Genomic DNA, 113,023 nt, shown 5'->3' with positions numbered 1-113,023 from the left:
GGACGCGCCGTGATCAGGATGAGAAGGGCGAGCAGCGCGCCGTAGCGCAGGCAAGGGGTGTTCACCCCGGCGCTTGTAGCGACCTTCGGTTGCGGATCAATCCGCAGCGTTCCCGGCGGGGCGCCGTGGGGCGCGGGGGTCCGCGCCTGGATTCACCCGTCCGGCACACGGTTTCCGAAGCTTGCCGAGCCGCCCTGTCCCGGGCGCCGCGCAGCCAGAAACGGTGATCCGGGACCCGGCACAAGCGTGGCCGCGCGATCATGCCGCCCCGGGGTTGGCGGCCCAGGCGGGCGCGTCGGTCCCGAGCCGGCGCGCGGGCCGTGTCCAGCGCATCGGAGCGCCCGCATCGACGACCGGCGGCCGGAGACGCCGGGCAGCGCCCCACGACGTGGCCTCCATCCCGGGGGCGCGGTCGTCCTGCGCCTCCGGCGTGATGGCCGCGTCCGGCTCGGCCGGCCCGGCACCCGCGAGGAGTGCCGCCGTGCGGGCGAGGGAGAGCCGCGCCCGGCCGCCGGCGCCGTCCGCCAGCCGGCGGGTGAGCAGCCGGAGCCCTGCCGCCGCCATCATGTAGCCGGTGGCGTGATCCAGCGCCTGGACGGGGAGCGGTACGGGCCGATCGGCCTGCATCCACGCCTGCCCGGCCTGCGCGATGCCGCAGCTCATCTGCACGAGGCTGTCGAAACCGCGCCGCCCGGCCCAGGGACCGGTCCAGCCGTAGGCGTCGAGGCAGACCTCGACGAGGCCGGGCGCCAGGGCCCGCCGCGCCGCGGATCCATAGCCCAGGCCGTCGAGGGCGCCGGGCCGGTACCCGTGGACCAGCACATCCGCGCCCGCGAGCAGGCCTTCGAAGACCGCCCTGTCGGTATCCCGGCTCAGGTCGAGCCGGGCGCAGCTCTTGCCCAGCGTCACCTCCGGTTCGAGGGCGGGCTCCTGCCACTCGGGCGGGTCGATCCGCAGCACGTCCGCGCCGAACCCCGCGAAGAAGCGGGTCGCCACCGGCCCCGCGAGCACCCGGGTGAGATCGAGGACCCGCAGGCCCGCCAGCGGCCGTCCGGCCCGGGGCGTCCAGCGCGGGCGCGACCGCTCGGCCACGCGTTCGACAGCCACCAGCGGCTCCGCGGCCACGGCGCGGCCCGCCGGATGCGCCGCCCACGCGGCGATCCCGCGCATCCCGGCCGCGCATCCGCCCTCGGCGAGGATCGCCGCCTCGAGCTCCTCCCCGGCCCAGCCCGCCACCGCGAGCGCCATGGCGGCGCGATCCGCGCGGCGGCCGAGCACCCGCTCGGCCGCCGCCCTGTGGTGCGGCGCGTTGGTGTGGAGCCGGATCCAGCCGTCCAGCGCGGCATAGTCGCCGGCGACCGGATCCCACGGCGCCGGCACGCGCCAGCCTTCCGGACGCAGCGAGGTGGCGAACCAGAACGAGGCCAGCCGCCGGTCGACGGTGACGGTCCCGCGCGTGCCCGCGACCTCCGCGAGCGCCAGGGCCGCGGCCGCGATTGCACCGGCGGCGAAGTCGGTCACCGCGAAGGCCGACGGCAGGGCGCCCGCGCCGACGAAGCGGAGCGACGCGACGGCGTCGGGCGGTCCGTCCACGGCCGACCAGATCTGTGCGGCGAAGGATTTGGCGCTCGCATCCATCTCGGTCTCTCTCCCGCGGGTCGGGGTCGGCGCGACCGGCGCCGAGACCGATCCGCCCTCGCCGCAGGATAGACTAGGGTCCCGGCTCCGGCGCGCTATAAGAGGCCCATGTCCGAGGCCGAAACCCAGCCGCTCCTCTCCGTCGAGGGTCTGTCCGTCGCCTTCCGGTCCCGCGAGGGCGAGACGGTCGCGGTCGACGGCGTCGATTTCACCGTCCGCCGGGGCGAGACCGTGGCGCTCGTGGGCGAATCCGGATCCGGCAAGTCGGTGACGGCGCTGGCGATCCTCCGGCTCCTCGACGGCGCGGCACGGCCGGCCGGCCGGATCCTGTTCAAGGGCCGCGACCTCGGGAGCCTGCCCGAGCGGGATATGCGCAATGTGCGCGGCGCCGACATCACCATGGTGTTTCAGGAGCCGATGACGTCGCTGAACCCGCTTCACACGATCGAGCGGCAGATCGGCGAGGTGCTGAGCCTCCACCGCGGGCTGACCGGCAAGGCCGCACGGCGGCGGATCCTGGAGCTTCTGGACCTCGTCGGCCTGCGCGACGCGGAGCGCCGCATGGGCGCCTATCCGCATGAATTGTCCGGCGGCCAGCGCCAGCGCGTGATGATCGCCATGGCGCTCGCCTGCGAGCCCGACCTGCTGGTCGCCGACGAGCCGACCACCGCGCTCGACGTGACCGTGCAGGCGCAGATCCTGGCGCTGCTCGCCGATCTCCAGAAGCGCCTCGGCATGGCGATGCTGTTCATCACCCACGATCTCGGCATCGTGGAGCGGATCGCCGACCGGGTCTGCGTCATGCTGCGGGGCAAGATCGTGGAGGCCGGGGCGACCAGGGCGGTCTTCGCGAACCCGCAGCACGACTACACCCGCCGCCTGATCGCCTCGGAGCCCAAGGGCCGCGCCAACCCGGTCCCCGCCGACGCCGCTTCGCTGGTCGAGGCCGGACCGCTCAAGGTCTGGTTCCCGCTGAAGTCGGGCCTGCTCCGGCGCGTCACCGGCCACGTCAGGGCGGTGGACGGCGTCTCGCTGCGGGTGCGGGAAGGCGAGACCGTGGGCGTGGTCGGCGAGTCCGGATCCGGCAAGACGACGCTGGGCCTCGCCCTGCTGCGGCTGACCGGCTCGGAGGGCCCGATCGTGTTCCTCGGCAAGGCCATCGACGGCTACGGCGTGGCGCAGATGCGCCCTCTGCGCCGGGACATGCAGGTGGTCTTCCAGGATCCCTACGGGTCACTCTCGCCCCGCATGTCGGTGGCCGACATCGTCGCCGAGGGGCTGGTGGTCCAGGGCATCGTCCGCTCCCGGGCCGAGCGTCGCGCAGTGGTGTCGAAGGCCCTCACGGATGTCGGGCTCGACCCGGCCGCCATGGACCGCTACCCGCACGAATTCTCCGGGGGTCAGCGCCAGCGCATCGCCATCGCCCGCGCCATGGTGCTCAACCCCCGCTTCGTGGTGCTCGACGAGCCGACCTCGGCGCTCGACCGGTCCGTCCAGGCGCAGATCGTGACGCTGCTGCGCGACCTCCAGCGCGAGCGCGGGCTCGCCTACCTGTTCATCAGCCACGACCTGAAGGTGGTTCGGGCGCTGGCCAACTACGTGGTGGTGATGCAGAACGGCCAGGTGGTGGAGGAGGGCCCCGCGGAGACGATCTTCGCGAACCCGAAGACCGCCTATACCCGCGCCCTGTTCAAGGCCGCCTTCGCCCTCGACAGCGACGCCCCGACCGAGCTGGAGCCCGCCTGACCGTGGCACGCGCGCTCCTCATCGTCCTCGACTCCGTCGGCATCGGCGGGGCACCGGATGCCGATGCCTACGGCGATGCCGGCTCCGACACGCTCGGGCACATCGCTGAGGCCTGCGCGGCCGGACGCGGCGACCGAGCGGGGCTCCGCGCCGGACCGCTGCGGCTGCCGCACCTCGCATCGCTGGGGCTCGGGCTCGCCGCCGCCGGAGCCTCCGGCCGGATCCCGCCGAACCTCGCTCCGGACGGCCGGCCGCGGGGCGCCTACGGTCATGCGGTCGAGACGGCCGCCGGGAAGGACACCCCTTCCGGCCACTGGGAGATCGCCGGCCTGCCCCTGCGCGAGCCCTGGGCGCATTTCCCCGACACGAGACCGGCATTCCCGCGCGACCTGACCGCGGCGCTGATCGCGCGGGGCCGCCTGCCGGGCATCCTGGGTGACCGGCACGCACCGGGCGTCGCCATCATCGACGAGCTCGGCGCCGAGCACGTCCGGTCCGGCCGGCCGATCTGCTACACCTCGGCCGACAGCGTGTTCCAGATCGCCGCCCACGAGGAGGCCTTCGGATTGGAGCGGCTCTACGACCTCTGCCGGGTCGCGCGCGGGCTCTGCGACCCCTACCGCGTCTGCCGGGTGATCGCCCGGCCGTTCGTGGGCTCGGCGGAGGCGGGCTTCCGCCGGACCGGCAACCGCAAGGACTTCGCCGTCGAGCCTCCGGGCGTCACGCTGCTCGACCGGGCCGAGGCAGCCGGGCGCACGGTGGTGAGCGTGGGCAAGATCGGCGACATCTTCGCCCATCGCGCCACCGGTCGCGAGATCAAGCCCGGTCCGAACGCGGCCTGCCTGGTGGCGGGTCTAGACGCGCTCAAGGACCTGCCCGACGGAGGCCTGATCTTCATCAACCTCGTGGATTTCGACACGGAGCACGGCCACCGCCGCGACGTGCCCGGCTACGCGGCCGAGCTGGAGGCATTCGACGCGCGCGTGCCCGACATCCTGGCCGCGCTGGCGCCGGGGGATCTTGCGGTGATCACCGCCGATCACGGCAACGACCCGACCTGGACCGGCACGGACCATACCCGCGAACAGGTCCCGGTCCTCGCCTTCGGACCCGCCATCAGCGGCCGCGACATCGGCCGCCGCGACAGCTTCGCCGATATCGGCGCCACGGTGGCGGGCCATCTCGGCCTGCCCTGGGACGGTGCCGGACGACCGTTCCTGGAAGGAGGACAGCATGCGGGATGACGAAGACCGGCCGCGCGGGAGCGTCACCCATCAGATCGGTCAGTCCCTCGACACGCTCTCGCTCTCCGATCTCGACGCCCGCATCGCCCTCCTGCGGGCCGAGATCGTCCGGATCGAGGCGGCCCGGGCTGCCAAGCAGGCCGCGCAGGGGGCCGCCGACGCCTTCTTCAAACGGAGCTGAGACTTGGACCGGTCGGACACCCTCGCGGCCCTGCGGCGCGGCGAGCTCGGCGGCGCCCGCGCGCTGCGCCTGCCGGACGGGCTTTCGGAGATCCCGCGCGAGGTCTTCGCCCTCGCCGACACGCTGGAAGTGCTGGATCTCGGCCGCGGCAGCCTGAGCGATCTCCCGGCGGAGTTCGGGCGCCTGCACCGCCTCCGGGTGCTGTTCTGCTCCGGCAATCCCTTCCCGCGGCTGCCGCCGGTGCTGGGCGACTGTCCGACGCTCAGCCAGCTGGGCTTCCGCGGCTGCGGCATCCGCGAGATCCCGGAGGAGGCGCTGCCGCGCGACCTGCGCTGGCTCACGCTCACCGACAACCGGATCGAGCACCTGCCGGCGGCCCTGGGGGAGCGTCCGCTCCTCCAGAAGCTCATGCTGGCCGGCAACCGGATCGCGACGCTGCCGGATCGTCTCGCGGGCGCGGAGAACCTGGAGCTGATCCGACTCGCCTGCAACCGGCTCGAAACGTTGCCGTCCTGGCTCGCCGACCTGCCGCGGCTCGCCTGGATCGCGTATGCGGGCAATCCCGCCGAATCCGCGACGGCGCCCACCGCGGCCCAACGGGTGCCCTGGGCCGAACTGGAGATCGGCGATCTGCTCGGGGAGGGCGCCTCCGGCCGGGTCCACCGGGCCGTGTGGCGCGGGCGCGGCGACGCGCAGGCCGTGGCCCTGAAGCTGTTCAAGGGTGCGATGACCAGCGACGGCCTGCCCGAGCGCGAGATGGAGGCCTGTCTCGCCGCCGGACCGCATCCGGCGCTAACCGGAGCGCTCGGCCGGCTGGACGGCCACCCGGAGGGCGCGCAGGGGCTGCTCCTGCGCCTGCTGCCGCCGCAGAGCCGGGTTCTCGCCGGGCCGCCGAGCCTCGCGAGCTGCAGCCGCGACGTCTACGATCCGGACCAGCGGTTCAGCCCGGACCACGCGCGGCAGATCACGCGGGCGGTGGCGGAGGCCGTGGCCCATCTGCACGGACGCGGCCTTCTCCACGGCGACGTTTACGGCCACAACATCCTCTGGGATGCCGAAACCGGTGCCGCCGTGCTCAGCGATTTCGGCGCCGCCTCGGCTCTGCCGGGAGGCGATGCCGGTGCGGCCCTCGCGCGGATCGAGGTCCGGGCGGTGGGCCTCCTGATCGGCGAGCTTCTCGATCGCTGCGAGGCGCCGCCGGCGAGGCTGCGCGCTCTCGAGCGCGCCTGCACGCACCCCGATCCGCACCGGCGGCCCAGCCTCGCGGAGGCGGTCGCCGAATTGCGGCATAGGCCGGCCTGAGCCGCCCCGGCGGCTGTCAATCGCGAATGTCGTCCGGCCGACGCACCACGACGGCGAACAGGTCGCCGAGCGCGGCGAGGCTCGCGGCCTGAAGCTGGGCAGCCTGCACCACGGAGCCGTCCGGCGCCGGCAGATCACGCGTGGCCGTCGCGGAGGCCACGACGGTGGGGCGGAAGCCGAGGTTGAAGGCGCTGCGGGCGGTGGAGTTGACGCACATATGCGTCATGAAGCCCGCCAGGACGACATCCTTCACGCCCGCCTTCTCCAGCTGCGCCTGGAGATCGGTGCCGACGAACGAACTCGGATAGGCCTTGGTGATCACCGGCTCGTCGCCCTGGGGCGCCACCTCCGGGCTGATCTGGCCGATGGGCGCGGTCACGTCGTAGGGCGAGCCCGGTCCGGCATCGTGACGGACGTGGAAGACCGGGATGCCGGCCGCCCGTGCGCGCTCCAGCAGCGCCGCAGCTTCGCGGAGCGCGGGCTCGACGCCGTCGAGCCGCATCACGCCCTCGCGGTAGGTCTGCTGCAGGTCGATCATCACGAGCGCCGAACCCTTGAGCGGTGCGGGCTCCGGATTCAGGCCTGACAGGCCGCGCAGGGTTGCTGGTTCGGACATCCGGTTTCTCCCAGAGCGTCGCCCCTGATCAGGGTGACCGACGGCGGCGCGGGACCCTACACCGGCGCGCCGCGCCGGCACCATGGGTTATCGGTGCTCCGTGCCCGCGCCGTCCGGCCCGCCGCCCTAGCGCGCGGGTGGCCCCGGATCGATCGCCTGCAACTCGTTGGCGGGCAGACCCGGACCGGCTTGGGCCTGCGCGCCGCCGCCGCGGGCGCGGTTGGCGAGGGCCACGGTCAGGCGCTCGGCCGTGTCGGGCTGCATCACCGCCAGGACCTCGGCCATCTTGCGCGGGTTCATGGCGAGCACGATCGGCACCAGCACGTCGTGCCCGAGCCGGTCGAACACCCGGGCGGCGTCCTTGGGCTTCATCGCCTCGTACATCGTGACGATGTTCTTCAGCCCCTGCTTCTCGGCCTCCTCCTTGGCCTTGGCGACGGAATCGACCTTGTCCTCGGCCTTCCTGAGGTCGCCGAGCCCGGTCTCGAGCTTCCGTTCGGCCTCGCCCAGCATCTTCTCGCGCAGTTCCAGCTCCTCGCTCTTCTGGCGCAGGGCGTCCCGCCGGGCGCCGAGCTTCTCCAGCAGGGCGCGCTCGGAGAGCGAGGCGGGCGGCGCGGCCGCCGGCTGCGGCACGGGGGCCTCCGGGGCCTTCTCGGCCGCGGCCGGCTCCGCCGTGGCGCCCACCGACCCGGTCGTGACAGGATCGGGAGGCTCGTAGCCCGTACGGGCCCGCGCCACCGCCCGCCCGAATTCCGGCAGCGCGACGCCCTCCGGCAGACCGGCTTGCAGCAGGCTGAGGAGCTTGAGCACGAGCAGCCCGGCCGCCGCCAGGGCCACGGCATCGACGAGGCGCAAGCGCCACGTCCGGGCGGGTTTCGGGGGCGCACGGCGCAGGGCCGTGCCGGCCCGGCGCAGTTTCTCCTCGGGATCCGGCTTCGGCGGGGGGATCTTCGGAGCCTTGACCCCGGTCACGCGGCGCGGGCCCGGACGCGCGCCAGGGCGCGCTCGCTCATGGCGAGCGCCGCCGCGGCGGCCACTCCGAGGCGCTCGCCGTTCGGGCTGCCGGTCTCGGAACGCCCTGCGGCCGGGACCTCACGGGTGATCGGAGCCGCCGGCGGCGGGGCGGGCGCCGGCTCGGGCCGCGCCGGGACGGCGCGCATCTGCGCCACGATGGCGCCGATGCGCGTGACCACCAGCTCGCCGGCCTCGACCTGCTGCGACAGCTCGGCGGCGCGGGCGGCGGCGGCCTGCAGGCGGTTGCCGAGGACGCGGTCGGATTCGTCGATGGCCGCGCGCAGGCCCGCGATGGCGCGCTCGGCGGTGCCGGTCGCCACCATCAGGTCGCCGATGGTCTGGCGCAGGGCCGCCTCGTCGCCCTTGAGCTGGCTGATCCGCCGCGACAGCCGCAGGGAGGTGACGATCGTCGCGGCCAGGAGGACCGCGACCAGGATGTCGGCGGCGAGGGTGACGAAGAGACTCATGTCGGGGCCCTCATCGTGCTCAGCTGTCCGAGCGGCTGTTCATCGAGGCCTCGTAGGCCTGGATCGTCGTGCGCGACCGGCGCAGGGGACGCGTGACCTGCACGGCGATGTGCCCGTCGACCCGGCCGATCCGCCCCTGCGTCAGGGCCCAGTCGCCGCAGCGGACGGTGATGAGATCGGACGGCTTGGCGTCGAACATCAGCGTCTCGCCGACCTTGAGGCTCATGACCTGCTTCAAGGGCAGCATCATCTCGTGCAGCACCGCGTCCATGGTGACGTCGGCCTGCCAGATCTCGGTGGCGAGGTGGCCCTCCCAGACGTGGTCGCGGCCGAGCTTCTCGCCCATGAAGCTCTGGGTCAGCAGCTCCCGGATCGGCTCGATCGTCGCGTAGGGGAACAGGATCTGCAGCATGCCGCCGCGCCCGTCGACGTCGAGGCGCAGGCTGATCAGGATCGCGGCGTTGCCCGGCCGCGTGATGGTGGCGAAACGCGGGTTGGTCTCGATCCGGTCGATGCCGAAGCTCACGGGCGAGAGCGGCTGGAACGACATCTCCAGGTCGCCCAGCACGATCTCCACGAGCCGGCGCACCAGGGTCATCTCGATGGCGGTGAACGGACGCCCGTCGAGGCGGCTCGACAGGCCGCCGCGCTTGCCGCCGAGCAGCAGGTCGAAGGTCGCGTAGGCGAGGTTGGAATCGACCGTGACGAGGCCCGAATTCTCCCACTGCTCGGCCCGGAACACCCCCAGGAGCGTCGGCAGCGGGATCGCGTTGAGGTAGTCGCCGAAGCGCACCGAGGTGATGTTGTCGAGGGTGACCTCGACGTTGTCCTGGAACAGGTTGCGCAGGGAGGTCGACAGCAACCGGATCATCCGGTCGAAGACGATCTCCAGCATCGGCAGGCGTTCGTACTGGACGACGCCCGAATCGACGATGGCCTGCACGCCCCCGGCCCCGGAGGCCGACAGCTCGCGCATGGAGAAGCCGAGGACGCCGTCGATCTCGTCCTGGTTCAGCACCCGGTCGTTGCCGGCGAGTTCGGGGAGGTTGTCGCTCTCCCCGTCCTCGATCATCGTCGCCCATTCGGCGGCGACGTCGCCCGCGTTGCGGGTGGTGCCCTGCTCGGCGAGCGCCGCCCCCCATTCCTCGGCGAGTGACGTGTCTCCGCCCTCGGCGCCCTGCTCCAGCAGGGCCGCCGACCAGTCGTCCTCCGGAAGTTCGTCCTCGGGTTCCATCAGGCGCGCTCGATCGTGGCCGGGCGGGAGTGGGACAGCGCTTCGGGCCGCATCACTGGACGATCACGTCCTTGAACAGCACGGCTTCCACCTTCGCGGGGAAGAGGGCGATGTTGACCCGCCGGAGCAGTTCCTCGCGCAGGCGGAACAGGCCCACCGATCCGGTGAGGTCGCTCGGCCGCAGTTCGCGCATGTAGATCTGCAGCGCGTCCTCGACGCGCGGCATCAGCGGCTTCACCTCCGCCTCGACCTTGCCGTCCTTGAGTTCGAGGGAGATCCGCACCTTCGCGAAGCGCGCCTTGTCCTGCGGCTGGTCGGGGCTGAGGTTCAGGAGCAACTCCCGAACCTCCACGAAGACCACCGGCTTCTTGCCGTCCGGGCCCGCCTCCTTGCCGCCCTCGCCGTGGCCGCCGCCGTGGCCGCCGCCCGACGCCGCTTCCGCGCCGTCGCCGTGACCGCCGCGCCCCTTCATCAGGAAGGCGCCCGCGCCGCCGCCCACCACGAGTACCGCGGCGGCCACGATGATCATGAGCTTCTTCTTGCCCTTGGGGGCGGCTTCGGCCTCGCCCCCCTCGGCGGGGGCCTTCTTGGGCTTCTTGGCCATGGAATGGTGCTCTCTGGCGGGAATCCGCGCGCCCGATACAAGCCCGATATCGAAGCAACTCGGTTAACGTGCCGTTAAGCAGGCAAATCCTGCCGGGCGAGGATTGCCGCTGCGCGGTCCGGCCCCTCGAGCGCAACCGACGCAGTTTCGGCCAAGCGCCTCTCCAGAAAAGGAAAATTCGCCTCCACTCCGATGGCACGGCGCATGCTGAATGGATTGTTGCCGCTCCTGCGGCGCACGAGTCCCAGAGTCCACGATGCAGAATGCTCTCTTCGTCGGCGTGTCGAGCCAAGTGGCGCTCCAGCGTGAGCTGGACGTGATCTCCAACAACATGGCCAACGTCTCGACCACCGGCTTCAAGGGCCGCTCCAGCCGCTTCCAGGAATACCTGATGCCGGTGGCGAGCGCGGATTCCTTCGCCCGGCCCGACCGGCGGCTGTCCTACGTCATCGACCAGGGCACGACGCTCGACCTCGGACAGGGCCCGATCGAGCAGACCGGCAACCCGCTCAACGTGGCCGTCAAAGGCTCGGCCTTCATCGCCGTCCAGTCGCCGCAGGGCGAGCGCTACACCCGCAACGGCGCCTTCGAGATCGACCCGCAGGGCGCGCTCGTGACGAGCGACGGCTACAAGGTCGCGGGCGACGGCGGCCCGATCACCATCAACCCGCAGGAGACCGGTCTCTCGATCGGGCCCGACGGGACGGTGTCGACCAAAATCGGCATCCGCGGCAAGATCAAGCTCGTCACCTTCGCCAACCCGCAGCGGCTGACCAACGAGGGCGGCAACCTCTACGCCTCGCCGGACCGGGCGCAGCCGGCCGGGCTCGAGGGCCGCCTGGAACCCGCGGCGCTGGAGCGCTCGAACGTGCGGCCGGTCATCGAGATGACCCGGCTGATGGACGTGAACCGCTCCTACGCGATGGTGTCGAGCATGATCTCGCGCCTCGACGACCTGCGGGGCACGGCGATCCGCCGCCTCGCCGACGTCGCGTAAGGGGACGGGATCATGCGTGCCCTCTACTCCGCCGCCACCGGCATGGCGGCCCAGGAACTCAACGTCCAGGTCATCTCGAACAACATCGCGAACCTGCGCACAACCGGCTACAAGCGCCAGCAGGTGCATTTCCAGGATCTGCTCTACCAGAACTTGCGCCGGGCCGGCTCGTCGACCTCCGAGCAGAACACCCAGCTGCCCGCCGGCCTCGCCCTCGGCTCCGGCGTGAAGACGACCTCCACCGCCCGGGTCATGTCGCAGGGGACGCTGTCCTCGACCGAGAAGGACTACGACGTCGCGATCCGCGGCGAAGGCTTCTTCCGGGTGACGATGCCGGATGGCCGCACCGCCTATTCCCGGGACGGCTCCTTCGACCTGTCCGCCTCGGGCCAGCTGGTCACCCGCGACGGCTACCTGCTCGACCCGGCCATCACCGTGCCGCAGACCGCGACCGCGGTCACGATCAGCGCCACCGGCGCCGTGCAGGCGACGCTGCCCGGCCAGACGGCACCGCAGGCGCTCGGGCAGTTCCAGCTCTCGCGCTTCATCAACAAGGTCGGCCTCGAATCGGTCGGCGACAACCTGTTCATCGAGACCGCGGCCTCGGGTCCGGCGATCAGCGGCCTGCCGGGCGCCGAGGGCTTCGGCAACCTCCAGCAGAGCTACCTGGAGGAGGCGAACGTGAACGCCGTCACGGAGATCTCGTCGCTGATCGCCGCCCAGCGCGCCTACGAGATGAACTCGAAGGTCGTGACCGCCGCCGACCAGATGCTCTCCACCACCACCCAGATGTTCCGCGGCTGACGCGACCGCCCAGGTTCCCGACGATGTACACCGGCATAAATTCCGACCCGGCCCTCGAGCCCGCCGACCTGCCCCTCCTCAGCACGGGGGCGGACGAGGGCGACCTCAGCCCGATCATCCGCCATGCCCGCCCGCGGGCCGCGCCCCTCGGCGCGGCGGTGCTGGTGCGCGCCATGCTGGCGTTCCTGGCCTTCGCGGTGCTCGGGGCCCTGGCGATCCCCGCGATGGCGCGAGCGGACGACCTGCGCCTGCGCGGCGACGTGACCGCCCGCGGCGACGTGCTGACGCTGGCCGACCTCGTGGAGGGCGCACCGGCCGCGCTCGCCGCCCGGCCGTTGTTCCGCTCGCCGGCCCTCGGCGCCACCGGAACGATCCAGACCCGGCGCATCGTCGAGGCAGCCACCGCCCTGGGCCTCGCCGGCCTCGAGACCGGCGGCCGGCTGCAGATCGCCGTCCAGCGGGCGGCCCGGCGCCTCGGGCCGACCGAGCTCGAGGCCGCCCTCAAGCAAGCCCTGCAGACCGGCTACGGTCTCGATCCGCGCGGCGTGGCGGTCCGGTTCGACGGCGACGGCCCGACCCTCCTGGCGCCGGTGGATCTCGAGGGCCACGCCGCCGCGCTCGACGTGACCTACGATCCGCGCACGCGCCGGGTGGCGGGCCTCGTCAGCCTGGGCGAGCGGCAGGCGTCGCTGCGGGTCTCCGGCGTCGTCATCGAACTGCGCGAGGTGGCGGTGCTCGCCCGCGGGCTCGCCCGGGGCGAAGCCGTGAAGGAGGGCGACGTCGTCATGGAACGCCGTCCCCGCGAGGCGGTGGCGGCCGACGCGCAGGGCAGCGCCACCGCGATCCTGGGCGAGGTCGCGCAGCACGCGCTCCCGGCCGGCACGGCGCTGCGGATCGCCGACACCGCCCCGCCCGAACTCGTCGCCCGGGGCGAGACCGTGACCATCGTGTACGAGACCGCGAGCGTCAGCCTGTCGATGCGCGGCCTCGCCAGCGAGGGCGGCCGGATGGGGACCGTCGTCAACGTCGTCAACGTCGCCTCCAAGAAGGTTCTCCAGGCCACCGTGGTCGGCCCCGGCCGGGTCTCGGTGAGTCCCAGCCCCGCCGCGCAGCAGGCCGCTGGGGCCGCGTCGCTCCAGGCGACCGCCTCCCTGCGCTGAGCGCCCGTTCCGTACGCGTCGAAGAGTGATTGCCCGATGGCCAGCCGCCTCGTCCTGAACCCGCTCGCCGCCGCGCTGATCGCTGGCGCCCTCGGTGCCTGCAACACCGCCGACCGCCTCTCGCAGGTCGGCGCGACCCCGGCCCTCTCGGCCATCGAGGACCCCACCACCCAGCCGGGCTACAAGCCGGTGCGGATGCCGATGCCCGACGTGCAGCCGGTTTCGTACGCGCCGAATTCGCTCTGGCGCACGGGCTCCCGCGCGTTCTTCAAGGACCAGCGCGCCGCCCGGCTCGGCGACATCCTGACCGTGAAGGTGAAGGTCACCGATCAGGCGAACATCAGCAACGAGACCAAGCGCTCCCGGGCGAACACCGAGAGCTTCGGCCTGCCGAACGCCCTCGGCCTCGAGAACAACGCCGTGGGCAAGTCCCTGGGCGTCGGCGGCACCGCATTGCTGGCGGCCACCTCGGCCACCGCGAACGACGGCGCCGGATCCGTCCAGCGCACCGAATCGGTGACGACGAACGTCGCCGCCGTGGTCACGCAGGTCCTGCCCAACGGCAACCTCGTGGTCGAAGGCAAGCAGGAGATCCGGGTCAACTTCGAGATCCGCGAGATGGTCGTCGCCGGCGTCGTCCGGCCGGAGGACATCGAATCCGACAACACCATCGACTCGGCCAAGATCGCCCAGGCCCGGATCGCCTATGGCGGGCGCGGCCAGATCACCGACGTGCAGCAGCCGCGCTACGGCCAGCAGATCGTGGATATCCTGCTGCCGTTCTAGAGCCGATCAGCTCGGCTCCTCCGGCTCCGGGCCGCGCGTGACGTCGAGGCCGGAACCGGCCCCCACCGGGGGGCCGACCTTCACGGCCGCGCCGGTGCGGGCGGCCTCGTAGATCGCCTCCATCAGCACTTGGTCCTGCAGGCCCTCCTCGCCGGGGGTGCGCGGCCGCAGGTTCTCCTGAATGCAGCGGGAGAAGTGGTCCATCTCCAGGGCGAACTGGTTCTTCGCGCCGAAGACCTTTTCGTCCCGGGCGGCGTTCTTGCCGTCCTTGTGGCCGATATACAGGCGCTGCCCCTCGTACGCGAAGGCGTTCTGGAGATCGATCGCGGCGTTGGTGGTGTGCAGGGTCAGGGAGCGGGCCTCGTAGACGCCGTAGCTCGTCAGGCACTGGGCGACGACGCCGGACGGGAAGCGCATCGTGAAGCTCACCGTCTCCTCGACCTCGCGGAACTTCGGATCGTCCGGCGGCGAGTGGACCTGCGCCTGGATCAGGTCCGGCTCCTCGCCCAGCACGGCGCGGGTCGTGTTGAGGCAGTAGAGCCCGATATCCGGCAGGGAGCCGCCGCCCGCCAGGGGCTTGCGCAGGCGCCACTGCTCCGGGAGTCCGGTGGTCTGGCCGTTGAAGGCCTGGATCATCCGCGGCCTTCCGAACTCGCCCGAGCGGGCGATCCGGATCACCGCCCGGTTGTGCGGCTCGTACTGGCAGCGATAGGCGATCATCAGCTTGACGTTGGCCTTCGCGCAGGCCGCGATCATGTCGCGGCATTCCTGCGACGAGGTGGCCATCGGCTTCTCGCAGAGGACCTGCTTGCCCGCCGCCGCCGCCGCCGCGACGTTGTCCCGGTGCACGCCGTTCGGCGTGACGATGTAGACGGCCTGGACGTTCGGATTGGCCTTCAGGCGGTCCCAGGCGTCGTAGCCGTAGACCGCCTCCTCCGGCAGGCCGTACTGCCGCGCCACCAGCTTGGCCTTGTCGGGGGAGCCCGACATCACCGCCGCCAACCGGGAGCGCTTGGTCGCCCCGAACGCGGGAAGAATCTCGTCGAGGCTCAGGCGCCCGAGGCCGACGACGCAGTAGCCGACGCGCTGGTCCGGCGGCTGCGGCGCCGGCGTCGGCGCGGGGGGGCGATCGCCGGAACCGCGCCAGTTGGGGAACATGACCCGTCCGCCCTGGACGGCGCCGGTATCGGCCGGGACGGCCGGCGCTGCCGGAGCCGCCTGCGCCGCGCCACCCACGGCGGCACCCGCGAGGGCGCCGCCCGCGGCGAGGAGATTGCGTCGTGAGAGCCGTGTGTCGTCCGTCATGGGCCTCGCCGTGTCGCCGGATCCAGGATGCGACCGGCGGAGGATGGTCCGCCGGCCGCCACCTCAGTGAACGCTGTCGGACTCGGCGACGGTTCCGGCCATCGGCGCGGTGCGCGGACGCGCCACCTCCGGGACGTGGGACGGGATGGGCGGGGAGGGCCGGTGGGCCGCCTCGGCGGCCGGCGCCGGCTCGAAGGTCAAGCCGACCAGATCGCCCGCCCGCCAGGCCACGGAGGCGCGCCGCGTCTCGCCGCGGCTGGGGATGACGAGGTCGAAGCGCTCCGGCAGCGCCGCGACGGGCGGGACCCGGATCCGTGCGCCGTCCAGCGACACGTCGCGGACGGCGCAGGCGATCTCAGGCATGAAGGTCGCGACGCGGGCGTGACCGGCGAGGCAGACGCGGCGGGCGGTGCGGCGGCGTTCGAGCACGGGGGCGTGTTCCTGACGGGGGCGATCATCCCCGACAACCGTCAGGCGGGCCGCCGAGGCCTGCCCGGCCGAACGCAACCTCCGGTTTACCTTAACACCGCCGTCACGCGGGCGGCGGAGGGTCCGGCGCCTCCACCTCGCCCCGGCGCTGGAGTTGCAGGGCGACGAACCAGCACAGGGACGCCCAGGCCGCGCCGATACACCAGCCGGCGAGCACGTCGCTCGGCCAGTGCACCCCGAGATAGACGCGGCTGAGGCCGACAAGCAGCGTCACGGTGACGCCGAGGCCGAGCATGAGCGCCTTGCCGCTCCGGTTCCGCTCGACCCGGGCGATCAGAGTGGCCAGCGTCAGGTAGGCGATGGCCGACATGGTGGCGTGGCCGCTCGGGAAGCTCGCCGTGAACACCTCCATGCCGTGCGGGACGAGGTCCGGCCGCGGCCGCTGGTAGAACAGCTTCAGGATCGTCGAGACCAGCTCGCCGCTGCCGACCGCGGCGAGGACGAAGACGCCGATCCGTCTCCGCCCGGAGACGGCGAGGTAGCCCGCGACCGCGCAGGTCAGGAACAGCACCGTGAAGACGCTGCCGAGCCCAGTGATGTCGCGCATCGTCTCCTCGAGCCAGGGGGGCCCGATCGGATCGGCGGGGTCGGCCGGGTTGCGCAGGCTGAGCAGGATCCTGCGGTCGAGCGCCGCCGTGGAGCCCTCGCCGACCTCGTGGGCGAGGTAGAAGAAGCCGTAGCCGAGGATACTGAGGCCGAGCAGGGCCACGAGGGGGCCGACCTCGTTCAGGCGCAGCCGGAGCCAGACCGCCATGGCGGGCTCGACCAGCCGGTTCTGCCGCAGGCTTCCGGGCACCCTCATGATGCGCATTCCGCGCGAGCTACCGACGACATCAGGCGTTCTCTCCGAAGGGCAGGCGCGCCACCGGCGCCCAGGGACCGCCCAGGTAGCGCCACAGGAGGGTCGCCGGCGCCGTGAAGTGGAACGGCGCGAAGCCGGCCGACAGGTCGGCGTGGAGGGCGCGGGCCACGTCCGGTGCGACCTTGTTCTGGACCGTCACGTGCGGTCGCCAGCCCTGCCGGTCCTGCGCGGTGAGAAACGGCTCGAACCCCTTGGCGAGCCGGGCCCGGAAAGTCGCCAGCCCGCCGGAATCCAGCACGTAGGCGACGCCCCGGCCGGTGAAGCGCAACCCCGTCACGGCGACCTCCGGGGGCGGCACGGCGCGGGCCAGGGCCGTGATCGCCTCGATCACGCCCCGCTCCCGGTCGCCCGGGAGGTGATGGAACAGCGTCGCGTGGGCCGGGATGCGGTTCAGGGCCTCCGGGAAATGGCGTCGCCGTTCGGCGTCGAACCGCGCGAAGGTCGGCTCGTCGAAGGCGAGGGTCAGGATCAGGGGGGCCGTGTCTGTCATGGTCAGCGAGATGGCGCCCGAAGCCGCTCAGGTCCAGTACAGCACCCGCGCCGCCGGCAGGTCGCGGGCGAGACAGGCGGTGAGGTGCGCGCGCATCGCCTGCATCAGCGGCTTGGGGAAGACGTGCTTGACGGTGCCGAACTTGGTCCGTTTCTCCACGCGCTCCGCCTCGTCGAGGGGCAGGTCCGAACCCGGGTACCAGCCGCGCAGGACCGCCTTGGAGCCCGGCGTGAAGCGGTGGGTGATGAGTTCCGCGGTCAGGTCGAGGCCCGGCACGCCCGCCAGCGCGTCGGCGGCGTCGCGGATCAGCCCGGCATAGGCCTCCTCCCAGCCGGCCACCGGCAGGATCGGCGCGATGGTCAGGCCGACCGGGTAGCCGGCCCGTGCCGCCTGGCCCAGCGCGCCGAGCCGCGCGTCCAGGGGATCGGTGCCGCCCTCATACCGCGCGGCGGCCCGGGCATTGACCGAGAAACGGATGCGGGTGCGCCGGTTGTGCCGCAGGTCGAGGAGCGGGGCGATCGCCGCGAACTTGGTGGTGAAACGCAGCTGCACCGGCGCGTCCCAGGCGCCGAAGTGGCGGATCGCCGCCGAGAGCGAGCCGGTGAGGTGCTCGATCCCGAGGGGATCGGTGTAGCAGGAGGCTTCGAACGTGGTGCCCTCCTGCGCCCTCTCGGCCGACGCCGAGGTGACGGCGCCGCGCCCGGCATATGCCGCGAGGTTGCCCAGGATCGCGTCGAGATTGGCGTAGGCGCGCGTCACCGGCGGTCCCTGAAGCGAGCCGGCGAGGTAGCAGTACTGGCAATGGGCCGGGCAGCCTTCGGCGAGGTCGAAGCGCCAGTCGGCCGAGGGGGGGATCGGCTGGAGCCGCAACTTGGTCGGCGGCGCCACCGTGAGGGCGAGGGTCGCCTTGGCGGCCACGTAGGCGCGGCGCGGATCCGGCTCGCGCGGGGCCGGGATGCGGTTGGCGGCGAGCCGTTCCACCGGCAGGCCCTCGGCCTCGGCGCGGGCCACCATGGCGCGCCCGTGCGCGTGCTCCAGAGCGGCCGGCGTCACCAGGATCCGGCGCGGCCGCCACAGGCGGGCGGGGCGCGGAGCGCTCACGGTTTCCGGAGCGTCGAGTGCCAGGGCGGACGAGAGGCCGGACGAGGAAGGCATACCGGTCGAACGCGCGCCCTGCGTGCCGGGTCCGGTCTAGGCGCCCGGTCCCGGTGCGGCTAAAGCACCGCGATGTCTGCAGACCGGGAGAACGTGCATGTCGGCCGCGACGGCTGGTTGTTTCTTACGGGGGGAACCAACCGCGTCATGGACCGCTACCGCGGCGGCCTGCGCCACTGGCTGCTGCTGCGCGCCTGGACGCGGCTGATCGACGCCCGGGCCGCGCGGGCGGAGGCCCTCGGTATCCGCTGCCTGCACGTGATCGTCCCGGAGAAGCTCTCCGTCTACGACGACAGGACCGAGGGGCTTCGCTACGCACCCGCCAAAGCCTCGACGCGGCGCCTTGCCCGCCGGCTCGCCCGCAACCCGGCCTATCTCGACCTCCTGGCGCCCCTGCGGGCAGCCCGGAGCGGGCCGGTCCCGCTCTACCTGCGCACCGATACCCACTGGACCGTCCGCGGGTGTCTCCTGGCCTATCGGGAGATCATGCGGGCCCTCGGGGCGATCCCGCCGGCCGATATCGGCGCGCGGCCCCTGGTCGTCGCCGATGAGGTCATGGACATCGGCGAGAAGCTCCGCGACCGGCCGCGCGAGCGGATCGAGCGCTTCATGTTGCAGCGCGATGCCGAGCGCGTCGAGGTCGGGCCGCTCCTCGCCGCCTACGAGGGCGCGGGGCGCGACCGGGAGGTCCATGTCGGCGCGCACGTCGTCTACCGGAACGGATCAGCGGGCGCCGACCCGCGCCGCCTCGTCCTGTTCGGGGATTCCTGCGCCCATTTCGACCCGTTCCTGCTCACTGGGATGCTCGCCGAGAGCTTCAGCGAGGTCCATTTCGTCTGGTCGGCGAGCCTGGACTGGTCCTACATCGAGCGGGTGCGGCCGGACATCCTGTTGTTCGAGCTGGCCGAGCGCTTCCTGGCTCGGCTGCCCAAGGACGATTTCGACGTGACGGTCGCCGGCCAGCGCGGGACCGGCGGCCGCCTCGCTCGGATCCGGGCGAGCGGGCTCGGGACGGATCCGGCCGCCGCTCAGTAGGTCGCCGGCTCCAGCTGCGCGAAGTCGCCGATGCTCGCGGCCTGATACTTGGCGAAGGATTCCGGCGCGCACGCGATCCCGATCATCAGGACGAGCAGGGTCACGAGGCATGCGAGCGTCGCCGTGACCACGTCCGCGTGGCGTCGCAGAGCGTGGATCATCACGCATCCGAACGTGAACAGGGCCGCCTCGGCGACGGGCACCAGCGCGAACGACATCACTTCACCTCCCTGGAACTCTGACGGACACGGCGGGCGAGGACGGCACACCGCGCGGCCCGCGGAGCCGAACATGGCGGATCCTGCTGCAGCGCAACAGAAGCGGCGGCGCAGGCCTGCCTTGCGCAACGTTCGCGCGGCGCGTCCGCGCCGCTCCGGGACTCCGTCACCGGACCACGCGCACCGGCTCTTTCCCCACGCGCAGACGGGCCCATGTCGTCCCGGCCTTCCTCGCGAACGGGATATGACCATGGGCCTCTTGGTTGACGGCGTCTGGCGCGACCAATGGTACGACACCGCCGCTTCGGGCGGACGCTTCGAGCGCAAGGCCTCGACGTTCCGCAACTGGGTGACGGCGGACGGCGCGCCCGGACCGACGGGAGAGGGCGGCTTCCGCGCCGAGGCCGGCCGCTATCACCTCTACGTCTCGCTCGCCTGCCCCTGGGCGCACCGCACCCTGATCGGCCGGGCCCTCAAGGGGCTGAACGACGCGATCTCCGTCTCGGTGGTCGATCCGCATATGGGCGCGGAGGGCTGGGTGTTCGGTGACACGCCCGGTGCGACGCCCGATGCGATCCACGCTGCGCGGCGGCTCTACGAGGTCTATCTCGCGGCGGATGCCGCCTACAGCGGGCGCGTCACCGTCCCGGTGCTCTGGGACCGGCAGCGCGGCACCATCGTGTCCAACGAGTCCGCGGAGATCCTGCGGATGCTGAACGGCGCCTTCGGCAGCACGGGACCGGACCTCTATCCCGAGGACCTGCGCGCCGCGATCGATGCACTCAATGCCCGGATCTACGACCGGGTGAACAATGGCGTCTATAAGGCGGGCTTCGCCACCGCGCAGGACGCCTACGCCGGCGCCTGCGAGGCGCTGTTCGACGAACTCGATGCCCTGGAGGAGAGGCTTGATCGTGGCCGCTTCCTGTGCGGCGCGCGCCTGACCGAGGCGGACGTCCGGCTGTTCACCACGCTGGTGCGGTTCGACGCGGTCTATGTCGGGCACTTCAAGTGCAACAGACGCCGGATCGACGACTATCCGAATCTGTCGCACTACATGCGCGACCTCTACGCCCATCCGGGGGTCGCGCCGACCGTGAACCTCCTGCACATCAAGCGCCACTATTACGAGAGCCATCCGACCATCAACCCGACGCGGATCGTGCCGCTCGGCCCGGATCTGGACTTCTCGGCTCCGAACGACCGCGCGCTGCGGTTCGGTTGAGGTGCCTCCGCCTCGCGCCTTCCGCACCCTCGACGGCGGGCGCGGCGCGCCTAGTTCGCTTCTCAACCGGAGGAACCCCGATCCGCCATGACGAACAGTTTGCGCCTCGCGCTCCTCTGCGCGCTTCTCGGCCTTCCCTCCGCGGCGCGCGCCCAGGCGGCGCTGCGGCTCGAAGGGACCTGCGAGAAACTCGTCATCGGCTCGCAGGACATGAGCTCGACCTGCAGCAACGTCCTGATGAATTCGGTCAGCCGGAACCGCACGAGCTTCGACTTCAGCACGTCCGACGGCCGGACGCTCAGCTTCAGCGGCAACGGCGCTCAGCAGAAAGCGACGGAGGAGACGGACCCGCTGCAGCCGATCAACGCCGTCGTCCTCGGCAAGGACGGCCCTCCGACGCTGGCCATCGGCGCGTGCCGATTCTCGACCCCGGCGCCCGGCCGCACGGCGATCACCTGCGAGGCCAACGCGGCGGACGGTCAAGCCTTCGCGGCCACCTTCGTCACGGTAGCCCGGAACGCGGCGGGCGCGCCGGCGGCACCACCCGCCTGGTGAAGGGTCGGCATCGGCCGGGCTGGTCAGACGCAGCCCGAAGCCCCATTTAAGGGGCCCGTTCGAAAAGGTTCCAAAGCCATCCCGATGCTGAACGACACCCTCGCCGGAGGCAGCGCCCCGGCCGGCGATTCCGGCACACTCATCAAGGACGCCACCACGGCCAGCTTCCGGCAGGACGTGATCGCCGAGTCGATGCGACGACCGGTACTGGTCGATTTCTGGGCGCCCTGGTGCGGCCCCTGCAAGCAGCTGACCCCGGTCCTGGAGAAGGTCGTCACGGAGGCCGCCGGCGCGGTCGCCCTGGTGAAGATGAACATCGACGAGCATCCCTCCATCGCGGGTCAGCTCGGCATCCAGTCGATCCCGGCCGTGATCGTCTTCCAGAAGGGGCAGCCGGTCGACGGCTTCATGGGCGCCGTTCCGGAGAGCCAGATCAAGGAGCTGATCGGGCGCGTCGCCGGCCCGGTCCAGGATCCGGTCGAGGCGGCCATCGCCGAGGCCGCCAGCCTGATCGAGGAGGGCGATCTCGCGGGCGCGTCCGAGATCTACGCGGCGGTGCTGGAGCAGCAGCCCGACAACGTCGCCGCGCTCGCCGGCCTCGCGAAGCTGCAGCTCGACGCGGGTGAGGTGGAGAACGCCAAGCGGGTTCTCGCTATGGTCCCGGAGGCCAAGGCCTCCGATCCGGCGCTCGTCGGCATCCGCGCCGCCCTGGATCTCGCCGAGCAGGCCGCTGCGCTGGGCGACCATGCCGGCCTCCAGCGAGCGGTGGAAGCCGATCCGGACGCCCATCAGGCCCGGTTCGACCTCGCCCTCGCCCTCGCCGCCCGGGGCGAGCGCGGGCAGGCCGTCGACCATTTGATCGAGCTGCGCAAGCGCGACCGGGAGTGGAACGACGACGGCGCGCGCAAGCAGCTCCTTCAGTTCTTCGAAGCCTGGGGCGTGATGGACCCGGACACGATCCGCGGACGGCGCAAGCTCTCGGCACTTCTATTCTCGTGAGGCGCCGGCTCGCGCTTCGTCTCAGCAGGGAGGCGCCATGAGCACGCATGCGAGCTACAAGGGCCCGGCGGACTGCCCCGCCGTGATCCCCGTCTTCCCCCTGGCCGGCGCGCTGCTCCTGCCCCGCGGGCAGATGCCGCTGAACGTCTTCGAGCCGCGCTACCTCGCGATGGTCGACGATGCCATGCGGACGGACCGGATCATCGGGATGATCCAGCCCGATCCCGAGGGGGCGGGCGCGACCGTGCCGAAGCTCTACCGCGTCGGCTGCGCGGGCCGGGTGACGCAGTACGCCGAGACGGGCGACGGCCGTTACCTGATCTCGCTCACCGGCATCAGCCGGTTCCGGGTCGAGAGCGAACTCGCCTCGACCAGCGCCTACCGGCGCTGCCACGTCTCGTACGACGCCTTCGCGGTGGACTTCGAGCCGCGGGCGGGCGAGGAGCATGTCGACCGCGACGGCGTGCTCAAGGCGCTGCGCGACTTCGTGGAGTCGAACGACCTCAAGGTGGATTGGGCCGGGATCGACGAGGCGCCCGACGAGGCGCTGGTCAACGCCTTGTGCATGATGAGCCCGTTCGGCGTGCGCGAGAAGCAGGCGATGCTGGAAGCGCCCGACCTGAAGACGCGGGCCGAGATCCTGATCGCGGTCACGCAGATGGAACTGGTTCGCGGCTCCGGCCCCGAATCCACGATGCAGTAGGTTGCACGCACGATGACCAACGACCTCACCCCCACCGTCGAGGCGACCCGGGTCGACCCCAAGCTCCTGGAGATCCTGGTCTGCCCGCTGACCAAGGGCACGCTGGAATACGATTCCGCCCGCCAGGAGCTGGTGAGCCGCTCCGCGAAGCTCGCCTACCCGATCCGCGACGGCATCCCGATCATGCTGCCGGAGGAAGCCCGGCCGCTGACCGATTGAGCGGTTCGCGCCGCGCAGGCGATTGCGAGAAGCCGCGACGCGGTCCGGCGGGCGCCCGTGGGGCCCGCCGTCGCGGGCATCTCAGGATGACGGACAGATCTGGATCCGTATGCGTCGATCCAGAATCAGCATCGGCCGGTTCGAGCTTGGCTATTCCTCCGGGGCGTGGAGCCGTTGCTCAAGATGAGCCGTCCCGTCCACCGCCATACTCTTGCCGCTTCCATCGTTCAGCCTTGAGTCATCCTCCATCGATGATTCTACCCGGGCACGTCGCGTCGCGCAGTGCCCGCATCGCTGAAAGATTGCCATACGATGATCAAGCTGACCGCCGTCGCGGCCGTCGCCGCCGGCCTTTCCGTCCCCGCGTGCCTGCCCGCACGCGCGGAATCCGGCCCGCATAACGGGACGTGGTCGGTGGAGCTGGTCACGGAAAGCGGCCTGTGCAGCGCCCGCTACTCCTACGCGCTCGCGATCCGCGAGGGGCAGGTGCGGCTCATCTCCGGCACCGCGGGGGCCCGGGTCAGCGGACATGTCGGCGCCGACGGCAGCGTCGGGCTCACCGTCAGCAACGGGACGGCGAGCGGCACCGGGACGGGGCGCCTCCAAGCGGGCAACGGTTCCGGCACCTGGAAGGTGACGTCCCTGTGCTCCGGTCGCTGGACCGCGCGGCGCAGCGACAACCGCACCGCACAGGCCGAGTGACGATCGATCAGGCGGCTGCGGCCAGCCAGCTGCGCGCCTCGTTCAGGCGGGCCCGCTCGAACACCTTGATCTGAGTCGGCGAGACGAAGTTGAAGGTCTCGGCCAGCGCCTTCAGCCAGGGCGCGTCCGTCACCAGGGCGACGTGGCTGATGCTCTTCATCATCGAGATGCCGAAGCGCGGATCCTTGAAGAACGCCGCCGGCTCCATGCCTTCGAAGGCGCGGATGTCCTCGAGCAGCTTGATCTTGCCGCCCTTGTCGAGATCCGCCTTCATGGCGGTCATCGCGGCGTTCATCTCCTCATCGGTGATCTTCCCGTCGACCACGATCTCGGCGACGTTGGACTCCGGCGTCTTGGTATAGGTCAGCACTGATCGCTCCTCCGGGAACCGCCCGCGTCCCGTCGCCGGTCTCCGGCCCGGGGTCCGCCGCCCGTGGAGAGAGCCATACTCGATCGCGGCGCGATCGGACACCGTGCGGGGGCCGCGCCGCGCCCCGCGCCGATGGACCGGTCTCCACCCCGCCGGGAGCCGCGCGACGTCGCTCATAGAAAGCTCTGCGGATCGACATCGATGGCGACCCGGACGTTGCCGCGCACCTTCGGGCCGCGGGCGATCCAGGCGCGCAGATAGGCCTGGAGGTCGACGTTGCGCTCGGTCTTCACCAGCAGCCGGAACCGGTAGCGGCCGCGCACCAGCGCCAGGGGCGCTTCGGCCGGTCCCAGCACCATCACGCCGTCGGGCGGATCGGCGGCGCGGGCCAGCGCCTGCCCGTGCGCCTCGGCGGTCTCGCGCTCGCTCGCCGAGACGATCAGCGCCGCGAGCCGCCCGAACGGCGGCAGGCCGGCCGCCTCACGGGCCTGGATCTCCTCGGCGTAGAACCGCTCGGCGTCGCCCGAGAGCAGGGCGGCGATCACCGGGTGGTCCGGCTGGTAGGTCTGGACGAGCGCCCGGCCGGGCTTCTCGCCGCGTCCGGCCCGGCCGGTCACCTGCTGGAGCAGCTGGAAGGTGCGCTCCGCCGCCCGGGGATCGCCCGAGGTCAGGCCGATATCGGCGTCGAGGACGCCCACGAGGGTCAGGAACGGGAAGTTGTGGCCCTTGGCCACCAGCTGCGTGCCGATCACCACGTCGCATTCCCCCGCCGCCACCGCGTCCAGCTCCTGCCGCAGGCGCTCGGCGCCGCCCGGGAAGTCGCTCGACAGGACGACGATGCGCCGGTCCGGAAACAGAGCCGCGGCCTCCTCGGCGATCCGCTCGACACCGGGGCCGCAGGCCGTGAGGTTGTCGAAGGTGCCGCACTCGGTGCAGGCCTCCGGCCGGCGCTCGGTGTAGCCGCACTGGTGGCAGACCAGCGCCCGGCGGAAGCGATGCTCGACCAGCCAGGTCGAGCAGTTCTTGCACTGGTAGCGATGACCGCAGGCCCGGCAGAGGGTCAGCGGCGCGTAGCCGCGGCGGTTGAGGAACAGCAGCGCCTGCTCGCCCCGCTCCAGGGTGCTCTTCACGGCGTTGACCAGCGGCGGGCTCAGGAAGCGGCCGCGCTCGGGCTGGTCGAGGCGCATGTCGATGGCGGCGATGTCGGGCAGGCGGCGCCCGCCGAAGCGCTCCGGGAGCAGCACGTGCCGGTAGCGACCCCGGGCGGCGTTCACCCGAGTCTCGATGGCGGGCGTCGCCGAGGTCAGGACCACCGGGCAGCCCTCCAGGCGCCCGCGGACCACCGCCATGTCGCGGGCGTGGTAATGGACCCCGTCCTCCTGCTTGTAGGCGGTCTCGTGCTCCTCATCGACCACGATCAGGCCCAGGCGGGCGAAGGGCAGGAACAGGGCCGAGCGCGCGCCGACCACCACCAGGGCCTCGCCCTCCGCCACGGCCAGGCGCAGGCGCTCGCGCCGCTTCCCGCCGATCCCGGAATGCCAGGCCGCTGGCCGCACGCCGAACCGGGCCGCGAAGCGGTCGAGGAACTGCGCCGTCAGGGCGATCTCCGGCATCAGGATCAGGGCCTGGCGCCCCTCCCGGATGCAGGCCGCGACCGCCTCGAAATAGACCTCGGTCTTGCCCGAGCCGGTGACCCCCTCCAGCAGGACGGGCCGGTTGTCGGTCTCCTCGCCGGGGCCCCGCCGCCACGGGAAGCCTTCGACGAGGGCCGTCACCGCCTCGGCCTGGGCGGGCGAGAGCGGCGTCCGCGGGAAGTCGGGGTCCGGGCGCGGGGCGACCGGCTCCGGCTCGACCGCGACCGCCTCCAGGGCGCCGTCGTCGATCAGACCGTCGACCACCGAGAGCGAGACGCCGGCCTCCTTGGCCAGCGCGCTCTTGCCGCGCAAGGCGCCGTCGACCGCGACCGCCAGGATCTTCGAGCGGGCCGCGGTCGGCCGGGCCGGCGGCTTGCCGGTGATGCGCACGGCGACCCGCACGGTCTCGACCGCCGCCGCCTCGTCGGGCAGGCGCAGCACCATGGCGAGCGCCGAGCCCTTTGGCGCCAGGGTGTAGCGGGCGATCCAGTCGACGAGGCTCCGCAACGGGTCGGACAGGGGCGGGTAGGGCAGGCGGCCGGTCACCGGCCGCAGGTTCGATCCGCCGGCAGTGTCGCCGAGTCCCCAGACGACGCCGACGATCTCCCGCGGGCCGAGGGGGACCTGCACCACGTCGCCCGCGGCGAGATCCAGTCCGGCCGGCACCACGTAGCTGTAGGGCGTGTCGAGGGCGAGCGGGATCAGGATCTCGGCGATGAAGGGCATGCGCGGTTTTGGGCGGCTCCGTTCCGGGTCCGTACCATAGCGCGCGGAAAAGAACCCGCGCGCGTTCAGACCCGCCCCAGCCCCCGGACCAGCGGCAGAGCGGCGAGGCTGACCGCCGCCATCGCCCAGAAGGCCGCCGCGCCGAAGGCGCCGTAGAGCGCGCCGGACGCGAGGGTGGCCAGCACGCCGGACAGGCCGAGGCCCAGCGTGCCGTAGAGGGCGAGCGCGGTGGTGCGCAGCTCCGAAGGCGTGGCCTCCTCGATCAAGCCCAGGCAGGCGAGGTGCAGGAGGGCGAAGCTGAGACCGTGCAGCGCCTCGACGGCGGCGATCCACGGGATCGCCGTGGTGGAGCCCAGCACCGCCCAGCGCAATGCACCGGCGCAGGCCGCCACCGCGACGCCCGCCGGAAGCCCGATCCGCCCCAGCAGGCGCGGGCCGACGAAGAGGAACACCAGCACCTCGGCGGCCACCGATTCCGACCACAGCAGCCCGGCCGTTCCCGCTCCGATCCCGGACCCGCGCCACAGGATCATCGCGAAACCGTCATGCATCGCGTGCGCGCCGATGACGAGGGCCGCGGCCAGCACCGTGCGGCGAAAGCGGGTCAGCCGGATCAGGCTGGAGAAACCGCTCCACGGCGATCCGGTCCCGGCGGCGACCGCTTGGGCTGCGGGCACCGACAGGGCGGCGGCGGATGCGGCGAGGAACAGGACGCCGCCCGCGATCACCGGCGCGACGAGGCTACGGGCCTCGATGAGCCAGCCCGCGGCCACCGTCGCGGCGATGAAGGCGGCCGAGCCGGCGGCGCGGACCCAGCCGTACTGGAAGGCGGTCCCGCCCCGCGCCGCCGCCAGGGTCAGGGCATCGGCGAGGGGCGCGGGCGCCGCGGTCCCGACGCCGTAGGCGAGGCCCGGTCCGAGGAGCTGCGCGAAACCCGCGGCCGGGAGGTGGGCCAGAGTGGCGAGACCGGTGAGGACGAGGCTCGCCGCGAGGACGGTCCGGCCCGCCCGGTGCCGGTCGGCATAGGCGCCGGCGAGGGGGCCGACCACCAGGCGAAGGGCTCCGGCGGCGGCCAGCAGGGCGCCGATCTCGCCCGGGCTCAGGCCGCGCGCGGTGAGGACATTCGGCAGGATCGGCGAGAGGCAGCCATAGGCGCCGTAGAGAGCGGCATTCAGGACGAGGAAGCGGCCGAGGCCTCCACTCCGCCCGGCGCTCTTCTCCCCCGTCCGCATCCGCGCAGCCTCGCATCCGGGGCCGGCTCGGCGTCAGGCCCCCGGGGGCCCCGATCAGGACGGCCGGCGAACGGCGTAGCGGTAGCGCCGCCCTTGGTCATCCAGCAATTCGCTGTCCGATCCTTCCTGCCAGACGACCTCGTCCTCCGGCCAGGCGGCGTCAGTCAGGGTCGCCCCACGGACGATGTCGAGGCTCAGGCCGAAACCGTAGCTCATCGCGGTGGCGTCGGTGATGGCGGCCGAGATGTCGGCCTCGTCGGGCAGGCAGGCGAACAGGACGCCGTCGGCGATCGCGAGGGTGTAGGTTTGCAATGTTCGGGCTCCCGGAGTCGCGAAGTGCGTGGACCGGCATGCGAACGCCCAAACCTAGGCATCGCGGTCGCGATGTGAAGCGCTCCCCACGAGGTGCTGCATTGCACCATCTCGTGAGGAACGGCATACGGCCGGGCCGGCCCCGGGGGCCCCTAGCGTGCGAGATGCGCGTCGAGGAAGCGTGCCATCTCGCCGAACACCTCCTTGGTCTCTGGGGCGTCGAGCGTGGCCAGGTACTGCGCGTGCGACAGGCCCTCGAACACCTGCAGCGAGGCCTCGATCCCGGCGGCGCGCAGCTTCCGGTGGGTGCGGACGGTGTTCGACAGGAACAGGTCGCGGGTGCCGGTGATCAGGATCGCGGGCGGGAGGCCCGCGAAGTCGCCGTAGATCGGCGAGAGCTGCGGATCCTTCAGGTCGCGACCGGCCGCGTAGAGCTTGGCCGCCGGCGTGAGATAGCCCGAGTAGCTGACGAGCACGTTGTCGATCCACTCGTTGGTCTTGTAGCTGTCACCGGTCTCGGTCATGTCGGACCACGGCGTGCCGAGGCCGATGGCGGCCGGCAGCGGCAACCCCTCGGCTTTGGCGCGCAGCATCAGGGCCAGGGTCATGCCGCCGCCCGTGGAGGTACCGAACACCGCCATGTTCTGCGGCTTCTGCATGGTCAGCATCGCCCGCCACGCCGCGGCGGCATCGTCCATGGCGGCCGGATAGGGCGCGTCGGGCGGCATCCGGTAATCCACGGAGATTACCTTGAAGCCGCCCAGACCGGCCATCAGGATCGCCTCCAGGGTGCCGGCCTCACCGGGATTGTAGACGTAACCGCCGCCGTGGATGTGCAGCAGCAGGCGGTTCCGGTTGGCCTCCGGCATCTGCCGCGGCTGAACGATGAAGGCCTTCACGCCGCCGATCACCGCCGCCTCGCTGGTGACACCGAGTTTCTCGCGTAGGGCCGGAAGACCGGCGGCGCCGGCCGCGGCGAGCCGGTCGACCAGCGCCTTCCAGGCCGCCGGGTCCGACGGGTTCGCGTTCCAGGCTGGCGCACGGTAGGGCGCCGCTACGGCGGTGCGGAATTGCGGGCTGACGGTGTCCGGCACGGGAATCACCTTGGCCGGCACCGTCCGGGGTCCCGGCCCGGCGTTGGCCGCTCCCATCTCGGCTTCGAGCCGCTCGAAGCCGGAACTCGGCCCCTGAACGGGCGCGGCCTGCCCGAAGGCGGCGTGAGAGCCACAGGCGATGACCAGCATCGCGGACAGGCTGAGGCGCATCTCGTTTCCTCCTGCGACGGCCGCTGTCGAGGCCCCGTTTTTCGGGTGGCGGCTGTTCGTGCCGTGGTGATAGGGGCCGCGGCGCCGCGGAACACCGGCCGCGGTTACACCCGCAGCCGGGCGTGGCAGCCGCGCCAGTCGCCACGCGTTCAGCGATGGCGCTCCGGAAGGACGGCCGGCTCCTGCGGCTCGACAACGACGGTGGCCGGCACGGTACCGTCGCCGACCAGGGCCTCCGTGATGGCATCGGGGGAGATCGCGGTCTGCGGCGCCCCGGCCGCGGGATCGGGCGGCTCCGCGATGATCCGCGCGGTCTCGCGGCGTGGTCCGGCTTCCGCATCCGCGGCGTGCTCGTCGGCGACGCCCGCCACGGCCTCGGGCGCGATCAGGCCGATCCCGGCTGCGTGCTCCGCCATGGCGACGCTGTCCGCGGCGAGCACGAGGCTGGAGCCCGCCCGGGCGACCGCACCCGCGAGGCGGACGATCTCCTCGATCCGCGCCGCCTCGCGGGACACGTTGCGGATGTAGACCGCCAGCACCCGTCCGGGGTTCTCCTCGACGATCTGGGCGTAGACCTCCGGATCGTGCTGGCCGCTGTCGCCGATCAGCACGAAGGGCAGGTCGCGATAGAGCGCCAGCATGTGCCGGATCAGCGCCTGCTTGTGGTCCGTCGCCCGGCGGGGCAGGGGATGCGTCCAGGACAGGCCCCATTCCCGCAGGAACAGCACCGGCCCCGCCGGGATGCCGTGGCGCTGGAAGAACTCGGACAGCATCTCGTAGAGGCCCCAGGGGGCGCGCGAGACGTAGAGCATCGGGTTGCCCTCGGCCCCGCCCGCCCCGGCATGCAGCGCCCGGTAGAGGGCGGCCACGCCCGGGAACGCGACCCGGCTCTCGGCATCCTCCACGAACAGCCGCCAGAGCATCTTGAGCTTGTTGGCGACGCCGGTCCGCATGACCGTGTCGTCGATGTCGCTGACGACCACGCAGCGGCTGCGGTTGGGGGGGATGAACACCGCACCTTCGGCCGGGACCGGCGGTTCGACCTCGAGGAGAAGATCGACCGGATGCCAGCTTCCGGTTTCCGTCGGGCTCAGGCGCGGATGCAGGTGCGCGCGGAAATAGCCGTCCCGATCGGTCTCGACCCGGATGGCGTCGCCGCCGATCCGGGCCGTCACGGCGGCGCCGGCCACGGTCCGCCGGGCGATGCGGCGGCGCAGGTCGCGCCACTGCGCCCGCAGCGATTCGGGATCCTCGCCCGGTATGCCGGGCGATTGCCGGAACACCCGGCCGATCAGGAAGACCTCGTCGCGGGAGCCGTAGCCGCGGTAGGGTTCGACCACGAGGCCGCCGCGGCCCTTGCCGCCATAGCCCTGGGCGCGGCGGACCGGCCGGGTGAGGACCCGCAGCGCCTTGAGGGCGCCCTTGCGCATGCGCGAGGCCATGGGAGAGCGCCGGCGGTCCGGGCGCTCAGGCCGGCGGCAGTTCGGGGGTGAGCCCCAGGGCGTCGAGACCCTCTTCCAGGAGATCCCCGGCGATCGGCGAGCCCAGCAGGGTCGGCACGGCACCCTCGCCGACGCCTTCGCGCTCGCGGGCGAAGCGCACCGCCTCGCTCCATTCCTCCGGCTCCATGTCCCCGCGGCCGACGTAGAACAGGGCCAGCAGCTCCGCGCGGGAATCGTCGTCGAGGCCGGCGATCATGCTGCGAACCTCGGACTCAGTGGCGTCGTCGGTTCCCGAGATCAGCACGTCGGTCGCGCCGTCGTCGATCGGGTTGGAGCCGGAGTCCGGATCGGTGTTGCCTTCCTTCACCTCGATCGCGCGCAGCCGCAGGACGATCTCGGTGACGGTTTCGACGGCGATATCCATGCGCTGATCTCCGGACGCTGACAGGGTCGGGCCCGCGGGGCCCTCAAGCCGCGACAACGGACGAGCGGGCGCCGGGTTCGCCCCGTGCCCCAGGAAGTGCTCGGCATGAAGTGCCCGTCTTGCGTGGTCCGACCCCTTCCCGCTCCGGCGACCGTGAGTTAGAGGCTGCGAGACTTTCCGGCCGACCGGATCATCGCTGGCGATAGACGTGGTTTCTTTGAAGACTGTCGAGACGTCGTCCGCCGATACCGTCGATCACCGAGCCCGTGACTGTCAGCCCCGTCGCGCGCGCGCGCGAGTGCCGTCCGGTGCTGCGGGGCTCTGCGCGCTGATCGCGTCCGCGCTCGGGGCACCGCAGGCCGCCGCGGCCCGCCCGGCGGGTTTCGAGGCCAGCGCGCCGAGCTGCTTCGTCACCGGCGGCGATCTGGAGATCTGCCGCGAGGGCTCCGAGGCCGAGGGCGTCCTGATCTCTCCCGCGCCGTGCGCGTTCGTGCGCGGGGTTCAGATCCTGCGGCTCGCCCGCGCGGAGGCGCCCGGGCCGTTGCAGGCCGTGTTCCAGGGGCAGACACCGATCGCGAGCCGCCGCGGCGACGAGCCCTGCCCGGACCGGCGCGCCACCGACAGCCGCGATGGCGGCGCCCTGCGCACCGGCCGCACCTTCGAGGCCCTGGCCACGACGCTCCCGCCCTCGGCCGACCGGTTCTGGGTGGAGCTGCCGGAGGAGCGGAGCCGGAACCGGGGCTGGACCGAGCCGACCCCCTCCGCCGAGGGCATCGGGCCGCGCGACCCGATCGCGGTCTCGGGTCGGGACTGGGCCGGCGAGGCCTACAGCTACGTCTTCCTCCTCGGCCAGGAGCGCGTGGGCGTGACGGCCGGCGACGAGCCGGAGGCCGGGAGCCGGCGCCGGCGCGGGCGCCGCCGGGCCAAGCCGGAGACGCCGGCGGCCGGGCCGGCCGACGTCCGGCGCCGCGTCCAGATCGAGGCGCGCACCCTCGACTTCCAGACCTTCGAGATCCGCACCCGCACCGCGGACGGCTACGGCCTGACCTGGACGCCGTTCGAGGCCGGCGCCGGCCGCGGCCGGAGCGAACCGCCGACGCCGGCCGCCGTGATCGACGAGACCGGCAAGCCCGTGGCCTCGGCCTGCACGGCGCCGGCCTTCGAGACGCACGGCCTCGCCGGCTCGATCAGCGTCGTCGACCGTACCTACCACTACGTCTACACGGACGTGCTCCCGGAGGATTGCGGCCTCGCCCCCGAGAAGCGCCGCACCGCCCTCTACCTGCGCACGGCGCAGGACCTGTCCGGCGCGAAGGTCTGGTCGGCGGCACGCAAGCTCGCCGGTCCGCTGCCGCCCGGGAGCCTCGTCCGCGTGGCGCGGGCCAAGGGCCTGCAGCGCTGGGCGGTCTCCTACACCTGCCAGAGGCCCGCGAACGCGCCCGGCGGCCCGGTGGCCGACATCTGCCTGCAATACACCGCCGACCTGGCCCTCGACGGCATCGGCGCCCTCAAGCTCTACGCCGACCCCGTGGAGGCGGGCCGCTCGCCGGCCTATCTCGGCCTGCGCTCGGGGGGCGACGGCAGCGGCCGCTACGACCGGAGCGCGCATTTCTGGATGACCGACGCGCAGGGCAACCTCGACACGCCCGCGATCTACCCGGGCAAGGCCGGGTTCCTGACCTGGCTGGACCGGCTCGCCCCCACCGCCTCCGGGCGCGACGCGTCGAGCCTCTACGGGCGGCCGGTCTACTGGGCGACGTGGACGGTGCGCCGGATCGGGGCGCAATAACGCGCGGGAGACGCTATATGGGCGGCCGCCCCGCCGCATGAGCGTGCTCCTTGGAACCGATGGAAACCCATATCGACCTGTGGTTCGCCGCGAGCATCGTGGTGATCTCGCTGCTGCTCTCGGCCTTCTTCGCGGGGGCGGAGACGGCCTTCACGGCGGCGTCCCGGGCGCGGATGCACGCCCTGGAGCAGGCCGGGGACCCGCGGGCCGCGATCGTCAACCGCATCCTGGCGATCCGCGAGCGCTTCATCGGCGCCATGCTGATCGGCTACAACATCGTGGCGATCGGCGCCTCGGCCTTCACCACCAGCGTGCTCACGGCGCTGTTCGGCAAGAGCGGCGTGATCTACGCGACCGTGGGCATGTCGGTGCTGGTCATCGTCTTCGCCGAGGTGCTGCCGAAGACGCTCGCCATCTCCAAACCCGACAAGGCGGCGCTGCTCACGGCGCGGCCGGTGGCCTTCGCGGTCGCGATCATGGGGCCGGCGGCGATCGCCATCGAGCACGTCGTGCGGCTGATGCTGAAGCCCTTCGGCGTCACGATCGGCGAGCACCAGTCGATCCTCACCGCGGCCGAGGAGCTGCGCGGGCAGGTGGCGCTGATGCACCGCGAGGGCGGGGTCGCCAAGGCCGAGCGCGACATGCTCGGCGGCCTCCTCGACCTCTCGGACCTGTCGGTCTCCGACGTGATGGTCCACCGCACGAAGATGCGGGCGATCGACGCCGACCAGCCCTCCGAGGACATCGTCCGGGCGGTGCTGTCCTCGCCCTACACGCGGATGCCCCTGTGGCGCGGCACGCCGGAGAACATCGTCGGCGTGCTCCACGCCAAGGACCTGTTGCGCGCGCTCGACGCCGCGGGCGGCGACGCCTCCGGCCTGAAGGTCGAGGCGCTGGCCCTGGAGACGTGGTTCGTGCCGGGTACCACGTCGTTGCGCGCCCAGCTCAAGGCCTTCCTGACCAAGAAGACCCACTTCGCCCTCGTCGTGGACGAGTACGGCGAGGTGATGGGCCTCGTCACCCTGGAGGACATCCTGGAGGAGATCGTCGGCGAGATCGCCGACGAGCACGACGTCGCGGTCTCCGGCGTGCGGCCGCAGGGGGACGGTTCGGTGAACGTCGACGGCGGCGTGCCGATCCGCGATCTGAACCGCGCCATGGACTGGAACCTGCCCGACGAGGAGGCCACCACGATCGCCGGCCTCGTCATCCACGAGGCCCGGACCATTCCCGACCAGGGGACGGCCTTCAACTTCCACGGCTTCCGCTTCCACGTGCTGCGGAAGGCCAAGAACCGGATCACCACCCTGCGGATCACGCCGCTGACCCCGGCGGGGCTCCAGGCGATCGCGCAGCCGGACGCGCAGCGCGACCCGGCCTGATTTCCCTATGGACGGATGACACCGGCGCCACCTTCGCGGACGGCGCCGTCCGGTCGCGCCGGAGGCGCCCCCAATCGCTCGGTGCGACGCCGTCGGGTTCCCCGACGAGGGGATCCAGCCCACCCCCGCGTCCGGGGGTGCCGCGCAGGCCCCGCGGGATCAGGCCCCGCGGGCTGAGGGATCGGCCCGGAGATGCGGCCCGGATGGGTCGATCCGGGCCGCCCGTGTCACCCCGGCATCGCCTCCAGCCCCTCGGCGCGGATCCAGTCGCGGGTCCGGTCGAGCGCCCGGCCGAGCCGGTCGAACAGCGCGTCGACCTCGTCGGACGCGATGATCAGCGGCGGGCAGACGGCCACGCGGTCGCCCGCGAGCGCCCGCACGATCAGACCCTCGCCCTGCGCGAAGGCCACGCAGCGCGCGGCCACCCCGGCCTTCGGATCGTACTGCCGCTTGGTGGCCTTGTCGGCGACGATCTCCAGGCCGCCGATCAGGCCCATGCCCCCGGCCTCGCCCACGATGGCGTGCTCCGCGAGCGCCGAGAGCCGGCGCTGGAAGTGCGGCGCCTTCTCGGCCGCGCCCTCGATCACGCGGTCGCGGCGGTAGATCTCGATCGCCTTCAGCGCCACCGCGGCGGCCACCGGGTGACCGGAATAGGTGGTGCCGTGCCCGAAGGTGCCGATCTTGTCGCTCTGGCCGACCAGCGCCTCGTAGAGCGGCTCGTCGATGCTCACGCCGCCGAGCGGCATGTAGGCCGAGGTGAGCGCCTTGGCGAAGGAGATCGAGTCCGGCCTCATGCCGAGCGCCTCGCTGCCGAACCAAGTCCCGAGGCGGCCGAAGCCGCAGATCACCTCGTCGGCGATCAGGCGGACCTCGTACTTCGCCAGGACGGCCTGGATGGCCGCGAAATAGCCCCGCGGCGGCACGATCGCCCCGCCGGCACCCATCACGGGCTCGGCGATGAAGGCCGCCACCGTCTCCGGACCCTCGCGCAGGATGGTCTCCTCCAGCTCGGCGGCGAGCCGGGCCGAGTAGGCCTCCTCGCTCTCGCCCGCTTCGGCGCCCCGGTAATGGTGCGCACAGGAGACGTGCAGGAATCCGGGCAGCGGCAGGTCCCAGTCGGCATGGTTCGCCGCGAGGCCGGTCATCGAGGCGCTCGCCACGGTGACGCCGTGATAGCCCTTCTGCCGGGCGATGATCTTCTTCTTCCTCGGCCGTCCCAGCGCGTTGTTGTAGTACCACGCGAGCTTCACCTGGGTGTCGTTGGCCTCCGAGCCCGACGAGGTGAAGAAGATCTTCGAGGTCGGGACCGGCATCAGCTCCTTCAGCGTCTCGGCCAGCTCGATCCCCGGGTCGTGACTGCGGCCGGAGAACAGGTGCGTGAACGGCAGGCGCGCCATCTGCTCCCGGGCCGCCTCCACGAGTTCCGCGTTCGAGTAGCCCAAGGCCGTGCACCAGAGGCCCGACATGCCCTCGATGTAGGACCGCCCCTCCGTGTCGAAGACGTGGACACCCGCGCCGCGCTCCAGGACCAGCGGACCGGTGTGCCGGTGCGTCGACAGGTTGGTGTAGGGGTGGAGCAGGGTTTCGACGTCGCGGGTCGCGAGATTTGACAGCATCGGTCGCAAGGTCCTCAAGCCGCTTGGATCCGCCGCCACACTACCGACCTGATGCGCCCGCAGGTAGCCCGGCGGATCCGCGTCCGGCCGTAGCCGGATGCATGCCGCGCTTGCTGTATGCCCCATGCTGAACCCCGAAGCTTTCGTCGCCCAGCCCGCCCCCGGCCGCGCCTGCGGCGCCTGCACCCTCTGCTGCAAGGTCTACGACGTGCCGGCCGTCGCCAGCGTGGCCGGCCAGTGGTGCCGCCACACCAAGGCCGGACAGGGCTGCGCCATCCACGCGACGCGCCCCGACCATTGCCGGGCGTTCCACTGCCTCTGGATGACGGAGGGCTGGCTCGGTCCGGAATGGAAGCCCGACCGAGCCAAGATGGTGCTCACCCTCGATCCGCTCACCCGCAACATGAACGTGCAGGTCGATCCCGGTCAGCCGAACGCGTGGCGGCGCGAGCCCCATTACGGGCAGCTCAAGCGGTGGGCCGCAGCCTCCGCCCCCCTGCGGCGCCACGTGCTGGTCCACGTCAACAAGACCACCACGATGGTCCTGCCCGACCGCGACGTCAGCCTCGGCGTGGTCTCGGCCCATGAGCGCATCGTCACCCGCGACCGTATGACCCCTCAGGGCCCGAGCTTCGACGTGGAGAAGGTCCCGGCCTGACGGCGCGCGAGCAGGGCGCGGCGCGCACCGACCCGGCATTCCGGGAGGGTGCTTCTCCGCATCGCCGCGAGCCGCGCGGCCTGCGCGGCCGGCAGCTCGGTCCCCATCGCCTCCGGCTCCGAGCAGCCGTCGTGGACGTGAACGTGATGGCGCGTCCTCCGCGCGCCCGATCGGGTCCCGGCGGGGGCGGGGGCGCGGTCGGCGCTCACGCGCCACCATGCCGGGATGTCGCCAGGCCTGGCCTGTGCACAGGCCGGGGAGGCGGCGCCGGCTAGGCCACGTCGGACTGCGGGGCGCGCGGACCGCGACGCGCCCTGTCCCGCCGGGACTTCGGCAGCGCCGCTGCGGGTCGGATCTTGCGAGCGCGGCCGGTTTGGCCGAGTGATCTTGGATGACGATCGTCCACGACTTCACCGTCGCCGCCGCCGACGGCCACGCCTACCCGCTGGCGCAGCACCGCGGCCGCGTTCTGCTGGTGGTCAACACCGCCTCGCGCTGCGGCTTCACCCCGCAATACGAAGGGCTGGAAGCGCTCTGGCGCCGCCACCGGGACGCAGGCCTCACGGTCCTGGGCTTTCCCTGCAACCAGTTCGGCGCTCAGGAGCCGGGTGATGCCGCGGAGATCGAGCACTTCTGCACGCTGCGCTACGACGTGACCTTCCCGGTGCTCGGCAAGATCGCGGTGAACGGGCCCGGGGCCGATCCGCTGTATGACCACCTGACCCGGGCCAAGCCCGGGCTGCTCGGCATGCGGGCGATCAAGTGGAACTTCACCAAGTTCCTGGTGGGCCGCGACGGCCGGGTCCTCGCGCGGTTCGCCCCCGCGACCAAGCCGGCCGCCCTGGAGGCGCAGGTCGAGGCCGCCTTGTCGGCGGGGGGATGACGCCCCGGCCGTAACGCGTCGGGATGCCTCAGGCGTCGAGATCCACGGGGGCTCGGGGACGCTCCCGCACCCGCAGCACCGTCCGCAGGGGCGCCACCGGGAACGGGCGCACGGCGTCGCGAAGAATGCCGACGAGGAAGCGAGCCTCCGCGATCTTCCGCAAGGTCAGCGCCGAGGCTGCCTCCGATCTGGCCCGTCCTTCCAGCGCGCGCAACGCCTCGAACAGCGCATCGCGCGTCCCGTCGAGACCCGAAGACTGATTCTGCGCGATCAGCGACGTCAGCTCACTTTCGAAACGGCAGCAGACTGGCTGATCGGTACGCATGGTCGACCCGAAAACAGGACAGGCGATCCATAAGTCAGTCCTCGCCCGGAGTCAGCGGACGGCACGCGCGTTTCGCCCGGATTTCGGGATTGTTGCGCAATTGCATCTGGGAGACCGGGCCGGACGGCGGTGCCGATTCAGCGCCCCGCCCCGACGAACGCGGCGGCAGCCTCGAATTCGGCGCGGCGGGCCGCGAGGCGGGCTTCGGCCTCCGCGTCCCGGCCCCAGACCTCGGCCTGATAGGTCTCGTCGACGTGCGCCGCGGCCCAGGCCTCGGCCGGGGTCAGCCGGCCGCGCAGCACCGCCAGGGCAATCAGCAGGGAGCCGGAAAGCGTCGTCAGCGTGTGCAGGCCCGTCAGCGCGAACGGATCCGTCTCGGCCGCCACCGCCTCGGAGAGGGCCCGAATCGTGTCGGGCGGCTGCGCCACATGCATCACGCCCTCGCTCAGGATGACCCGGGCGCCGAGTTCTTCCCGCGCCCAGACGAGGATCGGGTCCCAGGCCTCGGCCTGAGCCCGCACCAGACGTTCCGGATCCCCCGCCCGGTAGGCCACCAGATCCGTGCCCGCGTAGGCGCACAGGTCCTCCACCACGGCCGCGTGGCGGGGGGCGACCCCGTCGATCGCCGTGTTGGCGAGGCGCGTCAGGGGCATCCGGGCCGGGTCGATCGACGTCTCCTGCGCGGCCCACTCGGCCGCGACCTTCGCGGCCAAGTCCCGGCTGGGCAGACGCAGCGGGTTGCGGGCCGGGGTGTTGGCGGGGCGTCCGTCGAGGGTCAGGCGGAACCCGTCCGCGTCCTCGGAGAAGCCGGCCTCCGTGTAGAAGCGCCGGGGCAGGGCCGGCTTCGCATGGCCGCGCGCCGCCCGCACCGGGTCGGGTCGCTCGGCGTCGCCCGGTTGCCCGAGCCAGTCAGTCGTCTCATCGCTCATGACCGCGAGATAGGCGTTCCGCGGCCCGCGCGCGAGCCTTCCGGCTCACCGTGCCGCGTCGATTCCATCGAGGAGTCGCGCCGCCAGCGCGGCGGCGCTGGGAACCACCGTCACGGCGCCGGCCCCGTAGAGGGATTCGGGCGGGTGGTAGCCCCAGGCCACCCCCACGGCGACGGCGCCGGCCGCCACGCCCATGGCGATGTCGAAGGTGGTGTCGCCGACCATGATGGTCGCCCCGGGCTCGCAGCCGGCCTCGTCCATGGCCTGCCGCAGCATGGTCGGGTCGGGCTTCGACGGCGCGTCGTCGGCGCTCTGCGTCGTGGCGAACCAATCCGCCCAGCCGTGGTGCGCGATCAGCCGGTCGACGCCCCGCCGCGACTTGCCGGTGGCGAGGCCGATCAGCACGTCGTCCCGGGCGTGCAGCGCGGCCAGAAGCTCCGCCATGCCGGGGAACAGCGGCTCCTCGTGCGCCGGATCGAGGCGCAGGCGGTTGTAGGCCTGCTTGTAGCTCTCCGAGAGTTCGACGATCGGACCATCCTCGCCCACGAGGCGGCGGAAGGCCTGCGGCAGCGACAGGCCGACCACGGACAGCGCCTCCCGCCGCTCCGGAGCCCGCAGGCCGTTCTCCGCGAAGGCGATCCCCTGGGCCGCCACGATCAAGTGCTGGCTGTCGACGAGGGTCCCGTCGACGTCGAAGACGATGAGCCTCATGGCCGGTGGCGGGCCGGGGGCCGCGCGGGCGCGCCGGCCCGCATCACGGCTTCCGGCCCGTCTGCGGCAGCGGGCCGGCGGCGGGCTGACCGGCCTGGCCGCGGGTGCGCTCGTAGCCGAGACGGCAGCGGATCAGGAAGCGCCGCCGCTTGCCGCCGCGCAGGCCCCGCTGGTGCGACGCGCGGTTGCAGGCCGCGTAGGACCGCCGCCGGCGCTCGGCCCGGCCGCTTGAGGCCGGCCGCGGCGCGGTCTGCGCGGGCGATGCCGCGTCCCCCGGCGCGGCGGACGGTTGCGACTTCGCCGCCTCGGTCGGCGCCGCCGGATGGACCGGTGCCGTGGATTTGGGCGCCTCGCCCGGCGCGGCATGCGCGATCGGCCCGGTGAGGCACAGGGCGGCGAGGCAGGCCAGCATCGCGAGCTTCATGCGTCAGGATCTCGAACCGCTTGGAATCGCATCCCGGGGAGTGTCGGGGTGCGGGGCAGCATATGAGGCGGCGCGACCGGTTGCCAAGGCATGCCGGACGCGAGACCCTGGGATGTCGGGCCGCATCCAGGCTCGTATCATGCGCGGCGACCGGCGGCGCCGAAGCCGGCACGCGGAGTACGGAACCGGTCATGAACCTCGTGCTGCTCCCCGGCTTCATGACCGATCCCGACCTGTGGACCGACCTGATGCCCCGTCTGTCCGGGATCGGCCCGGTGATGCACGGCGACGTCACGCAGGACGCGACCATCCACGACATGGCGCTGCGGGTCGCCGCCGCAGCGCCGGACCGGTTCGCTCTGGTAGGCTTCTCGATGGGCGGCTACGTGGCCCGGGCCGTCGCCTACCGCGCACCCGAGCGGGTCCAGGCCCTCGTCCTGATCGCCACCTCGGCGCGGGCCGACACGCGCGCGCAGGCGACACGGAAGGCGTTCGCCGTTGCACAAGTCCGCGAGCAGGGCTTCGCCGGACTGAGCCGGAACGCGATCCTTCAATCCGTACATCCGGAGCGGGCCGGGGACGCGACTCTCCTCGCGCGCATCCGCCGAATGGGCGACCGGCTGGGCGGTCCGGTGTTCCTGCGCCAGGCCGGGCAAGCCCGCATGGCCGACCTCGACCGGCTCGGCACGATCCGATGCCCGACCCTGGTGGTGGTGGCGGCGCAGGACGCCCTGCGCGGCCTCGACGAGGGACGGGAGCTTCGCGACGGCATTTCGGGCGCCACGATCACGGTGATCGACGGATCGGGCCACATGCTGCCCCTGGAGGCGCCCGAGGCCCTGGCCGACGCAATCGTGCCGTGGCTCCTGGATCAGGCCTCCGGCGCCTCGACGATCGGGTCATAGCGGCCGGCATCGAAGCCGAGGAGGTTCCAGCTCTGGGCCATGTGGGGCGGCAGCGGCGCGCTCACGTCCACGGGCTTGCCGGTGCGTGGGTGCGGGATGACGATCCGCCGGGCGAGCAGGTGGAGCCGGTTCTGGATACCCCCCGGCAGCTCCCAGTTCTCGACGGAGAAATATTTGGGATCGCCGACGATCGGGTGGCCGATATGGGCCGCATGGGCGCGCAGCTGGTGCGTGCGGCCGGTCACCGGCTTGAAGGATAGCCAGGACAGCTTCTGGGCGGCCTGGTCGACCATCGCGTAGTAGGTCAGCGCGTGGCTGGCACCCTCGTCGCCGTGCTTGGCGACGCGCATCCGCGCGTCGGCGTCGGTGGGCTCCTCCTTGGCGAGGTAGGTGGAGACGCGGCCCTGACGCACCCGCGGCACGCCGGCGGTCAGCGCCCAGTAGATCTTCCGCGCCGCCCGGGACCGGAAGCTCTTGGCCAGCGTCGCCGCGGCGAGCCGGGTCTTGGCGACGATCAGGCAGCCGGCGGTATCCTTGTCCAGCCGGTGAACGAGGCGGGGCTTCTGGCCGTCCGGGCTGGTGAGCGCGGCGAGCAGGCCGTCCACGTGCCGGACCGTCCCCGACCCGCCCTGGACCGCGAGTCCGAAGGGCTTGTTGAGGATCATCATGTCCGCGTCCTCGTAGAGGATCAGCGAGCGGATGAACTCCGCGTCGTCCTGCTCGCGGGCGGCGCTGCGCGGGCGCTCGGTGGGCTGCTCAAGGCGCAGCGGCGGCACGCGCACGCTCATGCCCGGCTCCAGCCGGTCGTTCGGCTTGGCGCGCTTGCCGTCGACCCGCAACTCACCCTTGCGCACGATGGTTTGCACGCGGGTGAAGGGCAGGAGCGGGAAGCGGGCCGTGAGGAAGCGGTCGATCCGCATCCCGGCCTCGTCCGGCTCCACCGTCAAAGTCTGTACCCCGGACGCGAGGGTCGCGGAGGCGGCGGCGCGCTGCTCGCGGCGTGTCGGGGCGGCTGCGGGCGCCGGCGCGGGGGCCGAGGCCTCCGCGCGCTTGGCCGGGGGCCGGCCTGGTGCGGGCGCGGCCGTACGGCGGGGCGGAGGCGCGTCCCGGCGTGTCGACGCCGGCGCGGTGCGCGCCTTCGGGGGCCGCGCCGGTGCAGCGGCCGCCGGTGCCTGGCCGGCCCCCCACGGGTCGCGCGCCCCGGCATCGTCGCCGCGGTTGCGGGCGGCGCGCTCGGCGGCATCCCGGGCGCTGGTGCGGGGGCCCGTGCGGGCGCGGCCGTCGGCGTAGCCGTTGCCGGCGCCGAACTTGCCGGCCTTGAACGGACCTGCGTTGGATTTGCCGGCCTGAGGCTTGCGCCCCCTCGGCCCGCCGCTTTTGGGAGGTCGTGTCGTCATGTTTCCGCCGGCACCCGTCTCCGCTGCGGACGGGGCGTCCGCGCGCATGGGCCGCGGCGTCGCGGACGTCCGGACCGATGGGATCGACCGGCTGTAGCATCGCCCGCGCGCAGCGGCAAAGGCGGCCCTCCACGCGGGCCCATCAGGGCTCAGAGTCCCAACGAAGCGATCCTGTCCGTCGAGCCGACCGGCCGGCAGGGCGACCGGGAACAGGAAGAGGACCTCGTGCCCGACCAGCCCCTCGTACGCGACGTCATTCGCCCCACGCGCGGGCCGCCGAAGACCGAGACCCTGATGCCGAGTTCCCCTGAAAACGCGTGGATCAGGCCGTTCCGGGCGCTTACGGCGAACGCGACGCTGCTCCCGAGGAGCCGGAAAACCTTGGGCTGTCCGTCATCGGCACGGATCTCGGCCACCGACAAGCTATTGTAGCGCCGGGGCAGGCTCGGGCCTCCAAGCGGATCCCCGCAAGAGGGGCTCCAACCCATATTTCGAACCGATCACCGCGTCCCCGCCGGAGCCGCAACGGAGCACCGCCCGCGTCGATTCACGGCAACCTTCGGACACGCGGTTGACGCCCAGGCGCGCTACGGCCAAGCTGTCGGCCGACGGTTCCCCTTGGGGATCAAAAGGGAACGCGGTGAGGGGTTCGCCCCGAAGCCGCGGCTGCCCCCGCAACTGTAAGCGGCGAGCCCTTCACCACCACGTCACTGGGTCACCCCGGGAAGACGGTGCGAGGGCGGCGACCCGCGAGCCAGGAGACCTGCCGTCAGCCGTGGTCACACGCGAAACGCGCCGGGCGGGGTGTCCTGGCGGGTGTCGAGGCACCGTCAATCCCGAGGGGAGGCGGTCGCCGAGGCCTCGTTCGCGGTGACGTGCCACAGCAAGCGCGCCCGCGACACCGTTCCCGATGTCCGTCTCCGTCCTCTCGAACTCCCCGAATCCGACATCGGGCCGCCGCGCACGCGTTTCGGCGCCGTCACCGAGTGGACGTTGAATTGCAATGTTATTACACTGCTTTTAGACTTGGGGGCCGGCGCGCGCCGCGCACGGACCGCTTCCCTCATGCCTTCATCGCCCCATCGCCCCAGACTCACCGGGACGGCGCCGCTCTGCGGCTTTCTCCTCGCGCTCCTCGCCAGTCCGACCGCCGCTCAGGAGACCGTCACCTTGGATGAACTGTCCGTCGCGGGTGCAGGCGGCGATCCGAGCCGCCTTCCGCCGAACGGCCTCAACCTGCGCACGCCCGACCGGACTGCGAGCCGTGTCGGCCTGACGCCGCTGGAGACCCCGGCCAGCCTCGATATCGTGTCCGGCGAGACCGCGCGGCTGCGCGGCCAGGACACGATCGCCGACGCTGTGACCCAGGACGCCACCGGCATCACCACCATCGCGGCGCCCGGCAACGGCAACGGCGCGTTCACGTCCCGCGGCTTCGCTGGCCCGAACTCGATCCAGCAGCTCTACGACGGCACGCGCTTCTACGTCGGCGCCAACACCGTGACCTTCCCGTTCGACACGTGGAACGTCGAGCGAATCGAGGTGCTGCGCGGGCCGTCCTCGGTGCTCTACGGCGACGGCGCCATCGGCGGCGTCATCAACGTGGTCCCGAAGAAGCCGGTCTTCGTTCCGATCAACACCGCCCGCGCGGTGGTGGGCACCGACGGCGTCGCGCGCCTCGCCCTCGATTCCGGCAGTCCGATCGGGCAAGCCGAGTTCGGCGACACCTTCGCGTATCGCCTCAACGTCAGCGGCAACCGCGCCGACGGTTGGATCCGGCCGGAGGGCGATTTTCGCAACCTCGCGGTCTCGGCCGCCCTCCTGTTCCAGCCGAGCCCGAACCTCGCCATCACCCTGAGCCACGATCTCGGCTACCAGGAGCCCGCCCGCTACTGGGGCACGCCGCTGGTCGAGGGACGGATCCCGGATCTGATCCGGTTCAACAACTACAACGTCCGCGACGCGAAGATCACCTGGGCCGACAACTGGACCCAGATCAAGACCGAATGGTCCCCCTCGGCCGACATGACGATCCGCAACACCGCCTACCGGCTCACCAGCCGGCGCCACTGGCTCGACGTCGAGCAGTACAGCTACAACCGCGGCACCGGACTCGTGAACCGGGGCGACTACCTGGAGATCTACCACAGCCAGGAGCAGGTCGGGGATCGGCTCGACGCGACGTTCCGGGGCAGCCTGTTCGGCCTGCCCAACCAGTTCGTGGCCGGGTTCGACGTGAACCACATCGACTTCCGGCACACCAACAACTTCTACTTTGACCAGACCACCAGCGTGCCCCTCGTAGGCTACGATCCGGGCGTCTTCCCGCAGAACGGCCGGGCGCGGCCTGCCTACGCAACGCAGACGAGCCAGGCCTCGGTCTTCGCGGAGGACCGTCTGATCCTGTCGGACAAGCTCTCGTTCCTCACCGGCGTGCGCCTCGACGTGCCGACGCTGAATCGGGAGGACCTGCAGACGAGATCGCGATTCGAGAAGACCTACCGGGCGCTGGGCTACCGCTTCGGCCTCGTCTACAACCCGACGCCGGACAGCGCGCTCTACGCCCAGTACAGCTTCGCCACCGACCCGGTGAACAGCCTGATCACGCTGAACCAGTCGCTGGCGGGCTTCAAGCTCGCCACAGGCGATCAGGTCGAGATCGGCGCCAAGGGTCTTGCCTTCGACGGTGCCGTGGAATGGACCATCGCGGGCTACCGGATCGTCAAGGACAACCTGATCTCGGCAATCCCCGGCCAGCCGACGCTGTCCACGCAGGTGGGGAGCCAGTCCTCGCAGGGATTCGAGCTGGCCTTGGGCTGGCGCTTTGCTCCGGGCTGGCGGCTGGACGGCAACCTCGCGCTGCTGCACGCGCAGTACGACCGGTTCGACCAGAGCGTGAACGGCACCACCGTCTCCTATGTCGGCAACCAGCCCATCGACGTGCCCGAGCGCGTGGCCAATCTCTGGTTGACCTGGGACATCCACCGCGACTGGACTGCGCGGATCGGGCTCCAGAACGTGGGACAGGTCTACAGCGACTTCGGCAACACGGCGCGGCGCCCGGCCTACAACCTCATCAATGCGGTTCTCGACCATCAGGTCACGGCGGAGTCGCGCCTGTCCCTGCGGGTCTACAACCTGTTCGACAAGGTCTACGCGATCAGCGGCAACGCCGTGAACGGGATCGGGACCAACTGGCTCCTCGGGCGCCCCCGCTCGGTCGAGGTCGCCTACACGGTGACGTGGTGAGCCTGCGGCGGCGGCTCGGCAAGGCAGGACGACGCTGGCTGCTGCTGTTCCACCGCTGGGCCGGGATCGCCGCGGGGCTGTTCTTCGCTTCGTGGATCGGTTCCGGGCTGGTGATGCTCTACGTGCCGTTCCCGACGCTGACCGCGGCCGAGCGCGCGGCGCGGCTCGCCCCGATCGCGTGGGATCAGGTCGCCGTGGCGCCCGGCGACGCGCTCCGCGCCAGTGGGCTTACCGGCACGCCTACCGACTTCGCCCTGGAGATGCAGGGCGCGGAGCCCGTGTACCGGATCGCCGGCCGCGACGGCGCCCGAGCGACGGTGTCGGCGCGGACCGGCGGGCGGCTCGGCCCGCTGCCGCCCGAAGACGCACTGCGTCTCGCGGCCGAGGGGTTCCCGAACGCGCGGTTGGAGCCGGTCGTCCGCGACCAGTGGACCGTCACGGCCCGGTACGACCCGCTGCGGCCCTTCCGGAAGGTCGCCCTCGGCGACGCGGCGGGGACCGAACTCTACGTCTCGCAGGTCACCGGCGAGATCGCCCTCGACACGACGCGGTTCGAGCGGGCCTGGAACTGGGTGGGCGCCGTTGCGCACTGGATCTATCTCACGCCGCTACGTGCCCGGGCGGAGCTGTGGCGGACGGTCTTGCTGTGGCTGTCCGGCTTCGCCGCCCTGGGGGCGCTGAGCGGCCTCGCGATCGGGATCTGGCGCCTGCGCCTTCGGCGCCGCTACGCGGGCGGGACCGTGACGCCGTATCGCGGGCTCGCCCGCTGGCACCACCTGTTCGGCCTCGCGGGCGGGATCGGGCTCTGCACGTTCATCCTCAGCGGCTGGATCTCGATGAACCCGAACCGGTGGTTCGCATCCAGCGCCGCGCCCGCCGAGATCCGCGCCGCCTATGCCGGCGCGCCGCCAGTCTTCGGCCTGAACGCCGGGACCCTGCGCGGCTTCGCCGAACCGGGGACCCGGGTGCTGCGCTTCGCCGCCATCGGCGGGGCCTGGTGGATCGTCGCCGAGGGCGCGGCTGGCCTCTCGGCGCACCGCGCGGATGACGGCTCGATCCTCGATGCAGCGGCGATCGTGCAGGCCGCCGGCGCGGCCCTGCCCGGCGGAGGATTGCGAACGGCGGAGCAGCTGACCGCCTATGATCTGTACTGGTACCCGCACGGTTCCGATCCGCGACCGCTTCCGGTGCTGCGCCTGCAGTTCGGAGATCCTTCCTCCACCTGGCTTCATGTCGATCCCCGGGACGGAACCATCCTCCAGCGCCTGGATCGCTCGGGCCGGATCAACCGATGGCTGTTCGACGCCGCGCACCGCCTCGACCTGCCCGGGCTTACCGGCAATCGTCGGCTGCACGACGCGGCCCAGTGGATCCTGAACCTCCTGGCAACCGGGATCGCCGTGACGGGCATCGTCGCGGACTGGCGTAGGCTGCGCCGCAGCCTGTCTGCTTGATGCTCCTTCTCGTCATCCCGACAGGAGCGAAGCGACGACGCCGTCGACACCGGGACAACCAATCGACGCCACTCATGGTGAGGCGCCCGCGACAGCAGGCCTCGACGGAGCCCTCCAGGAGTCCCATAGCCGGCTAAAGGCCGCCTTCGCGGCGAAGGCTGCGCGCCCGCCCCCCAGGACGAGGCGCGGGTCGGATGAGCACCGACAGCGAGAGGGCAGGCTCTCAGAACCGTGCCGTCAGGAACAGCCGCACGTTCCGTCCGGGCAGCAGGATCTCGTCCTTCTTGAACGACGTCGAATTGCGGATGTCGTCGTTCAGGAGGTTGCGTCCCTGGACCCCGAGGGTGATCGCGCTCGCCCCGTAGACGGCGGGATCGACCGCCTTGGTGTAGCTCAACTCGGCGCGCAAATCGTCGTAGCCGGGGGTCGGCGTCTCGTACACCGCGGTCGCGTCGTGGCTGAAGGCGTGGAGCAGGTTCACCCGCGCGAACCACCCGTCGGCCCGCAGATAGACGCCGCCGCCGACCCGGTAGGGCGGGATGCGCGGCACGTTCGCGCCGTTGTCGAACTGGGCGCGGACGAAATCGAACTGCGCCTCGATGCCGGCGAAGCCGTTGCCGACCGGCAGGAGGTCATACTGGCCGATGATCTCGGCGCCGTAGAAGGTGGCGTTCTGCTGCTGGTAGACGATCTGCCGATTGTCGGTACCGACGCCGCAGGAGGCGAAATCGTCGTCGCAGGTCAGGCCGGTGTAATTGCGGTAGATGAAGCCGGTATAGCGCGTGAAGTAGCCGGTCGCGTCGAGACGGAAGGGTCCCTCGGCCCGCCGGATGCTGGCCTCGACGGTCCGAGCCCGCTCCTTCTTGAGGTTCGGGTTGCCGATCTCGAAGGTCGCGGTGGCGTCGTGTGGCCCCTGCGAGAACAGCTCGTAGCCCGTGGGCCCGCGCTCGACATAGGAGCCGGTGAGGCTCGCCACGAAGCCGTAGGGCAGGTCCTGCAGGGCGCCGATGCTGGCGCTCTTCGGCGCGAAGCGTCGGGCCCGCGCGTACTGGAACGGCTCCTGGCCATCGACCGGCACGTAGTCGGCGGGGAACTGGGCGGCCGTGCTCGACAGCCGGTCGACCTCGTAGCGCCCGGCCGCCTGGAGCCGCGTGCCCGGGCGCAGCTCCAGCTCCTCGAACAGGTAGACCGCGTTGGCACGGGATTCCGTCTTGGGCAGGAACGACTCGAGCTGCGTGTTGATCACGCGCCGGTCCGACTGGAAGCCCAACGCGCCGGTGAGCTTGCCGAACTCGGTGAAGACCGGGACGTGCTGGAGTTCCAGCCGCCCCTCGGCCTCGCGGTTCTTGAAGATCGCCTGGACGCCCTCGATCCCGTCATCGCCAATCCCGACCTCGTTGTGGCGGTAGACCGAGTAGCCCGCCCAGTAGCGGATCACCTCGAACGGGCCGTCGAGCGGGCGGTATTCGCCCCGCGACAGGATGCGGTCCTGGTTCGGGGTGAGGCGGGTCCGGTCCTGTTCGGCCACGCCGCCGGGGATCGCGTAGACCGCGTCGTAGTGGCTGAAGGAGATGCCCACGAAGCCGCGGTCGCCGATCGCCGAGATGCCGACCGCGCCGCCCTGCGACTCGTTGTAGGAGTTGCGCTGGATCCCGCCGGGGATCGCGTAGCTGTCATTCGCGGTCTTGTAGCCGTCGGCGTGGACCGCGACGCCGTCACCGCCGGCATCCACCGTGGCGGCGCCGAGGCGACCGTTGTCGACGCTGGAGAAGCCGCTGGTGACCTGTCCCTGCATCCCGTTCGCGGGGATGAAGGTCGGCACGCGGTTGTTGTCGGCCGAGACCACGCCGCCGATCGCACCGGAGCCGTAGCGCAGGGTTGCGGGGCCGCGGATCACCTCGATCCGGTCGGCCACCAGCGGGTTCACCGGCACGGCGTGATCCTCGCCGAGGTCGGACACACCGCCATTGACGATGCCGTTCTCCTGGATGCGCACCCGGGCGTTGTCGAGGCCGCGAATGATCGGTCGCGAGGCTGCGCCTGGCGCGTAGCTGGTCCCGGAGATACCCGGCCGATCGAACAGGGCGTCTCCCAGGGTCCGGGGCTGATCGCGTGCGATCTGGTCCTGCGTCACCACCGTCACGGGCGAGAACGTGTTGGTCGCCACCGGCAGGACGCCGGGCGGAACCGCGGCATCGGCCACCGGCGCCGCGCGCGGCGCCTGGATCGGGCTCGGACCCGTCACGCTGATCTCGTCGAGCGCCACGGCCTGCTGGGCCTGGGCGACGGACATGCCCAGAAGGCCGGCGCAGAGGGTCGAGGACAGGACCGTGCTGGCGAGAAGGCCGAAGCGGCGAGAAAGAAACATCGAGACTCACACAGTGTTATATCGTTTCATTGTCGCGCTGGAACGAGTTGGCGCAAGGGGTAATCCGGCGCTCCCTTCGAGCTGCCCAGAAACGTTACATCGTTGCAACAACATGCGCGCCCCTTCACTCCTCGGGATCACGCTGCCCATGACTGTGATACGTTATAACACTATCATCCCCTGATGTTGCAGGGGGATTCCGGCGTTCCGATTGTGGTCCTACCAGGCTTCCTCGAAGCCAGTCCGACATATCTGCTCAATCGCCTGCTCACCAACCATGACGGCCGCCGCGTCGCTGGTCATCGTCATCGACTGAGCGCCTCAGCGCCCTCGTCAACGCCATTCGGCCCGGCATGACCGGGGCCAAGGGCGCTCTCTGGCTGTCGTCGCGGCCCGATCGGGTCGGCCAGATCATCCTCTCGAGCGCCGCCCCTGGATCTCCGCGCCGGGGGCGCGGGTGGTCGGCGGTACTGCGGCGGCGATGGCCGGTCGCCAGCGGAGTCTGGCGTGACCGAGGTCAAGGGCTGGCTTTCGTCGCCACCGGCAGGCACGAGGCCGCGCTCGCGGCGGCGCTGGATGCCTGCCTGATCGAGACTACGGCCTGGCAGGGACCGATCGATCCCGCGCCCTACCGGGACCGGCCACACCCGCTCCCGGCGTCGCGCCAAGCGGCAGGAGCGTGGCCGCTCAGGTGGCCAACCCCTCGCTATCGTCCTCCGCCTCGATTTCGGCGTCGGCCTCGGTCGTCTGACCTGCGGCGCCGGCGGCCTCGGCCAATCCACGCGCGGCCTTGCGCAGGAGCTTGCGGAGCCGGCGGCGGTCGGTCTTGTCGAGGTGGTCGAGCAGCTCGGCCTCGACCTCTTCCTGAATCCGCTCGATCGCGGCGGCCTTCGCGAGGCCCGATTCCGTGAGCTGGACGCGAACCACGCGTCCATCGCCCGATTCGGCCCGGCGCTCGACGATGCCGAGAGCCGCCAGCCGCGTCACAGTTTTCGAGGCGGTTGGCGGACGCACCCGCAACAGGGCGGCAAGGTCGCCCATGGTCATCGTGCCGGCCGCGGCCAGCGCCTGAACCACCTGCTCCTGGCCGGCGAACAAGCCGAGCTTGGCCAAGCGGTCGCCGGTGCGAGCCCGATGCAGGCGCGCCGCCTGCACCAGCGCCCTGCCGACGCTGCGAACACCGGGTGGCCGCATCTTCTTGGACGACAGCGGCGGTCGGTCCTCGTCGTGACGATCGCGTTTCTGGTTATCGCCCACCGGAACGCCCGAGTTCGTGCCGGCGGCCGCCGGATGATCCTGAATCTGCACCGTCCATCCCCCGTCGCCGGCCGCCCAGGACCTGTGGCGGTGGCCGGTGACGCTGCGATGACGGGGCCGGACGCTCAGCAGTGCATGAGACGCTGAAGCCGATCCAGGATATCTTCGCCGGTGCACGGCCGGGCGATGAAATCGGCATGCTCGGGCATGCGGGCCGGATCGGGCGCGGCCCGTCCCGAGACGATCAGGATCGGCAGTTGTGGCCGCGCCTCGGCCACGGAACTCGCGAGGTCGAACCCGTCCGTCTTGCCCGAGAGCTGGACGTCCGTGACGAGCCCGCAGATATCCGGGCGCGCCTGCAGGATGCTGAGCGCCCGCTCGGCGGAAGCACACTGGACCGTGTCGTAGCCGCCTTCCTCCAGAACGTCCCCGAGATCCATGATCGTCAGCGCCTCGTCTTCGACGAGGAGGATCACCGGCCGATCGCCGCCAATACCCGTCTGCTCACTCGCCACTGTTTACTCCCTCCGGCAGCATGCGGCCGTGAGGGCCGCCGCACGCGTCTTCTGCCGTAGGCCCAACGGCAGAAACGGTTCCGGGTTGCAGGCCGGGGCGGCAGGCTTTCTTTCGCACCGCGGCGAGTCCCGTCACGCGGCCGAAGAACCCAGATCGGTCACCACGGCCACGACCGCGTCGGTCAAGCGGTCGAGATCCCCGTCCGCGATGGTGAGGGCGGGCGTGAGATAGACGATGTCGCCGAACGGCCGAACCCAGACGCCGCGGTCGAGCAGCCGAGACTTCAGGACGGCGAGATCCGGCGGCCGGGAGAACTGTACCGCGCCGATGGCGCCAAGGGTCCGGACATCGGCCACGCCGGACACGCGTCTCAGGGATTCCAGCCCGTCCGCGAGCCTGAGCGCGATGACGCGCGCCTGGGCCAGCCGCGGCTCGGTCTCGAACAGGTCGAGGCTGGCATTGGCCGCCGCGCAGGCGAGTGGGTTGGCCATGAAGGTCGGGCCGTGCATCAGCGCGGCGGCAGGATCCTCGGACCAAAAGGCCTCGAAGACCTCCCCGCGCGCGACGGTGGCGGCGAGCGCCATGGTGCCGCCGGTCAGCGCCTTCGACAGGCAGAGAATGTCGGGCACGACCCCGGCCTGCTCGCACGCGAACAGGCTTCCGGTCCGGCCGAAGCCGGTGAAGATCTCGTCGGCGATGAGCGGCAGACCGTGATGGCGGGCGAGGCGGGCGACGGTAGCGAGGACCTCGGGCGGGTGCATCCGCATGCCGCCTGCGCCCTGGACCAGGGGCTCGACGATGACGGCCGCCAAGGTCTGGCGATGCGCCGCCAGTGTGGCGTCGAGCGCCGTGGTCTCGGCCGCGCTCCGCGGCAGGTCGCAGAAGAGCTGGTCGGGCAGGTAGGCGCCGAAGCGGCGATGCATGCCCTCCTCGGGGTCGCAGACCGACATCGCCCCCATCGTGTCGCCGTGGTAGCCGCCGCGGAAAGCCAGGACCCTCGTCCGACCGCTCACCCCGCGGTTGATCCACATCTGCGCCGCCATCTTGAGCGCGACTTCCACGGCGACCGAACCCGAATCGCTCAGGAAGACGTGGTCGAGGTCGCCCGGCAGCAGGGCGGCGAGCCGGGCCGCGAGCCGTTCGGCCGGCTGATGGGTGAGGCCGCCGAACATCACGTGCGGCATGCGGGCGAGCTGGTCGGTCACGGCCTGGGCTATGTGCGGGTGATTGTATCCGTGCACGGCCGTCCACCAGGAGGCGATGCCGTCCACGAGTTCGCGGCCGTCGGCGAGCACGATGCGGGTGCCGCGCGTCGCCACCGCCTCCAGCGGCGGCGGGGCGCGGCGCATCTGCGTGTAGGGCCGCCAGAGATGGCGTGCGGGCGCTTCGCGGATCATGCGACCGGCATGGTGGGGCTCCGGACGGGGGTCAAGGGTTCGGCGGCCACCGCTTGACTTTGCCGCCGCGGCGGCTCCCATCCCGACCTGATGGACAGCCTCGACGCCTTCGCCCGCGGGAAACTCGACGCCCTGGAAACCGGCAGCCTGCGCCGCCGGCTCACGCCGACCGAGCGCGGACCGGATGCGGCGGCGACCCGGCGGGGACGGGCGCTCGTCTCGTTCTCCTGCAACGATTATCTCGGTCTCTCGCAGCACCCGCGGGTGATCGCGGCGGCACAGGCTGCCGCGGCGAGCCACGGTGCGGGCGCCGGCGGATCGCGGCTCGTGACCGGCGACCACCCGTATCTCGGCGCCCTGGAAGAGCGGCTGGCACGGCACAAGGGCGTGGAAGCCGCCCTGATCTTCGGCAGCGGCTACCTCGCCAATCTGGGCATCACCCCGGCGCTGGCCGGGCGCGGTGACCTCGTCCTGCTCGACGACCTGTCCCACGCCTGCATGTGGGCCGGCGCGCGGCTGTCGGGCGCGCGGGTGCTCACGTTTCGCCACAACGATGTCGGCCACCTCGCCGCGCAGCTCACCGAGCACCGGTCTCATCACGGGCGCGCCCTCGTGCTCACCGAGCGGGTGTTCAGCATGGACGGCGATCGGGCGCCGCTCGGCGACATCCTGGGCGTCGCGGAAAGCTTCGACGCCTGGACGCTCGTGGACGACGCCCACGGGATCGGCGTGGTCGAGGACGGGCCGCGGGCGCCGCTGGAGATGGGCACCCTGTCGAAGGCGCTCGGCTCCTACGGCGGCTACCTCTGCGCGTCACGGCCCGTGATCGACCTGATGACGAGCCGCGCCCGAAGCTTCGTCTACACGACCGGTCTGCCCCCGGCCTCGGCCGCCGCCGCCCTGGAGGCCCTGACGATCCTCGAGGCGGAGCCCGAACGGCGCGCGCGGCCCGTGGCTCTCGCCCGGCGTTTCACCGCCCGGCTGGGCCTGCCGGAGGCCGAGAGCGCCGTCGTGCCGGTCCTGGTCGGCGAGGCGCAGGCGGCGCTCGACATCTCGGCCGCGCTGGAATCGGCCGGGTTCCTGGTCGTGGCGATCCGCCCGCCGACGGTGCCGGCCGGGACCGCACGGCTGCGGGTGGCCTTCTCGGCCGCCCATGACGAGGCCCAGGTTGACGCCTTGGCCGAGGCGGTGGCGGCGCTCACCGAACGCGCCTGAGGGCCGCTTTTCGTCCGCATCCCGTCCACCTATACCGGAGCCCCGCCGCGGCCGGAGCGTTCCGGCCGGCCCGCCGCCGAGAAGCGGGCGCGAACCCGATTCGAGAGGACGACGCCATGGATGCCACTGCGCTGCGAGCCCTCCAGGCTCCGATCAAGGACAAGTACCGCACCGCGCCGGACGCGGCGGTCATCACCCTGAAGGCCCGAGGCACGCTGGACGACAGCAAGATCGCCTGCAAGGTCGAGACAGGGCGCGCCATCGCGGAGGCCGGGCTCCATCCGGCGACAGGCGGATCGGGCGCGGAGCTGTGCTCGGGCGACATGCTGCTCGAGGCCCTGGTCGCCTGCGCGGGCGTGACCCTCAAGGCGGTGGCCACCGCCCTGGAGATCCCGCTCCGTTCGGGCACGGTCAGCGCCGAGGGCGACCTGGATTTCCGCGGCACCCTCGGAGTCGACAAGGAGGCGCCCGTGGGCTTCCGCAGCATCCGCCTGTTCTTCGAACTCGACACCGACGCGCCGGAGGACAAGCTCGCGCAGCTCCTCAAGCTCACCGAGCGCTACTGCGTGGTGTTCCAGACCCTGAACCACAAGCCCGAACTGTCAGTGGCCACGACCACGGTCTGACGGAGGCGATCATGGCGGGCGGCATCACCCAGACCGAGTACTGGAACGGCGAGGTCGGCGCGCGCTGGGCGCGCAATCAGGCCGTCCTCGACGGGATGTTCGTCCCGCTGACGGAGGCGCTGTTCGCCCGCCTGCCCTTCGATCCCGGCGACACGGCGCTCGATATCGGCTGTGGCTCAGGGGCCACCACCCTGGAGGCGGCGCGTCGGGTCGGGCCCGGCGGCGCCATCACGGGAGCCGACATCTCGGCGCCGCTGCTGGCCGTCGCCAGGAGCCGCGTCGCCGGGGAGGCGTCAGGTGCCGCGCCGATCCGGTTCGTCGAGGCCGACGTGGAGCGGGCGGATCTCGGGCACTTCGACATCGCCCTCTCGCGTTTCGGCGTGATGTTCTTCTCGGATTCCGGTCGCGCTTTCGCCAACCTGCGACGGATGCTCAAGCCGGGCGGCCGGCTGACCTTCCTGTGCTGGCGGCCGCTCTCCGAGAACCTCTGGGTGAGCGTGCCGCGGGACGCGGTGCTGCCGCTCCTGCCCGAGATTCCGCCGCCGCCTCAGCCCGACACGCCGGGACCGTTCCGCTTCGCCGATGCCGACCCGCTGGTCGCGCTCCTGCGCGGCGCCGGGTTCGCGCGCGTCACCTGCGACGCGCTCGACCGCGACATCGTCGTCGGACAGGGCGCGACCGACGCGGCGGCGACCGACGCGGCCACCCGGGTCTCCCTCGACCTCGGCCCGAGCTCGCACCTCATCCGCGAGGCCGCCCCGGATCTGCGAGCGCGAGCCGAAGCGGCGGTGACGAAGATTCTGCGACCGTACGCGCAAGGCGGTGTTGTGCGGCTGCGCGCCGCCTGCTGGCTCGCTCAGGCCGCGTGAGCGGCCGTCTCCGGCGACCGCGCACGCGACCCCGGCCTCACAGTCCCAACGCTCCGCCATCCGAGCGGGGATCATGGGTGGCCTCGATCCGCCCGTTGCGTGCATGGCGCACCAGCATGCCGGCGTGGCCCAGCGAGTCGATGTAGGCGCCGCCCAGCTCCTCGATCTCGTGGCCGAGGCGGCCGAGGGCCGCGATGCAGGCCGGATCGAACCGGTCCTCCACCTTGACGCTCAGCGAGGGCGCCCCCCAGGTGCGTCCGTAGAGGAGGCGCGGGGCATCGACCGCGTCCGCCACCGACATCCCGTAATCGGCGTAGCGGCTGAAGATCTGCGCCTGGAACTGCGGCTGCCCGTCGCCGCCCATGCTGCCGTAGCTCATGACCCGGCCGTCGTCGAAGGCGGCGAGCGCCGGGATCAGCGTGTGGAACGGGCGCCGGCCCGGCTCCAGCGGGTTCACGGCCGTCGGATCAAGCGAGAACGACATGCCGCGGTTCTGCCAGCAGATGCCGGTAGCCGGCAGGACCGTGCCGGAGCCGTATTCCCAGTAGACCGACTGGATGTAGGAGACGGCGAGCCCGTCCGTGTCGATCGCGCCCATCCAGACCGTGTCGCCGTGACCCGGATCGGGCAGGGGCACCGACGCGGCGCGGCGCATGTCGATCAGCGCCGCCTCGCGGGCGATACGCTCCGGGGTCAGGAAGGCGGCTGGGTCGTGCCGCAGGCGGCCGAAATCCGTCACCACGCGGTCGCGGATCGCGAAGGCCCGCTTCGTGGCCTCGATCAAGCCGTGATAATGCGCCGTGCCCTCCGCCTCGGCGATGTCGAGCCGGTCGAAGATGCCGAGGATCAGCAGCGCGGCGAGCCCCTGGGTCGGCGGCGGGAAGTTGTAGAGCGTCGCGCCGCGCCGCCGGATCGCCAGCGGCGCGCGCTCGGCCGCCGCGAAGCCCTCCAGGTCCGCCCGGGTGACCGGGGCGCCGAGGCGTTCCAGATCTGCGGCGATCTCCCGTCCGATATCGCCACGGTAGAAATCGCGGAGACCCGCATGGGCCAGCTGCTCCAGGGTGGCGGCGAGACGCGGCAGGGCCCGGATCTCGCCGGCCGGATAGGGCTTGCCGTCCTTCAGGAAGGTCTTCGAGAAGTTCGGGGCGTCGTGGAGCGTATCGAGTTCCTGGGGCACGTAGCGCGCCTCGGAGGGTGAGACCGGCACCCCGGTGCGCGCCTGTCCGATCGCGTCGGCGAGCAGCGTCTCCAGCGGCAGGCGGCCTCCGAGCGCCCGTGCCAGCTCCAGGGCGAGGCGCCAGCCGCCGACCGCGCCCGCGACCGTGACCATGGCATCGGGACCGCGCGCCGGGATCGTGTCGTAGCCCTTCTCGCGGTAGCGCTGGAGCGTGGCGAGGCGCCCCGCCGGCCCGCAGGCCTCGATGCCGCGCACCCGGCCGCCGCGCTCGCGCACCAGCCAGAAACCGTCGCCGCCGATGCCGTTCATGTGCGGGTAGGCCACCGCGATGGAGGCGGCCATCGCCACCATCGCCTCAATGGCATTGCCGCCCTGGGCCAGCACGGTCTGGCCGGCCTGCGCGGCGAGGCGGTGGGGCGCGGCGACGGCCGCGGTGGTGAAGACGGGGGTCTCGGGCATCGACGATCCTGTGCTCTACCAGCCGCAGGGTTAGGCGAGCCTGTGCGTCCTGCAAAGGCCGAGCGTGTTCAGGCGTTCGGCCGTGCTATAAAGAGCCCGTGCAGTCCCCCAGAAGCGGACAATGTTCCGGATACTCACATCCTGGTTCGTTCTCGGCCTGTGGGCCGTGCCTGCCGCCGCCCAGCAGCACGTCCCGACACCCTTCGAGGGCGCGGGCGCCGATCCCCGCATCTCGGTGTCCCAGCCGGAGACGACCAGCCAAGCCTCGGGCGGCTATGTCCGCTCGGTGGAACCGTATCTCGGGCCGCTCGGCGACCCCTTGGGGATCCGCCCCCTCCTGAAGGAGCGGGGCATCCAGTACAGCCTGACCTACATCGTCGACGTGCTCGGCAATCCGATCGGCGGGGTCCGGCAGGGTGCGATCGTCGAGGATCGCCTGAACCTGCGGCTCAACCTCGACCTCGACCGGCTGGCCGGCTGGGCGGGGGCCACGGTCCACGCCAACGCCTACTTCATCCACGGCACCGGCCTATCGCGCTACTATGTCGGCAACCTGCTGACCACGAGCGTCATCGAGGCGCTGCCCGCGACGCGCCTCTACGTGCTCTGGTTCAACCAGAGCTTGATGGACGGCCAGCTCGGGATCCGGATCGGCCAGCAGGCCGCCGACACCGAGTTCTTCGTCAGCCAGACCGCGACCCTGTTCGTGAACTCCACCTTCGGCTGGCCGGCCATCACCGGGCTCGACCTGCCGAGCGGCGGACCGGCCTACCCCCTCGCGGCACCGGCGATCCGGGCCAAATACGTGCCCGGCAACGGCTTCTCCCTGCAGGTCGGGCTCTATGACGGCGATCCGGCCGGCGCCAACCGCCCGGGGGACGACCCGGACGCACAGCGCCTCGACCGGACGGGCACGAATTTCCGCCTGCACGATCCGGCCCTGCTCATCGCCGAGGCCACCTACGCGTACAACATCGCCCCCGGATCCAAGGGGCTGCCGGGCGACATCACCCTGGGCGGGTGGCAGCATTTCGGCCGGTTCGACAGCCTCCGCTTCGATATCACCGGCGTGCCGCTCGCCGACCCGAACGCCAGCGGGATCGGCCGTCCGGTGCGCGGGAATGCGGGCCTCTACGCGGTCTACGACCAGACCCTCTACCGGGAATCCGGCAAGGACGACGAGGGCCTCGGCTTCTTCGTGCGCGCGGCGTGGTCGCCCACACGCTCCAGCCTGATCGACGCCTACGTGGATACGGGGCTCGCCTACAAGGGCCTGTTCGACGGGCGCGACGACGACACGATCGGCCTCAGCTTCGCCTATGCCCGCATCAGCGACGAGGCCCAGCGGGCCGACCGGGACACGATCCTCTACTCGGGTATGCCGATGCCTCGCCGCCGCGCCGAGGCGGTCATCGAGGCGACCTATCAGGCCGTCGTTGTGCCGGGCTTCACGGTGCAGCCGGACGCGCAATACGTCGTCCATCCGGGCGCCGGCATCGCCGGGCCCGACGGGCGCCGTCTGCGCAACGCGGCGGTGCTCGGAGTACGGGCGACCGTCCAGTATTGAGCCGGCCTGCGACGGCGCAGCCGGGAACGGTGACGGCGCGCCGCCTCTTTCCGCAATATGTTGATCTTCGAGTGGGTTGTCGGCGTCCTGTTCGGCGCCGTCCTCCTGGCCGCCCTGGCCCGCCGGCTGGGCGCGCCCTATCCGGCGTTCCTGGCCCTGGGGGGAGTCGGCCTCGCCTTCGTGCCCGGCGTCCCGAACCTGCGGCTCGATCCCGAACTCGCCCTGGCCCTGTTCCTCGCGCCCGTCCTCCTCGATGCCGGGTTCGACGCCTCAGTCCGGGACATGAAGGAGAACTGGCGGGCGGTGCTGGGGCTCGCCGTCGGCGCGGTCGCGGTGACGACGCTCGCCGTCGCGGTCGTCGCGCGGCTGCTCGTGCCGGACATGCCGATCTCCGCCTGCATCGTGCTGGGGGCGGTGGTCGCGCCGCCCGACGCGGTGGCCGCCCTGGCGGTCCTCAAGCACGCGCCGATGCCCCATCGCCTTGCCACGATCCTGCGCGGCGAGAGCCTGCTCAACGACGCGGCCTCCCTGCTGATCTACCGGCTCGGCGTGGCGGCCGCGATGGCCGGCACCTTCCACCCGGCGGAGGTGGCGCCGATCTTCCTCCTGGGCGTGGTGGCGAGCCTCGTCGTCGGACCCGTCCTCGGCCTCATCTTCGTCGCGCTGACCCGGCGCGTGACGGATCCGGCCAGTGCGATCGTGATGCAGTTCGTCGTCGCCTTCGGGATCTGGCTCGCCGCGGAGCGGCTGGAGCTGTCCGGGGTGCTCACCATCGTCACCTTCGCGATCACGGTCGCCCGCCGGGCACCGGGCATCACGGCGCCACGCGCCCGGGTGATCTCCTACGCGGTCTGGGACACGGCGGTGTTCGTGCTCAACGTCCTGGCCTTCGTGCTGATCGGCATCCAGATCGACCCGATCCGGGAACGACTGACCGGCCCGGATGCGTGGCAGGCCCTGGTCCTCGCGGGCGCGACCTTCGCCACCGTGGTGGTGACCCGCCTCGCCTGGATCCTGCCGACCACCCGGATGCGCGGGCTCGGCATCCGGCAGGCTGGCGCGCCGGCGCGGCTCGGGCCGGGGCTTGCCTTGTCCTGGGCGGGCATGCGCGGCATCGTCACGGTGGCGGCCGCCCTCGCCCTGCCGGCCGAGTTCCCCCACCGCGACCTCGTGGTGTTCACCGCCTTCTTCACCGTGCTGGGCACGCTGATCATCCAGGGCCTGACCCTGCGCCCGCTGCTGGCTCACCTGAAGCTGGAGGACGACGACCCGGTCGGGCGCGAGACCGGCCGCGCCCGGGCCGCCGCCTACAAGGCCGCCCTGGAGAGCCTTACGGACGCGGAGGACGAGCCCGCGACCGACGCGCTGCGCGCCGAATTCCGCGCGGCGCTGGCCGAGGCCGAGGTCCACGAGGAGGGTTTGGCGCCGGAGAGCCTGCCGGCGGACGCCGCCCGTCGCCGCGCCGTGGAGGCCGCTCGCGATGCCGTGCTGTCCCTGCGCCGGATGGGCCGGATCGGCGACGACGCCTACTATCTGCTGGAGGAGGAGTTCGACTGGGCCGAACTCAGCGCCACGCCGAAGGCGGAGACCTGAGCCCGGCGACCCGTCCGGTACAGGCCGTCCGGCTCGCTGATCCCGTCGGGCGACGTCGCGTCCGCGGCCCGTCCGGATTGCCGCCGCTGAAGGTTCCGGGCAGGGCCGGTCGCGACGGATGAAGGCCTCAGACGCCTTTGCGGGCTGCGATGCGCGATTCGATCGCATCCCACACCGCCGCCGACAGGTCCGGGCCACCCAGCCGCTGGATCGCCCGGATACCGGTGGGGGACGTGACGTTGATCTCGGTGAGGTGCCCGTCGATCACGTCGATCCCCACCAAGATCAGGCCGCGGCGTGCGAGTTCCGGGCCGATCGTCGCGCAGATCTCACGCTCGCGCTCCGTCAGCTCGGAGGCCGAGGCGGCGCCGCCCCGGACCATGTTGGAGCGGATGTCGTTGGCGGCCGGCACGCGGTTGACCGCGCCCATCGCCACGCCGTCGACCAGGATGATGCGCTTGTCGCCCTCGGTGACCCGGTCGAGGTAGCGCTGCACAACCCAGGCCTCCCGGAAGGTGGTGGCGAACAAGTCGAACATCGAGCCGAAGTTCGGATCCTTCTCGGTGACCTTGAACACCGCCGCGCCGCCATGCCCGTGGAGCGGCTTCATCGCCACGGTGCCGTGCTCCAGCCGGAACGCCTCGATCTCCGCCTTGTCGCGGCTGATCAGGGTCGGCGGCATCAGCTCGGGGAAGTCGAGGACGAACAGCTTCTCGGGCGCGTTGCGCACCTCGAAGGGATCGTTGACGACCAGCGTCTCGGGGTGGATCCGCTCCAGCATGTGGGTGGCCGTGATGTAGGCCATGTCGAAGGGCGGATCCTGGCGCATCAGCACCACGTCGGCCTCGGCGAGGTCGATCCGCTCCGGCGGCGCGAGGGTGAAATGCGCGCCCTCGACATCCTGGACGCTCAGACGCTCGACCCGCGCGGTCACGCGCCGGCCCTGCATCGAGAGCCGATCGGGCGTGTAGTAGACGAGCGTGTGTCCCCGCCGCTGGGCTTCCAGCAGCAGGGCGAAGGTGGTGTCACCCGCGATCCGGATGTTCTGGATCGGGTCCATCTGGACCGCGACGGTCAGGCTCATCACAAACGCCCCTCGCCAGCGGCGGACATCGCGGCCGGAGGCCGTCTCACTCGTCGGACAGCGACTTGCTGCCCGTACGCTTGTCATAATCGCCGATCGCCGCGCGGCACTCGGCCGACAGCCGCTTGCGGTTGCGCATCATGCAGCGATCCGCATCCTGGCTGTTCGGATCCACACCGGCGCAGAGGCGGAAATAATCGTTCGCGCAGCCGAGCTGCAGGCCCTGATCCTCGCGTTGAGCGTAGGCCGGGCCGGCTGTGAGCGCACACAGCGCCAGCGCCGCGATGGTCAGTCCACGGCGGGAAGCGCGCAGGGATCGTTCCGGAACCAGTCGCATACAGCGGTGTCCTCAAATCTCGTTCGGGCGGAGAACCGATGCGGCGGTCCCCCCTCCACCCGGGACCGGCATATCGGTCGTGCGGGGCGGTATGCAAGCGCCGCAGGTTCGCGGGGGTTCCAAGGCGGATCGCTGCGGCAACGCTTCGCCGCACTGTGGCGGTCCGGCCGCACGACGCGGGGTCGCGGCGAGAAGTGGGCCCCGTCCGCGATCGAACAGGGCCCCAAGTCGAAGGGAGGAAACGCCCGCCATGGGCGACAGAAGCGAAGCAAGTGGCGCGCCAACTCGTACGGAAACGCATCGCCCACCGCCGGAGGCGCGGAAAGAGTCCGTTAACCACGTCGTGATGGATTGCCGGGGTAGCCCTTGCCGACGCCCTCCCGGGCCCGGGCCAGAAGCTCGGATTGCCGACAGGAGCCGGAGATCATGATCGTCATCAAGCCGCAGGAGCCGTGCAGCGCGCCGTCGTCGGACCGTGCATCCGACCCGTTGCACGAAGTGAACAGCGCCGCCACGGCGGCCCTCATCCCGTTTCCCGGTACGGAAGCCCGGCGAACCCGCCGGATCGTCCGCTCCGGCGAGCAGCGCGGCGAGATCCTGCTGTTCCTCGGCGTGCGCTACGAGCGCCTCGCCTCCTGAGACCATACGGGGCCCTTCCGGCCGGCCGCGCCACGACACCGACGGTTTCCCATGCCGATCCCCGACCGCCCGCGGCACGGCCGTTTCCGGACGGCAGCCAGCCTCCTGCCCACGGCGGCGACGCTGGCCCTCCTGGCTGCCTGCACGCAGACCGGCGATTTCGGCCGCCCGCGCACCGGCGTCTGGAACGGCCTCATCGACACCACGGGCAGCTTCAGCACCCATGATCGCGGGCGGCTGCTCCTCGATTCGGGGCTGACCGACGACGAGCTAGCCCTGCGCGACCGCGCGTGGCGCTTCGTCCAGCCCGCCGGGACCTTCGCGGCCTTCGAGGACGCCGTGCTGGGTCTCGCGACCGCGCACGCCACGCCGCCGACGTGGCGCGTCGACGCGATCGGCGCCTATTACGAGGCGCTGACCGCCGAACCGTCCCGCTCACCGGTGTCCCGCTACAGGCAGCTCGGCGACGATGCCACGGCGGATGCCCGTCTGATCCCGCTCTTCACCGCACTTGCCGCCCGGGTGATCGACGCGGATGCCGCCCGTCTGCGCAGCCTGCCCTTCGCCAAGACCCTCGGCGATGCCGACGTGCGACTGGCCGTCCAGCGGGTCGCCGAGAACCGGTGCCTGATCGCCTGGGTGCGGGTCGAAGCGGGCCTGCGTCTCGCCCGCTACCGCTTCGCCCTCGAGCACCTCTTCGCCGCGGCGCCGACTCAGGACGCCGTTTCGGCCGAACGGTCCCTGGCGATGCTGACCGCCCGCCGCAACCTGCTCGACCCGCTCCTGCCACCCGACGCGGCGGCACGATGCGGGCTCGCGCCGCTCCCGCTGTCCGTTGCGGAGGCGGGGCCGCTCGTCGTGAAGAACTGAGCGGGCGTGAAAGACCGGGTGTTGCCGGACGCCCGAATTCACCCTTCGTGAGCTGCTATCCGAACACGGTCGACATCGCCGAAGGGCCGATCCGAGGACGCGTCCGGTCCTCTATACCGCGGCCCAGGGTCGAAACCCGTCGATACAGGGCCCCGACACTCCGGCTTTCGACGCCCTACCGCCCCGATCCCTTGCCGGAGCCATCCTTCCCCGCTTCGTCGGCGGGCGTGTCGGTGGTGCAGGACACGGCCTGGACCGCGGCGTTGGCGGCGGGACGCTGGCTCGGGAGACCGGCGATCACCCGGACCACCACGAAGCCGCGGCTGTCCGGCGCGACGATGCGCACGTCGCGGCTGGGATCGTTCTCGTCGTCGTCGGCGAGCGCCTCGTCGTACTGGGCGCGGGTGAGGATCACGAGGTCCAGGGCGCCGCGAACAGCGGCCTGGTCGGTGACCGCGTAGAAGGCGCCGCGCCGCGCGTGCGCGGCGAGCGACAGGGACAGCGGCCCGGTGCGTGCCGAGACGCGCATCGGGCCGTCCGCGAGGTCGTAGGCGCAGACGCCCACCGCCACGGCCGGATCCGGGATCGGCAGCCACGCCTCGGGCGTGGAGGGGTCGTCGCCGGTCGCCACCGCGTAGATCGATTGCGGATGGTCCAGGCCCTCGCTGGTGCGGGTGCGTGAGACGGCATCCTTCTCCGACAGGACCGGGATCGCCAGCACCGCCGCGATGTGGACGAGGCCGGCGAGGACGAGGCCGACCAGCGTGGCGTAGACGACGCGCAGGCTCACGGGGCGCATCCCAGTCGCGTGACGGCCGGCACGGTGCTCCGGTCGAGGGATCCGACGCTGGCGGCGACCGGCGTGTCGTAGAGGCGCAGCGCGAGCCGTACCGGCCCGCTCGCCCGCGGGCTGGGCAGCCAGTTCCCGGGCTGGACCTCGGGCCCGAGCACCACGGTGAACCGCCCGTCGGCCGAGCGCAGCACCTCCGTAGAGGTGAAGCCCTCGCGCACGGGGGCACGGCCGGGATCCCGCGGGCCGCGGCCGGCGACCGTCAGGGTCCAGGCGCGGGCCGGGGGCGTTCCCCCACCGATCCGGTAGGTGCAGGTGGCGTCGAGCGCCTGACCGGCATCGTCCGCCGCCGCCGTGAGCAGCAGACCCTCGCCCACCGCCAGCGGGATCTCGCCCCTCCGGGCGTTGACCGCGCGGGTGTAGGGATCGGCATTCGCGGCCCCGGCGCGGGGCCAGGCCGTCCAGTCGCCGACCTGCACGCCGCCGAACGGGTAGCCGCCGCTGGTCGCCCAGTCGGCGCTGGCAAGGCCGAGCACGCCGCCGAGGGCCAGAGCATAGGCCGCGAGGCCGGCCACCGAGCTCTTGCGCCACAGGCGGGCGACGAGCCGGCCGACGCCGTTGCGGCGGCCGCGCCGGGACGCGGGATTGGATCCGCCCGCCGCGAGCGCGCGGCCGAACCCCTCGGGCATCGTGAGCTTCATGCGCTCACCGCACCTCGATGAAGCCGCCGACGGACTTCGCGCCCTCGGCGACTTCGCGCGCTGCAGACCCGGCCGCGGCGCGGTCCCCGGGCTTCTTCTCGGTCTTGCGCGGCTCGCCGGCGGCGCCGGCATTCGCACCCGCCGCCGGCCCGCGCTCGACCGTGCGGAACAGGCCGTTGAGGCCGCTGATCACCTCGAAGGAGCGCCGCGACAGCTTGCCGTACGCGCTGGCATTGGGATCGATCGGGGCCGTCGGTCCGCCGGAGGCCTGCTGCTGCGCGGCGCGCGGGCTGTCCTTGAGGCCGGGCAAGCCCTTGATCTCGATGCCGCGGTGCGCCGGCTCCATCACGTCGTGCCAGGTCTGCGCCGGCAGCGAGCCGCCGGTCAGCTTGTTGGTCGAGGTGTGATCGTCGTTTCCGAACCACACGGCACCGACGTAATTGCCGGTGTAACCGACGAACCACGCGTCCCTGTAGGCGTTCGTCGTGCCGGACTTGCCGGCGACCTTCACGCCCTCCAGCTGCGCCCGCTTGCCGGTACCCTCCTCGACCACCTTGTTGAGCATGAAGTTCATGTCGGCCACGACCTGGGGCGGGAGCACGCGCTCGGGCGCCTCGTCGGCGTGGCGATAGATCACCTCGCCGGAGGAATTCTTCACCTCCATGGCCGCGTAGGGCTTGGCGCGGAAGCCGCCGTTGGCGAAGACCGCGTAGCCCGCCGCCTGATCGATCACCGTCACCTCGTCCGAGCCGATCGGCATCGAGACCGTATCGATCAGGTTCGAGGTGATGCCCATCTTGTGGGCGAGGTCGGTGATCTTCGCGCGGCCCGCCTTGGCGGCCCGGGCCTCGTGGGAGATGCCCATGGCCTTGCCGAGGGCGATCGAGATCTTGATCGGGATCGTGTTGATCGACTTCGCCACCGCGAGCCACATCGGGACCCGCCCGGAATAGGACCGGCCGTAGTTCTGCGGGCACCAGTTGCCGATGCAGACGGGACTGTCGACCACGACGGTTTCGGGCTTGAACAATCCGGAGGCCAGGGCGGCGGAGTAGACGTACGGCTTGAACGAGGAGCCGGGCTGGCGCAGCGCATCCGTCGCCCGGTTGAACTGGCTCTCGCCGTAATCGGCGCCGCCCACCATGGCGCGGAGCGCCCCGTCGGGGTCGAGGATCACCATGGCGGCCTCGTCGACGTCGAGGGCGTCGCCCGACTTGCGCAGCGTGTCGGCGACCACCTCGTCGGCGCGCTTCTGGATGGCGAGGTCCAGCGGCGTCTTCACGGTCAGCACGCGATCGTTGCGAAGCTTGCCGGCGTCGGCCATGCCCTTGATCTCGCCGAAGGCCCAGTCGAGATAGTAATCCGCGGTGATGTCGCGGGTGCGGGTCACCGGCGTCGCCGGATTGCGCAGGGCCGTCTGGATCTGCCCCTCGGTGACGAAGCCCGCCTCCACCATGTTGTGCAGGACGTCGGCCGCGCGGGCGCGGGCCGCCGGAAGGTTGACGTGCGGGGCGTACTTGGTCGGCGCCTTGAACAGCCCCGCCAGCATGGCGGCCTCGGCGAGGCTGATATCCTTCAGCGGCTTGCCGAAATAGTAGTCGGCTGCCGCCACCGCGCCGAAGGTGCCGCCGCCCATGTAGGCCCGGTCGAGGTAGAGCTTCAGGATCTCGTTCTTGGTGAGGTGGCTCTCCAGCCACAGGGCCAGGAACGCCTCGTTGACCTTGCGTTCGAGCGAGCGCTCGTTCGTCAGAAACAGGTTCTTGGCGAGCTGCTGGGTGATCGACGAGCCGCCCTGGGTGCCGCCGCCGCCCTTGGAATTGTTCACGAGGGCCCGGAGCGTCCCGATCGGGTCGATGCCCCAGTGCTCGTAGAAGCGCCGGTCCTCCGTGGAGACCAGCGCCTTGATCATGATGTCGGGGAAGTCGTCGAGCTTCAGCGAATCGTCGTGCTTGATGCCGCGCCGGCCCACCTCGGTGCCGTAGCGGTCGAGGAAGGTGACGGCGAGGTCCTGCTGCTTCAGCCAGTTCTCGCTGGTGAGTTGGAAGGCGGGCTGTGCCAGCGCCAGCATCAGCACCGCGCCGCCCGTCCCGAGGGTGACGCCCTCGCTGGTCAGGTCGAGGGCGGCGCGCTTCCAGCCGCGCACCGCGAAGCGCCCCATGACGCGCTGGAAGCGCTCGTAGACGTCGCCGGTGGACCGGCCGCCGTCGTACAGGGTGGCGTTCACCCAGGCATCGAACGCGAGCGCGGCGCGTTCGAGGCGGATCTTGATCTCGGTGATCGTCGGCAGGCGCACGATGTCGAACCCGGCTTGTCGAGCGCCTCTGCGGCGGATCCTGGCGGCGGATGGTCGAACGCCCGCGCCGCGGGCACGGAACCTGCGCCCGCACCACGGCGCGGCGTCCGGAGTCCATAGCAGGATCCGGATCCCTCGGCGAGGCTCTGCGCAGTCTCGCGAAACGCCGCGGACGAGCTTGGGCATAACGCGCCAGCGGGCGATCCGGTCGCACACGGTCGCCCGCGGCGCCGCTTGCCCCCGCGCGGCGGCTCGGGCAGAGAGGCGCCTGCCCGTTCAAGAGACCTCAACCATGTCCAAGCCCGAGGCGCCGCGCCGCGGGGCGGTCGAGCCGTTCTGGCGCACCACGTCGCTCGAAGCCATGACCCCGTCCGAGTGGGAGAGCCTGTGCGACGGGTGCGGCCGGTGCTGCCTGATGAAGCTCGAGGACGAGGACACCGGGGAGGTCCACCACACCGATGTCGGCTGCACGCTGCTCGACGGCTTCACCTGCCGCTGCCGCGACTATCCCCGGCGCCAGAAGCGCGTGCCCGACTGTGTCCGTCTGACGCCCGAGGCGGTGCGGACGATCGCGTGGCTGCCGCCGACCTGCGCGTATCGCCTCGTCAGGGATGGGGAGCCCCTCTATCCCTGGCACCCGCTGATCTCGGGCCGGCCGGGAAGCGTTCACGAGGCCGGGATCTCGGTGCGCGGCCGGCTCGCCGGCAACGAGGAGGAGTTCTCGGAGGACGAACTGCCGGATCAGATCGTCGATTGGCCGGGGCGCGACCCTTACGCCGATTGAGGAAGCAGCCCGATCAGCTCAACCTGGCGTCGCGGCTGAGTAGCCGCCCCCCGGCCAGCCCGTTCGCCGCGATGATGAGGGCGACCGCCACCGCGTGGATCAGGAGATCCGTCGCGGTCGCGTCGTGGGGATGAACCGGCATCAGCAGGGCGGCCGCCGCGGCGGCGACCGCCAGACCGCCGAGGGCCGCGGTGAGGTTCGGCCGCAGCGGGCACGCGCGGCGCAGCATGACGACGATCAGCGCCGACAGCGGCACGGAAACGCAGACGAGGAAGCTGAAGCAGCCCGTCACCGTGTGGCCGCCGGGGATATCGGTCCCCGGGGCGATCCATTCCCGCAGGCAGCCGAACCCGCTCGCGCCGATCCAGAGGGCCAGCGGCGGCAGGGGCAGCAGCGCCCAGCCGGCGGAGCGGCCCGGAATGCTGGTCGCGAAGGCCGCGAAGGCGGACACGGCCGCCGTCAGCACCGCGCCGAGCGCCGCCAGGGCGAGGTCGGGCACGCGCATGCGCAGCATGAACCCTCCCGTCCCGGCCAAGGCCGCCAAGCCGAGCCCGAGCAGCAGGGCCGCGCCGAGCCACAGGGCCGCGCGCGCGACCGGAGAGGGCAGGGGCCGCACGGGGTCCAGCCGGCCCGCGAGCTCCTCCACGAGGCTCTCGTGACGCGTCATCGCGCAGCTGGCGCGGCTTCCGTCCCCAGGCATCACTCCTTCTCCTGCGTCAGGCTGGCCCGAAGCGCCTTCAGTGCACGGTGCAGATTCACCTTGAGCGCCCCCTTGCTGCGGCCGGTAAGCGCCGCCGTCTCGTCGAGGGACAGCTCGCGCATGCCGAGGTGCTCCACCGCCTGGCGCTGCCCATCGGGGAGCGCCGCCACCGCGCGTGCCAGGGCGGCGGCGCGATCCCGCGCCTCCAGGCCCTGGCCGGGGGCGGGGCCTGGATCGACCTCGGCCTCGTAGGCCAGGGGATCGTTGACCTCCCGGGGACGGCGGCCGGCCCGCCGCAGGCGGTCGATCGTCCGCCGTTGCGTGATCGCCCGAAGCCAGGGCAGGAACGGGCGGGACGGGTCGTAGCTCGCCCGGGCGCGATGGACGGTCATCAGCGTATCCTGGACGACATCGTCCACGGCCTCGCCACGCACGCCCTGCGCCCGCGCGATCGCCGACACGACCGGAAGACAGGCCTTGAGCAGGGAGCGGTACGCGACCGCGTCGCCGCCCTGCGCCGACGCCATCAGGGTCGCCAGTTCCTCTTCGAGCACCATGCGGGCTCCGCCGCCGTTCCGTTCCCCGGCACGCGTCGTATCTAGCGCACGGCCGGATCCCGGCGCCAGCGTCCAGCTACGGGGAGCCATGTCGCCGGCCATCACGAGGATCATCGCAGCGCCTCCCGGCCGGCCCCGGACGGACCGAGGCGGGCTGCGCCCAGGAAGCGCCCGTCCTCCGCCTGCAGCAGCAGGGCCGCCGCCTCACCGTCGGGACGCGCCGGCGTGAAGGTCTCGGCCGCACCGGACCAGGAGCCGAGGTCCTGTACGGAGCGCACGATGTTCACCTGCTCGATGGTGCGTCCGGCATTCTCGCCGCGCAGCACCTTCGTGGTGCGGCTCGGATCGAAGCCCACCAGCAGGACGCGGCCCGCGCGGCTTCCCGAAGGACTGCCCGGGCCGATCTGCGCGACGAGGCGGCCGTCGTCGCGGACCAGCGTCATGGGAATGGCGGGTCCGCCGGCACGCGCCCGTGCGATGGCCGCGCGAAGGCCGGCCTCGTCGGACCCGACCAGACCGACCCGGCCGTCGATCACGGCCTGCGGCGTGTAGCTGGAGCCGCCGAGGCGGGCGGCGTAGGCCTCCTGGCGCGCGGTGGCGGCCGGGAGGCTGTAGGGATCCCGCCAGTTCAGGTGGTTCCAGTAGGTGACGTGGAAGGCGAGCGGCAGGACCTCAGACCCCTCCTGCGCGAGCCGGCCGACCAGCGCCTCCGCGGGCGGGCAGGACGAGCAGCTCTGCGAGGTGAACAGTTCGACCACGACGGGGCGCTCCGCGGCGGCGGCCGGACGGGGGGAGGCGCCGAGGGCGCCGCAGAGGCACGCGATGGAGATCAGAAGGGCAGGGCGCATGTCCGGAACTCCCGCATACCGGCGGATCTCGCCCGGCGTACCGGTTCCTTCGACCGGGCGGCGGCGGCGGTTACGCCTGCCCCGACCCGTCGAGTTCGAAGGCATCCACGTCGTGCAACAGGGCGATGAAGGCCGCGGCGGCGTGGTCGAGCGCCGCGCGCCCGGCCTCGGCCGTGCCGATCCGCGCGTCGCCCAGCGCCCCCGATGGGTGAAGGTCGCCGGCTTTCCAGGCGAAAGCGGCCGGGCGGCCGGCGCGCAGGTGGGTGAAGTCGCGGGCCATCGCCAGCGTCCGCGGCGGGAAATCGGCGATCCGGTCGGTCCGCACGAGGTCGGGCCGCAGGGCCAGCATCAGCGCGGTCTCGACGCCGCCGGCATGGATGCCGTGCGCGATCTCAGCGGCCGGGAACAGGCCGTCCGGGTAGCCGAACCGCGCCCAGGCGGTGGTCACCGCCACCATGCCGAAGCGGGCCCGCAGCTCGCCCGCCACGAGATCGATGAGCGCGCTGTTGCCGCCATGGCTCGTGACGATCACCAGCTTGCGGCAGCCGGCGCGGTGGACGGCCGCGCCGAGCCCGGTCCAGGCCGCGAGCCCTGTTCCGGTCTCCAGCGACAGCGTGCCCGGGAAGGCGTCGTGCTCGTCCGACTTGCCCACGGCCTGCACGGGCAGCTGGAGGACGTCGAGGTCGGCCGGCGCGCGCGCGCGCACCCGGGCGAGGTAGCCCTCGGCGATGTCGCAATCGGTGGAGAGCGGGAGATGCGGGCCGTGCTGCTCGACGGCGGCGACCGGCAGCACCGCGATCGCCCGCCGCATGTCGCGGCTGGAGAAATCGTCCGTCGTGAGATCGGACCAGAGCCGCATCGCCATTTCTGCCCTGGTCTCCCTCCGGCGCCGCGGAACGGCCGCTCGCGTAGGACGGTCTAACCGGCGCGGGTCTCCGGAGTCGACGGCCGGGGACCGGATCGCGTCAGGCGAACAGCGCGTCGATGTCGTCCTGGGAGGGGGTCGCCTCGATGGCCTGGGGGCCGTTCAGCATCAGATCCTCGGCCCGAGCCCGGCGGGCGCGCTCGGCCGGGTCCATGGCGGCGGCGTCACGGGCCTTCACGGCGCCGACGAATCGCGCGAGTCGCTGCTCGAACAGCCGGAGCGACTCCACCACCTTGGCGATCCGCTGGCCGGTGATGTCCTGGAACGCGCAGGCCTCGAAGATCGTGTTGATGCGATCCTCCACCGCGTCGCGGTAGCCGGGCCCGTCCGGCAGGCCGAGCATCGCCTCCGCGGCTTCCATGATCGTGTTGGTGGCGCCCGCGGTGGCCGCGACGACGCTGCCGAGTTCCTCGTGCGCCATCGGGATCCGGTCGCGGCTCATCTCGTTCGCCCGCAGCGCACCGATCTCCTCGCGAAGATGGGCGATGTAGTCGGCGATCTCGATCAGCTCCGAGATCACGGCTTGCGGTTCCCGAAGCCGGAACTCGGCCTGCCGCGCAAGGACTGACGACATGCTTTTCTCCTCGGATCGATGGACGCCCTCGCTCTCCGGACCGCGTCTCGACACCGTCGGGGGCGAGGGCGATCCGGACGAGAGATGCGGGGAGCGCTGCACGGGGCCGTTCAGCTCCCGCAGACTGCTTCGATCTTCGACTTCAGCGTGGCCGCGTTGAACGGCTTGACGATGTAGTTGTTCACGCCGGCCTTCTTGGCGGCGATGACGTTCTCGGTCTTCGATTCGGCCGTGACCATAATGAACGGCGTGGTCCGGAGGTTTTCGTCGGCCCGGACGTGACGCAGCAGCTCGTACCCCGTCATCGGCTCCATATTCCAATCCGAGATCACGAGTCCGTACTTGCGGCCCTTGAGGCGCGCCAGTGCTTCGGTACCGTCCGAAGCGTCATCGACCTCCTCGAAGCCGAGCTGCTTCAGAAGATTACGGATAATGCGGACCATCGTCTGGTAATCGTCGACAACGAGGATCGGCATGCTCAAATCGAGAGCCATCGAACAACTGCTCCGTATTGCCCGGCGGGAGGCCGCGGCGGCTCCCGGATCAATTAACGCTTCGCTAACTCGGCGTTCTAGCTGCGATGCACAGCATTGAAAATAGGGCAAGCGCATTGCGAAGCCGTTAATCGCCGCGTCAGCCGCTCGGCACCGGGCCCGGTGGCGCGGACCGACCTCGCTTGACCCCCCGGACACCTTTCGGCAGGGTCCGGCGGCGTCGGGCCCCTCGCGGACATGTCAGGCGACCCCATCCGACCTTTCCGAGCATCCGACCCCGAACCGATGGTCCCAGGCGACGAGACGGCCGCGCGGCCCTTCACGATCTGCGGGGCGGACATGCCGGTGCCGCCTGTGCTGAGGGGAGCCATCGCGGCGATCGGCAATTTCGACGGCGTTCATCTCGGCCACCGGAGGCTCGTGGAGCGCGTGCGCGACGCGGCCCGCGAGGCGGGCCGTCCGGCGGTCATCCTGACCTTCGAGCCCCATCCCCGGGCCTATTTCATGCCCGACGCGCCGATGTTCCGGCTCACCGGCCCGGCCGCCAAGGAGATCGTGTTCAACCGCCTCGGCCTCGACGGGCTGATCGTGCGCCGGTTCGACAGCGCGCTGGCCGAGACCGGGGCCGGCGCCTTCGTGCGCGACTTCCTGAAGGCTTCGCTCGGCCTGTCCGGGGTCGTGGTCGGCCACGATTTTCATTTCGGCCGGGGCCGCGAGGGCACCCCGGCGATCCTGGCGGAACTCTGCCGCGGGTCGGGCATGAGCTGCCGGATCGTCGCGCCGGTCGCCCTCGGCGATGAGACCCGGCCGGTCTCGTCGAGCGCGATCCGCGAAGCCCTCGCCGCGGGCGACGTCGTTCGGGCCAACGCCCTGCTGGGCTACCGCTGGTTCGTGCTGGGACCGGTGCGTCACGGCGACAAGCGCGGCCGGGAGCTCGGCTTCCCCACCGCCAACATGCGGCTGCCCGATTGCGGGCTGGCGCACGGCATCTACGCGGTGCGGGTCCGCCTTGGACCGGGCCGGTTCCGCGACGGCGTGGCGAGCTACGGCCGCCGCCCGACCTTCGACGACGGCGCACCGCTGCTTGAGACCTACCTGTTCGACTTCTCCGGCGATCTCTACGGCCAGGAGATCGCCGTGGAATTCATCGGTTTCATCCGCGGTGAGGAGCGGTTCGCCAGCGCCGATGCGCTGGTCGAACGCATGCATGTCGATGCGGATGCGGCGCGGGCCATGCTGGCGCGCGATGAAACCCCGTCGATGCTGATCTGAGTCCCCTGGGGGATTGCGACGGGGTCGGATCGTGTAGAAGACGGGATCGAGCAGGAGGCGGACGTGCTGGGTCGTTTCGAGCGCGCGAACAATGGCGAGGCCGTGGTCGAGTACGGCGACGGCACCATGCGGGTGGTCAAGCCCGGCAGCTTCGTGCGCTGCGCGGTGACCGGCGAGCCGATCCAGCTCGAAGCGCTGCGCTACTGGAGTGCCCTGCGCCAGGAGGCCTACGCCTCCCCCGAGGCGATCCTGCAGCGGCTGAAGGAAACCGGTCGGCCCTGACCGGCGCCGGGACCGCGGGTGCGGGACGCCTGATCCCCGCAGCGCGGGAAACCCGGGCCCAATCGCCTGCCGGGATCGGGCGGAGGCGCCTGGACCGTCGCCATCCCGGTGCACGGAAGGCGAGCCGCGAACGGCAATGCGGAGCGTCGAAGTCCGGGCCCTCGACTCCCCGCCGACCCGAGCCCTGCGCGGTCCCTCACGACGTGTCGCGGAAAACGCCGCTGAGCTGGCGCTGCAGAGCCTCCACGTCGTCGAGGACGAGGCTCACGCGCAGCACGCGAACGCCCGCCGCGCCAGCGAGCGGCAGGCGCACGGCATCCTTCTCGGTGGTGACGAGGTCGGCTCCGAGAAGCCGCGCCTCCGCGGACAGGGCGGCGAGGTCCCTGTCCCGATAGGGATGGTGATCCGGGAAGGTCCGCGTGCCGGCGATCTCCGCTCCCCCCTCCCTCAAGGTGGCGAAGAATTTCTCGGGTCGGCCGATCCCGGCGAAGGCGAGGCAGCGTCGACCCACGAGACCGTCGTCGTCGCGAACCAGGCGTGCCCGGTGCACCGGCAGGCCACGGCGCTCCGCCTCCCCGGCGAGCGCGTCCCCCGCGGCCCCGTCTCCAACCACGATCAGCCCGGAGACGTGCGGCCATTGCCGGTCGAGCGGCGCGCGCAGCGGCCCGGCCGGAAAGGTCAGGCCGTTGCCGATGCCGGCAGGACCGTCGACCACGGCGAGGGTGATGTCCTTTCCGAGCGTCGGGTTCTGCAACCCGTCATCCATCACGACGGTGTCGGCGCCGAGCCTCCGGCACAGGGCGGCCCCGGCCGGACGGTCGCGGGACACCACCGTCAGCCCCCGTCGGGCGAGGAGCAACGGCTCGTCGCCGACCTCCGCGGCCCCGTGCCGGCCCGGATCGACCTGCATCGGCCCGGCGATCCGACCGCCGTAGCCGCGGGACAGGAAGGCGGGTGTGCGGCCGCGCTCGATCAGCAGGGTTGCGACCGCGAGGGACGCGGGTGTCTTGCCCGCCCCGCCGAGGGTGAAGTTGCCCAGGCACACGACAGGGCAGCCCGCCGCGACGCCGCGATCGTCCATGCGCCGGGCCACCAGCGCCCCGTAGGCGGCCCCGAGCGGGGCGAGGCAGCGGGCGGCCGGGTGGTCCGGTCCTCGCGCCCAGAAGCCCGGCGGCCGCATCAGGCCCGCGCGAGCGGGCGCACCCGGTCGCTCCGGTCGAGGCGCTGAAGCTTCATCTGCGCGACGAAGGGATCGAGCACCGCGAGCGTCCGCGCCACCGCGCCTTCGAAGGGGCGGAGGGCGTGGTGTCCGGCCCGCGCCATGCCGGCGAGGCGCGCCGGATCCCGCAGGAGCTCGCCGGCGAGGGAGGCCAGGTCCACGCCGTCGCGCACGGCCAGGGTCCCGCCCGCGCGATCGAGGGCTTGGTAGATCGCGTCGAAATTCTCGGTGTGCGGCCCGTGCAGCACCGCCGTGTCGAGGCGCACCGGCTCGATCGGGTTCTGGCCACCCCGCGGGACCAGGGAACCGCCGAGGAACACCAGGGGGGCGAGGCGGTAGAACAAGCCCAGCTCGCCGATCGTGTCGGCGATGTAGACTTCGATGGACGGGTGCGGGCGCCCGCCGGTCGAGCGTCGCGCGCTGCGCAGGCCGACGGCGCTCGCGCACTCGACGACTTCCGGCGCCCGGGCGGGGTGGCGCGGCGCGATGATGGTCAGGAGTTGCGGGAACTCCGCCTTGAGCATCGCGTGCGCGTAGGCGACCATGGCCTCCTCGCCCGGATGGGTGCTGGCCGCGACCCAGATCGGCCGGCCGGCGATCATGGCGCCCAGATAGGCGAGCTGCTGCGGATCGGCCGGCGGCACGGGCGCGTCGAACTTCAGGTTCCCCGCGACGCTCACCCGCGGCGCGCCGAGCTTGGCGAAGCGCGCCCCGTCCTCCTGGGTCTGGCTGAGGCAGATGGCGATCCGCGACAGCAGCGCCTTGGCGGTGCGGGGGCAGCGCTCCCAGCCGCGGAATGAGCGCTCCGACATGCGCCCGTTGACCAGAATCAGGGGAATCTTGCGCTCGTCCAGTTCCAGGATCGTGTTGGGCCAGATCTCGGATTCGGCGATCACCGCGAGGTTCGGCTGCCAATGGTCCAGGAAGCGCGCCATCCAGCGCGGCGCGTCGAGCGGCATGTACTGGTGCACCGCTCCGATCGGCAGGCGGGCGCCGATCAGGTCGGCGGCCGCGCGCGTCCCCGTGGTCACCAGCACCGAGAAACCGCGGGCGATCATGCCGTCCACGAGGCCGATCAGCGACAGCGCTTCGCCGACACTCGCCCCATGCATCCAGGCGAGCGACCCAACCGGGCGGGCCCGGCCCGGCAGGCCGCGCCGTTCGGGGAGCCGCAGCGGGTCCTCCTTGCCGCGCTGCGCGCGCCACGCCAGCAGCCCTGCCAGTGCCGGCTCGCCGATCCACAGGCCGGCCCGGTACACCTGCAGCGGCAGGGTCACGGAGGGGCGCCTCACGCCGCGTCTCCGATCGGCGCCGATGCGGTGGAGGCGGGCGGATCGCCGTAGAGCTTGGCCCGGTCGGCACGCCCGACCAGCGCGTAGGCTTGGGCATGGACCCGGTCCATCTCGGCCTCGACGTGGCGCCGCAGCGCCTCGAACGCCTCGCCCTCGCAGTCGCGCGGGACGTAGACCGCATCGCCCAGCACCACCGCCCCGCGGCCGAAGGGCAAACCCAGGCAGGCGCGGTCCCAGGAGCGGAAGCGCAGGTGCCGGCTCGTCACCACGGCGGCGGGGACGATCGGCCGGCCGGAGAAGCGTGCCAGCGTGAGGATCCCGGCGTCGCACCGGCGCGAAACCTTCGGCACGTCCGCGCTGAAGGCCACCGAATCACCGGCCTTGAGGGCGCGCAGCATCGCCCGGAAGCCCTCGGCGCCGCCCTTGGCGCGGGTGTCGCTGGTGCGGCTCCGCCCGCGGGCTCCGGACGCCCGGATCACGCGCACGCCGAGCCGTTCCAGCGCGATGGTGTTGATGTTGCCATCCGGGTTCTTGGAGATGATCGTGGCGACGCGGTCGCCCGGGCGGCGCATGAACGGCATCATGATGTGCTGCCCGTGCCACATGCCGGCGATGAGCGGCAGCCGCGCATCCATCCAGACGTCCACGCCCGCCGGGCCGGCGCCGGCAGCATGGACCTCGAACCGGTTCGTCGCCTGAACGAGCCGCAGATACGCCGCCGCGAGGCGGCCGAGGGCCTGTTGCACGGCGGGATGACGGAGGAAACGCTTACCGAGGCTCATGTCACGCCTGAGGCGGCTGGACCGCCAACGCCTGATCGGTTCCGGATCGAAACGGACCGTGCATGCTCTAGCCCCCGCGCCTGAGACGAAACAATCGGTCTCGCCCACAACCAGACGGATAGGGTCGCCGGTGCCGGCGGCCGTTCCGGCGCCGCGGATGCTCCCGCGGCGCGGCGAAAACACGGCGGTACCCTTGTTTAGACCAATTCCAGACTGTAGATTGGAATCGATCCAGAAAGGGGTTTTTGGGATGGCAGCTGCCCTCGTCAGCACCGCGGAGACGGCCACAGAGGCCCGTCGCGCCTTCGTCCTGCGCTACGTCCAGCCGGGCTTGGCCGGCCTGATCGACGGTTCGGTCTCGACCCTGGCGCCGATTTTCGCCGCGGCCTTCGCCACGGGTCACAATGGCGCGACCTTCCTGGTGGGTCTGGCGGCCTCGGTGGGGGCCGGGATTAGCATGGGGTTCACCGAGGCCCTGTCGGACGACGGCCGCGTCACCGGTCGCGGGCAGCCGTGGCTGCGCGGGCTCGTCTGCGGGGTCATGACGACCCTGGGCGGCCTCGGCCACACGCTACCCTACGCGATCCCCGACACGCTTCCTGCAGGCTGGCCGAACCCGTTCATTCTCGCCACGAGCCTCGCCATTCTGGTGGTGGTGGTCGAGCTCGTCGTGATCGCGGCGATCCGCACGCGCTTCATGGCGACGCCCTTCTGGCGGGCGGCCCTGCAGGTGCTGCTCGGGGGCGCACTGGTGCTCGCCGCCGGTATGCTGATCGGTAGCGCTTGACGTCGGTGCCCGCGCCCGCGATGCGAGGCGGGCTCTCCGGTCCTCTGACGCGTGATCCCCGGCGTTGACCTTCCGCCTCGCCCATCTCAGCGACCCGCATGTCGGCCCCCTCGGCCGGGTGCGCCTGCACCAGCTCCTCGGCAAGCGCGCCACCGGCTACGCCAACTGGCGGCGCGGTCGCTCGCGCAGCCACGACATGTCCGTGCTGGAGGCCCTGGTCCTGGACCTGAAAGGGCAGGGGGCCGGGCACATCGCCTGCACGGGGGACCTGTGCAACATCGGCCTGCCGAGCGAGTGGGAGACGGCGCGCACCTTCCTCGAAGCCCTGGGTCCGCCCGAGGCCGTGAGCTTCGTGCCGGGGAACCACGACGCCTATGTCCGTGGCTCGCTGGAAGGTCTGCTCGCCGCCTGCGGGCGCTACACCGGCGACGATTCGGGATCGTCGGGGTGCTTTCCCTACCTCAGGCGGCGCGGGCCCGTGGCCTTGGTCGGCCTCTCCAGCGCGATCCCGACGAAACCGTTCGTGGCCACCGGGCGCCTCGGCGCGCCGCAGCTGGCCGCCGCCGAGTCCCTGCTGCGGGCGCTGGCCACCGAACCGGGCCGGCCGTTCCGCGTGGTGATGATTCACCATCCGCCGCAGCCCGGCGGCGCGGCGGCCGGGCGCGAGTTGAAGGATGCGGCCGCCTTCACGGCCATGATCGCCCGGGCGGGCGCCGAGCTGATCCTGCACGGCCACAACCACGTGCTCAGCAGCGCCGTGATCCCGGGGCCGGACGGGCGCAGCGTGCCGGTCGTCGGCGTTCCCTCGGCCTCGGCCCGGCCGGACGGGCACGGGGCGATCGCCTCGCGCCGCGCATCGTATCTTCTGTACGAGATCACCCCATCGGGGGCCGCCTTCACGGTCAGCGCCCGCCGGCGGGGCCTCGATGCGGCCGGTGTCCTGTGCGACCTCGGCCCCGTCGACCTGGGCCCCGTCGACCGCGCATGAGGCCGAGGGCCGGCGCGTCCCGGATGGGCGGTCGCGCTGGCCAGTTGGTTGATCAGGCGGTCGCGCTCAGCAGATCGGATTGTTGCTGACGGCTCAGGCTCGCTTCGTAGCGCTCGGCCTGAAGACGGGTGAGACCACTGATCAGCGCGAGCGTTCCGCGATACACGGTGTAGGTTCCGTCGTGGGTCGGCTTGACTCGAATCACCTCTGCCATGGGAGCCCTCCTGTGCTTGAGGTTGCCAGCTCTCGTCCGAATAGATCGCCCCTTCCATTTGCCTGCGGATCGAGCCCGCGGATGACGGCGAGGTTATCTGCCGCGCGGTGCCTGGCAAGGCCCCGCAGGCACGGAATGCTTAAGTATTTCCGCTGCAGCGCGGCAAGCCTTTGCCGATGTTGGCGATCCCAACATGCTCAAAAAAGCGGCCTCACGCTTGCATTATGAATAAGGTGACCGTTCCAGCCGGACGCCCGCGGACGGCGTGATTCGCAAAGTCCGATTCGCCCCCCAGGGGCACGCGAAAGGAATGTCCATGCAGCTCTGGCGTCTGACGGCGACCGACCTCGCGGCGCTAATCCGTTCCGGTCAGGTCTCGGCCCGCGAGGCGGCGCAGGACGCCCTCGGCCGGCTCGACGCGGTCAACGGCCGGATCAACGCCGTGGTCGAGCACCGTCCGGAAGACGTGCTGGCCCAGGCCGACGCGGTCGACGCCGCGCGGGCGCGCGGCGAGACCCCGGGGCGCCTCGCGGGTGTGCCGGTGACCGTGAAGGTCAATGCCGATCAGCGAGGTTTCGCGACCACGAACGGGCTGCGCCTCCAGCGCGACCTCGTGGCCGACGCCGACAACCCCGTGGTGGCCAATCTCCGCCGCGCCGGGGCGGTGCTGCTGGGACGGACCAACACGCCAGCCTTCTCGCTGCGCTGGTTCACCACCAACCAGATGCATGGTGAGACCAAAAATCCGCGCGATCCCGCGCTGACACCCGGGGGCTCGTCCGGCGGAGCCGGCGCCGCCGTCGCGGCCGGCATCGGGGCGATCGCCCACGGCACCGACATCGCCGGCTCCGTGCGCTATCCGGCCTATGCCTGCGGCGTGCACGGCCTGCGCCCGAGCCTGGGACGGATCCCGGCCTGGAACGCGACCTCGCCCGAGCGCGGGATCGGGCCGCAGCTCATGGCGGTGTCGGGGCCTCTCGCCCGCAGCATCGCGGATGTCCGCCTCGGCCTGGATGTCATGGCCGCGTCCGATCCCCGCGACCCGTGGTGGGTGCCCGCACCGCTGGAAGGTCCGGAGCGGCCGCGGCGGGTCGCCCTGTGCGTGCGGCCCGGCGGTCTCGCCGTCGTACCCGAGGTCGAGGCCGCCCTGCGGGACGCCGCGCGGCGCCTCGCCGAATCCGGCTGGGCCGTCACGGAAATCGACGACACGCCGCCGATCCGGGAGGCGTGCGAGATCCAGCTCCAGCTCTGGCTCGGCGACGGCTACGCGGCGGTGCGCGAGGCGGCCGAGCGCGAGGGCGATCCCGCGGCCATCGGACTTCTGGAGAGTTTTCGGGCTCGGGCCGAGGCCATGCCCCCCGACGCCATCGCCCGGGCGCTGACCCGGCGGGCGACGCTGGCGCGGGAGTGGTCGCTGTTCCTCGCCGACAACCCGGTGCTGCTGGTGCCGGTCTCGGCCGAGCTGCCCTTCCCGGACGGGCTCGACAGCACCGGGGATGCCGGCATCGCCCGGGCCTTCGAGGCGAATCTCCTGCAAGTCGGATTGGCCCCGATCGGCGTCCCGGCGCTGACCGTCACCACAGGGCTCGTCGGGCGCACGCCGGTCGGCGTTCAGCTCGTCGCCGCGCGCTACCGAGAGGATCTGTGCCTCGCCGCGGGGTCGGCGATCGAGGCGGCCGGCGTGCCGGAGATGCCGGTCGAGCCGGTCTGAAGCGAACGGCCGCACCGGCAGGGAACGGGCTTCCGACGGCTCGCTTACACGATCGATATTGGCGCCAGATCCGGTGCCGGTGATCCTCACGGCCGGATGTATCGGCTGCACCCTGACGTGTCTGCTGGCGGCGCCATTGGCTCGATGCTGGCCGCGGCGCGGTTCCTGGGCGGCGGAACCGTCGGGGGCCCGCGCGGCCCCGGCCGAGCGTCGCGGCCCTCGGCCGGGGCCGCGCGGGATGGGCTCAGCGGCGGCCCGCGGTCAGGAATTCGCGGACATCGGTCCAGCGCAGGTCGGGATAGCGGTCAGTGTCGAGGGGGGTGAGCTGTGCCCGCCCGTCGAACATGTCGCGCAGGTACTGCATACCCTGCCACGCCGGGAACACCGCGCCCCGGCCCGGCGCGACCGTGCGCGTGGCCCGGATCATCAAGTCCAGCAATCGCAGGCTTCCGCCGCGCAGCGGCCGATAGCGCGTGCCGCGAACCGCGCTCACCGCGTCGGCCAGCTCCCGGACACTGAAGCTGTCGCCGGCGACGCGCAGCCAGCGCGGGGGATCGGGGTCCAGGGCGGCGCGGGCCGTGAAGGCGGCCGTGTCGGCCTTCGTGGTGAAGTCGAGGCGCTGATCGGCGCTGCCCCAGTAGAGCACCCGGTGCAGGCCGTGGAGGATCAGCGGCGCCTGCCCGGCGAGCAGTTCCATGAAGGCGCCGTTGAGCACCGAGGTCGCCCGGATCGGCGCGGCGTCGAGGCGTTCCCGGAAGGCGCGGCGTAGGTCGAGGTTGCGGTTCCCGCCCGGCACCGTCTTGGCGTAGTCGATCGAGAAATCGGACGGAATGAAGCGCGGCACGCCGGCGCGGACGGCTCCCTCCAGCAGAACGGTCTGTGCGTCGAGGATCGTCGCGCTCAGCCCGTTGAAGGCCGAGACCACGCAGTCCGCGCCCATGCAGGCGGACTGCCAGCTACCGGGACGTCCGGCGCCCGCCTCCGCGATCCGCACGCCGAGAGCGGTAATCGGTGCGACCCGCACCGCCCCGGTGCCGGGCCGGACGATCGCCGTGACGGCGGCGCCCTCCGCCACCAGGGCCCGCACGATCCGCAGGCCGAGATCGCCGGTCGCGCCGGCCACGGCGACCCGTGCGGGTTCCGGGCTCACGGCGCGTCCTGGGCGCCGAGATGGGTGAGCAGCGCCGCGAACAGCCGCGCCCGCTGGGGCAGCGTATCGATCAGCACGTGCTCCTCCAGGGTGTGATAGCCCTGGCCCAGCGGCCCGAGGCCGTCGAGCGTCGGGATACCGTTGGCGCCGGTGAAGTTGCCGTCCGAACCGCCACCGGCGCTGCGATGGGGCAGGGGCTGGCCGAGCGCCTCGCTCAAGCGGCGCGCCCGCTCATAGAGGGCCATCGTGCCGGCATCCGGTTCCCAGACCGGCCGGGTCACGCCCCGGGTCACGGTGAAGCGGACGCCGTCCTCCTCGCCCGACAGGGCCAGCATCCGCGCGACGCCGCGGTCGAGGTCGGCCTGGCGCTTGGCCATGCTGAGCGCCTGCCCCCGGCAGATTGTCGGGACGCAGTTCACCCACTGCCCGCCCGAGACGATGCCGGTCGAGACGGTGCAGTCGGAATCCGACAGCGCGTCGATCGCGAGGATCTTGCGCGCCATCGCGCGGATCGCGGAGCGCCCCTCGTGGGGCGACGCCCCGGCGTGGCTCGGGCGGCCCGTCGCCTCCAGGTCGAAGCGCGCGATGGCGTAGCGGCCGGTGACCACGCCGTTCTCGGGTTGACCCGGCTCGGGGACCAGCACGACGGCGTGGCGGGCGGCCTCGGCCTCGATCAGGTCGCGGGTCGAGGGACTGCCGACCTCCTCGTCGCCGGTGAACAGCACGGTCACGGGCAGCGGCGTCTCGATCCCGGCGACCGCCAGGGCGCGGATCGCCGCCAGGGCGATGAGGTTGCCGCCCTTCATGTCGAGGATGCCCGGCCCGAAGACCCGGTTCCCCTCGATTCGCCACGGCAGGCTCCCGAGCGTCCCGACCGGATGCACCGTGTCCAGATGACCGAGCACCAGGATGCCGGGCGCATCGCGGTTCCTGTGCGGGAAGCGGGCACGCACGCAGTCGCTCAGGCCCATCCGGCCGGGGATCGTCTCCACCGCCGCCCCCGCGACGGCCAGGTCGCGGGCGGCGACGCTCATCATCCGGTTGACGGCCGCCGCGTCGTGGGTCGGGCTCTCGCACTCCACCCAGGGGCGCAGGGCCGCCAGAAGCCCGGCGGCGTCGAAGTGAAGCTCCGGGATCATCGGGCGGTCTCCGCGGCGAAGGGATCGGCGACCCGCGGCCAGTAGAGGCCGGATCGCTTGGTGTACGGGATCGCGCCGTAATCCGGCGGGACGGCCCCAGGTGCCGCGACGTAGCGCACGTCGCTCGCGATGGGCGCGAAGGCGGCGTAGAAGTGCTGCATCGACTTCACCACGACGATGCGCTTGTCGTCGAGGGTCAGCCCGAGGCCCGTGAAGGCGTCGGGCGCGAAGGCCTGCTGGCGCTTGTGGGTCAGAACCACGTGGATGCCGTCCGCCTCCACCCAGGCGGCGGGGCCGAGATGGGCCCGGCCGCCGCTGAGGCCGGTCTGACTGTAATCCTCCGAGAGGCCGCGCACGGTGACGCGCAGGTCCACCGGGTCGCCCGAGGTCACGCCGCACTTACCGCCGATCCGCAAGCTGAAGCGCGCTCCGAGCCCGGCCTCGTGACAGATGCCCACCGCCCCGGGATCCCAGATCAGGCCGAGCGCCGCGCCCGTCACGCCCCGCTCCACGAGGCGGGCCAGGATCGCGGTGTTGTCGGAGGGCGCGCCCGCACCGGCATTGTCGGCGAAGTCCGCCAGCACCATCGGGCGCGGGTCCGACGAGGCGAGGGCCAGATCGATGGCCGCGTCGATCGTGTCGCAGCGGCTCGCCGCTTCCTCCCGCATCGCCCAGACGGCGCCGGCGAGGTCATCGGCCAGCGCCTGGGCCTTGCCGGCATCGCCGTCGGCGACGACGAGCATCCGGGCGCCGACATCCGCCACATCGCCCCACGGGAAGCCGTGCCCGAAGGAGACCGACAGGATCCCGTCCCGGCCCTCCAGCGCCTCCATCCGGCGCACGAAGCCCGCCACCGGCTCGCGGCTCGTCCGCCACATGTTGATGATCCGGCAATCCGCATACGCCATGACCGGCCGGATCTCCTTCGCCACGGTCCGGACCACCAAGGGATAGAGGTCGCGGGCGCGGTCGACGATGTCGGTGTGCGGGTATTCCTTGTAGATCACGATGATGTCGGCGCGCCTCCGCATCGTCTCGGTGAGATGGCAGTGGAGGTCGAGCTCGACGCCGATCACGGCCTCCGGCCCGACGACGGCGCGGACCCGCTCCAGGGTGTCGCCCTCGCAGTCGTCGTAGCCTTCCGCCACCATGGCGCCGTGCATGAACAGCAGCACCGCGTCGACCGGCATCGCGGCCTTCAGATCCTCCAGCAGGGCATCACGCAGCTCCTCGTAGACGGCCCGCAGGGTGATCCCTCCGGGCTGCGCGAAGGTCGACAGACTCTCGACGACATCGTGCCCGTCCGCTTCGGCCAGCGCGCGCCAGGCCTTGAGGCCGATGTTGCTGAGGCTCGGCGGGTTCCGGCTGCCGTCCCGGCGGGCGTAATCCGCTTCGAAGGCCGCACGGCCCGTGGGCAGCGGCGCGTAGGTGTTGGTCTCGGTGGCGAGGCCCGCGATGAAGATCTTCAAGGTCCTGTCCCACTCCCTCCCGGCCGCCGGATCAGCCGGGGCCCGGGCTCAGCGTGATGATCGTCTCGGTGGCCGCGTCCACGGCCGCGCGGCCATAGAGCATCGGCACATGGTCCTGCCGGCCCCAGACCGGGGCGAGGTCGGCATAGTGCCGGCTTCCCGGGTCGCCCGACTGGCCAGGCACGTTGATGAAGACCGACTTGTCCCAGTTCCCCACATCCACGACCATGCGGAACGAGGCGCCGTGGGTGAGCCGGAACGTGTCGGTCCGGTACTCCGCGTGCATGACCGATGCCGCGGACCCGCCCACGGGCAGCGGGCCGACATCCCAGCCAGGATGAGGCCGCAGGGCGGTTAGCGGATGGGCGAACAGGGCCTGGTGCAGGCGCCCCCAGGACCAGCCGGCCGGGGATTCGGGAAGGGCCGCCATGTCCGCGTCTCTCCCGCCGCCCTCCGCGAAAGGGGGAGCGGACGCGTCAGCTTCTGCTTCGTGACGTTGCTGCTCCCCGGCGGCTTCCGCATCCGGCCGGAGCCGGCCCATGGGATCGGCGCCCATTCGGTCCAGGCAGTCCCGGAACGCAGCGCCCAGCGTCTCCGTCAACAGGCCGTCGCACGCCGCCGAGTCGAGACCGGACTCCAACCGCTCGATCAGGCTCTGCGTGTCGCCGGGCGGCAGCAGGCGGCGGGTGGGGACGTCCGGCACGAACGCGGCGAGCAGCGCCGGGCGCAGGTGACGGACCCAGAACACCTCGATGAAGGCCGCCGCCGGGGAGTCCGGGTGCAGTCCGCCGTCGAACGCGGCCAGCAGGGCCTGCGCCGAGGCGACATCGGGATCGGCACCCGCCGGCATCGCCCGGACCAGTTCGGCGAGCCGCAGGGCCGGCTCGGAAACCTCGTCGCCCTGGAGCGCCCGCGAGTCCGCGAGGCTGTGCCGCGTCTGTCCGCCGAGCACAGCCCGGATGCGGCGGTCGCGCCAGGGCTCGGCCCACTCGAATCCGACCTTCCGATCGTCCGCCGGAAAATCCGGCGGCAGGTTCATCGCGTTGGCCGTGGCGAGCCAGCCGGATTCCGGATCGATGCTGCGGGGCAGGGTCGCCGGATCGTGGAAGCCGGCCCAGTCGTAGCGGCCGTCGCCGGGAACCGGCAGCAGGCCGTCATGGGCCGGCCGCACGGGCGCCCGGCCGGCCATGAACCACGCGATCCGGCCCGTCACGTCGGCATAGAGCTGGTTGACGGACGGCGCCGACCAGTGGCGCAGGGCCTCGCCGAAACGGTCAGGCGTCGTGGCGCCGAGATAGGCGAGACTGCCGAGATAGGCGGCAGCGCCGGGCTCGGACCAGACGGTCCGCAGCGCGAAGGCGCGCCCCGCGTCCTCGCGGATCACCGGTCCGTGCCGGGTGAAGGCCAGCATCACGGTCGCGTCCGGGCCACCGCGCACCGGAATGGTTTCCGGGACCCGAACGATCCGGTCCCAGCCGTCGCCGTACCGGTAGCGGTCCGGATCGGCCGGGTCGGTCTCGCAGACGAACAGATCCTCCTGGTCCATCGGCGCGATGGTCAGGCTGAAGGCGGCGTGTCCGTTATGGCCGATGGAGATGCCGGGGAGCGCCGGCTCGCCGGCCCCGATCACGTCGAGCCCCGGCGCGGTGAGGTGGACCGCGTAGCGCAGCGACGGCTGCAGATAGACCCGGTGCGGGTCGCTCGCCAGGATCGGGCGGCCGGTGGCGGTGCGGGACGGCCCGACCACCCAGTTGTTCGAACCCTCGGCGGGCTCCCGGGCCTCGGCCCGCTTGCCCCGCGTGACGGCGCCGTGCGCGTCGACCTTGCTCCAGGCCCAGGCCTCGTCCCGGGACGCCGCCGAGCGCTCCGGGGAGAATCCGACGGCCGCGGTGGCGAGGCGGAAGTCGTCGAGGAGATCGTCCGGCCAGTCGGCGGCGCCGAGCCCGTCCGGCACCACCGGGTCGTGCGGCGGGCTGATCCGCTTGCGCAGGTCGTCGGCGGCCAGCCCCTCTTCGCGGGATGGCGCGCGCGCCAGCACCCGGGCGCGGGCGACCTCGGACAGGACGTTGCGGATGAGCCCGTGGCTGCGGATGCGCACCACGTCGTCCGCCTGCCACCGGGCGGGGCGCGTGTCCGTCAGGGCGAATTCCGGCGGCAGCGCGTCCGGCCGCGACTCGGTGAGCCCCACGTAGGCGTTGACCCCGTCCACGAAGGCCGTGACGATCGCCTGGGTGTCCTGAGGCCCGTAGGCGGCCCATTCCGCCGCCATGTCGCCGCGGTAGAGGAACAACCGGGCGGCACGGTCCTGGGCGAGGTAGCCGGGCCCGAAATCCGCCGCCAGCAGGCCGAGGCCGCGCTTGCGCCAGAGGTCGAGCTGCCAGAGCCGATCCCGGGCGGCGTTGAACCCCTGGGCGCGGAAGGCATCCAGGACGGTTCCGGCGCGGATATGCGCCAGCCCCCAGCGATCGACGCGGATCTCGACGGGACCGTCGAGCCCGGGCAGCCGGTAAGTCGCGTCGCTCACAGAGCCACTTCGATGAGGTGCGGACCTTTGGTGGCCAGCGCGTGCTGGAACGCCGCGATGAAGTCGGGCAGCGTCTCGACGCGCACCCCCTCGACCCCGAAGCCCTTGGCGAGGCTCACCCAGTCCACCGCCGGCTCGTCGAGGCTCAGCATGCTGAGCGCCTTCGGGCCGGGGTTGAGCGCGCCGACATTGGCGAGTTCCGCCCGCAGGATCGCGTAGGAGCGGTTCGACCAGACCAGCGTCACCACGTCGAGGTGCTCGCGGGCCTGGGTCCAGAGCGCCTGGACCGTGTAGAGCCCGCTGCCGTCGGCCTGGAGGTTGATCACCTTGCTGTCGGGACAGGCCACGGCCGCGCCGGTCGCCATCGGGATGCCCAGCCCGATCGAGCCGCCGCTGAGCTGCAGCCACGTATGGGGCGCCGCATCCCGGGTCAGGGCGAAGAAGTTGCGGCCCGTGGTGATCGATTCGTCGCAGATCACGGCGCCCTCCGGGATCAGCGCGCCGAGCACTTGCCCGATCGTGTCCTGGTCAAGAGGGCCGCCGGTCGGGAGCTTCGGGCGCGGGGCGACGGAAACCGGCCCCGCCGGCGGGGCCGCGACCGCCTCGGCGAGCCGCTCCAGGGCGTCGATCTGGTCCTCCTCGGGGGTGGCCAGCGTGATCGTCGTGCTGCCCTCGGGCGCCAGCAGGCTCGGCTTGCCGGGATAGGCGAAGAACCCCACCGGCGGGGTCGCGCCGATCAGGATGACGTGGCGGAAGTCCTTCAGCGCCGCGATGCCCTGGTCGATCGGGTAGGGCAGGCGCTCGACCGGCACGGTGCCGGCGCCGCGGTCGATCCGCGAATTGGACGTCATCGCCATGATCTGCGCGCCGGTCTTGCGGGCGATCCGGTCGGCGAGCACCCGACCCTCGTTCCGCACCGCCCGGTCACCGAGATGCAGGAGCACCGGCTCGCCGCTCCGGAGCGCCTCGACGGCCGCCGCGACGGCCTCGTCGCTCGCCCGCGCCCGCTCGGGGATGGCGGGCACCGGCGCCGGACCGGTGCCGGGATCCCAGGCGGTGTTGGCCGGCAGGATCAGGGTGGCGACCTGCCCCGGGGCGGTCCGGGCGGCCGCGATGGCGGCGGCGCCGTCCGGACCGATCTCGCCGGCGCTCATGCCGGTCCGCACCCAGGACGACATCGGCCGGGCCAGCCCCTCGATATCCGAGGTCAGCGGCGCATTGTATTCCCGGTGGTAGGTCGCATGCTCGCCGACGATGTTGACGACCGGCGTGCGCGCCTTCTTGGCGTTGTGGAGGTTGGCCAGACCGTTGGCGAGGCCGGGCCCGAGGTGGAGCAGCGTCGAGGCCGGCTTGTCGGCCATGCGGGCGTAGCCGTCCGCCGCACCGGTCGCCCCGCCCTCGAACAGGAACAGGACGCAGCGCATGCCCTCGACCCGGTCGAGGGCGGCGACGAAGTGCATCTCCGAGGTGCCGGGATTGGTGAAGCAGACCTCGACCCCGCCGTCCACGAGGGTCCGGACCAGGCTCTCGGCCCCGTTCATGGTGCTCGGCGTTCCATCGCTCACGGGCGGCTCCCTCACGGTCCGGCCCAGCCTGGCCGGCGACTCGAATTTTTTATTATCGTGGCGCAGGCGACGCGACGCGCAAGGGGCGGAGCCTGACACCTCCTCTTCGCCTGAAGCGGGGCCTAGACTCCTGACTGGCACGGGATTCGCGCAGGAGTCGCGGTTGCCGCGCCGCAGCCTCGACGAATGGAAGCCCATGACAGTTCGCCGCCTGATTGTCGCCGCCCTCGCCGGAACGGTCGTCCTGACGGGACCGGCCAGCGCCGAGAGCGTGTTGCGCATCGCCATGACGGCGACCGACATTCCGACGACCACGGGCATGCCCAACAACGGCTTCGAGGGCATGCGCTTCCTCGGCTACCCGATCTTCGAGGGGCTGGTGCAGTGGGACCTGAAGAGCACCACCCAGCTCGCCGGACTGGTCCCGGCCCTGGCCGAGCGCTGGGAGCAGGATCCGAACGACAAGGCGGTCTGGACCTTCCACCTGCGTCAGGGCGTCCTGTTCCATGACGGAACTCCCTTCAACGCCGACGCGGTGATCTGGAACCTCGACCGCTACTACAGGAACGACAGCCCGCAATTCGAGGCCCAGGGCGCCGGCATCACCCGCGCCCGGGCACCGCTGGTCGGCAGCTACCGGAAGATCGACGACGCCACGGTCCAGATCACCACCACCCAGGCCGCCTCGTACTTCCCCTACATGGTCGTCTACCTGCTGTTCACCTCGCCGACCTCCTTCGAGAAGGCGGGGCGCGACTGGAGCAAGGTGGCGGCCCTGCCGGCGGCCGGGACCGGACCGTTCAAGATCACCCGCGTCGCCCCGCGCGAGGCGGTCGATCTCGCCCGGAACGACGGCTACTGGGATCCGGACCGGAAGGCCAAGGTCGACAAGGTCCGGCTGATGCCGATCCCGGAGGCGAATGCCCGGGTGGCGGCGCTGCGATCCGGTCAGGTCGACTGGATCGAGGTGCCGGCGCCCGACGCGATTCCGTCGCTCAAACAGGCGGGCTTCACCATCACCACGGGCTCGTACCCGCATGTCTGGCCGTACTTCTTCAACATCGGCGCCAAGGACAGCCCGCTGAAGGACGTGCGCGTCCGGCAGGCCCTGAACTACTGCATCGACCGCGCCGGCATCGTCGAGTTGCTGAACGGGACGGCGGAGCCGGCCTCGGGCTGGCTCAACGACAGGGACCCGAATTTCGGCGCGCCGAAGAACCGTTACACGTTCGACGCCGCCAAGGGGAAAGCGCTCCTCGCCGAGGCCGGCTTCACCGACAAGAAGCCCTTGAGCTTCAAGGTGATGATCTCGTCCTCCGGCTCCGGCCAGATGCTGCCGATGCCGATGAACGAGTACCTGCAGGAGAACCTCAAGCAGGCCTGCAACGTCGACGTGACCTTCAACGTGGTCGAATGGCAGGTGCTGTTGAACTCCAGCCGGGCGCTGCCGGACGCGCCGAGCCTCCAGGGCTCGATGGCGCTCAATGTCTCCTCCCCCTCCTCGGACGTCGCCGTCATGGCCCGCTACTTCGCGGACGACCGGCTTCCGCCGAACGGCTTCAATTTCCCCACCTGGAAGGACGAGGCGTTCAACGCGGCCCTGAAGGCCCTCGCCGAGACCACCGACGCTAAGGTGATCGACGCGCAGACCAAAGCCGCCCACGAGCGCCTCGTGGACGATCCGCCCTGGCTGTTCGTCGTCCACGACCTCAATCCCCGCGGGATGTCCAAGAAGATCCACGGCTTCGTCTCGCCGCAATCCTGGTTCGTGGATCTCACCCTCGTCAGCGTGCAGTAAGATCCATGTCCGACATCGATCCCGCATTCGCCTCCGCCGCCGAACTCGGCCGCGCGATCCAGGCGCGGACGCTCTCCCCGGTCGACGCGGTGGACGCGCTGCTCGGCCGGATCGACCGGCTGCAACCGAAGCTCCAGGCTTTTACGGAGGTCCTGTCCGCCGACGCGCGCCTCGCCGCCGAGGGCGCCGACCGGGCGATCCGGTCGGGGCACGGGGTGGGACCGCTCCACGGGGTGCCCGTGGTGCTCAAGGACCTGATCGACCTCGAAGGCCGGATCACCATGGGCGGCTCGGCGGCCCACCGCGCACGCCGGGCCGCGCGCACGGCCACGATCGCCCGGCGCCTCATCGGCCAGGGCATGATCGTGCTGGGCAAGACCCATACGGTGGAGTTCGCCTATGGCGGCTGGGGCACCAACCAGCATCTCGGCACGCCCCGGAACCCCTGGGATCCCGAGACCCCGCGCACGCCGGGCGGGTCGAGCAGCGGCACCGGCGTCGCCGTGGCCGCCCGGATGGCGCCCTGGGGCATCGGCACCGACACCGGCGGATCGGTGCGCCTGCCGGCCGCCTTCTGCGGGCTGACGGGCCTCAAGGTGACGGTCGGGCGCGTCTCGACCTGGGGGATCGTGCCGCTCTCGACCACGCTGGACACGCCCGGCCCGCTCGCCCGCACGGTGGAGGACGTCGCGCTCCTGTACGAGGCGATCTCCGGCCCCGATCTCCGCGACCCGACGACCCGCGGCATCGCACCGGACGCGCCCTGGCCAGTCCTGAACCGCGGCGTGCGCGGCCTGCGGCTCGGCCGCATGCCGGCCGCCGAACGCGAGGGCGTCGCCGCGGACATGCTGGCGGCCTACGACGCGGCCCTCGACCTGCTGGCCGGGCAGGGGGCCGAGATCGTCGACGTCGCCCTGCCGTTCCGGTTCAGCGACTGCGTGGCGATGAGCCAGATCACCAACGCCGAGGCCTATTTCGTCAACGGCGCCCTGGCGGAGGATCCGTCCGCGCCGCTCGGTGATGCGGTGCGGGCCCGGATCCTGGCCGGCGCGCAGGTCCCGGCCCAGGATTACCTCGCCACGCTGCACCGCCGCGCCGCGATGAAGCTGCATTATGCGGCGGCGGTCGAAGGCATCGACGCCCTGCTGACACCGACGACGGAATGTGCGGCCGTGGCGCTCGCGGAGGTCGACGAGGCGCACCTGCCGTCCCGCTTCACCCGGTTCGGCAACCTGCTCGACCTGTGCGGGCTCTCACTGCCGAACGGCTTCACCGCCACCGGGCTGCCGCTCTCGCTCCAGATCGTCTGCCGGGGCTACGACGAAGCCATGGCCCTGCGCATCGGGCAGGCCTACCAGCGGGTGACGGACTGGCACCTGCGGCGGCCGCCGATCGGCTGACAGGGTTCGCTCGCCGCTCTCGCGTGGACGCCCCTGCGGCGTCGGCGCGAGGACAGCGACGTGCCGTGCGGCGAGCTGGGCGGTTGAAGCCGGCGGACCCGGGATTCGGCTATGGGAGCCTGAACCAGGCGATTGAACCGCGACGATCCGCCTTCCGGCACCCTGCCGGGCGGACCGGCGCTCATGCGATCAATTCGTCGGCCCGCGCGACGCGGCTTGCCGGCAGGTCGATGCCGGCCGCGGCAGCAGAAGCCAAGTTGATCACGCGCTTGAAGCGCGGCGGCTGATAGAACGGCTGCTTCTTCTTCGGTCAGCCAGCGTTCTGCCGTTTGTGCAGCGATTGACCCCGGGGCGGCGGGATCGCCGTTGCCGGTCCAGTTCGCCTCCGAAACCTCGCGCGGGACTGGTGAGAGCGGACGTTGCCGGTTCATGGCGACCCCGGAGGAGCAGGGGATCGAGAGGGGCGTGCGCCATGAAGCAGCCCGCCGCGGCGATTGCCGGGCGGGCTCCTGGTGGGGCAGGACGGGGCAGATGAAGCGCCGGCTCAGGCCGCCTTCACGCCGGCCAGGAAGGTGGAGACCTCCCGGGTCAGGCTCTCCGCATGGCGCGCCAGCTCCTGCGCGGAGCCGAGCACCTGCGTGGCGGCGGCGCTGGTCTGGCCGGCGCCCGTCCGCACCGAACCGATGTTGTGGGTGACCTGCTCGGTGCCGCGGGCGGCTTCCTGAACGTTGCGGGTGATCTCCTGCGTCGCCGCGCCCTGCTCCTCCATGGCGGCCGCGATGCTCGCCGCGTAGGCCGACATCTCGCCGATGACGCGCCCGATCTCCTGGATGTCGCACACCGCCTCCCGGGTGGCGGCCTGGATCTCGGCGATCCGCTCGCCGATCTCGCCGGTCGCCCGGCCGGTCTGGCCGGCGAGTTCCTTCACCTCGGTCGCCACCACGGCGAAGCCGCGGCCCGCCTCGCCGGCCCGGGCCGCCTCGATGGTGGCGTTCAAGGCCAGCAGGTTGGTCTGGCTCGCGATGTCGGTGATCAGCGACACGGCCGAGCTGATACGCTCGGCGGTTCCGGTCAGCCGCTGGACCGTCGCGTCGGTCCGGTGAGCGGTCTCGACGGCCTGACCGGCGATGCGGGACGACTGGCTCACCTGATGCACGATCTCGGCGACGGAGGCCGACATCTCCTCGCTGGCCGCGGCCACCGTCTGCACGTTGGCCGAGGTCTGCTGCGCGGCACCGGCCGCCGAAACGCTCTGATGCGTCGTCTCCTCGGCGGTGGCCGTCATGGCGCGGGCGGTCGCCTCCATCTCGGTGGCGGCCCCGGCGAGGCCCTGGGTCAGCACCGAGACGCTGTCCTCGAAGGCCCGGGTCAGCCTGTCCAGAGCGTTGGCGCGGCGCATCTTGGCCGCGCTCTCCACCTCCTGGGCAGCCGCGAGGGTACGCGCCTGAAGGGCGTTCTCCTTGAACACCTGCAGCGAGCGGGCGAGCGACCCGACCTCGTCCCGACGCTCGGTGCCGATGACCGGAACGTCCAGGTCACCGGACGCCAAGCGGCTCATGGCGGAGGCCATTCCGTTCAGCGGCCGGGCGACGCCGAAGCCCGCGATGGCGGCCAGGAGGCCGGTCGCGGAGAGCAGTCCGATCGCGGCCAGGATCGTGAGCGTCATCGTGGCGGAGGCGGCGACCGCGGAGGCGTTGTCCTCCGCGTCCTTGAGATCCTGCAGGTTGGCGGCGATGCGCGCGTTGAGCTCGTCGATCAGCTTGAGGCGGACGACGCGGCTGGTGTTCGCCGAGATCTCCAGGGCCGACCGCTTGTCGCCCCGCAGACCGAGGCCGATGCCCTTCTCGACGGAGGCGACATACGCCACCAGCTGGTCCTTGATCGCCGCGTTCACGGCGCGGCGCTCCGGCGACCCGCTGAAGGCGATCAGTTCATCGGCCTTCGCCAGGGCCTCGCGCTTGTTCACCTCGAACTGGCTGGCCTGCCGGGCGAGCACGGCGGGGTCCGTCTCGATGATCACGTTCTTGTCGCGGATCGTCATCTCGTCGACCGCGAAGGCGAGCTGCTGGACCCGGATGGCACGGGCCGCATTGATCTCGACGATGTCGTGGGTGTTCTGATCCAGCGTGTTCAGCTTGGCACGGGCCAGCAAGACCATACTCAGCGCCACGCCGATCAGGATCGCGACCGGGATCGCGAGCTTGCCGAGGAGCTTCAGGTTTTTGAGGAGGTTCATCCGATTGGCAGCACGGGAACAGGCGCGAATATCAGCACGGTCCCATCGCGACTGACGATCTGTTCTCAGACTACAACCTTAAAGCGACATTAAACTGCTATACAGCGGGGCATGGTCGGCACCCGAGTCGACGACCGGACGCATCCCGCCGGCCTCGATGCACCGGATCGCGGCCGGCCAGGGCCCGAGACGTTCCGGCATGACGACGTGCCTCGCGCACGGTCGATCCCGGATACGGGGCGCAGCGGTCGCGATGGCCATGCCGCATGCCCCGATCGCAGCCGGTCCCGCGAGACGCCGGTTATGGGGCCGCGTTCGATCGATCCGGACGACCGTCCGGCGCAGGCACCGGTTCCACTGTCCGAAACCCCTGATGCAGACCCGTGCCCGGGACGGCCGTCGGCGCCTCGTTCCCTGCCGTGGCGGACAGGGTCCGATCAGACCCCTGCCTTCACGGCGCCGGGGCCTGCCCGGCGACGACGACCCCGAGCGTGTCGAGGAGCGAAGACCGGGCGCGGCTGACCCGGCTCTTGACCGTGCCGACCTGACAGCCGAGCTTGGTCGCCGCCTCTTCGTAGGTGTGCCCCTCGGCGCCGACCAGGAGCAGGGCCTGCCGCTGCGCCGCCGGGAGATCGCCGAGCCGCTCCCAGACAACCTTGAGGGTGCTGGCATCCTCCTGGTCCGACAGGCTGGTCATCTGGCTCGCGTGGGTCCCGTCCACGTCCTCGATCTCGCGCCGCGTCTTGCGGAGATCCGAGTAGAACTGGTTGCGCAGGATCGTGAACAACCACGCGGTGAAGTTGGTCCCGGGCCGGAACCGTTGCTGGTTGGCCCAGGCCTTGACGAAGGTCTCCTGCACGAGGTCGTCGGCCCGGCTCACGTCGCCCACCAGCGACAGCGCGAAGGACCGCAGCGCCGGCAATGCCCGGATGATGTCGCCGCGGAAATCGAAGGCCACGACCTGACCATGTGCAGCGACCGCCGCCTCGAACCGCGCCAACAGGGCATCGAGATGCGCCGGCAGCGGCTCCCGTTCCGCGATCTGGAAATACTCGCGGATCGGCAGGGCGAGGTGCTGACCGATCACCGTCGCGTAGCCGTCCGCGTTCGGGCTGGCCCCCGCGTCGGCTGTCGGCATGGCAGCGTCATCGATCATGACCGTATCCTGACCCCTCCGTCCTGGTATACTGGAACGGGTCTAATGCGAGTACCTGCATAATTCTGAACCGATGCCAAACGCTCCCGACTTCGCCCGGGTATTTTGCGTATCGCCTTCGGGCGGCATCGGTTGATATAGCTGTCGTCGCGGGGCGGCGACGGAACGCGCGGTGACGCATGATGCGCATCGCCGGGAGAGTTGGATGGGCCACGACCACGCGCATGATGCGCATCATCACCACGGCAGCGAGATTTCTCCCGTCGAGGCGCGGGTGCGGGCGCTCGAATCCCTGCTCGCCGAGAAGGGCTACGTCGACCCGGCCGCCCTCGATGCCCTGGTGGAACTCTACGAGACCAAGGTCGGCCCCCATGCCGGCGCCCGCGTCGTGGCCCGGGCCTGGACGGATCCAGCCTACCGGGCGCGGCTCCTGAGCGATGCCACGCCGGCCATCGCCGAGCTCGACATCGGCGGCCGCGGCGGCGAGCACATGGTCGTGGTGGAGAACACGCCGGAGACCCACAACCTCGTCGTCTGCACCCTCTGCTCCTGCTACCCCTGGCCGGTGCTCGGCCTGCCGCCGGTCTGGTACAAGGCGCCGCCCTACCGGGCCCGGGCGGTGATCGATCCCCGCGGCGTGCTGGCCGAGTTCGGGGTGACCCTTCCGGAGACCACCCGCATCACGGTCTGGGATTCGACCGCCGAGACCCGCTACATGGTCCTGCCGATGCGGCCGGCGGAAACCGCGAGCTTCTCCGAGGAGGCGCTCGCCGCGCTGGTGACGCGCGATGCGATGATCGGCACTGGCCTGCCCAGGGGCATCCCGGCCACGCCCGCGGAGATGCCGGTATGAACGGCGCCCAGGACCTCGGCGGCGCGCACGGCTTCGGGCCGGTGGCGCCGGAGCCGGACGAGCCGGTCTTCCACGCCGCGTGGGAGCGCCGCGTCTTCGCCCTGGCGATGGCCATGGGCTACACCGGCGCCTGGAACCTCGACGGCAGCCGCGCCAACCGCGAGTCGCTGCCGCCCGCGGAGTACCTCGGATCGAGCTATTACGAGATCTGGCTCCGGGCCCTGGAAAAGCAGGTCGCCGGCACCGGACTGGCGACCCCGTCCGAAATCGCCACCGGCAGGTCCGCGGAGCCGGCCAAGCCCGTCGCCCGGGTCCTGGCCCGGGAGGGTCTGGAGGCGCTCTTCCGGGCCGGTTTCCCGAGCAGCCGCGCCGCCGATGCCCCCGCCCGCTTCGCCGTGGGCGACAGAATCGTGGCCCGCAATATCCACCCGACCGGCCATACGAGGCTGCCGCGCTACGTGCGCGGCAAGCGCGGCCGGATCGTGCGCACCGACGGGGTCTACGTCTTCCCCGATACCAATGCTTACCGCACCGGCGAGAACCCGACCTGGCTCTACACGGTCGCCTTCACCGCGCAGGAGCTGTGGGGCGAGAGCGGCGATCCGGGCGGCGTCGTCACCGTGGCAGCCTTCGAACCCTACCTGGATCCCGCGTGACCGAACCCTCGCCGAACACCTTTGCGGCGCCCTGGGAGGCACAGGTCTTCGCCCTGGTGGTCTCCCTGCAGGAGGCCGGGCTGTTCACGTGGTCGGAATGGACGGATCGCCTCGGCCGGGAGATCCGTCCCGGGGATGCCCCCGAACGGGCGGCGGATTACGGCGCGTGGCTGGCGACGCTGGAGGCGATCCTGGCCGAGCGGGGCGTGGCCGGACCCGAGACCGTGTCGGCGCGCACCGCGGCCTTCCTGCGGGCCGCCGCGGCGACGCCCCACGGCCAGCCGATCCGCCTGGAGAACGATCCGCTCTACCGCCCGTAGACGCGGTGCGTCGAAGAATGCACGCGCCCGGCGGCGATCCCCGGTCGCGCTTCGGTGGACCAGGGTCCGCGGGCCCTGGTTCGCGGGCACGCTCCGGCTCTCGCCGAGGTGGGGGCAGCTGCGGCGGAGGGCGCAGACATGCATCCCCACGGGACGGCCGCGGCAGCCCCTCAGGCCATCAACCTCCGTAGGCCGAGACCTGCGCGGGCCGCCTTCGATCGCAACGGCGACAGGCATGCGGTCCCGGTCGCTTGGTCGCCGCCGCCGGCCTCGAGCGCGTCGCGAGACGAGAGCCGCAAGATGCGCGGCGCACCCCGGAAGCGATCCCCGTATTCGCTGCGAGCCGATACCACGGAACGGAATACAAGAATCCTATGATCCTATAATACAGATTTTGTACTTTGTTCGGCTCCGAATACATGCGATTGTATTTACAATTCAAGTTTATAAATAAGATCGCAATCTGCGAGATATTTTTGACATCAAGTCTCCTCATATGAAAGAGATCGTTACGACTCGCTCGAGACAAGACGGGACCGATGCTGCGTCCATCAATTCGCATGGTGTTGATAACATTGACATCGATCTTGAGCTTGCTGGCAGTCGGCAACCCGATATACGAATTCGTGACCAGCATTCGGCAATCGTCGGCGGCGCAGACCGTGGTGACCTACGCGGAGACGGATCGCAGCCTGTTCCTGAGCCGGACCGACTTCCGCTTCGAGTGGGGCTACAGCGGCGTGGCTCTCGCGGCAGATCCCGAGGCGAACCGCGCGCAGCACAAGGACCTCATCGCGGGCCGGCGCCCGCAGCTCGATCGAAGCGTCGCGGCCGCCATCGCGGCTCTGTCAGCGAGTCCCGATCCTGCCGTCCAGCTGGCGGGCCGTGATCTGGTCGAGCGGATCGACGCCTGGAAGAGCCTGCGTCCGGATCTCGACGGCGCCCTCGGGATGCCGATCGCGGAACGCGACGACAGGTTGCGAACGCGCGTCGCCGAACTCGGATCGGAGATCACGAAGCGGCTGGAGGCGGCGGCCGCACTTCTCGAGAAGCAGATCCGCACCCTCGATCCGAGCACGGGATCGCTGCTGGATGCCAACGCGGCGATCTGGCTGGCACGCACGAACAGCGGCACCGAGGGTGCCACGGCCTACAACGCGCTCGTCATGCGCAAGCCCGCGACGGACGGGGAGCGCGACACGGTCCGGGCCACCCGGATGCGCGCTGCGACCGCCTGGACGATGGCCGGACAGATCCTGTCCGCCACGGACGTGCCCGCGACCGTGACCGCCGCCTATCGCACCGCGAGCGAGGGGTATTTCGACGGGCCGTTCAATCACCTGCGCACGAAGCTCATCGGCACGGTCGTCGATGGCACCACCACGCCCGCCGCCGCCGACGACGAGATTAAGACCTGGCAGCAGGGGCAGGTCATGGGCCTCGTGCTGATCGACGAGACCGCCATCGCCATCATGAAGGCCGTCGGCGAAGAGGCCGGCCTGCGCGCCCGGGCCGCGACGATGCGCTTCCGGATCTTCCTGGGGATCGCGCTCGTGGCCTCGGCGCTCTCGATCGCTGCGGCGTGGATCATCCACTTCCGCGTCGCCCTCGGGATCGTGCGCCTCGCGGGCGCGATGCGGGCGATCGCGGAGGGCGCGGCGGAGACGACAATCCCCGGTTTCGGGCGCAGCGACGAGATCGGTGCGATGGCGACGGCCGTCCACGTCTTCAAGGACAACCTGATCCGCACGCGCCGGCTCGAAGCCGATGCGGACGACGCGCGCCGCACGGCAGAGGATCAGCGCCGGACCGGCATGCGCCAGATGGCCGAAACCTTCGAGGCCGCGGTCGGCGGGATCATCGGCCATGTCTCGGCGGCGGCCCTGGAGCTGCACCTCGCGGCCCAGACCATGACGGCCACCGCCGCCGAGACCGCCAGCCAATCGTCCACCGTGGCGATCGCGGCCGGGCAGGCCGCCTCGAACGTCAGCACCGTGGCGGCGGCCGCCGAGGAACTGGGCTCGTCGGTCCAGGAGATCGGCCGGCAGGTCCAGGGCTCGGCCGAGCTCGCCCGCTCCGCCGCCGGCGAAGCGGACGAGACCGGCGCGCGGGTGCAGGATCTGAGCCGGGCCGTCAGCCGGATCGGCGACGTGGCCGGGCTGATCTCCGCGATCGCCGGCCAGACCAACCTGCTGGCCCTGAACGCCACCATCGAGGCGGCCCGTGCCGGCGAGGCGGGACGCGGCTTCGCGGTGGTCGCCGCCGAGGTGAAGGCGCTGGCCGAGCAGACCGCCAGGGCCACCCACGAGATCTCGGGTCAGATCGCGCAGGTGCAGACATCCACCGGCGGGGCGGTGTCGGCGATCGGCGCGATCACGGCGCGCATCCGCGAGATCAACGGCGTCTCCGCGAGCGTCGCGGCGGCGGTCGAGGAGCAGGGCGCGGCGACGCAGGAGATCGTGCGCAATGTCGGCCAGGCGGCCGCCGGCACCGGGGCGGTGACCAGCACCATCGCGGGCGTGGCGGGCGCGGCCGAGGCGACGGGGGCGGCGGCGAGCCGTGTGCTCGGCGCCGCATCCGCGCTGTCACGGCAAGCCGACCATCTGACCGCCGAGGTCGGCCGGTTCCTGGCCAACGTCCGCGCCTCCTACGCGATCTCGGCGTCGCAGGTCATGCTCGTCCGGAACAGCTTCGCGAAGGTGCAGCTGATCGCGGACACGGCCGCCGACCTGTTCTACGCGCGCCTGTTCGAGCTCGCCCCGCCGGTTCGGAGGCTCTTCCCCGCGGACATGACCGCGCAGAAGCGGAAGCTGATCGCCATGCTGGGGTTGGCGGTCGCCAATCTGGACACGCCGGAGGCCTTCGTGGCGGCCGTCACGGAACTCGGGCGTCGGCACGTGGCCTACGGCACCGTGGCGGCCCATTTCGAACCGGTCGGTGCCGCGCTGCTGTGGACCCTCGAACAGGGCCTGGGTCCGGATTTCTCGCCGGAGCTGCGGCAGGCGTGGTCCGAGACCTTCGACATCGTCGCGAGCGTCATGCAATCGGCCGCGGACGCCAGGGCGGCCTGACACCGCCGCCTCCGGGGCTCGGCCGCCGGCCGGCCGATGGCCCTCAGCCCTGATCCGTCCGTTCGGCCCTGAGCCCGTCGAGGGGGACCGGAGCGGCGTGGGAACGGCCGCTCATCAACTGGTCCAGGAGCGCCAGCACCTCCGGCCGCCCGCAATTGCGCGCGGGCTCGAACGGCGTCCAGGTCTGGACGAAGTCGAGGCGCTCGAACACGTCGCGGTAGCGGCGCAGCTCGCTCGGGGTGAGGGGCACCCCGCGCACGAAGGCCTTGTGGGCCGAGATCGTGGTCGCCCGGCGAAAATCCGCCGGGTCGAGCTCGAACTTCAGCGCGTCGCCGCAGAAGCAGATCTTCCGGGCCCGGTCGTACAGGATCGCGTGGCCGTCGAAATGGCCGGCGGTGCGGTGCAGCTCCAGGCCCGGCAGGGGTTCGAGGAAGTCGTCGTAGGGCCAGCTCACCTGCAGGGCCGCGCTCCAGGTGAAGTCGGCCGCGGCCAAGCACAGCTCCGGGTCGAAGCGGTCCTGAAGCTGCGGCAGCGCTCCGTAGGAATGCGGGTGCGAGGCGGAGAGCACCGCCATGCCGCCGAGCCGTTCGATCTGGTCGAGGGCGGCCTCGCTGAAGACCGGGCAGCCCTCGAACCCCATGTTCCCGTGCTCGGTCTGGATCAGGTAGGCGGAGGGCCCGATGCCGCTGACCGGCTCGTTCCAGAAGCGCCACACCCCTGGCTCCAGCTCCCGCCAGTGGCAGGGGAAGGCGTCCTGCGCCTCCCGGGCGGTGCGGAAGCGCCAGCCGTCCTGCGGCACCACGTGGCGGGCGTCGAGGCACATCGGGCAGGCGGGCGGCACCTCGAAGTGGCGCTGCCAGAACCCGCAATTGTCGCAGGTATAGGCGGGCAGCTTCAGGGCGCCCGCGAAGGGCAGATAGCCGGGCATCGTCTCGGACCTTCCTCGGGGCGGCTCGTGTAACAGGCTGCGCGTTCGGACGCAGCCGTCACGTCCGTCCGGGCAGGCGGCGGGCCGAGCGGGCGGCGTGGACGGTTCCGGCCAGTCCGATCAGCGCCAGACCGGCGAGGCCGCCGACCACGAGGTCGCGGGTGCGGCTCGTGCAGAACTCGGCCCGGCTCGCCTTCGTCCGACCGAGGAAGCGGCCGTCGATCCCGACCGGGCCGGGCACGGCCTCGAAGAGATTACCCTCCATCTCGGGGATGGTCTCGTCGGAGAGCTGCGCCGACCACATGGAGGCGGCCTTGCGGTCGGCGAGCGCCGGGGCCAGGGCCTGGGCGGCGGCCATCATCATCGACGAGCGCCCGACCCAGACCTCGCGGCGCGGGTGTTCGACGGCATACAGGATCGCCTCGGCGCAGAGACGCGGGTCGAAGACCGGATCGGGGGCGTACTGCCGGTGGCCGGTCCGGTTGCGCGCCCAATTGAACTGCGGCGTGTTGACCGCCGGCAGGTAGACGACGCTGAGGCTGACATCGACCCGGTCGTGGAGCAACTCGCAGCGCAGAGCGTCGGTGAAGCCCGAGACCGCGAACTTCGCCGCGCAATAGGGCGCCTGCAGGGGCGCCGCCCGGATGGCGAGGCCGGAGGAGACTTGGATGATCGCGCCGCGGTTGCGCCGCTTCATGAAGCGCAGCGCCGCCAGCGTCCCGTAGACCTGGCTGAGATAGGTGGTCTCGGTGACCCGCCGATACTCGTCCGGCGTGATCTGGTCGGCCGGGTTGACGACCGTCGACATGGCGTTGTTCACCCAGGCGCGGATCGGCCCGAGTTCGCTCTCCACCCGGTCGGCGGCCGCGTCGACGGCCTGCGGGTCGGCGACGTCGGCGCTGATCGCCAGGACGGGCTGGCCATAGGCGGCGAGCGCCCGCTCCGCCGCGGCGAGACGATCCGGATCGCGCGCGATCACCGCCACCGACCACCCCCCCGCGGCGAAGGCATGCGCCGTGGCGAGCCCGATGCCGGCGGTGCCTCCGGTAACGACCGCAACCCGTGCCATACTCACCTCGAAACCGTTGAACGACCGAAGCGGCAACACGGTTCGGCGCCCGCGGTTGCGCCTTCGCACCGAGCCGGAACGTCACGGGGTGGGCGATTTCGGCTCGCGGGACGCAACGTCGGAGGATGCCGGCTGTTGACCTCCTGATTCGCGACAGGCCGAACCACCGGGGGTCGAAGCCATGCGCACCGGACGACGCTTCTCCCTGCCGATCGATCCCTGGCCGCAGGCCTCCCTGGCCGAGCGGACCGCGGTGGGGATGGTCCTGACGTTCCTGCTGCTGCTGCCGCTCTGCGCGGCCGGTGCCGTGCTCTTCGTGGTCACGACCCTGACGGCGCACGTCTACTGGTCCTACGATTGCGGCGCCGCCCTGCGCGCCGCCATCGCCCGGCGCACCGGCACCGCCCTCGGGCGGCGGGGGCGCCTGGCCCGCAAGGCCTGAGGAGGCCGGCCGGTCGTCCCGCGACGCGGTGCCGGTCCACACGGTGCGGTAACTCTGCGCCCGCGATCCCTGTGCGTTCGCCGCGGTCCGATTTGACCTGACCGTCTCTCGTGGGCCAGTCAGGTTCGGAACCGAGAGATCGCCATGTTCCGTAGCCTGATGACTGCGCGGCGCTTCGCGCCGCTGTTCTGGTGCCAGTTCTTCTCGGCATTCAACGATAATTTCCTGAAGAACGCGCTCGCCTTCCTGATCCTGTTCGGGATCGGCGGCCAGGCGGACGCCCATGCGGGCGTGCTGGTGACGCTCGCGAGCGCCGTGTTCATCGGGCCGTTCTTCATCCTGTCGGGCCTCGGCGGCCAGTGGGCCGACCGGTACGACAAGGCCCTCATGGCCCGGCGGCTCAAGTTCGCCGAGATCTTCGCGGCCGGCACCGCGGTGCTCGGCTTCCTCTTGCACTCGATCCCGGTGCTGTTCGTGGCCCTCGGCCTGTTCGGGACGATTGCGGCGCTGTTCGGCCCGATCAAGTACGGGATCCTGCCGGATCACCTCCGCCGCGAGGAGCTGCCCGCCGGCAACGCCCTGGTGGAGGCCGCGACCTTCCTGGCGATCCTGCTCGGGACGATCGCGGCCGGCGCCGCCTCCGCGATCGGCGGCTCCGGCCTCCTGTTCGCCGCCCTGGTGATGGGCTTCGCCATCCTGTGCTGGCTCTCCGCCCGCATGATCCCGGCGACCGGGGAGGGTGCGCCGGACCTGCGCGTCGACCCGAACGTCGCCCGCTCGACCTACGCGCTGCTGCGCGACCTCTGGGCCGACACGCGCCTGTGGCGCGGGTCCCTCACGGTGAGCTGGTTCTGGCTCGTGGGCGTCGTGGTGCTGTCGCTGCTGCCCGTGCTGGTGCGCGGCGCCTTCAACGGCACCGAGACGGTGATCACGCTGCTGCTCGCCCTGTTCTCCATCGGCATCGCGGTGGGATCGGGCCTCGCCTCGTGGCTCGCCAGCGGCCGGATCGTGCTGCTGCCGACGCCGGTCGGCGCGGTGCTGATGGGCCTGTTCGGCCTCGACCTCGCCTGGACGATCGGCCACCTGCCGGCGCCGCCCGCGGAGCCGATCGGCCCGTTCGCGTTCCTCCAAACCGGTCACGGCCTGCGCGCCGGGATCGACTTCCTGGGTCTGGCGATCTCCGGCGGCCTCTACATCGTGCCGTCCTTCGCGGCCGTGCAGGCCTGGGCCGAGAAGGCGATGCGCGCGCGGATCATCGGCGCCGTCAACGTCATGACGGCGGCCTTCATGGTGGCCGGCACCCTGGCGCTGGCGGCGCTGCAGGGGGCGGGCCTGTCGATCGCGAGCCTGCTCGCCGTGGTGGCGGTGCTGAACCTGATCGTTGGCGCGATCGTGTTCGCGACCCTGCCGACCAGCCCGTTCCGCGACGCCCTGTCGATCCTGTTCCGGGCCTTCTACCGCCTCGAGGTACGCGGCTTCGACAACATCGCGGCGGCCGGGCCGAACGCCATCGTGGCCCTCAACCACGTCTCGTTCCTCGATGCGCCGCTCGCCCTGTCTCTCCTGGAGCAGGAGCCGGTCTTCGCCATCGACAGCGGCATCGCGCAGCGCTGGTGGGTGCGGCCCTTCCTGCGGGTCACCAAGGCGATGCCGCTGGACCCGACGCGCCCCCTCGCCACCCGGACGCTGATCAACGCGGTCAAGGCCGGCGAGACCCTGATCATCTTCCCCGAGGGCCGGCTCACCGTCACCGGCAGCCTGATGAAGGTCTATGACGGCGCCGGGCTGATCGCCGACAAGTCGGCCGCCATGGTCGTGCCGGTGAAGATCGAGGGGCTGGAGCGCACCGCCTTCTCGCGCCTGTCGCGCCGGCAGGTGCGGCGCCGCTGGTGGCCTAAGGTCATCGTGACGGTCATGCCGCCGGTGCGCCTCGCCGTGGACCCGGCGCTCAAGGGGAAGGCCCGGCGGCAGGCGGCGGGGGCGGCCCTCTACGGCATCATGTCGGATCTCGTCTTTCGCACGACCGACATCGACCGCGGCCTGATGGCCGCTCTGATCGAGGCCGGCGAGCGCCACGGCTGGCGCCGCAACGCCCTCGAGGACCCGGTCGGCGGGCGGCTGACCTACGGCCGCCTCGTGATGGGCGCCAACATCCTCGGCCGCAAGCTCATGCCGCTCGCGCCCCTCGGCGGGCGGATCGGCCTGATGCTGCCGAACGCCAACGGCGCCGCGGTGACGCTGTTCGCCCTCGCCTCGGCAGGCCGGGTGCCGGCGATGATCAACTTCTCGTCCGGTCCGGCCAACGTCCTCTCGGCCTGCCGGGCGGCGCAGGTGGACAAGATCCTCACCTCCCGGGCCTTCATCGAGAAGGGGCGGCTGGGCCCGCTCGTGGAGGCGATCCGCGGCTCGGTCGAACTCATCTACCTGGAGGACGTGCGGGCCAGCATCACGACCGGGGACAAGATCCGGGGTTTCCTCGCCCCCCGCCGCCCCCTGGTGGCGCGCGCGGGCGAGGATCCGGGCGCGGTACTATTCACCTCGGGCAGCGAGGGCACGCCGAAGGGCGTGGTGCTCGCCAACCGCTGCATGCTCGCCAACGTGGCGCAGGTGGGGGCCCGGATCGATTTCGGACCGATGGACAAGGTGTTCAACGTCCTGCCGGTGTTCCACGCCTTCGGCCTCACCGCCGGGCTGGTCCTGCCCCTGGTCTCGGGTGTGCCGGTCTACCTCTACCCGTCGCCGCTGCATTACCGGATCGTGCCCGAACTGATCTACGGCTCGAACAGCACGGTCCTGTTCGGGACCGACACGTTCCTCACGGGCTACGCCCGTGCGGCCCATTCCTACGACCTCCGCTCGCTGCGCTACGTCGTGGCCGGCGCCGAGGCCGTGAAGGAGTCGACCCGGAGGACCTGGGCGGAGAAATTCGGCCTGCGCATCCTCGAAGGCTACGGTGTCACCGAGTGCGGACCGGTGGTGGCGCTGAACACGCCGATGTTCAACCGCTTCGGCACAGTGGGGCGGATCCTGCCGGGCATCGAGACCCGCCTGGAGCCGGTGCCGGGGATCGAGGAGGGGGGCCGCCTGGCGTTGCGCGGGCCCAACATCATGCTGGGCTACCTCCGGGCCGAGAAGCCGGGCCTCCTCGAGCCGCCGCCGGGGGGCTGGCACGACACCGGCGACATCGTGGCGATCGACCCGATGGGTTTCGTGACGATCAAGGGCCGGGCCAAGCGCTTCGCCAAGATCGCAGGCGAGATGGTGTCGCTCGCCGGCATCGAGGCACTCGCCGCCGAGTTGTGGCCCGACCGTCCGACCGCGGTCGCGGCGGTGCCGGATCCGCGCAAGGGCGAGCGGCTGGTCCTGTTCACGCAGGAGACGGCCGCCACCCGGGCCGCCTATCAGAGCTTCGCCAAGGGTCGCGGCGCCTCGGATGTGGCGATCCCCGCCGAGGTGGTGGTGCTGGAGGCGATCCCCATGCTGGGCACCGGCAAGGTCGATCAGGTGGCCGTGACCAAGCTCGCGCAGGAGCGGGCGAAGGAGAGCGCGGCGGCGTGAGAGCCTGCCCGGGCGCGTGATCTCGGAATCGGCCGATCGCGATGCTCCTCGCGCCAGGCCGGCGCCGAAGCCGGAGCATTCGCATCCGGGACGGTCAGGCGCCCGGGCGCACCGGCCTCGCGCCGCCGGGCATTCGACCCGTCATCGCCGGACCGTGCAGCGGCCCGGGATCGAGAGCTGACCGTTCCCGACCTTGCCCCGTGGCTCCGGATCGCCCGCCTCCGGCCTGGCCCGTCGGATCCGGGATTGCCTGCGAAGCCCAGGACGGACGAAGCGGCGATGGAGCCGGGGCCGGCGTCCCGGGAAGCAGAGCGCGCCCTCGGTTCTGGGACGGTCGTCCCCGAAGCGATGGCCCAGCGAGAGGCCGGCATTCCGGGATCCGATCGGACGGCCCCCGCGTTTCGAAACCTCCCGGCCGCGATCCGCCGGGCCTTTCCGTATTCGTCCCGGGCCACGCTGAAATGCGCTCGCCGCGGCATCACCCAAACAGGGGATGCGGCCCACCCGGCGATCCGCTCGTATCACGGATACAGTTCTGATTCGATCCGGGGGCGCGACCGGATCCGCGGACTGAACGCTATCGGGGGATCGCATCGAGAGGGGTTTGATCATGGCGAAGGGCAAGCGAATTCCCGGTTGGCTCGCACGGCGGACCTACTTCAAGCGGATCGAGCGCTGGACGAAACTCGACAAGAACCGCAAAGCCGCGCCAGCCCCTGAGACCGGGGCGAGCGTACTGCCGTCGAACGTCGTACCCTTCCCGACGCGCCCGACCCGGCCCGATCGACCGGACTTCAGCCACCTGCGGGGCGTCGGCACGGCGTAGACTCACGGACGCATCCTGGACTTGTCGGCCGCGCGGGAACGGGGGATCCTGCGTCGGCCGCCGGCCAGTGCCGGATCGGGAGGATGCGTGCTGCAGGACGGGCTCGATCGCCGCGTGGCAACGACCCGGATGCGCCGCGTCGCGCGCCTGGGCGCGTGCCTGGGCGCGGCCCTGCTCGCGCTCTTGGCGGCAGGCGCCGGCGTGGCTTGGCGATACGCCGCCGCCCTGCCGACGCTCGACCTCGCCGCCGCCGCCGCGCGCTCGACGGTGGTGCTCGACCGGTCCGGAACACTCCTGCGCCCCTTCGCGACTCTGGACGGGCGCTGGCGCCTGCCGATCACCGCCGATTCGGTCGATCCGCGCTATCGGGCGATGCTGCTCGCCTACGAGGATCGCCGCTTCGCACGTCATCCCGGGATCGATCCGGCGGCGCTGCTGCGCGCCGCCGGCCAGTGGCTGATGCGGGGCCGCATCGTCTCGGGCGGTTCGACCCTGTCGATGCAGGTGGCCCGGCTGGTCGAGCCCCGGAGCGGGCGCACCCTCGAGGCCAAGCTCCGCCAGATGGTGCGGGCGGTCGCGCTGGAGCGACGGCTCGGGAAGGCCGGTCTCCTCGATCTCTACATGGCACTCGCCCCTTACGGCGGTCCTCTGGAGGGCGTGCGGGCGGCAAGTCTCGCCTATTTCGGGCGGGAACCGGTGCGGCTGACGGCGGCGCAGGCCGCGCTCCTCGTCGCCCTCCCGCAATCGCCGGAGACGCGCCGGCCCGACCGCCATCCGGAACGCGCCCGGGCGGCCCGTGACCGGGTCCTCGAAATCGCCGGCGCTCAAGGTCTCCTCACCGGGTCCGAGGTCGAGGCCGCCAGGGCCGAACCCGTGCCGACGGCCCGGCGTCCGTTCCCGATGCTGGCCGCACACGCGGCCGAGGAGGCCCTCGCGGCCGACCCGGGCGCCCCGGAGATCCGGCTCGCGATCGACGCCCGCCTGCAGGAGCGGCTGGAAACCCTGGCGACGGAGCGCGCGGCCGCGTCCGGGCCGGATCTCTCGGCCGCCATCCTCGTCGTCGACAATCGCGACGGGCGGGTGCTGGCCCAGGTCGGCAGCGCCGGCTACCTGGATGCGAGGCGGCGCGGCGCCATCGACATGACGCTGGCGGTGCGCTCCCCCGGCTCGGCCCTCAAGCCGTTCGTCTACGCGATGGCGTTCCAGGACGGGTTGGCGCATCCCGAGACGCTGCTGGAGGACCGCCCCGCGCGCTTCTCGGCGAGTTACGCCCCGGAGAATTTCGACCTGAGCTTCCAGGGCACGGTCACGGCCCGGCGGGCCCTGCAGCTCTCGCTCAACGTGCCGGCGGTCGAGCTGATGGACGCGGTCGGGCCCGCGCGCTTCATCGCGCGGCTGCGCGCCGCCGGCGCCGGGATTCAGCTCCCGCGCGAGGCGGCGCCTGGTCTGCCCGTGGCGCTGGGCGGCCTCGGCATCACCCTCACCGACCTCGCGCGCCTCTATGCCGGCCTCGCCCGAGGCGGGTCGGTGCCGGACCTCCTCCGCCGGGCCGGGGAGACGGCGACCGCATCCGAGCGCCGGGTCGCCGAACCGGTTTCCGCTTGGTACGTCGCCGACATCCTGCGCGGGACGCCGCCGCCCGAGAACGCCCTGCCGAACCGCATCGCCTACAAGACCGGCACCTCGTACGGCTACCGCGACGCCTGGGCGGCGGGATTCGACCGGCACACCACCGTGGTCGTCTGGGCCGGGCGTCCGGACGGCGCCGCCGTTCCGGGTCTCGTCGGCCGAACGGTCGCCGCGCCGATCCTGTTCGACGCCTTCGCGCGCCTGGGAACCGAGCCCGAGCCGGTTCCGCAGCCGCGGGACGTGCTGGCGGCCGGGCCGGGCGGCCTGCCGCCGCCGCTTCGCCGCCTGCGGCGCGAGGCCTCCGACGCGGCCGGCCCGGCCCTCCGGATCGCCTACCCGCCGGACGGCGCCCGCATCGACCTCGGCCTCGTCGCGGGCGGGATCGGTGCGGCCGAGGATGGGAGCCTGGCCCTCAAGGCCCTGGGCGGCGTCCCGCCGCTCACGTGGATGGTCGACGGTCAGCCGGTCGTACAGACATTGCGACGGCGCGCCGAGTGGTGCCCGAACGGTGCCGGCTTCGCGCGCATCTCCGTCCTGGATTCAACGGGTGCGAGCGACAGCGTTTCCATTCGGATCGAGTAGCCCGACGGCGTCGATCTTTCCCGCGAAGCTTGGCGGTGGCGCGTCTTTGCATCCACGGACAGCCATCGAAGCCGGTGTATTCATGCGGACATTCACAGGTCATCAACGAATAGGGGTCTAATCGTGATCCGTGAGGTCGGTGATGGCGTGGAAGGTCGGCACCGCGATGGCGGTGCTCCTCGGGTTTGTGGGCGTGGGCGGCGGTGTCGGCGACGGTGCCGATCCGCGCCGCGATGGCTGGCGCGCCACGTACCGCCCGCCCGCCACGATCCCGTTCCCCGCGGAGAACCCCTACACGCCCGCCAAGGCCGAACTCGGCCGCCGCCTCTTCTTCGATCCGATCCTGTCGGGTGACGGGACGCGCTCCTGCGCCACCTGCCACGTCCCGAACCTCGCCTGGGGCGACGGCCGCGCCCGCGCGGCGACGCGCCAGCAGGGCGACATGGACCTGCGCACGCCGACGCTCCTCAACATCGCGTGGCAGGACGGGCCGCTCGGCTGGGACGGCAAGTTCCACAGCCTCGAAGCGGTCGCCGCGATGCCGCTCACGGCACCGGGCAACATGAACCTCCCGATGCCGGATGCCCTCGGGCGGCTCTCCGCCGACCCGAGCTACGCGGCCGCCTTCGCCACGGCCTTCTCCGATCCCGACGTCACCCGCGAACGGCTGGAAGCGGCGTTGGCGACCTTCCAGCGGCTGATCGTGGCCGACGCCGCGCCCTTCGACCGGTGGATCGCCGGCAGCGAGGACGCGATCAGCGAGGCGGCCAAGTCGGGGTTCGACCTGTTCAACGGCCGGGCCGGCTGTGCCGGCTGCCATTCCGGTTGGTCGTTCACCGACAACTCGTTCCACGACATCGGCGTCGGCGTCGGCACCGATACCGGCCGCGGCCGCCTCAAGCCGACCTCCGTCGCCCTGACCTACGCGTTCAAGACGCCGACCCTCCGCGAGGTCGGCCGGCGCGGGCCCTACATGCACGACGGCTCGGTGGCGACGCTGGACGCCGTCATCGACCTCTATGATCGCGGCGGCATCGAGCGCCCGAGCCGGTCGCGGTCGATCAAGCCGCTGCATCTCTCGGCGGCCGAGCGGGCCAATCTCCTCGCCTTCCTGGCGACGCTCTCGACGAGCACGGGCCAGGACCTCACGACCGTCTCGTTCGCGGAACTGCCGCCGGCGCCGTGACGGCGCGTCGGCCGTTTCAGCGGCCGCCCAGCCCCAACGGCAGCGCGGCCGGGCCGCGCTGCACGGAGGCGGCGGTGTCGCGCGGGAGGCTCTGGACCGTGGCGAGGGTCCAGATGCTCCCGAGGAGGCTGAGACCCGCCACCCCGAGCAGCACGTACGTCATCAGCCGGTTCCGGCGCAGGTCGCCCGCGAGCGCCTGCACCAGATCCCGGCTGTCCTCGGCGAGCGTGTTCCGGGCGGCCACCAGCTCGTTGTACATGTTGGTGATGGCGTTGGTGGACATGTACACGAGGAGCAGGTGGAGGACGAAGTCGTCGTCCGTCGTCGTGTTCAGGGCGGCCGCGATCCGCACGGCGAGCTGGCGCTCCCACGGCTGGAGGTCGCGGCCGTGGACCGACCTGTAGAACCGCTCGAGGTTGGTCACGGCCGGAGGGCGTCCCGCCAGGCCGTGTGGAAGTTGCGCCGAAGGCGCCGGCCCTCAACCCGCAGCCGCATCGGTGCGCCGTTCGCCAGGGTCTGCCAGGTCATGTGCTGGACGCGCAGGGCCTCGATGAGGCGTTCGCCGATCCGCTCGATCTCGACGACGCGGAAGTTCGGCTGCCTGCGCAGCGCCTTCACGAGGTCGGACGATTCGAGATAGTCGAAATTGGTCGCCTGGGCGGTGTTCTTGGCCAGGATCGCCCGGTCGCACTCGATCAGCATCGGGCGGAGTTCCCGGAGGACCTCCAGGGCCGTGGGATCGACGGCGCCGGCTGCCACGACCACGGCGAGGCGGACATGCGCCTCGCGGCAGCTCTCCACGATGATCTCGGTGCAGCGCCGCGTCGTCTCGGTGTCGCCGGCCGGGAAGTCGACGACCACGAAGCGCTCGGCGGCTTCGACCACGCGCTCGATCATGTCCTGACACAGGGTGGGGTCGACGCGGCCGGTGCTGTCCTCCGCGCGTAGACGCTGCCGGAAGCAGGTGGTGCCGGTCCGGCGCGGAACGAAGGTGTCGCTGCCGGGGCCGGTCTCCTGCATCAGCGCCGTGTGGAAGTGCCGGTTCGCCGGATCGGTGTCGATCGCCAGGACGGGACCGACCTCCGCGCACAGATCGGCGACCTGCACGGCGATGGTGGTCTTGCCGACGCCGCCCTTGCCGCCCAGGCAGAGGACGAGGATCTTCGCCGCGTGGCCCAGGAGGTCGCGCTGAATGTCCTGGATCTCGTCCGGGCTGTACCAGGCCGGGACCTTGGTCTGCACATCGTCGGTCATGGGGTGTCTCCTTGCTGATGGATGCGGGGCCGGCCGGCGCGCAGGCTCGCCGCGGGCGGAACCGGATCTGCAGGGGTTCAGGGCTCACGCGGAGCGCACGGTGCCGGGCGGTTCGCAGCGGCGGCGCAGACTTGCCCGGCGCGGCCGGGGCCCCGCCGGGTCGGCTCGCGACGGGACGCGTCGCCCCTCCGGAACCGCGCGGCCGAACGCGCGCGGATGGACGAGACTTTGCACCCGCGCGGCGGCCCGGGCTTCAGGAATCGGATTCTCGTTCTGCCCCACCGTCCGCCCTTGCTGCTGACCTTCCGCCGAAGACTTGGCGCAGAAGATGTCACCCAGCCTCAACCGAGAGCATCAAGACTCTGCTCAGATCAGCGCGGGAATCAAGCCCGCAAACCCGAGTCGACCCGCACGATGGAAGAGTAGATCATGGATATTAACAGATATGAACACGGAATCTTGGGTTATATTGGCCGATATATACTCATCAATTACAAAACAATTGCGCATTATAGGTCACAACAATAGGATATAAACCAACTTATACGGAATTTATAATGAGAATTACATCATATTCGCCACCGTCGTTGGCACGGCCTGCATAGGGAACGTAGGGCCGATACCGGCTGCGGCAGCACGGGGCGATCATCGGTGCCGCCCGCACCCACGCGCGCGGGCCGTCGGCCCAACGTCCGTCATTCAAGGGTCTGCGCCGTTCACCGGTCCCGCCCGGACATCGACGCAGGCGTCGGCGCGCTTGGCACGCTCTGCCCGGCCTGCGCTTCCGGATCACACAATTCCTGCGCGCCGTTCCGCATCCTCCCAGGCATGCTGCGGAGACGGCAGGAGCGCGGCGGCGTCCGTCGCCTCGCCGTGGAGGAGAGGGGAACCGCGGAGCGCCGCCGCAGGGACAGATTCGCAGGTGTGCCCGGAGCCGGATCGGTCGCCGGCAGGCGGAAGGAGGAGAAGTGTCGACAGTCCGGCCGGTCCGCGTGCAGCAGCGGAGGGGGCACAGGTCCTACACGGGATTCACAGCGTTAACCTTTCACTCATATTCGTTAATAAATCCTTGGCTAAACACGGATCAGGATATCTAAATAGCTCGGTAACCACGGTGTCGCTGAGCCGCGACGAGGTCCCGATGCCTACAGCCAAGCACAAACTGTTGTCGGGCGGCTGCGCCCTCGGATTGTCGGGCCTGTCGATCCTCGCGGCCACGGGCGCGGCCGAGGCGCACGTGAAATGGTTCTGCGCCTACGACGTGGCCGGTCAGCCGCGCGGCCTCGAACAGGTGCTGTGCCCGGATTTCGAGTGGCTCACCGGCCTCGCCCTCGTCTGCCTGATGCTGGGCTGCCTCGCCGAGGGCACGCCGCTGGGCGGCGCGCTGCTCCGGGCCCTCGACCGGGTGACCACGCGGATCCGGACCGACACCGAGCTGCTGGTCCGCTGCACCCTCGGCTTCTTCTTCGTCTCGCTGTGGAGCCTGGGCGGCATCATCCTCACCCCGGAACTCAAGACCGACGTGGCCTGGATATCGTGGCTGCAGCTCGCGCTCGCGGCCTGCCTGATCTGGCGCCGGACCATGCCGGTCACGGGCCTCGGCCTCGTCTTCCTCTTCGCGTTCGCCACCGCGCAGTACGGCGTCTTCCATCTCGCCGATTATCCGGTGTTCCTGGGCGTGGCCGCCTACCTGATCCTGCGCGGCCTCGACCTCGCGCCGTTCGGCATCCGCCCCCTCGACCTCGTGCGCTGGGCCGCGGCCGTGACGCTGATGTGGGCCTCCATCGAGAAGTGGGCCTACCCGCAATGGACCGATCCGCTGCTGGCGGCCAAGCCGGAGATGACCCTGGGCGCCACGCCCGCGCTGTTCATGCAGGCCGCCGGCGTCATCGAGTTCACCCTGGCGTTCGCGCTGATCTGGACGCCCCTGGTGCGCCGCAGCGCGGCGATCATCCTGGCCGCGATCTTCGTCTCGGCGGTCTTCGAGTTCGGCAAGGTCGACGCGATCGGGCATTCCGGCATCATCGTGGTGCTGCTCGGGATCGCCGCCGACGATGCCCGGGTCCCGGTGCGGGCCCGGCAGGCGCTGCTGGCACCCGCCTGGTACGGGGCCGCCCTGGCGGCCTTCCTGGCCCTGTACTACGTGGG

At 71.7% G+C, this 113,023-nt stretch carries 103 protein-coding genes, 1 pseudogene and 1 riboswitch (1 of these 105 cut by a window edge); of the genes and pseudogenes, 47 read left to right on the top strand and 57 right to left on the bottom strand.

What is annotated here, in order from left to right; translation table 11 throughout:
* On the bottom strand, positions 1-35 hold the 5' portion of the coding sequence (locus MKK82_RS17480) for a lytic transglycosylase domain-containing protein (protein WP_373323326.1). Its footprint begins 847 nt before the window's first position; the window shows 35 of its 882 coding nt (coding positions 1-35); the start codon lies at positions 33-35; the stop codon falls past the left edge of the window.
* Positions 36-258: 223 nt separating this feature from the next.
* Positions 259-1,638: a CoA transferase gene (locus MKK82_RS17475; RefSeq protein WP_238287299.1), complete on the bottom strand. Its 1,380-nt coding sequence runs from the start codon at positions 1,636-1,638 to the stop codon at positions 259-261.
* 108 nt (positions 1,639-1,746) lie between these two features.
* Between MKK82_RS17475 and MKK82_RS17470 the strand changes: the two genes are divergently transcribed.
* Genes MKK82_RS17470 through MKK82_RS17455 form a run of 4 tightly spaced genes read left to right on the top strand, consistent with a single transcriptional unit; the run spans position 1,747 to position 6,111 of the window.
* Positions 1,747-3,384, top strand: coding sequence for an ABC transporter ATP-binding protein (locus tag MKK82_RS17470; RefSeq protein ID WP_238287298.1), 1,638 nt, complete (start codon positions 1,747-1,749; stop codon positions 3,382-3,384).
* Positions 3,385-3,386: 2 nt separating this feature from the next.
* The gene (locus MKK82_RS17465; protein ID WP_243986344.1) at positions 3,387-4,628 is read left to right on the top strand and encodes a phosphopentomutase; all 1,242 of its coding nucleotides are present in this window, start codon (positions 3,387-3,389) and stop codon (positions 4,626-4,628) included.
* Positions 4,618-4,809, top strand: a complete 192-nt coding sequence (locus MKK82_RS17460; RefSeq protein ID WP_238287294.1) for a DUF1192 domain-containing protein — start codon at positions 4,618-4,620, stop codon at positions 4,807-4,809. Before MKK82_RS17465 ends, MKK82_RS17460 begins: the two co-directional genes overlap by 11 nt.
* A gap of 3 nt (positions 4,810-4,812) precedes the next feature.
* Positions 4,813-6,111 (top strand): leucine-rich repeat-containing protein kinase family protein, encoded by a 1,299-nt coding sequence (locus tag MKK82_RS17455; protein ID WP_238287292.1) that lies wholly within the window; start codon positions 4,813-4,815, stop codon positions 6,109-6,111.
* 16 nt (positions 6,112-6,127) lie between these two features.
* Here the strand turns inward: MKK82_RS17455 and MKK82_RS17450 are convergent, their stop codons facing one another.
* From MKK82_RS17450 to fliL, 5 genes are all read right to left on the bottom strand, one after another.
* Positions 6,128-6,727: a cysteine hydrolase family protein gene (locus MKK82_RS17450; protein ID WP_238287290.1), complete on the bottom strand. Its 600-nt coding sequence runs from the start codon at positions 6,725-6,727 to the stop codon at positions 6,128-6,130.
* A 126-nt stretch (positions 6,728-6,853) separates the two neighbouring features.
* Positions 6,854-7,699, bottom strand: coding sequence for a MotE family protein (locus tag MKK82_RS17445; RefSeq protein ID WP_373323319.1), 846 nt, complete (start codon positions 7,697-7,699; stop codon positions 6,854-6,856).
* On the bottom strand, positions 7,696-8,208 hold the full coding sequence (locus tag MKK82_RS17440; protein WP_238287288.1) for a DUF6468 domain-containing protein: 513 nt from the start codon (positions 8,206-8,208) through the stop codon (positions 7,696-7,698). The genes MKK82_RS17445 and MKK82_RS17440 overlap by 4 nt, the downstream gene beginning before the upstream one ends.
* 19 nt (positions 8,209-8,227) lie before the next feature.
* Positions 8,228-9,445 (bottom strand): flagellar motor switch protein FliM, encoded by a 1,218-nt coding sequence (gene fliM, locus MKK82_RS17435; RefSeq protein WP_238287382.1) that lies wholly within the window; start codon positions 9,443-9,445, stop codon positions 8,228-8,230.
* Positions 9,446-9,494: 49 nt separating this feature from the next.
* Positions 9,495-10,046, bottom strand: coding sequence for a flagellar basal body-associated protein FliL (fliL, locus tag MKK82_RS17430; protein WP_238287286.1), 552 nt, complete (start codon positions 10,044-10,046; stop codon positions 9,495-9,497).
* A 256-nt stretch (positions 10,047-10,302) separates the two neighbouring features.
* Between fliL and flgF the strand changes: the two genes are divergently transcribed.
* From flgF to flgH, 4 genes are read left to right on the top strand one after another with little or no spacing between them, the layout of a single operon-like run.
* Positions 10,303-11,043 (top strand): flagellar basal-body rod protein FlgF, encoded by a 741-nt coding sequence (gene flgF, locus MKK82_RS17425; protein WP_243986343.1) that lies wholly within the window; start codon positions 10,303-10,305, stop codon positions 11,041-11,043.
* Positions 11,044-11,055: 12 nt separating this feature from the next.
* A complete protein-coding gene (flgG, locus tag MKK82_RS17420; protein ID WP_238287282.1) occupies positions 11,056-11,847 on the top strand; it encodes a flagellar basal-body rod protein FlgG in 792 nt (263 codons plus the stop codon).
* 23 nt (positions 11,848-11,870) lie between these two features.
* Complete coding sequence (gene flgA, locus MKK82_RS17415; RefSeq protein ID WP_238287280.1) at positions 11,871-13,007, top strand: flagellar basal body P-ring formation chaperone FlgA; 1,137 nt, start codon at positions 11,871-11,873, stop codon at positions 13,005-13,007.
* 36 nt (positions 13,008-13,043) lie between these two features.
* On the top strand, positions 13,044-13,793 hold the full coding sequence (flgH, locus tag MKK82_RS17410) for a flagellar basal body L-ring protein FlgH (protein WP_238287277.1): 750 nt from the start codon (positions 13,044-13,046) through the stop codon (positions 13,791-13,793).
* A gap of 6 nt (positions 13,794-13,799) precedes the next feature.
* Here the strand turns inward: flgH and MKK82_RS17405 are convergent, their stop codons facing one another.
* The 5 genes from MKK82_RS17405 to MKK82_RS17385 all read right to left on the bottom strand — a co-directional run bounded on the left by MKK82_RS17405 (position 13,800) and on the right by MKK82_RS17385 (position 18,094).
* The gene (locus MKK82_RS17405) at positions 13,800-15,098 is read right to left on the bottom strand and encodes a Gfo/Idh/MocA family protein (RefSeq protein ID WP_238287275.1); all 1,299 of its coding nucleotides are present in this window, start codon (positions 15,096-15,098) and stop codon (positions 13,800-13,802) included.
* A 63-nt stretch (positions 15,099-15,161) separates the two neighbouring features.
* Positions 15,162-15,527, bottom strand: coding sequence for a PilZ domain-containing protein (locus MKK82_RS17400; protein WP_238287273.1), 366 nt, complete (start codon positions 15,525-15,527; stop codon positions 15,162-15,164).
* 103 nt (positions 15,528-15,630) lie between these two features.
* Positions 15,631-16,389: a phosphatase PAP2 family protein gene (locus MKK82_RS17395; protein WP_238287271.1), complete on the bottom strand. Its 759-nt coding sequence runs from the start codon at positions 16,387-16,389 to the stop codon at positions 15,631-15,633.
* A 31-nt stretch (positions 16,390-16,420) separates the two neighbouring features.
* On the bottom strand, positions 16,421-16,939 hold the full coding sequence (locus MKK82_RS17390) for a 2'-5' RNA ligase family protein (RefSeq protein WP_238287270.1): 519 nt from the start codon (positions 16,937-16,939) through the stop codon (positions 16,421-16,423).
* Between the two features lie 27 nt (positions 16,940-16,966).
* Positions 16,967-18,094, bottom strand: a complete 1,128-nt coding sequence (locus MKK82_RS17385) for an SPL family radical SAM protein (RefSeq protein ID WP_238287269.1) — start codon at positions 18,092-18,094, stop codon at positions 16,967-16,969.
* A 72-nt stretch (positions 18,095-18,166) separates the two neighbouring features.
* Here MKK82_RS17385 and MKK82_RS17380 point away from each other — a divergent pair, with 72 nt between their 5' ends.
* The gene (locus MKK82_RS17380; RefSeq protein ID WP_243986341.1) at positions 18,167-19,129 is read left to right on the top strand and encodes an alginate O-acetyltransferase AlgX-related protein; all 963 of its coding nucleotides are present in this window, start codon (positions 18,167-18,169) and stop codon (positions 19,127-19,129) included.
* Here the strand turns inward: MKK82_RS17380 and MKK82_RS17375 are convergent.
* The gene (locus MKK82_RS17375; RefSeq protein WP_238287267.1) at positions 19,123-19,347 is read right to left on the bottom strand and encodes a hypothetical protein; all 225 of its coding nucleotides are present in this window, start codon (positions 19,345-19,347) and stop codon (positions 19,123-19,125) included. The genes MKK82_RS17380 and MKK82_RS17375 overlap by 7 nt on opposite strands.
* A gap of 250 nt (positions 19,348-19,597) precedes the next feature.
* On the opposite strand from MKK82_RS17375, the gene MKK82_RS17370 reads away from it, so the two are divergent.
* From MKK82_RS17370 to MKK82_RS17345, 6 genes are all read left to right on the top strand, one after another.
* On the top strand, positions 19,598-20,572 hold the full coding sequence (locus tag MKK82_RS17370) for a glutathione S-transferase family protein (protein WP_238287266.1): 975 nt from the start codon (positions 19,598-19,600) through the stop codon (positions 20,570-20,572).
* 87 nt (positions 20,573-20,659) lie between these two features.
* The gene (locus MKK82_RS17365; protein WP_243986339.1) at positions 20,660-21,127 is read left to right on the top strand and encodes a hypothetical protein; all 468 of its coding nucleotides are present in this window, start codon (positions 20,660-20,662) and stop codon (positions 21,125-21,127) included.
* A gap of 84 nt (positions 21,128-21,211) precedes the next feature.
* Positions 21,212-22,126: a thioredoxin gene (gene trxA / locus MKK82_RS17360; RefSeq protein ID WP_238287263.1), complete on the top strand. Its 915-nt coding sequence runs from the start codon at positions 21,212-21,214 to the stop codon at positions 22,124-22,126.
* A 37-nt stretch (positions 22,127-22,163) separates the two neighbouring features.
* A complete protein-coding gene (locus MKK82_RS17355) occupies positions 22,164-22,829 on the top strand; it encodes an LON peptidase substrate-binding domain-containing protein (protein WP_238287261.1) in 666 nt (221 codons plus the stop codon).
* Positions 22,830-22,841: 12 nt separating this feature from the next.
* The gene (locus MKK82_RS17350) at positions 22,842-23,048 is read left to right on the top strand and encodes a Trm112 family protein (protein WP_238287259.1); all 207 of its coding nucleotides are present in this window, start codon (positions 22,842-22,844) and stop codon (positions 23,046-23,048) included.
* 312 nt (positions 23,049-23,360) lie between these two features.
* On the top strand, positions 23,361-23,750 hold the full coding sequence (locus MKK82_RS17345) for a hypothetical protein (protein WP_238287257.1): 390 nt from the start codon (positions 23,361-23,363) through the stop codon (positions 23,748-23,750).
* 7 nt (positions 23,751-23,757) lie between these two features.
* Here the strand turns inward: MKK82_RS17345 and MKK82_RS17340 are convergent, their stop codons facing one another.
* From MKK82_RS17340 to MKK82_RS17310, 7 genes are all read right to left on the bottom strand, one after another.
* Positions 23,758-24,120: an STAS/SEC14 domain-containing protein gene (locus MKK82_RS17340; RefSeq protein ID WP_238287256.1), complete on the bottom strand. Its 363-nt coding sequence runs from the start codon at positions 24,118-24,120 to the stop codon at positions 23,758-23,760.
* A 173-nt stretch (positions 24,121-24,293) separates the two neighbouring features.
* Complete coding sequence (locus MKK82_RS17335) at positions 24,294-26,480, bottom strand: primosomal protein N' (protein ID WP_238287255.1); 2,187 nt, start codon at positions 26,478-26,480, stop codon at positions 24,294-24,296.
* A 65-nt stretch (positions 26,481-26,545) separates the two neighbouring features.
* Positions 26,546-27,712: an MFS transporter gene (locus tag MKK82_RS17330; RefSeq protein ID WP_238287254.1), complete on the bottom strand. Its 1,167-nt coding sequence runs from the start codon at positions 27,710-27,712 to the stop codon at positions 26,546-26,548.
* 54 nt (positions 27,713-27,766) lie between these two features.
* Positions 27,767-28,024, bottom strand: coding sequence for a hypothetical protein (locus MKK82_RS17325; protein ID WP_238287253.1), 258 nt, complete (start codon positions 28,022-28,024; stop codon positions 27,767-27,769).
* 152 nt (positions 28,025-28,176) lie between these two features.
* Complete coding sequence (locus tag MKK82_RS17320) at positions 28,177-29,289, bottom strand: alpha/beta hydrolase fold domain-containing protein (RefSeq protein WP_238287252.1); 1,113 nt, start codon at positions 29,287-29,289, stop codon at positions 28,177-28,179.
* Positions 29,290-29,438: 149 nt separating this feature from the next.
* Entirely contained in the window at positions 29,439-30,719 is a 1,281-nt protein-coding gene (locus tag MKK82_RS17315; protein WP_373323325.1) for an App1 family protein, read from the bottom strand.
* Between the two features lie 37 nt (positions 30,720-30,756).
* A complete protein-coding gene (locus MKK82_RS17310) occupies positions 30,757-31,155 on the bottom strand; it encodes a DUF3775 domain-containing protein (RefSeq protein ID WP_238287250.1) in 399 nt (132 codons plus the stop codon).
* A 298-nt stretch (positions 31,156-31,453) separates the two neighbouring features.
* Here MKK82_RS17310 and MKK82_RS17305 point away from each other — a divergent pair, with 298 nt between their 5' ends.
* Positions 31,454-32,944, top strand: a complete 1,491-nt coding sequence (locus tag MKK82_RS17305; protein ID WP_238287249.1) for a hypothetical protein — start codon at positions 31,454-31,456, stop codon at positions 32,942-32,944.
* A gap of 59 nt (positions 32,945-33,003) precedes the next feature.
* Positions 33,004-34,326, top strand: coding sequence for an HlyC/CorC family transporter (locus tag MKK82_RS17300; RefSeq protein WP_238287380.1), 1,323 nt, complete (start codon positions 33,004-33,006; stop codon positions 34,324-34,326).
* Between the two features lie 227 nt (positions 34,327-34,553).
* On the opposite strand, the gene MKK82_RS17295 is transcribed toward MKK82_RS17300, so the two are convergent.
* A complete protein-coding gene (locus tag MKK82_RS17295) occupies positions 34,554-35,942 on the bottom strand; it encodes an aminotransferase (RefSeq protein ID WP_243986337.1) in 1,389 nt (462 codons plus the stop codon).
* A gap of 124 nt (positions 35,943-36,066) precedes the next feature.
* Between MKK82_RS17295 and MKK82_RS17290 the strand changes: the two genes are divergently transcribed.
* Both MKK82_RS17290 and MKK82_RS17285 read left to right on the top strand, forming a co-directional pair.
* A complete protein-coding gene (locus MKK82_RS17290; RefSeq protein WP_238287245.1) occupies positions 36,067-36,600 on the top strand; it encodes a hypothetical protein in 534 nt (177 codons plus the stop codon).
* 391 nt (positions 36,601-36,991) lie between these two features.
* On the top strand, positions 36,992-37,483 hold the full coding sequence (locus tag MKK82_RS17285; RefSeq protein WP_238287243.1) for a glutathione peroxidase: 492 nt from the start codon (positions 36,992-36,994) through the stop codon (positions 37,481-37,483).
* A gap of 28 nt (positions 37,484-37,511) precedes the next feature.
* Here MKK82_RS17285 and MKK82_RS17280 read toward each other — a convergent pair whose 3' ends face one another.
* The 4 genes from MKK82_RS17280 to MKK82_RS17265 all read right to left on the bottom strand — a co-directional run bounded on the left by MKK82_RS17280 (position 37,512) and on the right by MKK82_RS17265 (position 39,872).
* Entirely contained in the window at positions 37,512-37,808 is a 297-nt protein-coding gene (locus MKK82_RS17280; RefSeq protein WP_238287241.1) for a hypothetical protein, read from the bottom strand.
* Between the two features lie 137 nt (positions 37,809-37,945).
* Positions 37,946-38,737, bottom strand: a complete 792-nt coding sequence (locus MKK82_RS17275) for an ATP12 family chaperone protein (RefSeq protein WP_243986336.1) — start codon at positions 38,735-38,737, stop codon at positions 37,946-37,948.
* A gap of 45 nt (positions 38,738-38,782) precedes the next feature.
* Positions 38,783-39,448 carry an HAD-IA family hydrolase gene (locus MKK82_RS17270; protein WP_238287237.1) on the bottom strand — a complete coding sequence of 222 codons (666 nt, stop codon included), beginning with the start codon at positions 39,446-39,448 and terminating at the stop codon, positions 38,783-38,785.
* 43 nt (positions 39,449-39,491) lie between these two features.
* On the bottom strand, positions 39,492-39,872 hold the full coding sequence (locus MKK82_RS17265; protein ID WP_238287235.1) for a hypothetical protein: 381 nt from the start codon (positions 39,870-39,872) through the stop codon (positions 39,492-39,494).
* A 191-nt stretch (positions 39,873-40,063) separates the two neighbouring features.
* Between MKK82_RS17265 and MKK82_RS17260 the strand changes: the two genes are divergently transcribed.
* The gene (locus MKK82_RS17260; protein WP_238287233.1) at positions 40,064-40,777 is read left to right on the top strand and encodes an alpha/beta fold hydrolase; all 714 of its coding nucleotides are present in this window, start codon (positions 40,064-40,066) and stop codon (positions 40,775-40,777) included.
* Here the strand turns inward: MKK82_RS17260 and MKK82_RS17255 are convergent.
* Positions 40,744-42,174: an RluA family pseudouridine synthase gene (locus MKK82_RS17255; RefSeq protein ID WP_238287231.1), complete on the bottom strand. Its 1,431-nt coding sequence runs from the start codon at positions 42,172-42,174 to the stop codon at positions 40,744-40,746. The genes MKK82_RS17260 and MKK82_RS17255 overlap by 34 nt on opposite strands.
* Positions 42,175-42,766: 592 nt before the next feature.
* Positions 42,767-42,960: riboswitch (cobalamin riboswitch) on the top strand.
* 279 nt (positions 42,961-43,239) lie between these two features.
* On the opposite strand from MKK82_RS17255, the gene MKK82_RS17250 reads away from it, so the two are divergent.
* Both MKK82_RS17250 and MKK82_RS17245 read left to right on the top strand, forming a co-directional pair.
* Positions 43,240-45,423 carry a TonB-dependent receptor gene (locus MKK82_RS17250; protein WP_243986335.1) on the top strand — a complete coding sequence of 728 codons (2,184 nt, stop codon included), beginning with the start codon at positions 43,240-43,242 and terminating at the stop codon, positions 45,421-45,423.
* The gene (locus tag MKK82_RS17245) at positions 45,417-46,877 is read left to right on the top strand and encodes a PepSY domain-containing protein (RefSeq protein WP_238287229.1); all 1,461 of its coding nucleotides are present in this window, start codon (positions 45,417-45,419) and stop codon (positions 46,875-46,877) included. Before MKK82_RS17250 ends, MKK82_RS17245 begins: the two co-directional genes overlap by 7 nt.
* Before the next feature lie 223 nt (positions 46,878-47,100).
* Here MKK82_RS17245 and MKK82_RS17240 read toward each other — a convergent pair whose 3' ends face one another.
* The 4 genes from MKK82_RS17240 to MKK82_RS17225 form a co-directional block, all read right to left on the bottom strand.
* Positions 47,101-49,245, bottom strand: a complete 2,145-nt coding sequence (locus MKK82_RS17240; protein WP_243986333.1) for a TonB-dependent receptor — start codon at positions 49,243-49,245, stop codon at positions 47,101-47,103.
* A gap of 687 nt (positions 49,246-49,932) precedes the next feature.
* On the bottom strand, positions 49,933-50,502 hold the full coding sequence (locus tag MKK82_RS17235) for a MarR family winged helix-turn-helix transcriptional regulator (protein WP_243986366.1): 570 nt from the start codon (positions 50,500-50,502) through the stop codon (positions 49,933-49,935).
* 125 nt (positions 50,503-50,627) lie between these two features.
* Positions 50,628-51,017: a response regulator gene (locus tag MKK82_RS17230; RefSeq protein ID WP_238287227.1), complete on the bottom strand. Its 390-nt coding sequence runs from the start codon at positions 51,015-51,017 to the stop codon at positions 50,628-50,630.
* Positions 51,018-51,149: 132 nt separating this feature from the next.
* A complete protein-coding gene (locus MKK82_RS17225; RefSeq protein ID WP_238287226.1) occupies positions 51,150-52,415 on the bottom strand; it encodes an adenosylmethionine--8-amino-7-oxononanoate transaminase in 1,266 nt (421 codons plus the stop codon).
* Positions 52,416-52,505: 90 nt separating this feature from the next.
* Between MKK82_RS17225 and MKK82_RS17220 the strand changes: the two genes are divergently transcribed.
* The 3 genes from MKK82_RS17220 to MKK82_RS17210 all read left to right on the top strand — a co-directional run bounded on the left by MKK82_RS17220 (position 52,506) and on the right by MKK82_RS17210 (position 55,125).
* On the top strand, positions 52,506-53,630 hold the full coding sequence (locus MKK82_RS17220; RefSeq protein ID WP_238287225.1) for an aminotransferase class I/II-fold pyridoxal phosphate-dependent enzyme: 1,125 nt from the start codon (positions 52,506-52,508) through the stop codon (positions 53,628-53,630).
* Positions 53,631-53,746: 116 nt separating this feature from the next.
* Positions 53,747-54,256: an OsmC family protein gene (locus MKK82_RS17215; protein WP_238287224.1), complete on the top strand. Its 510-nt coding sequence runs from the start codon at positions 53,747-53,749 to the stop codon at positions 54,254-54,256.
* Positions 54,257-54,267: 11 nt separating this feature from the next.
* A complete protein-coding gene (locus MKK82_RS17210) occupies positions 54,268-55,125 on the top strand; it encodes a class I SAM-dependent methyltransferase (RefSeq protein ID WP_238287222.1) in 858 nt (285 codons plus the stop codon).
* A gap of 37 nt (positions 55,126-55,162) precedes the next feature.
* Here MKK82_RS17210 and MKK82_RS17205 read toward each other — a convergent pair whose 3' ends face one another.
* Positions 55,163-56,761, bottom strand: a complete 1,599-nt coding sequence (locus MKK82_RS17205) for a gamma-glutamyltransferase family protein (protein ID WP_238287221.1) — start codon at positions 56,759-56,761, stop codon at positions 55,163-55,165.
* Between the two features lie 121 nt (positions 56,762-56,882).
* On the opposite strand from MKK82_RS17205, the gene MKK82_RS17200 reads away from it, so the two are divergent.
* Positions 56,883-58,328: a carbohydrate porin gene (locus MKK82_RS17200; protein ID WP_243986331.1), complete on the top strand. Its 1,446-nt coding sequence runs from the start codon at positions 56,883-56,885 to the stop codon at positions 58,326-58,328.
* Positions 58,329-58,385: 57 nt separating this feature from the next.
* Complete coding sequence (locus MKK82_RS17195; protein WP_238287218.1) at positions 58,386-59,921, top strand: cation:proton antiporter; 1,536 nt, start codon at positions 58,386-58,388, stop codon at positions 59,919-59,921.
* A 127-nt stretch (positions 59,922-60,048) separates the two neighbouring features.
* Here the strand turns inward: MKK82_RS17195 and gshB are convergent, their stop codons facing one another.
* Both gshB and MKK82_RS17185 read right to left on the bottom strand, forming a co-directional pair.
* Positions 60,049-61,005 (bottom strand): glutathione synthase, encoded by a 957-nt coding sequence (gshB, locus tag MKK82_RS17190; RefSeq protein WP_243986329.1) that lies wholly within the window; start codon positions 61,003-61,005, stop codon positions 60,049-60,051.
* A gap of 46 nt (positions 61,006-61,051) precedes the next feature.
* On the bottom strand, positions 61,052-61,342 hold the full coding sequence (locus MKK82_RS17185) for a hypothetical protein (protein WP_238287216.1): 291 nt from the start codon (positions 61,340-61,342) through the stop codon (positions 61,052-61,054).
* A gap of 426 nt (positions 61,343-61,768) precedes the next feature.
* Between MKK82_RS17185 and MKK82_RS17180 the strand changes: the two genes are divergently transcribed.
* Both MKK82_RS17180 and MKK82_RS17175 read left to right on the top strand, forming a co-directional pair.
* Positions 61,769-61,981 carry a hypothetical protein gene (locus MKK82_RS17180; RefSeq protein WP_238287215.1) on the top strand — a complete coding sequence of 71 codons (213 nt, stop codon included), beginning with the start codon at positions 61,769-61,771 and terminating at the stop codon, positions 61,979-61,981.
* A gap of 51 nt (positions 61,982-62,032) precedes the next feature.
* Positions 62,033-62,851, top strand: coding sequence for a hypothetical protein (locus tag MKK82_RS17175; RefSeq protein ID WP_238287214.1), 819 nt, complete (start codon positions 62,033-62,035; stop codon positions 62,849-62,851).
* Between the two features lie 175 nt (positions 62,852-63,026).
* Here the strand turns inward: MKK82_RS17175 and MKK82_RS17170 are convergent, their stop codons facing one another.
* The 3 genes from MKK82_RS17170 to MKK82_RS17160 are packed head-to-tail and all read right to left on the bottom strand — an operon-like array spanning position 63,027 to position 66,635.
* Entirely contained in the window at positions 63,027-63,650 is a 624-nt protein-coding gene (locus MKK82_RS17170; RefSeq protein WP_238287211.1) for a hypothetical protein, read from the bottom strand.
* Positions 63,638-64,342: a DUF1214 domain-containing protein gene (locus tag MKK82_RS17165; RefSeq protein ID WP_238287209.1), complete on the bottom strand. Its 705-nt coding sequence runs from the start codon at positions 64,340-64,342 to the stop codon at positions 63,638-63,640. Before MKK82_RS17165 ends, MKK82_RS17170 begins: the two co-directional genes overlap by 13 nt.
* Before the next feature lie 4 nt (positions 64,343-64,346).
* Positions 64,347-66,635, bottom strand: coding sequence for a transglycosylase domain-containing protein (locus MKK82_RS17160; protein WP_238287207.1), 2,289 nt, complete (start codon positions 66,633-66,635; stop codon positions 64,347-64,349).
* Positions 66,636-66,927: 292 nt separating this feature from the next.
* Here MKK82_RS17160 and MKK82_RS17155 point away from each other — a divergent pair, with 292 nt between their 5' ends.
* The gene (locus MKK82_RS17155; protein ID WP_238287206.1) at positions 66,928-67,419 is read left to right on the top strand and encodes a YcgN family cysteine cluster protein; all 492 of its coding nucleotides are present in this window, start codon (positions 66,928-66,930) and stop codon (positions 67,417-67,419) included.
* A gap of 13 nt (positions 67,420-67,432) precedes the next feature.
* Here MKK82_RS17155 and MKK82_RS17150 read toward each other — a convergent pair whose 3' ends face one another.
* From MKK82_RS17150 to MKK82_RS17125, 6 genes are all read right to left on the bottom strand, one after another.
* Complete coding sequence (locus MKK82_RS17150; protein ID WP_238287205.1) at positions 67,433-68,119, bottom strand: NrsF family protein; 687 nt, start codon at positions 68,117-68,119, stop codon at positions 67,433-67,435.
* Positions 68,119-68,676: a sigma-70 family RNA polymerase sigma factor gene (locus MKK82_RS17145; RefSeq protein ID WP_238287204.1), complete on the bottom strand. Its 558-nt coding sequence runs from the start codon at positions 68,674-68,676 to the stop codon at positions 68,119-68,121. The genes MKK82_RS17150 and MKK82_RS17145 overlap by 1 nt, the downstream gene beginning before the upstream one ends.
* Before the next feature lie 110 nt (positions 68,677-68,786).
* On the bottom strand, positions 68,787-69,524 hold the full coding sequence (locus tag MKK82_RS17140) for a DUF1223 domain-containing protein (protein WP_243986327.1): 738 nt from the start codon (positions 69,522-69,524) through the stop codon (positions 68,787-68,789).
* 70 nt (positions 69,525-69,594) lie between these two features.
* Complete coding sequence (locus tag MKK82_RS17135) at positions 69,595-70,389, bottom strand: creatininase family protein (protein WP_238287202.1); 795 nt, start codon at positions 70,387-70,389, stop codon at positions 69,595-69,597.
* Between the two features lie 100 nt (positions 70,390-70,489).
* The gene (locus tag MKK82_RS17130; protein WP_238287201.1) at positions 70,490-71,023 is read right to left on the bottom strand and encodes a protein phosphatase CheZ; all 534 of its coding nucleotides are present in this window, start codon (positions 71,021-71,023) and stop codon (positions 70,490-70,492) included.
* Positions 71,024-71,133: 110 nt separating this feature from the next.
* A complete protein-coding gene (locus MKK82_RS17125) occupies positions 71,134-71,517 on the bottom strand; it encodes a response regulator (protein WP_012317888.1) in 384 nt (127 codons plus the stop codon).
* 285 nt (positions 71,518-71,802) lie between these two features.
* Here MKK82_RS17125 and MKK82_RS17120 point away from each other — a divergent pair, with 285 nt between their 5' ends.
* Both MKK82_RS17120 and MKK82_RS17115 read left to right on the top strand, forming a co-directional pair.
* Positions 71,803-72,789, top strand: coding sequence for a bifunctional riboflavin kinase/FAD synthetase (locus tag MKK82_RS17120; RefSeq protein WP_238287200.1), 987 nt, complete (start codon positions 71,803-71,805; stop codon positions 72,787-72,789).
* Positions 72,790-72,852: 63 nt separating this feature from the next.
* Entirely contained in the window at positions 72,853-73,071 is a 219-nt protein-coding gene (locus MKK82_RS17115) for a DUF2093 domain-containing protein (protein ID WP_238287199.1), read from the top strand.
* A gap of 196 nt (positions 73,072-73,267) precedes the next feature.
* Here the strand turns inward: MKK82_RS17115 and lpxK are convergent, their stop codons facing one another.
* The 3 genes from lpxK to MKK82_RS17100 are packed head-to-tail and all read right to left on the bottom strand — an operon-like array spanning position 73,268 to position 76,364.
* Positions 73,268-74,251, bottom strand: coding sequence for a tetraacyldisaccharide 4'-kinase (gene lpxK / locus MKK82_RS17110; protein WP_238287198.1), 984 nt, complete (start codon positions 74,249-74,251; stop codon positions 73,268-73,270).
* Entirely contained in the window at positions 74,251-75,582 is a 1,332-nt protein-coding gene (locus tag MKK82_RS17105; RefSeq protein WP_238287197.1) for a 3-deoxy-D-manno-octulosonic acid transferase, read from the bottom strand. The genes lpxK and MKK82_RS17105 overlap by 1 nt, the downstream gene beginning before the upstream one ends.
* Complete coding sequence (locus tag MKK82_RS17100) at positions 75,579-76,364, bottom strand: lysophospholipid acyltransferase family protein (RefSeq protein ID WP_238287195.1); 786 nt, start codon at positions 76,362-76,364, stop codon at positions 75,579-75,581. The genes MKK82_RS17105 and MKK82_RS17100 overlap by 4 nt, the downstream gene beginning before the upstream one ends.
* Positions 76,365-76,659: 295 nt before the next feature.
* On the opposite strand from MKK82_RS17100, the pseudogene MKK82_RS17095 reads away from it, so the two are divergent.
* Positions 76,660-77,151, top strand: a pseudogene (locus MKK82_RS17095) (VIT1/CCC1 transporter family protein); the annotation flags it as partial.
* Between the two features lie 64 nt (positions 77,152-77,215).
* Positions 77,216-78,139: a metallophosphoesterase family protein gene (locus MKK82_RS17090; RefSeq protein ID WP_238287192.1), complete on the top strand. Its 924-nt coding sequence runs from the start codon at positions 77,216-77,218 to the stop codon at positions 78,137-78,139.
* A gap of 52 nt (positions 78,140-78,191) precedes the next feature.
* On the opposite strand, the gene MKK82_RS17085 is transcribed toward MKK82_RS17090, so the two are convergent.
* Complete coding sequence (locus tag MKK82_RS17085) at positions 78,192-78,353, bottom strand: hypothetical protein (protein ID WP_238287191.1); 162 nt, start codon at positions 78,351-78,353, stop codon at positions 78,192-78,194.
* Positions 78,354-78,669: 316 nt separating this feature from the next.
* Between MKK82_RS17085 and MKK82_RS17080 the strand changes: the two genes are divergently transcribed.
* Positions 78,670-80,064 carry an amidase family protein gene (locus MKK82_RS17080; protein WP_243986326.1) on the top strand — a complete coding sequence of 465 codons (1,395 nt, stop codon included), beginning with the start codon at positions 78,670-78,672 and terminating at the stop codon, positions 80,062-80,064.
* 244 nt (positions 80,065-80,308) lie between these two features.
* Here the strand turns inward: MKK82_RS17080 and MKK82_RS17075 are convergent, their stop codons facing one another.
* From MKK82_RS17075 to MKK82_RS17055, 5 genes are read right to left on the bottom strand one after another with little or no spacing between them, the layout of a single operon-like run.
* Complete coding sequence (locus tag MKK82_RS17075) at positions 80,309-81,214, bottom strand: NmrA family NAD(P)-binding protein (protein WP_243986325.1); 906 nt, start codon at positions 81,212-81,214, stop codon at positions 80,309-80,311.
* Complete coding sequence (locus MKK82_RS17070; protein ID WP_238287185.1) at positions 81,211-82,353, bottom strand: M20/M25/M40 family metallo-hydrolase; 1,143 nt, start codon at positions 82,351-82,353, stop codon at positions 81,211-81,213. Before MKK82_RS17070 ends, MKK82_RS17075 begins: the two co-directional genes overlap by 4 nt.
* The gene (locus MKK82_RS17065; RefSeq protein ID WP_238287183.1) at positions 82,350-83,822 is read right to left on the bottom strand and encodes a M81 family metallopeptidase; all 1,473 of its coding nucleotides are present in this window, start codon (positions 83,820-83,822) and stop codon (positions 82,350-82,352) included. Before MKK82_RS17065 ends, MKK82_RS17070 begins: the two co-directional genes overlap by 4 nt.
* Positions 83,823-83,853: 31 nt before the next feature.
* Entirely contained in the window at positions 83,854-86,346 is a 2,493-nt protein-coding gene (locus MKK82_RS17060; RefSeq protein ID WP_238287181.1) for a penicillin acylase family protein, read from the bottom strand.
* Complete coding sequence (locus MKK82_RS17055) at positions 86,343-87,887, bottom strand: acetolactate synthase large subunit (RefSeq protein WP_238287377.1); 1,545 nt, start codon at positions 87,885-87,887, stop codon at positions 86,343-86,345. Before MKK82_RS17055 ends, MKK82_RS17060 begins: the two co-directional genes overlap by 4 nt.
* A 220-nt stretch (positions 87,888-88,107) precedes the next feature.
* On the opposite strand from MKK82_RS17055, the gene MKK82_RS17050 reads away from it, so the two are divergent.
* Both MKK82_RS17050 and MKK82_RS17045 read left to right on the top strand, forming a co-directional pair.
* Positions 88,108-89,709 (top strand): ABC transporter substrate-binding protein, encoded by a 1,602-nt coding sequence (locus MKK82_RS17050; protein WP_238287179.1) that lies wholly within the window; start codon positions 88,108-88,110, stop codon positions 89,707-89,709.
* Positions 89,710-89,714: 5 nt separating this feature from the next.
* Positions 89,715-91,109: an amidase gene (locus MKK82_RS17045; RefSeq protein ID WP_243986324.1), complete on the top strand. Its 1,395-nt coding sequence runs from the start codon at positions 89,715-89,717 to the stop codon at positions 91,107-91,109.
* Positions 91,110-91,653: 544 nt separating this feature from the next.
* Here MKK82_RS17045 and MKK82_RS17040 read toward each other — a convergent pair.
* Positions 91,654-93,345, bottom strand: a complete 1,692-nt coding sequence (locus tag MKK82_RS17040; RefSeq protein ID WP_238287175.1) for a methyl-accepting chemotaxis protein — start codon at positions 93,343-93,345, stop codon at positions 91,654-91,656.
* Positions 93,346-93,796: 451 nt separating this feature from the next.
* A complete protein-coding gene (locus MKK82_RS17035) occupies positions 93,797-94,501 on the bottom strand; it encodes a sigma-70 family RNA polymerase sigma factor (protein ID WP_243986323.1) in 705 nt (234 codons plus the stop codon).
* 205 nt (positions 94,502-94,706) lie between these two features.
* Here MKK82_RS17035 and nthA point away from each other — a divergent pair, with 205 nt between their 5' ends.
* From nthA to MKK82_RS34220, 4 genes are all read left to right on the top strand, one after another.
* Entirely contained in the window at positions 94,707-95,354 is a 648-nt protein-coding gene (gene nthA, locus MKK82_RS17030; RefSeq protein ID WP_238287171.1) for a nitrile hydratase subunit alpha, read from the top strand.
* Positions 95,351-96,010, top strand: a complete 660-nt coding sequence (gene nthB, locus MKK82_RS17025) for a nitrile hydratase subunit beta (RefSeq protein WP_238287169.1) — start codon at positions 95,351-95,353, stop codon at positions 96,008-96,010. The genes nthA and nthB overlap by 4 nt, the downstream gene beginning before the upstream one ends.
* A complete protein-coding gene (locus MKK82_RS17020) occupies positions 96,007-96,330 on the top strand; it encodes a nitrile hydratase accessory protein (RefSeq protein WP_238287167.1) in 324 nt (107 codons plus the stop codon). The genes nthB and MKK82_RS17020 overlap by 4 nt, the downstream gene beginning before the upstream one ends.
* Before the next feature lie 626 nt (positions 96,331-96,956).
* Entirely contained in the window at positions 96,957-99,401 is a 2,445-nt protein-coding gene (locus MKK82_RS34220; RefSeq protein WP_243986322.1) for a methyl-accepting chemotaxis protein, read from the top strand.
* Positions 99,402-99,444: 43 nt separating this feature from the next.
* On the opposite strand, the gene MKK82_RS17010 is transcribed toward MKK82_RS34220, so the two are convergent.
* Together MKK82_RS17010 and MKK82_RS17005 are read right to left on the bottom strand one after the other, a co-directional pair.
* Positions 99,445-100,329 carry an MBL fold metallo-hydrolase gene (locus tag MKK82_RS17010; RefSeq protein WP_238287164.1) on the bottom strand — a complete coding sequence of 295 codons (885 nt, stop codon included), beginning with the start codon at positions 100,327-100,329 and terminating at the stop codon, positions 99,445-99,447.
* A gap of 58 nt (positions 100,330-100,387) precedes the next feature.
* Positions 100,388-101,398 (bottom strand): SDR family oxidoreductase, encoded by a 1,011-nt coding sequence (locus MKK82_RS17005; RefSeq protein WP_238287163.1) that lies wholly within the window; start codon positions 101,396-101,398, stop codon positions 100,388-100,390.
* A 181-nt stretch (positions 101,399-101,579) separates the two neighbouring features.
* On the opposite strand from MKK82_RS17005, the gene MKK82_RS17000 reads away from it, so the two are divergent.
* From MKK82_RS17000 to MKK82_RS16980, 5 genes are all read left to right on the top strand, one after another.
* The gene (locus tag MKK82_RS17000; protein ID WP_238287162.1) at positions 101,580-101,840 is read left to right on the top strand and encodes a hypothetical protein; all 261 of its coding nucleotides are present in this window, start codon (positions 101,580-101,582) and stop codon (positions 101,838-101,840) included.
* 144 nt (positions 101,841-101,984) lie between these two features.
* A complete protein-coding gene (locus MKK82_RS16995) occupies positions 101,985-105,398 on the top strand; it encodes an acyl-[ACP]--phospholipid O-acyltransferase (protein WP_238287161.1) in 3,414 nt (1,137 codons plus the stop codon).
* 610 nt (positions 105,399-106,008) lie between these two features.
* The gene (locus tag MKK82_RS16990; protein ID WP_238287160.1) at positions 106,009-106,224 is read left to right on the top strand and encodes a hypothetical protein; all 216 of its coding nucleotides are present in this window, start codon (positions 106,009-106,011) and stop codon (positions 106,222-106,224) included.
* Between the two features lie 129 nt (positions 106,225-106,353).
* Positions 106,354-108,435 carry a penicillin-binding protein 1C gene (gene pbpC, locus MKK82_RS16985; protein ID WP_238287376.1) on the top strand — a complete coding sequence of 694 codons (2,082 nt, stop codon included), beginning with the start codon at positions 106,354-106,356 and terminating at the stop codon, positions 108,433-108,435.
* A gap of 142 nt (positions 108,436-108,577) precedes the next feature.
* Complete coding sequence (locus tag MKK82_RS16980) at positions 108,578-109,621, top strand: cytochrome-c peroxidase (protein WP_238287159.1); 1,044 nt, start codon at positions 108,578-108,580, stop codon at positions 109,619-109,621.
* 16 nt (positions 109,622-109,637) lie between these two features.
* On the opposite strand, the gene MKK82_RS16975 is transcribed toward MKK82_RS16980, so the two are convergent.
* Together MKK82_RS16975 and MKK82_RS16970 are read right to left on the bottom strand one after the other, a co-directional pair.
* Positions 109,638-110,045 carry a hypothetical protein gene (locus MKK82_RS16975; protein ID WP_238287158.1) on the bottom strand — a complete coding sequence of 136 codons (408 nt, stop codon included), beginning with the start codon at positions 110,043-110,045 and terminating at the stop codon, positions 109,638-109,640.
* Entirely contained in the window at positions 110,042-110,875 is an 834-nt protein-coding gene (locus tag MKK82_RS16970) for an ArsA-related P-loop ATPase (protein ID WP_238287156.1), read from the bottom strand. Before MKK82_RS16970 ends, MKK82_RS16975 begins: the two co-directional genes overlap by 4 nt.
* Positions 110,876-112,016: 1,141 nt before the next feature.
* On the opposite strand from MKK82_RS16970, the gene MKK82_RS16965 reads away from it, so the two are divergent.
* A partial coding sequence (locus tag MKK82_RS16965; protein ID WP_243986321.1) for a hypothetical protein occupies positions 112,017-113,023 on the top strand: 1,007 nt, incomplete at its 3' end.

The organism is Methylobacterium sp. E-046 (assembly GCF_022829625.1).
Lineage (GTDB): Bacteria > Pseudomonadota > Alphaproteobacteria > Rhizobiales > Beijerinckiaceae > Methylobacterium > Methylobacterium longum.
The sequence above is the reverse complement of the archived record's forward strand: the minus strand, read 5'-3'. Positions and strand labels throughout refer to the sequence as shown.

Excerpts from the sequence above, each read along its gene's own strand:
- MKK82_RS17475 (WP_238287299.1), bottom strand. The coding sequence starts at position 1,638 with ATGGATGCGAGCGCCAAATCCTTCGCCGCACAGATCTGGTCGGCCGTG.
- MKK82_RS17470 (WP_238287298.1), top strand. The coding sequence starts at position 1,747 with ATGTCCGAGGCCGAAACCCAGCCGCTCCTCTCCGTCGAGGGTCTGTCC.
- MKK82_RS17460 (WP_238287294.1), top strand. The coding sequence starts at position 4,618 with ATGCGGGATGACGAAGACCGGCCGCGCGGGAGCGTCACCCATCAGATC.
- MKK82_RS17450 (WP_238287290.1), bottom strand. The coding sequence starts at position 6,727 with ATGTCCGAACCAGCAACCCTGCGCGGCCTGTCAGGCCTGAATCCGGAG.
- MKK82_RS17440 (WP_238287288.1), bottom strand. The coding sequence starts at position 8,208 with ATGAGTCTCTTCGTCACCCTCGCCGCCGACATCCTGGTCGCGGTCCTC.
- fliL (WP_238287286.1), bottom strand. The coding sequence starts at position 10,046 with ATGGCCAAGAAGCCCAAGAAGGCCCCCGCCGAGGGGGGCGAGGCCGAA.
- flgF (WP_243986343.1), top strand. The coding sequence starts at position 10,303 with ATGCAGAATGCTCTCTTCGTCGGCGTGTCGAGCCAAGTGGCGCTCCAG.
- flgG (WP_238287282.1), top strand. The coding sequence starts at position 11,056 with ATGCGTGCCCTCTACTCCGCCGCCACCGGCATGGCGGCCCAGGAACTC.
- flgA (WP_238287280.1), top strand. The coding sequence starts at position 11,871 with ATGTACACCGGCATAAATTCCGACCCGGCCCTCGAGCCCGCCGACCTG.
- flgH (WP_238287277.1), top strand. The coding sequence starts at position 13,044 with ATGGCCAGCCGCCTCGTCCTGAACCCGCTCGCCGCCGCGCTGATCGCT.
- MKK82_RS17405 (WP_238287275.1), bottom strand. The coding sequence starts at position 15,098 with ATGACGGACGACACACGGCTCTCACGACGCAATCTCCTCGCCGCGGGC.
- MKK82_RS17395 (WP_238287271.1), bottom strand. The coding sequence starts at position 16,389 with ATGAGGGTGCCCGGAAGCCTGCGGCAGAACCGGCTGGTCGAGCCCGCC.
- MKK82_RS17390 (WP_238287270.1), bottom strand. The coding sequence starts at position 16,939 with ATGACAGACACGGCCCCCCTGATCCTGACCCTCGCCTTCGACGAGCCG.
- MKK82_RS17385 (WP_238287269.1), bottom strand. The coding sequence starts at position 18,094 with ATGCCTTCCTCGTCCGGCCTCTCGTCCGCCCTGGCACTCGACGCTCCG.
- MKK82_RS17380 (WP_243986341.1), top strand. The coding sequence starts at position 18,167 with ATGTCTGCAGACCGGGAGAACGTGCATGTCGGCCGCGACGGCTGGTTG.
- MKK82_RS17375 (WP_238287267.1), bottom strand. The coding sequence starts at position 19,347 with ATGTCGTTCGCGCTGGTGCCCGTCGCCGAGGCGGCCCTGTTCACGTTC.
- MKK82_RS17370 (WP_238287266.1), top strand. The coding sequence starts at position 19,598 with ATGGGCCTCTTGGTTGACGGCGTCTGGCGCGACCAATGGTACGACACC.
- MKK82_RS17365 (WP_243986339.1), top strand. The coding sequence starts at position 20,660 with ATGACGAACAGTTTGCGCCTCGCGCTCCTCTGCGCGCTTCTCGGCCTT.
- trxA (WP_238287263.1), top strand. The coding sequence starts at position 21,212 with ATGCTGAACGACACCCTCGCCGGAGGCAGCGCCCCGGCCGGCGATTCC.
- MKK82_RS17355 (WP_238287261.1), top strand. The coding sequence starts at position 22,164 with ATGAGCACGCATGCGAGCTACAAGGGCCCGGCGGACTGCCCCGCCGTG.
- MKK82_RS17350 (WP_238287259.1), top strand. The coding sequence starts at position 22,842 with ATGACCAACGACCTCACCCCCACCGTCGAGGCGACCCGGGTCGACCCC.
- MKK82_RS17345 (WP_238287257.1), top strand. The coding sequence starts at position 23,361 with ATGATCAAGCTGACCGCCGTCGCGGCCGTCGCCGCCGGCCTTTCCGTC.
- MKK82_RS17335 (WP_238287255.1), bottom strand. The coding sequence starts at position 26,480 with ATGCCCTTCATCGCCGAGATCCTGATCCCGCTCGCCCTCGACACGCCC.
- MKK82_RS17330 (WP_238287254.1), bottom strand. The coding sequence starts at position 27,712 with ATGCGGACGGGGGAGAAGAGCGCCGGGCGGAGTGGAGGCCTCGGCCGC.
- MKK82_RS17320 (WP_238287252.1), bottom strand. The coding sequence starts at position 29,289 with ATGCGCCTCAGCCTGTCCGCGATGCTGGTCATCGCCTGTGGCTCTCAC.
- MKK82_RS17315 (WP_373323325.1), bottom strand. The coding sequence starts at position 30,719 with ATGCGCAAGGGCGCCCTCAAGGCGCTGCGGGTCCTCACCCGGCCGGTC.
- MKK82_RS17310 (WP_238287250.1), bottom strand. The coding sequence starts at position 31,155 with ATGGATATCGCCGTCGAAACCGTCACCGAGATCGTCCTGCGGCTGCGC.
- MKK82_RS17300 (WP_238287380.1), top strand. The coding sequence starts at position 33,004 with ATGGAAACCCATATCGACCTGTGGTTCGCCGCGAGCATCGTGGTGATC.
- MKK82_RS17295 (WP_243986337.1), bottom strand. The coding sequence starts at position 35,942 with ATGCTGTCAAATCTCGCGACCCGCGACGTCGAAACCCTGCTCCACCCC.
- MKK82_RS17290 (WP_238287245.1), top strand. The coding sequence starts at position 36,067 with ATGCTGAACCCCGAAGCTTTCGTCGCCCAGCCCGCCCCCGGCCGCGCC.
- MKK82_RS17285 (WP_238287243.1), top strand. The coding sequence starts at position 36,992 with ATGACGATCGTCCACGACTTCACCGTCGCCGCCGCCGACGGCCACGCC.
- MKK82_RS17280 (WP_238287241.1), bottom strand. The coding sequence starts at position 37,808 with ATGCGTACCGATCAGCCAGTCTGCTGCCGTTTCGAAAGTGAGCTGACG.
- MKK82_RS17275 (WP_243986336.1), bottom strand. The coding sequence starts at position 38,737 with ATGAGCGATGAGACGACTGACTGGCTCGGGCAACCGGGCGACGCCGAG.
- MKK82_RS17270 (WP_238287237.1), bottom strand. The coding sequence starts at position 39,448 with ATGAGGCTCATCGTCTTCGACGTCGACGGGACCCTCGTCGACAGCCAG.
- MKK82_RS17265 (WP_238287235.1), bottom strand. The coding sequence starts at position 39,872 with ATGAAGCTCGCGATGCTGGCCTGCCTCGCCGCCCTGTGCCTCACCGGG.
- MKK82_RS17260 (WP_238287233.1), top strand. The coding sequence starts at position 40,064 with ATGAACCTCGTGCTGCTCCCCGGCTTCATGACCGATCCCGACCTGTGG.
- MKK82_RS17255 (WP_238287231.1), bottom strand. The coding sequence starts at position 42,174 with ATGACGACACGACCTCCCAAAAGCGGCGGGCCGAGGGGGCGCAAGCCT.
- MKK82_RS17250 (WP_243986335.1), top strand. The coding sequence starts at position 43,240 with ATGCCTTCATCGCCCCATCGCCCCAGACTCACCGGGACGGCGCCGCTC.
- MKK82_RS17240 (WP_243986333.1), bottom strand. The coding sequence starts at position 49,245 with ATGTTTCTTTCTCGCCGCTTCGGCCTTCTCGCCAGCACGGTCCTGTCC.
- MKK82_RS17225 (WP_238287226.1), bottom strand. The coding sequence starts at position 52,415 with ATGATCCGCGAAGCGCCCGCACGCCATCTCTGGCGGCCCTACACGCAG.
- MKK82_RS17220 (WP_238287225.1), top strand. The coding sequence starts at position 52,506 with ATGGACAGCCTCGACGCCTTCGCCCGCGGGAAACTCGACGCCCTGGAA.
- MKK82_RS17215 (WP_238287224.1), top strand. The coding sequence starts at position 53,747 with ATGGATGCCACTGCGCTGCGAGCCCTCCAGGCTCCGATCAAGGACAAG.
- MKK82_RS17210 (WP_238287222.1), top strand. The coding sequence starts at position 54,268 with ATGGCGGGCGGCATCACCCAGACCGAGTACTGGAACGGCGAGGTCGGC.
- MKK82_RS17205 (WP_238287221.1), bottom strand. The coding sequence starts at position 56,761 with ATGCCCGAGACCCCCGTCTTCACCACCGCGGCCGTCGCCGCGCCCCAC.
- MKK82_RS17200 (WP_243986331.1), top strand. The coding sequence starts at position 56,883 with ATGTTCCGGATACTCACATCCTGGTTCGTTCTCGGCCTGTGGGCCGTG.
- MKK82_RS17195 (WP_238287218.1), top strand. The coding sequence starts at position 58,386 with ATGTTGATCTTCGAGTGGGTTGTCGGCGTCCTGTTCGGCGCCGTCCTC.
- gshB (WP_243986329.1), bottom strand. The coding sequence starts at position 61,005 with ATGAGCCTGACCGTCGCGGTCCAGATGGACCCGATCCAGAACATCCGG.
- MKK82_RS17185 (WP_238287216.1), bottom strand. The coding sequence starts at position 61,342 with ATGCGACTGGTTCCGGAACGATCCCTGCGCGCTTCCCGCCGTGGACTG.
- MKK82_RS17180 (WP_238287215.1), top strand. The coding sequence starts at position 61,769 with ATGATCGTCATCAAGCCGCAGGAGCCGTGCAGCGCGCCGTCGTCGGAC.
- MKK82_RS17175 (WP_238287214.1), top strand. The coding sequence starts at position 62,033 with ATGCCGATCCCCGACCGCCCGCGGCACGGCCGTTTCCGGACGGCAGCC.
- MKK82_RS17170 (WP_238287211.1), bottom strand. The coding sequence starts at position 63,650 with ATGCGCCCCGTGAGCCTGCGCGTCGTCTACGCCACGCTGGTCGGCCTC.
- MKK82_RS17165 (WP_238287209.1), bottom strand. The coding sequence starts at position 64,342 with ATGAAGCTCACGATGCCCGAGGGGTTCGGCCGCGCGCTCGCGGCGGGC.
- MKK82_RS17155 (WP_238287206.1), top strand. The coding sequence starts at position 66,928 with ATGTCCAAGCCCGAGGCGCCGCGCCGCGGGGCGGTCGAGCCGTTCTGG.
- MKK82_RS17150 (WP_238287205.1), bottom strand. The coding sequence starts at position 68,119 with ATGCCTGGGGACGGAAGCCGCGCCAGCTGCGCGATGACGCGTCACGAG.
- MKK82_RS17145 (WP_238287204.1), bottom strand. The coding sequence starts at position 68,676 with ATGGTGCTCGAAGAGGAACTGGCGACCCTGATGGCGTCGGCGCAGGGC.
- MKK82_RS17140 (WP_243986327.1), bottom strand. The coding sequence starts at position 69,524 with ATGCGCCCTGCCCTTCTGATCTCCATCGCGTGCCTCTGCGGCGCCCTC.
- MKK82_RS17135 (WP_238287202.1), bottom strand. The coding sequence starts at position 70,389 with ATGGCGATGCGGCTCTGGTCCGATCTCACGACGGACGATTTCTCCAGC.
- MKK82_RS17130 (WP_238287201.1), bottom strand. The coding sequence starts at position 71,023 with ATGTCGTCAGTCCTTGCGCGGCAGGCCGAGTTCCGGCTTCGGGAACCG.
- MKK82_RS17125 (WP_012317888.1), bottom strand. The coding sequence starts at position 71,517 with ATGGCTCTCGATTTGAGCATGCCGATCCTCGTTGTCGACGATTACCAG.
- MKK82_RS17120 (WP_238287200.1), top strand. The coding sequence starts at position 71,803 with ATGGTCCCAGGCGACGAGACGGCCGCGCGGCCCTTCACGATCTGCGGG.
- lpxK (WP_238287198.1), bottom strand. The coding sequence starts at position 74,251 with ATGCGGCCGCCGGGCTTCTGGGCGCGAGGACCGGACCACCCGGCCGCC.
- MKK82_RS17100 (WP_238287195.1), bottom strand. The coding sequence starts at position 76,364 with ATGAGCCTCGGTAAGCGTTTCCTCCGTCATCCCGCCGTGCAACAGGCC.
- MKK82_RS17085 (WP_238287191.1), bottom strand. The coding sequence starts at position 78,353 with ATGGCAGAGGTGATTCGAGTCAAGCCGACCCACGACGGAACCTACACC.
- MKK82_RS17080 (WP_243986326.1), top strand. The coding sequence starts at position 78,670 with ATGCAGCTCTGGCGTCTGACGGCGACCGACCTCGCGGCGCTAATCCGT.
- MKK82_RS17070 (WP_238287185.1), bottom strand. The coding sequence starts at position 82,353 with ATGATCCCGGAGCTTCACTTCGACGCCGCCGGGCTTCTGGCGGCCCTG.
- MKK82_RS17055 (WP_238287377.1), bottom strand. The coding sequence starts at position 87,887 with ATGAACGGGGCCGAGAGCCTGGTCCGGACCCTCGTGGACGGCGGGGTC.
- MKK82_RS17050 (WP_238287179.1), top strand. The coding sequence starts at position 88,108 with ATGACAGTTCGCCGCCTGATTGTCGCCGCCCTCGCCGGAACGGTCGTC.
- MKK82_RS17045 (WP_243986324.1), top strand. The coding sequence starts at position 89,715 with ATGTCCGACATCGATCCCGCATTCGCCTCCGCCGCCGAACTCGGCCGC.
- MKK82_RS17040 (WP_238287175.1), bottom strand. The coding sequence starts at position 93,345 with ATGAACCTCCTCAAAAACCTGAAGCTCCTCGGCAAGCTCGCGATCCCG.
- MKK82_RS17035 (WP_243986323.1), bottom strand. The coding sequence starts at position 94,501 with ATGATCGATGACGCTGCCATGCCGACAGCCGACGCGGGGGCCAGCCCG.
- nthA (WP_238287171.1), top strand. The coding sequence starts at position 94,707 with ATGGGCCACGACCACGCGCATGATGCGCATCATCACCACGGCAGCGAG.
- nthB (WP_238287169.1), top strand. The coding sequence starts at position 95,351 with ATGAACGGCGCCCAGGACCTCGGCGGCGCGCACGGCTTCGGGCCGGTG.
- MKK82_RS17010 (WP_238287164.1), bottom strand. The coding sequence starts at position 100,329 with ATGCCCGGCTATCTGCCCTTCGCGGGCGCCCTGAAGCTGCCCGCCTAT.
- MKK82_RS17005 (WP_238287163.1), bottom strand. The coding sequence starts at position 101,398 with ATGGCACGGGTTGCGGTCGTTACCGGAGGCACCGCCGGCATCGGGCTC.
- MKK82_RS17000 (WP_238287162.1), top strand. The coding sequence starts at position 101,580 with ATGCGCACCGGACGACGCTTCTCCCTGCCGATCGATCCCTGGCCGCAG.
- MKK82_RS16995 (WP_238287161.1), top strand. The coding sequence starts at position 101,985 with ATGTTCCGTAGCCTGATGACTGCGCGGCGCTTCGCGCCGCTGTTCTGG.
- MKK82_RS16990 (WP_238287160.1), top strand. The coding sequence starts at position 106,009 with ATGGCGAAGGGCAAGCGAATTCCCGGTTGGCTCGCACGGCGGACCTAC.
- pbpC (WP_238287376.1), top strand. The coding sequence starts at position 106,354 with ATGCGCCGCGTCGCGCGCCTGGGCGCGTGCCTGGGCGCGGCCCTGCTC.
- MKK82_RS16980 (WP_238287159.1), top strand. The coding sequence starts at position 108,578 with ATGGCGTGGAAGGTCGGCACCGCGATGGCGGTGCTCCTCGGGTTTGTG.
- MKK82_RS16970 (WP_238287156.1), bottom strand. The coding sequence starts at position 110,875 with ATGACCGACGATGTGCAGACCAAGGTCCCGGCCTGGTACAGCCCGGAC.